This window comes from Pseudomonas sp. WOUb67 (genome assembly GCF_050058005.1).
Classification (GTDB): Bacteria; Pseudomonadota; Gammaproteobacteria; order Pseudomonadales; family Pseudomonadaceae; genus Aquipseudomonas; species Aquipseudomonas putida_R.
In genome coordinates this window covers 2,056,746-2,170,186 of record NZ_CP170112.1, presented here as the reverse complement: position 1 = coordinate 2,170,186, position 113,441 = coordinate 2,056,746, and the positions used below count along the sequence as shown (strand labels likewise).

Annotated in this window: 97 protein-coding genes, 5 tRNA genes, 3 rRNA genes and 2 pseudogenes (2 of these 107 cut by a window edge); 43 read left to right on the top strand and 64 right to left on the bottom strand. The window is 62.0% G+C overall.

The genetic code is table 11. The features are described from left to right. Positions 1 to 838, top strand: the 3' portion of a protein-coding gene (locus ABOC32_RS09775; protein ID WP_426810875.1) for an Arm DNA-binding domain-containing protein. 401 nt of this gene lie to the left of the window's left edge; 838 of the gene's 1,239 nt are visible here — the last part of the coding sequence; its start codon lies beyond the left edge, outside the window; the stop codon is at positions 836 to 838. A gap of 121 nt (positions 839 to 959) precedes the next feature. Here ABOC32_RS09775 and ABOC32_RS09770 read toward each other — a convergent pair. From ABOC32_RS09770 to dapA, 5 genes are all read right to left on the bottom strand, one after another. Beyond that, a tRNA-Ser gene (locus tag ABOC32_RS09770) sits at positions 960 to 1,049 on the bottom strand. A 91-nt stretch (positions 1,050 to 1,140) separates the two neighbouring features. Continuing rightward, complete coding sequence (purC, locus tag ABOC32_RS09765; protein ID WP_016498342.1) at positions 1,141 to 1,851, bottom strand: phosphoribosylaminoimidazolesuccinocarboxamide synthase; 711 nt, start codon at positions 1,849 to 1,851, stop codon at positions 1,141 to 1,143. 30 nt (positions 1,852 to 1,881) lie between these two features. Beyond that, positions 1,882 to 2,640, bottom strand: a complete 759-nt coding sequence (locus ABOC32_RS09760; protein ID WP_426810874.1) for an MBL fold metallo-hydrolase — start codon at positions 2,638 to 2,640, stop codon at positions 1,882 to 1,884. After that, positions 2,641 to 3,762, bottom strand: a complete 1,122-nt coding sequence (gene bamC / locus ABOC32_RS09755) for an outer membrane protein assembly factor BamC (protein ID WP_016498341.1) — start codon at positions 3,760 to 3,762, stop codon at positions 2,641 to 2,643. Positions 3,763 to 3,777: 15 nt separating this feature from the next. Next, positions 3,778 to 4,665, bottom strand: a complete 888-nt coding sequence (gene dapA, locus ABOC32_RS09750; RefSeq protein WP_086976782.1) for a 4-hydroxy-tetrahydrodipicolinate synthase — start codon at positions 4,663 to 4,665, stop codon at positions 3,778 to 3,780. Positions 4,666 to 4,924: 259 nt separating this feature from the next. On the opposite strand from dapA, the gene ABOC32_RS09745 reads away from it, so the two are divergent. After that, complete coding sequence (locus ABOC32_RS09745; protein ID WP_016488638.1) at positions 4,925 to 5,488, top strand: glycine cleavage system protein R; 564 nt, start codon at positions 4,925 to 4,927, stop codon at positions 5,486 to 5,488. Positions 5,489 to 5,499: 11 nt separating this feature from the next. Further along, entirely contained in the window at positions 5,500 to 5,973 is a 474-nt protein-coding gene (locus ABOC32_RS09740) for a peroxiredoxin (RefSeq protein WP_003254742.1), read from the top strand. 120 nt (positions 5,974 to 6,093) lie between these two features. Here the strand turns inward: ABOC32_RS09740 and ABOC32_RS09735 are convergent, their stop codons facing one another. Both ABOC32_RS09735 and ABOC32_RS09730 read right to left on the bottom strand, forming a co-directional pair. Next, positions 6,094 to 7,164: an AI-2E family transporter gene (locus ABOC32_RS09735; RefSeq protein ID WP_426810873.1), complete on the bottom strand. Its 1,071-nt coding sequence runs from the start codon at positions 7,162 to 7,164 to the stop codon at positions 6,094 to 6,096. 20 nt (positions 7,165 to 7,184) lie between these two features. Beyond that, positions 7,185 to 7,424, bottom strand: coding sequence for a sulfurtransferase TusA family protein (locus tag ABOC32_RS09730; RefSeq protein ID WP_016498337.1), 240 nt, complete (start codon positions 7,422 to 7,424; stop codon positions 7,185 to 7,187). 122 nt (positions 7,425 to 7,546) lie between these two features. Here ABOC32_RS09730 and ABOC32_RS09725 point away from each other — a divergent pair, with 122 nt between their 5' ends. Further along, positions 7,547 to 8,983, top strand: coding sequence for a M48 family metalloprotease (locus ABOC32_RS09725; protein ID WP_086976785.1), 1,437 nt, complete (start codon positions 7,547 to 7,549; stop codon positions 8,981 to 8,983). Between the two features lie 118 nt (positions 8,984 to 9,101). On the opposite strand, the gene nadA is transcribed toward ABOC32_RS09725, so the two are convergent. After that, a complete protein-coding gene (gene nadA, locus ABOC32_RS09720; protein WP_043201894.1) occupies positions 9,102 to 10,160 on the bottom strand; it encodes a quinolinate synthase NadA in 1,059 nt (352 codons plus the stop codon). A 262-nt stretch (positions 10,161 to 10,422) separates the two neighbouring features. Then, the gene (locus ABOC32_RS09715; RefSeq protein WP_426810872.1) at positions 10,423 to 11,931 is read right to left on the bottom strand and encodes a YdgA family protein; all 1,509 of its coding nucleotides are present in this window, start codon (positions 11,929 to 11,931) and stop codon (positions 10,423 to 10,425) included. A gap of 436 nt (positions 11,932 to 12,367) precedes the next feature. Between ABOC32_RS09715 and ABOC32_RS09710 the strand changes: the two genes are divergently transcribed. The 4 genes and pseudogenes from ABOC32_RS09710 to ABOC32_RS09695 all read left to right on the top strand — a co-directional run bounded on the left by ABOC32_RS09710 (position 12,368) and on the right by ABOC32_RS09695 (position 16,958). Beyond that, a complete protein-coding gene (locus tag ABOC32_RS09710; RefSeq protein WP_016498333.1) occupies positions 12,368 to 13,720 on the top strand; it encodes an APC family permease in 1,353 nt (450 codons plus the stop codon). A gap of 66 nt (positions 13,721 to 13,786) precedes the next feature. Then, positions 13,787 to 14,995, top strand: a pseudogene (locus ABOC32_RS09705) (HAMP domain-containing protein); the annotation flags it as partial. 102 nt (positions 14,996 to 15,097) lie between these two features. Continuing rightward, on the top strand, positions 15,098 to 15,853 hold the full coding sequence (locus tag ABOC32_RS09700; protein WP_426811587.1) for a methyl-accepting chemotaxis protein: 756 nt from the start codon (positions 15,098 to 15,100) through the stop codon (positions 15,851 to 15,853). Positions 15,854 to 15,998: 145 nt separating this feature from the next. Continuing rightward, on the top strand, positions 15,999 to 16,958 hold the full coding sequence (locus ABOC32_RS09695) for a cation diffusion facilitator family transporter (RefSeq protein WP_426810871.1): 960 nt from the start codon (positions 15,999 to 16,001) through the stop codon (positions 16,956 to 16,958). 161 nt (positions 16,959 to 17,119) lie between these two features. Here the strand turns inward: ABOC32_RS09695 and ABOC32_RS09690 are convergent. From ABOC32_RS09690 to ABOC32_RS09605, 18 genes are all read right to left on the bottom strand, one after another. Then, a tRNA-Lys gene (locus ABOC32_RS09690) sits at positions 17,120 to 17,195 on the bottom strand. A 60-nt stretch (positions 17,196 to 17,255) separates the two neighbouring features. Next, a complete protein-coding gene (queC, locus tag ABOC32_RS09685; protein WP_426810870.1) occupies positions 17,256 to 17,930 on the bottom strand; it encodes a 7-cyano-7-deazaguanine synthase QueC in 675 nt (224 codons plus the stop codon). Positions 17,931 to 17,946: 16 nt separating this feature from the next. Further along, entirely contained in the window at positions 17,947 to 18,594 is a 648-nt protein-coding gene (gene queE / locus ABOC32_RS09680) for a 7-carboxy-7-deazaguanine synthase QueE (RefSeq protein ID WP_264360459.1), read from the bottom strand. Positions 18,595 to 18,762: 168 nt separating this feature from the next. Further along, complete coding sequence (gene ybgF / locus ABOC32_RS09675; protein WP_426810869.1) at positions 18,763 to 19,569, bottom strand: tol-pal system protein YbgF; 807 nt, start codon at positions 19,567 to 19,569, stop codon at positions 18,763 to 18,765. A 6-nt stretch (positions 19,570 to 19,575) separates the two neighbouring features. Beyond that, positions 19,576 to 20,076 carry a peptidoglycan-associated lipoprotein Pal gene (gene pal, locus ABOC32_RS09670; RefSeq protein ID WP_012273762.1) on the bottom strand — a complete coding sequence of 167 codons (501 nt, stop codon included), beginning with the start codon at positions 20,074 to 20,076 and terminating at the stop codon, positions 19,576 to 19,578. Positions 20,077 to 20,130: 54 nt separating this feature from the next. Further along, positions 20,131 to 21,402, bottom strand: coding sequence for a Tol-Pal system beta propeller repeat protein TolB (tolB, locus tag ABOC32_RS09665; RefSeq protein WP_041167621.1), 1,272 nt, complete (start codon positions 21,400 to 21,402; stop codon positions 20,131 to 20,133). A 26-nt stretch (positions 21,403 to 21,428) separates the two neighbouring features. Then, positions 21,429 to 22,547, bottom strand: a complete 1,119-nt coding sequence (gene tolA, locus ABOC32_RS09660; RefSeq protein ID WP_426810868.1) for a cell envelope integrity protein TolA — start codon at positions 22,545 to 22,547, stop codon at positions 21,429 to 21,431. Then, positions 22,547 to 22,999: a protein TolR gene (tolR, locus tag ABOC32_RS09655; RefSeq protein ID WP_012273765.1), complete on the bottom strand. Its 453-nt coding sequence runs from the start codon at positions 22,997 to 22,999 to the stop codon at positions 22,547 to 22,549. Before tolR ends, tolA begins: the two co-directional genes overlap by 1 nt. A 14-nt stretch (positions 23,000 to 23,013) precedes the next feature. Continuing rightward, positions 23,014 to 23,709: a protein TolQ gene (tolQ, locus tag ABOC32_RS09650; protein WP_008090219.1), complete on the bottom strand. Its 696-nt coding sequence runs from the start codon at positions 23,707 to 23,709 to the stop codon at positions 23,014 to 23,016. Between the two features lie 2 nt (positions 23,710 to 23,711). Beyond that, positions 23,712 to 24,164 carry a tol-pal system-associated acyl-CoA thioesterase gene (gene ybgC, locus ABOC32_RS09645; RefSeq protein WP_426810867.1) on the bottom strand — a complete coding sequence of 151 codons (453 nt, stop codon included), beginning with the start codon at positions 24,162 to 24,164 and terminating at the stop codon, positions 23,712 to 23,714. A gap of 125 nt (positions 24,165 to 24,289) precedes the next feature. Then, complete coding sequence (gene ruvB, locus ABOC32_RS09640; protein ID WP_016488653.1) at positions 24,290 to 25,336, bottom strand: Holliday junction branch migration DNA helicase RuvB; 1,047 nt, start codon at positions 25,334 to 25,336, stop codon at positions 24,290 to 24,292. Then, the gene (ruvA, locus tag ABOC32_RS09635) at positions 25,333 to 25,950 is read right to left on the bottom strand and encodes a Holliday junction branch migration protein RuvA (RefSeq protein WP_426810866.1); all 618 of its coding nucleotides are present in this window, start codon (positions 25,948 to 25,950) and stop codon (positions 25,333 to 25,335) included. The genes ruvB and ruvA overlap by 4 nt, the downstream gene beginning before the upstream one ends. Positions 25,951 to 26,059: 109 nt before the next feature. Further along, positions 26,060 to 26,584, bottom strand: coding sequence for a crossover junction endodeoxyribonuclease RuvC (gene ruvC, locus ABOC32_RS09630; RefSeq protein ID WP_016498323.1), 525 nt, complete (start codon positions 26,582 to 26,584; stop codon positions 26,060 to 26,062). A gap of 185 nt (positions 26,585 to 26,769) precedes the next feature. Continuing rightward, positions 26,770 to 27,516: a YebC/PmpR family DNA-binding transcriptional regulator gene (locus ABOC32_RS09625; protein ID WP_086976796.1), complete on the bottom strand. Its 747-nt coding sequence runs from the start codon at positions 27,514 to 27,516 to the stop codon at positions 26,770 to 26,772. A gap of 114 nt (positions 27,517 to 27,630) precedes the next feature. Further along, a complete protein-coding gene (aspS, locus tag ABOC32_RS09620) occupies positions 27,631 to 29,406 on the bottom strand; it encodes an aspartate--tRNA ligase (protein ID WP_086976797.1) in 1,776 nt (591 codons plus the stop codon). 93 nt (positions 29,407 to 29,499) lie between these two features. Beyond that, positions 29,500 to 29,721, bottom strand: coding sequence for an FmdB family zinc ribbon protein (locus ABOC32_RS09615; protein ID WP_426810865.1), 222 nt, complete (start codon positions 29,719 to 29,721; stop codon positions 29,500 to 29,502). A 92-nt stretch (positions 29,722 to 29,813) separates the two neighbouring features. Then, the gene (locus ABOC32_RS09610; protein ID WP_016488658.1) at positions 29,814 to 30,143 is read right to left on the bottom strand and encodes a ribbon-helix-helix domain-containing protein; all 330 of its coding nucleotides are present in this window, start codon (positions 30,141 to 30,143) and stop codon (positions 29,814 to 29,816) included. 270 nt (positions 30,144 to 30,413) lie between these two features. Further along, positions 30,414 to 30,887: a Dps family protein gene (locus ABOC32_RS09605; RefSeq protein ID WP_003254783.1), complete on the bottom strand. Its 474-nt coding sequence runs from the start codon at positions 30,885 to 30,887 to the stop codon at positions 30,414 to 30,416. Positions 30,888 to 31,167: 280 nt separating this feature from the next. Between ABOC32_RS09605 and ABOC32_RS09600 the strand changes: the two genes are divergently transcribed. Beyond that, positions 31,168 to 31,761 (top strand): cold-shock protein, encoded by a 594-nt coding sequence (locus ABOC32_RS09600; protein ID WP_086976798.1) that lies wholly within the window; start codon positions 31,168 to 31,170, stop codon positions 31,759 to 31,761. Positions 31,762 to 31,908: 147 nt separating this feature from the next. Here the strand turns inward: ABOC32_RS09600 and ABOC32_RS09595 are convergent, their stop codons facing one another. Both ABOC32_RS09595 and ABOC32_RS09590 read right to left on the bottom strand, forming a co-directional pair. After that, the gene (locus ABOC32_RS09595; RefSeq protein ID WP_043201947.1) at positions 31,909 to 32,115 is read right to left on the bottom strand and encodes a SlyX family protein; all 207 of its coding nucleotides are present in this window, start codon (positions 32,113 to 32,115) and stop codon (positions 31,909 to 31,911) included. 1 nt (position 32,116) lies between these two features. After that, a complete protein-coding gene (locus ABOC32_RS09590) occupies positions 32,117 to 32,536 on the bottom strand; it encodes an HIT family protein (protein WP_426810864.1) in 420 nt (139 codons plus the stop codon). A 692-nt stretch (positions 32,537 to 33,228) separates the two neighbouring features. Here ABOC32_RS09590 and ABOC32_RS09585 point away from each other — a divergent pair. The 3 genes from ABOC32_RS09585 to ABOC32_RS09575 all read left to right on the top strand — a co-directional run bounded on the left by ABOC32_RS09585 (position 33,229) and on the right by ABOC32_RS09575 (position 37,362). After that, a complete protein-coding gene (locus ABOC32_RS09585; RefSeq protein ID WP_426810863.1) occupies positions 33,229 to 34,512 on the top strand; it encodes an OprD family porin in 1,284 nt (427 codons plus the stop codon). 160 nt (positions 34,513 to 34,672) lie between these two features. Next, positions 34,673 to 36,388, top strand: a complete 1,716-nt coding sequence (locus tag ABOC32_RS09580; RefSeq protein ID WP_016498316.1) for a proline--tRNA ligase — start codon at positions 34,673 to 34,675, stop codon at positions 36,386 to 36,388. A gap of 20 nt (positions 36,389 to 36,408) precedes the next feature. Beyond that, positions 36,409 to 37,362 carry a hypothetical protein gene (locus ABOC32_RS09575; protein ID WP_016498315.1) on the top strand — a complete coding sequence of 318 codons (954 nt, stop codon included), beginning with the start codon at positions 36,409 to 36,411 and terminating at the stop codon, positions 37,360 to 37,362. Between the two features lie 26 nt (positions 37,363 to 37,388). Here ABOC32_RS09575 and dinB read toward each other — a convergent pair whose 3' ends face one another. After that, a complete protein-coding gene (gene dinB / locus ABOC32_RS09570) occupies positions 37,389 to 38,447 on the bottom strand; it encodes a DNA polymerase IV (RefSeq protein WP_426811586.1) in 1,059 nt (352 codons plus the stop codon). 220 nt (positions 38,448 to 38,667) lie between these two features. Between dinB and ABOC32_RS09565 the strand changes: the two genes are divergently transcribed. From ABOC32_RS09565 to ABOC32_RS09545, 5 genes are all read left to right on the top strand, one after another. Next, a tRNA-Met gene (locus ABOC32_RS09565) sits at positions 38,668 to 38,744 on the top strand. A 134-nt stretch (positions 38,745 to 38,878) separates the two neighbouring features. Continuing rightward, positions 38,879 to 38,955 (top strand) — tRNA-Met (locus tag ABOC32_RS09560). A 134-nt stretch (positions 38,956 to 39,089) separates the two neighbouring features. Continuing rightward, positions 39,090 to 39,166 (top strand) — tRNA-Met (locus ABOC32_RS09555). A gap of 261 nt (positions 39,167 to 39,427) precedes the next feature. After that, entirely contained in the window at positions 39,428 to 42,070 is a 2,643-nt protein-coding gene (gene mprF, locus ABOC32_RS09550) for a bifunctional lysylphosphatidylglycerol flippase/synthetase MprF (protein WP_426810862.1), read from the top strand. Further along, complete coding sequence (locus ABOC32_RS09545) at positions 42,070 to 43,362, top strand: virulence factor family protein (RefSeq protein ID WP_426810861.1); 1,293 nt, start codon at positions 42,070 to 42,072, stop codon at positions 43,360 to 43,362. Before mprF ends, ABOC32_RS09545 begins: the two co-directional genes overlap by 1 nt. A 195-nt stretch (positions 43,363 to 43,557) precedes the next feature. Here the strand turns inward: ABOC32_RS09545 and ABOC32_RS09540 are convergent, their stop codons facing one another. Both ABOC32_RS09540 and ABOC32_RS09535 read right to left on the bottom strand, forming a co-directional pair. Next, positions 43,558 to 45,468 (bottom strand): potassium transporter Kup, encoded by a 1,911-nt coding sequence (locus ABOC32_RS09540; protein WP_234229488.1) that lies wholly within the window; start codon positions 45,466 to 45,468, stop codon positions 43,558 to 43,560. Positions 45,469 to 45,619: 151 nt separating this feature from the next. Beyond that, the gene (locus ABOC32_RS09535; RefSeq protein WP_426810860.1) at positions 45,620 to 45,946 is read right to left on the bottom strand and encodes a helix-turn-helix domain-containing protein; all 327 of its coding nucleotides are present in this window, start codon (positions 45,944 to 45,946) and stop codon (positions 45,620 to 45,622) included. 280 nt (positions 45,947 to 46,226) lie between these two features. On the opposite strand from ABOC32_RS09535, the gene rimO reads away from it, so the two are divergent. After that, complete coding sequence (gene rimO / locus ABOC32_RS09530; protein WP_059394723.1) at positions 46,227 to 47,558, top strand: 30S ribosomal protein S12 methylthiotransferase RimO; 1,332 nt, start codon at positions 46,227 to 46,229, stop codon at positions 47,556 to 47,558. A gap of 72 nt (positions 47,559 to 47,630) precedes the next feature. Here the strand turns inward: rimO and ABOC32_RS09525 are convergent, their stop codons facing one another. The 4 genes from ABOC32_RS09525 to ABOC32_RS09510 are packed head-to-tail and all read right to left on the bottom strand — an operon-like array spanning position 47,631 to position 51,696. Further along, complete coding sequence (locus ABOC32_RS09525) at positions 47,631 to 48,380, bottom strand: hypothetical protein (protein WP_426810859.1); 750 nt, start codon at positions 48,378 to 48,380, stop codon at positions 47,631 to 47,633. Positions 48,381 to 48,433: 53 nt separating this feature from the next. Beyond that, positions 48,434 to 50,200 (bottom strand): DUF5666 domain-containing protein, encoded by a 1,767-nt coding sequence (locus tag ABOC32_RS09520; RefSeq protein ID WP_426810858.1) that lies wholly within the window; start codon positions 50,198 to 50,200, stop codon positions 48,434 to 48,436. Continuing rightward, on the bottom strand, positions 50,197 to 50,991 hold the full coding sequence (locus ABOC32_RS09515; RefSeq protein WP_426810857.1) for a DUF6502 family protein: 795 nt from the start codon (positions 50,989 to 50,991) through the stop codon (positions 50,197 to 50,199). Before ABOC32_RS09515 ends, ABOC32_RS09520 begins: the two co-directional genes overlap by 4 nt. 57 nt (positions 50,992 to 51,048) lie before the next feature. After that, the gene (locus tag ABOC32_RS09510) at positions 51,049 to 51,696 is read right to left on the bottom strand and encodes a hypothetical protein (protein WP_426810856.1); all 648 of its coding nucleotides are present in this window, start codon (positions 51,694 to 51,696) and stop codon (positions 51,049 to 51,051) included. Positions 51,697 to 51,885: 189 nt separating this feature from the next. Here ABOC32_RS09510 and ABOC32_RS09505 point away from each other — a divergent pair, with 189 nt between their 5' ends. From ABOC32_RS09505 to tsaA, 4 genes are all read left to right on the top strand, one after another. Next, entirely contained in the window at positions 51,886 to 52,338 is a 453-nt protein-coding gene (locus tag ABOC32_RS09505; protein WP_426810855.1) for a GNAT family N-acetyltransferase, read from the top strand. A gap of 77 nt (positions 52,339 to 52,415) precedes the next feature. After that, the gene (locus ABOC32_RS09500; RefSeq protein WP_426810854.1) at positions 52,416 to 53,126 is read left to right on the top strand and encodes an rRNA pseudouridine synthase; all 711 of its coding nucleotides are present in this window, start codon (positions 52,416 to 52,418) and stop codon (positions 53,124 to 53,126) included. 47 nt (positions 53,127 to 53,173) lie between these two features. Further along, a complete protein-coding gene (locus ABOC32_RS09495) occupies positions 53,174 to 53,635 on the top strand; it encodes a DUF1456 family protein (protein WP_016498302.1) in 462 nt (153 codons plus the stop codon). A 6-nt stretch (positions 53,636 to 53,641) separates the two neighbouring features. Further along, a complete protein-coding gene (gene tsaA, locus ABOC32_RS09490; RefSeq protein WP_426810853.1) occupies positions 53,642 to 54,334 on the top strand; it encodes a tRNA (N6-threonylcarbamoyladenosine(37)-N6)-methyltransferase TrmO in 693 nt (230 codons plus the stop codon). Between the two features lie 179 nt (positions 54,335 to 54,513). On the opposite strand, the gene ABOC32_RS09485 is transcribed toward tsaA, so the two are convergent. From ABOC32_RS09485 to ABOC32_RS09470, 4 genes are all read right to left on the bottom strand, one after another. Continuing rightward, entirely contained in the window at positions 54,514 to 55,836 is a 1,323-nt protein-coding gene (locus tag ABOC32_RS09485) for a dicarboxylate/amino acid:cation symporter (RefSeq protein ID WP_426810852.1), read from the bottom strand. A gap of 412 nt (positions 55,837 to 56,248) precedes the next feature. Further along, entirely contained in the window at positions 56,249 to 57,595 is a 1,347-nt protein-coding gene (locus tag ABOC32_RS09480; RefSeq protein WP_426810851.1) for an ATP-binding protein, read from the bottom strand. Then, positions 57,592 to 58,269 carry a response regulator gene (locus ABOC32_RS09475; protein WP_426810850.1) on the bottom strand — a complete coding sequence of 226 codons (678 nt, stop codon included), beginning with the start codon at positions 58,267 to 58,269 and terminating at the stop codon, positions 57,592 to 57,594. Before ABOC32_RS09475 ends, ABOC32_RS09480 begins: the two co-directional genes overlap by 4 nt. Before the next feature lie 131 nt (positions 58,270 to 58,400). Further along, positions 58,401 to 59,006 (bottom strand): outer membrane beta-barrel protein, encoded by a 606-nt coding sequence (locus ABOC32_RS09470; protein ID WP_016488681.1) that lies wholly within the window; start codon positions 59,004 to 59,006, stop codon positions 58,401 to 58,403. Positions 59,007 to 59,135: 129 nt separating this feature from the next. Here ABOC32_RS09470 and ABOC32_RS09465 point away from each other — a divergent pair, with 129 nt between their 5' ends. Both ABOC32_RS09465 and ABOC32_RS09460 read left to right on the top strand, forming a co-directional pair. Next, positions 59,136 to 59,930 (top strand): dienelactone hydrolase family protein, encoded by a 795-nt coding sequence (locus tag ABOC32_RS09465; RefSeq protein ID WP_426810849.1) that lies wholly within the window; start codon positions 59,136 to 59,138, stop codon positions 59,928 to 59,930. Between the two features lie 160 nt (positions 59,931 to 60,090). Next, a complete protein-coding gene (locus ABOC32_RS09460; RefSeq protein WP_426810848.1) occupies positions 60,091 to 60,792 on the top strand; it encodes a 4'-phosphopantetheinyl transferase family protein in 702 nt (233 codons plus the stop codon). A gap of 3 nt (positions 60,793 to 60,795) precedes the next feature. Here the strand turns inward: ABOC32_RS09460 and ABOC32_RS09455 are convergent, their stop codons facing one another. Both ABOC32_RS09455 and ABOC32_RS09450 read right to left on the bottom strand, forming a co-directional pair. Beyond that, on the bottom strand, positions 60,796 to 62,403 hold the full coding sequence (locus ABOC32_RS09455; RefSeq protein WP_426810847.1) for an ATP-binding protein: 1,608 nt from the start codon (positions 62,401 to 62,403) through the stop codon (positions 60,796 to 60,798). Next, positions 62,400 to 63,098, bottom strand: coding sequence for a response regulator (locus tag ABOC32_RS09450; protein ID WP_426810846.1), 699 nt, complete (start codon positions 63,096 to 63,098; stop codon positions 62,400 to 62,402). The genes ABOC32_RS09455 and ABOC32_RS09450 overlap by 4 nt, the downstream gene beginning before the upstream one ends. 804 nt (positions 63,099 to 63,902) lie before the next feature. Between ABOC32_RS09450 and ABOC32_RS09445 the strand changes: the two genes are divergently transcribed. The 3 genes from ABOC32_RS09445 (at position 63,903) to ABOC32_RS09435 (ending at position 68,525) form a co-directional block, all read left to right on the top strand. After that, complete coding sequence (locus ABOC32_RS09445; RefSeq protein WP_426810845.1) at positions 63,903 to 66,782, top strand: ribonucleoside-diphosphate reductase subunit alpha; 2,880 nt, start codon at positions 63,903 to 63,905, stop codon at positions 66,780 to 66,782. Positions 66,783 to 67,459: 677 nt separating this feature from the next. Then, positions 67,460 to 67,591 carry a Com family DNA-binding transcriptional regulator gene (locus ABOC32_RS09440; RefSeq protein ID WP_426810844.1) on the top strand — a complete coding sequence of 44 codons (132 nt, stop codon included), beginning with the start codon at positions 67,460 to 67,462 and terminating at the stop codon, positions 67,589 to 67,591. A gap of 64 nt (positions 67,592 to 67,655) precedes the next feature. Continuing rightward, complete coding sequence (locus ABOC32_RS09435; protein ID WP_426810843.1) at positions 67,656 to 68,525, top strand: putidacin L1 family lectin-like bacteriocin; 870 nt, start codon at positions 67,656 to 67,658, stop codon at positions 68,523 to 68,525. 148 nt (positions 68,526 to 68,673) lie between these two features. On the opposite strand, the gene ABOC32_RS09430 is transcribed toward ABOC32_RS09435, so the two are convergent. Further along, positions 68,674 to 68,973 (bottom strand): hypothetical protein, encoded by a 300-nt coding sequence (locus ABOC32_RS09430; protein WP_426810842.1) that lies wholly within the window; start codon positions 68,971 to 68,973, stop codon positions 68,674 to 68,676. A gap of 285 nt (positions 68,974 to 69,258) precedes the next feature. Between ABOC32_RS09430 and ABOC32_RS09425 the strand changes: the two genes are divergently transcribed. From ABOC32_RS09425 to ABOC32_RS09380, 10 genes are all read left to right on the top strand, one after another. Next, complete coding sequence (locus tag ABOC32_RS09425; protein WP_426811675.1) at positions 69,259 to 69,507, top strand: hypothetical protein; 249 nt, start codon at positions 69,259 to 69,261, stop codon at positions 69,505 to 69,507. A 491-nt stretch (positions 69,508 to 69,998) separates the two neighbouring features. Then, the gene (locus ABOC32_RS09420; RefSeq protein ID WP_105945509.1) at positions 69,999 to 71,249 is read left to right on the top strand and encodes a ribonucleotide-diphosphate reductase subunit beta; all 1,251 of its coding nucleotides are present in this window, start codon (positions 69,999 to 70,001) and stop codon (positions 71,247 to 71,249) included. A gap of 561 nt (positions 71,250 to 71,810) precedes the next feature. Beyond that, positions 71,811 to 73,049, top strand: a complete 1,239-nt coding sequence (locus ABOC32_RS09415; RefSeq protein WP_043203518.1) for an OprD family porin — start codon at positions 71,811 to 71,813, stop codon at positions 73,047 to 73,049. A gap of 251 nt (positions 73,050 to 73,300) precedes the next feature. Next, positions 73,301 to 74,107 (top strand): NAD-dependent epimerase/dehydratase family protein, encoded by an 807-nt coding sequence (locus tag ABOC32_RS09410; protein ID WP_426810841.1) that lies wholly within the window; start codon positions 73,301 to 73,303, stop codon positions 74,105 to 74,107. A gap of 26 nt (positions 74,108 to 74,133) precedes the next feature. Beyond that, positions 74,134 to 75,015, top strand: a complete 882-nt coding sequence (locus ABOC32_RS09405; protein ID WP_426810840.1) for a glucurono-1,5-lactonase — start codon at positions 74,134 to 74,136, stop codon at positions 75,013 to 75,015. A gap of 64 nt (positions 75,016 to 75,079) precedes the next feature. Beyond that, the gene (locus ABOC32_RS09400) at positions 75,080 to 76,051 is read left to right on the top strand and encodes a TRAP transporter substrate-binding protein (RefSeq protein WP_426810839.1); all 972 of its coding nucleotides are present in this window, start codon (positions 75,080 to 75,082) and stop codon (positions 76,049 to 76,051) included. 66 nt (positions 76,052 to 76,117) lie between these two features. Continuing rightward, positions 76,118 to 76,645 carry a TRAP transporter small permease gene (locus tag ABOC32_RS09395; RefSeq protein ID WP_426810838.1) on the top strand — a complete coding sequence of 176 codons (528 nt, stop codon included), beginning with the start codon at positions 76,118 to 76,120 and terminating at the stop codon, positions 76,643 to 76,645. Continuing rightward, entirely contained in the window at positions 76,646 to 77,926 is a 1,281-nt protein-coding gene (locus tag ABOC32_RS09390) for a TRAP transporter large permease (protein WP_426810837.1), read from the top strand. 173 nt (positions 77,927 to 78,099) lie between these two features. After that, entirely contained in the window at positions 78,100 to 79,023 is a 924-nt protein-coding gene (locus ABOC32_RS09385; RefSeq protein WP_426810836.1) for an EamA family transporter, read from the top strand. A 24-nt stretch (positions 79,024 to 79,047) separates the two neighbouring features. Continuing rightward, positions 79,048 to 79,917, top strand: coding sequence for an aldose 1-epimerase (locus ABOC32_RS09380; RefSeq protein WP_426810835.1), 870 nt, complete (start codon positions 79,048 to 79,050; stop codon positions 79,915 to 79,917). Positions 79,918 to 80,066: 149 nt separating this feature from the next. Here ABOC32_RS09380 and ABOC32_RS09375 read toward each other — a convergent pair whose 3' ends face one another. The 9 genes from ABOC32_RS09375 to ABOC32_RS09335 all read right to left on the bottom strand — a co-directional run bounded on the left by ABOC32_RS09375 (position 80,067) and on the right by ABOC32_RS09335 (position 93,028). Next, positions 80,067 to 81,362 (bottom strand): MFS transporter, encoded by a 1,296-nt coding sequence (locus tag ABOC32_RS09375; RefSeq protein WP_426810834.1) that lies wholly within the window; start codon positions 81,360 to 81,362, stop codon positions 80,067 to 80,069. A gap of 157 nt (positions 81,363 to 81,519) precedes the next feature. Next, the gene (locus ABOC32_RS09370; RefSeq protein ID WP_426810833.1) at positions 81,520 to 82,416 is read right to left on the bottom strand and encodes a LysR family transcriptional regulator; all 897 of its coding nucleotides are present in this window, start codon (positions 82,414 to 82,416) and stop codon (positions 81,520 to 81,522) included. A gap of 172 nt (positions 82,417 to 82,588) precedes the next feature. Continuing rightward, a complete protein-coding gene (locus tag ABOC32_RS09365) occupies positions 82,589 to 84,625 on the bottom strand; it encodes a pyridoxamine 5'-phosphate oxidase family protein (RefSeq protein ID WP_426810832.1) in 2,037 nt (678 codons plus the stop codon). 27 nt (positions 84,626 to 84,652) lie between these two features. Then, positions 84,653 to 85,282, bottom strand: coding sequence for a glutathione S-transferase family protein (locus ABOC32_RS09360; RefSeq protein ID WP_426810831.1), 630 nt, complete (start codon positions 85,280 to 85,282; stop codon positions 84,653 to 84,655). 170 nt (positions 85,283 to 85,452) lie between these two features. Next, a complete protein-coding gene (locus tag ABOC32_RS09355; RefSeq protein WP_426810830.1) occupies positions 85,453 to 86,004 on the bottom strand; it encodes a UPF0149 family protein in 552 nt (183 codons plus the stop codon). A 193-nt stretch (positions 86,005 to 86,197) separates the two neighbouring features. Further along, positions 86,198 to 87,841 carry an acetolactate synthase large subunit gene (locus ABOC32_RS09350; protein ID WP_426810829.1) on the bottom strand — a complete coding sequence of 548 codons (1,644 nt, stop codon included), beginning with the start codon at positions 87,839 to 87,841 and terminating at the stop codon, positions 86,198 to 86,200. Between the two features lie 229 nt (positions 87,842 to 88,070). Then, positions 88,071 to 88,186, bottom strand: a 5S ribosomal RNA gene (rrf, locus tag ABOC32_RS09345). 135 nt (positions 88,187 to 88,321) lie between these two features. Then, positions 88,322 to 91,213, bottom strand: a 23S ribosomal RNA gene (locus ABOC32_RS09340). Positions 91,214 to 91,491: 278 nt separating this feature from the next. Then, positions 91,492 to 93,028, bottom strand: a 16S ribosomal RNA gene (locus ABOC32_RS09335). The 16S, 23S and 5S rRNA genes sit together here, the layout of an rRNA operon. A gap of 456 nt (positions 93,029 to 93,484) precedes the next feature. Here ABOC32_RS09335 and ABOC32_RS09330 point away from each other — a divergent pair. Further along, positions 93,485 to 94,381 (top strand): formate/nitrite transporter family protein, encoded by an 897-nt coding sequence (locus ABOC32_RS09330; RefSeq protein ID WP_426810828.1) that lies wholly within the window; start codon positions 93,485 to 93,487, stop codon positions 94,379 to 94,381. A 3-nt stretch (positions 94,382 to 94,384) separates the two neighbouring features. Here the strand turns inward: ABOC32_RS09330 and ABOC32_RS09325 are convergent, their stop codons facing one another. Further along, entirely contained in the window at positions 94,385 to 95,476 is a 1,092-nt protein-coding gene (locus ABOC32_RS09325; RefSeq protein WP_426810827.1) for an MBL fold metallo-hydrolase, read from the bottom strand. A gap of 130 nt (positions 95,477 to 95,606) precedes the next feature. On the opposite strand from ABOC32_RS09325, the gene ABOC32_RS09320 reads away from it, so the two are divergent. Both ABOC32_RS09320 and ABOC32_RS09315 read left to right on the top strand, forming a co-directional pair. After that, positions 95,607 to 96,680 carry a diguanylate cyclase gene (locus tag ABOC32_RS09320; RefSeq protein WP_426811585.1) on the top strand — a complete coding sequence of 358 codons (1,074 nt, stop codon included), beginning with the start codon at positions 95,607 to 95,609 and terminating at the stop codon, positions 96,678 to 96,680. A 51-nt stretch (positions 96,681 to 96,731) separates the two neighbouring features. Beyond that, positions 96,732 to 99,317 (top strand): bifunctional diguanylate cyclase/phosphodiesterase, encoded by a 2,586-nt coding sequence (locus tag ABOC32_RS09315; protein ID WP_426810826.1) that lies wholly within the window; start codon positions 96,732 to 96,734, stop codon positions 99,315 to 99,317. 85 nt (positions 99,318 to 99,402) lie between these two features. Here the strand turns inward: ABOC32_RS09315 and ABOC32_RS09310 are convergent, their stop codons facing one another. Next, positions 99,403 to 99,723, bottom strand: a complete 321-nt coding sequence (locus tag ABOC32_RS09310) for a DUF2025 family protein (protein ID WP_426810825.1) — start codon at positions 99,721 to 99,723, stop codon at positions 99,403 to 99,405. A gap of 161 nt (positions 99,724 to 99,884) precedes the next feature. Beyond that, a complete protein-coding gene (locus tag ABOC32_RS09305; RefSeq protein ID WP_426810824.1) occupies positions 99,885 to 100,802 on the bottom strand; it encodes a LysR family transcriptional regulator in 918 nt (305 codons plus the stop codon). A gap of 111 nt (positions 100,803 to 100,913) precedes the next feature. Between ABOC32_RS09305 and ABOC32_RS09300 the strand changes: the two are divergent. Beyond that, a pseudogene (locus tag ABOC32_RS09300) lies at positions 100,914 to 101,673 on the top strand (SDR family NAD(P)-dependent oxidoreductase). A 145-nt stretch (positions 101,674 to 101,818) separates the two neighbouring features. Here the strand turns inward: ABOC32_RS09300 and ABOC32_RS09295 are convergent. From ABOC32_RS09295 to ABOC32_RS09265, 7 genes are all read right to left on the bottom strand, one after another. Then, positions 101,819 to 102,688, bottom strand: a complete 870-nt coding sequence (locus tag ABOC32_RS09295) for an efflux RND transporter periplasmic adaptor subunit (RefSeq protein WP_016498268.1) — start codon at positions 102,686 to 102,688, stop codon at positions 101,819 to 101,821. 12 nt (positions 102,689 to 102,700) lie between these two features. Next, the gene (locus tag ABOC32_RS09290) at positions 102,701 to 102,907 is read right to left on the bottom strand and encodes a DUF1656 domain-containing protein (RefSeq protein ID WP_426810823.1); all 207 of its coding nucleotides are present in this window, start codon (positions 102,905 to 102,907) and stop codon (positions 102,701 to 102,703) included. Then, complete coding sequence (locus ABOC32_RS09285; protein WP_426810822.1) at positions 102,894 to 104,882, bottom strand: FUSC family protein; 1,989 nt, start codon at positions 104,880 to 104,882, stop codon at positions 102,894 to 102,896. The genes ABOC32_RS09290 and ABOC32_RS09285 overlap by 14 nt, the downstream gene beginning before the upstream one ends. 300 nt (positions 104,883 to 105,182) lie before the next feature. Continuing rightward, positions 105,183 to 105,299 (bottom strand): cytochrome c oxidase subunit CcoM, encoded by a 117-nt coding sequence (ccoM, locus tag ABOC32_RS09280; RefSeq protein WP_003254862.1) that lies wholly within the window; start codon positions 105,297 to 105,299, stop codon positions 105,183 to 105,185. 134 nt (positions 105,300 to 105,433) lie between these two features. After that, the gene (locus tag ABOC32_RS09275; protein ID WP_003254864.1) at positions 105,434 to 105,595 is read right to left on the bottom strand and encodes a hypothetical protein; all 162 of its coding nucleotides are present in this window, start codon (positions 105,593 to 105,595) and stop codon (positions 105,434 to 105,436) included. A 67-nt stretch (positions 105,596 to 105,662) separates the two neighbouring features. Next, positions 105,663 to 105,992, bottom strand: a complete 330-nt coding sequence (locus ABOC32_RS09270) for an aspartate-semialdehyde dehydrogenase (RefSeq protein WP_234229655.1) — start codon at positions 105,990 to 105,992, stop codon at positions 105,663 to 105,665. A 63-nt stretch (positions 105,993 to 106,055) separates the two neighbouring features. Beyond that, a complete protein-coding gene (locus ABOC32_RS09265) occupies positions 106,056 to 106,751 on the bottom strand; it encodes a M949_RS01915 family surface polysaccharide biosynthesis protein (protein ID WP_426810821.1) in 696 nt (231 codons plus the stop codon). 162 nt (positions 106,752 to 106,913) lie between these two features. Here ABOC32_RS09265 and rapA point away from each other — a divergent pair, with 162 nt between their 5' ends. Further along, positions 106,914 to 109,760, top strand: a complete 2,847-nt coding sequence (gene rapA, locus ABOC32_RS09260) for an RNA polymerase-associated protein RapA (RefSeq protein WP_426810820.1) — start codon at positions 106,914 to 106,916, stop codon at positions 109,758 to 109,760. A 287-nt stretch (positions 109,761 to 110,047) separates the two neighbouring features. Further along, the gene (locus ABOC32_RS09255) at positions 110,048 to 112,312 is read left to right on the top strand and encodes a putative bifunctional diguanylate cyclase/phosphodiesterase (protein ID WP_426811584.1); all 2,265 of its coding nucleotides are present in this window, start codon (positions 110,048 to 110,050) and stop codon (positions 112,310 to 112,312) included. On the opposite strand, the gene ABOC32_RS09250 is transcribed toward ABOC32_RS09255, so the two are convergent. Together ABOC32_RS09250 and ABOC32_RS09245 are read right to left on the bottom strand one after the other, a co-directional pair. Beyond that, positions 112,212 to 113,099: an NAD(P)-dependent oxidoreductase gene (locus ABOC32_RS09250; RefSeq protein ID WP_426810819.1), complete on the bottom strand. Its 888-nt coding sequence runs from the start codon at positions 113,097 to 113,099 to the stop codon at positions 112,212 to 112,214. The two genes, ABOC32_RS09255 and ABOC32_RS09250, sit on opposite strands and share 101 nt — an antisense overlap. Positions 113,100 to 113,269: 170 nt before the next feature. Next, on the bottom strand, positions 113,270 to 113,441 hold the 3' portion of the coding sequence (locus ABOC32_RS09245) for a DUF2288 domain-containing protein (protein WP_426810818.1). The gene runs 140 nt beyond the window's last position; 172 of the gene's 312 nt are visible here — the last part of the coding sequence; its start codon lies off the right edge, out of view; the stop codon is at positions 113,270 to 113,272.

Here is a 113,441-nt window from a genome sequence, read left to right as displayed (position 1 = left end):
TGCAAGCATCCCAAAGAGCGAGCTCGAATTATTTCAAGCCGAACTACTCACCAATGGTCTCAAACCGAAAACTGTAAATGACGTCTTCACAATTATACGGGGGGTGTGGGGGGACGCGTTCAGCGACGAGATCATCAAACTCAACCCCTTGGAGCGAATCGAGAACATCCAATCCGACAGCGACAGCGAATTCGCCGACCCATTCACCCGGAGCGAAATCGAGCGGATAGCCACCGCAGACCCTGGGCGTATGGCAGACAGCCGGATGATCGTCTTCAACTGTTGGGCCGGGCTGTCTCTGTCCGAGTTGATTGCGGCCAGTGTCGAGGACGTCGACCTGGTGGCGGGAACTCTGACAATTCGGCGGGCCCTGGTCGCAGGCGAATTCAAGGTACCGAAGGAGCGCACGCGCATTCGTACGGTGGAGCTGATCGCGCCGGCCTTGGAGCTGCTGGCCATGATCGTGGCCGAAGCCAAGAATGCCGAGCCCACGCATATCAGCGTTGTGCAACGAGACAACATCACGAAGAAGCATGAGCGTGTCCGCTTCCTGTTCCGCAGCTCAACGAGCGGGCTGCTGTGGAACGGCAAGACCGTCAGCAACTGGTTCACTGCCCACCTTGAGAAAGCAGGCATTCGCCATCGAGGCGCTAACCAGGCACGCCACACGTTCGCGAGCCAAGCGCTGTCGAGCTACGTCCCGATTGAGTGGGTGGCTCGCCAACTCGGCCACAGCGACACGACCATGGTGCGCAAGCACTACGGCCGCTGGATCTCGAAGGACACCAAAAGCATGGCGGATATCGTCTCCAAGATGATGGGCTTTGCAGCGGACTGACCCGACCTAACGCGGCCTAATGGGTCGCGAATCTGCCCTAAATTTGCCCTAACCTATGACCCTGAAACGACGAAGCCCCCGAAAACATCAACGTTTTCGGGGGCTTCGGCTACTTCGCGTATGGCGGAGAGATAGGGATTTGAACCCTAGGTACTGTTGCCAGTACAACGGATTTCGAATCCGTCCCGTTCGACCACTCCGGCATCTCTCCAATGCCGCGCATCATACCAGCGTTCTTTTAAAACGCAAACCTTTTTTTAAAAAAAATCGCGTGGTATCAGGCGCTTGCGTGAACGTGCCGCTTACAGCGGCACGCCCAGGCGCTTGGCAACTTCTTCGTAGGCTTCGATCACGTCGCCCAGGCCCTGACGGAAGCGGTCCTTGTCCATCTTCTTGCGGGTTTCTTTGTCCCACAGGCGGCAGCCGTCCGGGCTGAACTCGTCGCCCAGCACGATCTGGCCGTGGAATACACCGAACTCCAGCTTGAAGTCGACCAGCAGCAGGCCGGCGTCATCGAACAGCTTGGTCAGCACTTCGTTGACCTTCAGCGACAGCTTTTTCATTTCGACCAGCTGCTCGGCGGTGCCCCAGCCGAACGCGACAACGTGGGATTCGTTGATGAAGGGGTCGCCCTTCTCGTCGTTCTTCAGGAACAGCTCGAAGGTGGACGGCTCCAGCTTGATGCCCTCCTCCACGCCCAGGCGCTTGACCAGGCTGCCGGCAGCGTAGTTACGCACTACGCACTCGACCGGGATCATGTCCAGCTTCTTCACCAGGCACTCGTTGTCGCCCAGCAGCTTGTCGAACTGGGTCGGCACGCCGGCTTCTTCCAGTTTCTGCATGATGAAGGCGTTGAACTTGTTGTTCACCGTGCCTTTGCGGTCGAGCTGTTCGATGCGCTTGCCGTCGAACGCCGAAGTGTCGTTACGGAACAGCAGGATCAAGCGGTCGGCGTCGTCGGTCTTGTAAACCGATTTGGCCTTGCCGCGGTAGAGTTCGTCGCGTTTTTCCATGATTGGGCTCCGCTTGCTTGAGGTGTTGGGCTAGGCGATTTCGCGCCAGTCGAGCCCGTGTTCCTGATTCGCCACCTGGAGCCAGTCCGGGTCGCACCCTAGGGTGTCGACGAAGCACTGGCGGGCCAAGTGTGGCAGGTTGTTCTTGCTGCTGAGGTGGGCCAGCACCAGGTGTTGCAGGTTGCTCCAGCCCAACTCGTGCACCAGGCGCGCGGCCTGGTGATTGTTCAAATGCCCTTGCATGCCACCCACCCGCTGCTTCAGGAAGACCGGGTAGTGACCGCGTGCCAGCAGGTCGCGGCAGTGGTTGGCCTCGATCAGCAGTGCATCCAGGCCCTGGTAACGTTCCAGCAACAGTGCGTCGTACGAGCCCAGGTCGGTCAGCATGCCGAAGCGCCGCTGGCCGTCGCTGATCACGTATTGAAGCGGCTCGTAGGCGTCATGCTCGACCCGCGCGGCGATCACTTCCAGGCTGCCGATGCGCAGGCTTTGGCCACACGCGAGAAAACCGGCCACCTCCACCGGCTTGCGCATGCCGCGCAAAGTGCCTTGGCTGAGGTAGACCGGTACATTGTAGCGCCGTGACAGCAAGCCGACCCCATGCACGTGGTCGGCATGTTCGTGGGTGACCACTACCGCGCTGAGCTGGGCCGCCGAGACGCCGAGCAGCGCCAGGCGCCGCTCGGTTTCACGCAGGGAAAAGCCGCAATCAACCAGGATGAACGTGTCACCACTGGCGATCAGCGTGCCGTTCCCTTGGCTGCCGCTTCCGAGTACCGCGAAGCGCACTTAGCCCAGGTGGTCCTGAATGGCGCTCAGCACGCGGCGGGCGACATCGGCCGGAGCCACGGTGTTGATGTTTTTCTCGACCGTGACCTGCACGCTCTCACCCACCTTGCTCAGGCGAACCTGATAGCGCTCGGCACGGGCTTCACGCTCTTCCTTGGTCGGCTCGCTGCCGAACATGCGACCGAAGAAGCCAGGCTGGTTCTGCTTGTCGTCAGGTTTTTCGGACAGGTTGATGTAGTACAGGCCCAGGCTGCGGTTGATGTCTTCGACACGCCACTCGCCACCCTGCTCCAGGGCACGACCCACGCCAGACCAGGCGCGGTCCAGGTCGGAGCCCAGGTACAGCACCGGGTTACCGCTGCCGTCCTCGCTGAGGCTGACGCGGCTTGGCGCGTCGAAATCGCGCGCGGCCAACAGCGACACCGAACCGCCCTTCTCGGCGCTGCGGTTCATGCTGGCAAGCATTTCGTCGACCAGCAGGGCATCGGCGCCAGTGTTGCTGGACGTGGAGGGGAACCCTGGCTCGGCAGTGCTGCCGGCCGGGCGCTCGACGCTGACCACGTACACTTCGGAGGTGTTGCGCTGCACGCCGGGCTCCATGCGCACACGGACACGCACTTCGCTGTCACCGCTGCTGGCGGTGCTGGCCAGGCGCTGGCCAAGCGATGCCGACAGTTCGTCGAAACGCTGCCAGGTAGTGTTGAATTCACCGGTCTGCGGGCGCTCTTCAGCAATACGGAAGCCGTTGTCCTCGAAGAACTGGCGGGCCACTGGCCACACCTCGGCAGGCGAATGCTGGGCCAGTACCCAACGGCTGCTGCCGCTGCGCTGCAGGCTGTAGTCGGTGACCTGGGCGGCGCCACCGGTCAACGGCTGCGGGCGCGGCACTTCGAACTCGCCAGCGACGTTGTCGTCAGCGACGTTACGCGGGATCGGCAGCAGCGGGTCAAGGCGTTTGACGTTGCTAGCGTCCGGCGGCAGTTGCATCGGCGCGGTTGGGTGCGCCTGCAGGTAATCGCTGCCGCGGTCGCGGAAATAGCCATCCTCGCCCCATAGCCAGCCACACCCACTGGTGCTGGAGATAATCAGGGCAAGGGCGGAAAGACCAGCCAGTCGCTTCATGCGGTGTACTTCCTCTTAAACCAGTACGCCGGACTGGCGCAAGGCAGTACGGACTTTTTCGTGGCAGCCTTCGCTCAGCCAGGTCAGTGGCAGGCGAATACCTTTTTGCATCAGGCCCATTTCGACGAGCGCCCATTTCACCGGGATCGGGTTGGCTTCGCAGAACAGGTCTTTGTGCAGCGGCATGAGTTTTTCGTTGATCGCGCGGGCCTTCTCGGCATTGCCCTCAAGGGCAGCCTCGCACAGATCGGCCATTTCGCGCGGGGCGACGTTGGCAGTAACGGAGATGTTGCCCTTGCCGCCCATCAGGATCAGCTCGACGGCAGTCGGGTCATCGCCAGACAGGACGATGAAGTCCTTGCTGACGCCATCGAGGATGGCCTTGGCGCGAACCAGGTCGCCGGTGGCTTCCTTGATGCCGATGATGTTCGGCACGGTCGACAGGCGGATCACGGTCTCGGCCTGCATGTCGCAGGAGGTGCGGCCGGGTACGTTGTAGAGGATCTGCGGAATGTCGACGGCTTCGGCAATGTGCTTGAAGTGCTGGTACAGGCCTTCTTGCGTCGGCTTGTTGTAATACGGCACGACCAGCAGGCAGGCGTCGGCACCGGCGCTCTTGGCGTTCTGGGTCAGGTGCACGGCTTCGGCAGTGGAGTTGGCACCGGTGCCAGCGATGACCGGTACGCTGCGGCTGCTGCGCTTGACGCGCTCGACAACGTGCTTGATGACCAGGATGTGTTCTTCGACATCCAGCGTGGCGGACTCACCGGTGGTGCCGACAGCGACGATCGCATGGGTGCCGTTTTCCAGGTGGAAGTCTACAAGTTTGTCGAGGCTGCCCCAGTCAACACGCCCTTGTGCATCCATGGGTGTGACCAATGCCACCATACTGCCCGCAATCATGTAACTGCTCCTGCCGGAAAAAGAGAGCGGTAATGGTACTGGGGGCATCGACCTTGCACAAGCGAAGCAGGCGGGCGGAGCATTCCCCTCGGCGCCTTATTTCGCTACCCTTGACCCTTTGATCGGTGCAGCGCGGCCCGCCGGGCCGTCGACCTTGCTCCCCGCCAGCGTCCAAGACCTCGCATGCGAGCCCCGGGCCCTGCCGACAGGAGGCTTTTGACCGTCCTGCACCGACCGCTCATCGCTTTAGGAATGCTGCATGTCCACCCCCACCACTGTCCGCGAACAATTCCTTGTCATCAGTGCCCTGGGACCGAATCCCATGGAACTGGCCAACGTCCTCAGCCGCGCTGCCTTCGAAAACCGCTGCGCGGTGGTCACCTCGCGCCTGAGCCGCCATGGCGAGACCAGCGCCCTGGTGCTGCAGGTGGGCGGCAGCTGGGATGCCCTGGCGCGCCTCGAATCCACCCTGCCGGGCCTGGGCAAGAAGCACGGCCTGACCCTGGACGTGGTGCGCAGCGCCGACCAGGAAGTGCGCCCACAGGCCCTGCCGTACGTGGCTTATGTCAGCGCCGCCTACCGCCCGGACATCATCAACGAGCTGTGCCAGTTCTTCCTCGATCACCGCGTCGAGCTGGAAGCCATGACCTGCGACACCTACCTGGCGCCGCAGACTGGCAGCAGCATGCTCAACGCCCAGTTCACCGTGATCCTGCCGGCCGGCACCCAGATCAGCTGGCTGCGTGACCAGTTCCTGGACTTTGCCGACGCCCTGAACCTCGATGCGCTGATCGAGCCATGGCGTCCACAGAACCCAATGTAAGGAAACCGACCATGGCTGTAGCACTCGACCAACCCGTTGCCGACTTCCAGGCCCAGGCCACCAGCGGGCAGACCGTCAGCCTGGCCGAGCTCAAGGGCCAGCAGGTGGTGGTGTACTTCTACCCGAAGGACAGCACGCCTGGCTGCACCACCGAAGGCCAGGGGTTCCGCGACCAGCATGACGCCTTTGCCGCAGCCAACACCGTGGTGTTCGGGGTATCGCGCGATGGCATCAAGTCGCACGAGAACTTCAAGGCCAAGCAAGGCTTCCCGTTCGAGCTGATCAGCGACAAGGACGAGGCCCTGTGCCAGCTGTTCGACGTGATCAAGCTGAAGAAGCTGTACGGCAAGGAATACATGGGCGTTGACCGCAGCACCTTCCTGATCGACAAGGACGGTGTGCTGCGCCAGGAATGGCGTGGGGTGAAAGTGCCCGGGCATGTGGATGCCGTATTGGCGGCTGCCCAGGCCTTGAACAAGGCGTGAAATTGAATGGGGCTGCTTTGCAGCCCGTTCGCAGCACAAGGCTGCTCCTACAGGAACCGCGTATGCCCTTGTAGGAGCAGCCTTGTGCTGCGAATGGGCCGCAAAGCGGCCCCGGTTGCATCATAGCAGCGGCGAAACACTCGGCTCTTGCCGCGGCCAGGCATCCAGCACGGCCTTGATCAGCGTCGCCAGCGGGATGGCGAAGAAGATCCCCCAGAACCCCCACAACCCGCCAAACAGCAATACCGCGCAGATGATCGCCACCGGGTGCAGGCTCACGGCCTCGGAGAACAGCAGCGGTACCAGCACGTTGCCATCCAGCGCCTGGATGATCGCGTACACCGTCATCAGGTAGATGAACTGGTCGCCCCAGCCCCACTGGAACAGCGCAATCAGCGTCACCGGTACCGTCACCACCACCGCGCCCACATACGGCACCACCACCGACAGCCCTACCAGCAGCGCCAGCAGCGCGGCGTAGTTGAGCCCCAGGCTGATGAAGGCGATGTAGGTGGCAATGCCACAGATCAGGATTTCGATGCCCTTGCCGCGAATGTAGTTGGCAATCTGCCGGTTCATTTCGCTGCCCACCCGGTTAAGCAAGGCGCGCTGGGTGGGCAGGTAGCCACTGACCCAACGGCCGATCAGTTCGCGGTCCTTGAGGAAGAAGAACACCAGAATCGGCACCAGCACCAGGTAGATCATGGCGTTGACCAGCAAGGGCAGGCTCGACAGCGAAAAGGTCAACGCCCACTGGCCGAACTTGCCGATTTCCCCGCGCACCGACTCGATGGCGTGCAGCACCTGCTCGTCCGACACCAGGTGCGGGTAGCGCTCGGGCAGCAGCAACAGCAACGACTGCCACTTGCCAAGCATGCCCGGCAACTCGTTGAACAGGGTAATGAGCTGGTGCCACAGCAGCGGCACCAGCACCAGCATGAACACCGCCAGCGCGCCCATGAACAGGGCAAAGACCAGCATCACCGCCATCCGCGTCGGCACCCGCAGCCGCTCCAGGGCATTGACCAGCCCCTGCATCAGGAACGCCAGCACCATGCCCGCCAGCACCGGCGCGAGCATGCCGCCCAGGGTGAGCACGGCGGTAAACGCCAGGAACAACAGGACCGCCAGCACCACCGCCTCCTCATCGGAGAAGTAGCGCTGCATCCAGTCGCGAAGCACTTTGAACATTGACGATCCTTGGAAAAGACTCAGGCCTTGCGCAGCCAGTAGGTATAGGTACCGGCCTCAGCCGTTTCCTGCAGCAGGGTATGACCGGCCAGCTTGGCGAAAGTGCGGAAGTCGCGCTGGGAACCTGCGTCGGTGGCGATCACCTTCAGCACCGCGCCACTGGCCAGGCGGTTGAGCTCCATCTTGGCCTTGAGCAGCGGCAAAGGGCAATTCAGCCCGCTGGCGTCCAGTTCGGCGTCGCAGGTCAGGGTGTCACTCATCGCGGGGCTCTCCAAAGGCATTGCCGGGTTGCTGCTTCACAGGGTCGGCTAGGATAGCGCCACTGGTCGCCAACGTGTGAGCCCGCTACAGTAGGTATCTTTGACCGACGCGAGCTTCATGCATGAATCTACTGCGCCCTACCCTGCTGACGCTGGCCTGCCTGATGGCCCTTCCCGGCCATGCTGACGACCTGCCTTCACTGGGTGACGCCAGTTCCGCGATCGTATCGCCGCAACAGGAGCACCAACTGGGCCGTGCCTGGCTGAGCCTGCTGCGCGGCCAGGTCAACCAGTTGAACGACCCGCAGCTCAAGGACTACGTCGAGACGACCGTGTACCGCCTGGCCGAAACCAGCCAGCTGCAGGACCGGCGCCTGGAGTTCATCCTGATCGACAGCCGTGAACTCAACGCCTTCGCGGCCCCCGGCGGCATTGTCGGGGTCAACGGCGGCCTGTTCCTCAATGCCCGCACCGAAGGCGAGTACGCCTCGGTACTGGCGCACGAACTGGCGCACTTGTCGCAACGCCACTTCGCCCGCGGCGTCGAAGCCCAGCAACGCATGCAGCTGCCGATGATGGCGGCTTTGCTTGCGGGTATCGTGCTGGCCGCCGGTGGCGCTGGCGATGCGGGTATCGGCATGATTGCCGGCACCCAGGCCGCGGCCATCCAGGAACAACGGCGCTTCTCGCGGCAGAACGAACAGGAAGCCGACCGCATCGGTATCCAGAACCTGGAAAAGGCCGGTTACGACCCGCGCAACATGCCCACCATGTTCGAACGCCTGGCGCAGCAGTACCGCTACGGCGCCAAGCCGCCGGAATTCCTGCTGACGCACCCGGTGACCGAATCGCGTATCGCCGACACCCGCAACCGTGCCGAACAGGCGCCCAAGGGCGGTGTCGAGGACAGCCAGCGCTACCAGCTGATTCGCGCGCGCGTGGCCCTTACCTATGAAGAAACCCCCGGCCTGGCAGCCAAGCGCTTCCGCACCCAGCTCGACGAAGACCCGAAACTTGACGCTGCACGCTATGGCCTGGCCCTGGCGCAGATCAAGGGCGGCCAGCTGAACGAAGCCCGCGAAAACCTGAAGCCGTTGCTGGCCAAGGCCCCCAACGACATCACCTACAACCTGGCGCAGATCGACCTGGACATCACCAACAACCGCCTGGCCGACGCGCAGCAGCGGGCCGAGCGGATGCAGGGGCTGTACCCGGGCAACTACCCGCTGAAACAGGTGCGTGCCGACTTGCTGGTGAAGCAGAACAAGCCTGCCGAGGCTGAGAAGGTTCTGAACGAGCTGATCAAGAGCCGGCCGGATGACCCGGACGTGTGGTACGACATGGCTGAAGTGCGGGGCTTGTCGGGCAATACCATCGGCTTGCACCGCGCGCGGGCCGAGTTCTTCACCTTGGTAGGGGATTTTGACCAGGCGATCCAGCAGCTGGACTACGCCAAGCGCCGGGCGGGCGGGAACTTCCCGCTGGCGTCGCAGATCGACCAGCGCCAGCGCGAGATCCTGGAGCAGCAGCGTATGGTTCGGGAAATGATGGGCCGCTGAGTTTTTCGGGAGCGCTTTGCGCTCCATTCGCAGCACAAGGCTGCTCCTACAGGAGATCGCATTCCCCTGTAGGAGCAGCCTTGTGCTGCGAATGGGCCGCAAAGCGGCCCCAGCACTATCAGGCGTTACCGGACAGTTTCAGGCGCGCGGCCTGGGTGAAGTCCAGCATGCGGTTCAGCGGCTTGATCGCCTTGGGCACCAGCGCCGGGTCAACGAAAATCTCATCGCCCCCTTTGCGCAGGCAATCCAGCACCCGCTCCAACGTGTTCATCGCCATCCACGGGCAGTGCGCGCAGCTGCGGCATGCCGCGCCGTTGCCGGCGGTAGGGGCTTCGACAAATTCCTTGTCCGGGCACAGCTGCTGCATCTTGTAGAAGATGCCGCGGTCGGTGGCGACGATGAAGGTCTTGTTCGGCAGGGTCTGCGCCGCCTTGATCAGCTGGCTGGTGGAACCCACCGCGTCGGCCAACTCAATCACCGCTTCCGGTGATTCAGGGTGCACCAGGATCGCTGCGTCCGGGTACAGCGCCTTCATGTCGGCCAGCTGGCGCGACTTGAACTCTTCGTGAACGATGCAGGCACCGTCCCACAGCAGCATGTCGGCACCGGTTTGCTTCTGGATGTAACGGCCCAGGTGCTGGTCCGGGCCCCAGATGATGGTTTCGCCGTTGTCCATCAGGCTTTCGACGATTTCCAGTGCGCAGCTTGAAGTCACCACCCAGTCGGCACGGGCCTTCACGGCAGCGGAAGTGTTGGCGTACACCACCACGGTGCGCTCAGGGTGCTGGTCGCAGAAGGCGGAGAAATCTTCCACCGGACAGCCCAGGTCGAGCGAACAGGTGGCCTCCAGGGTCGGCATCAGCACGCGCTTTTCCGGGGTGAGGATTTTCGCGGTCTCGCCCATGAAGCGCACACCGGCCACGATCACTGTTTCGGCCGGGTGATTCTTGCCGAAGCGGGCCATTTCCAGCGAGTCGGACACACAGCCGCCGGTTTCTTCAGCCAGGGCCTGGATAACCGGGTCGCAGTAATAGTGGGCAACCAGCACGGCGTTCTGGGCCTTGAGCTCGGCAGCGATGGCCGCACGGTATTCGGCCTCCTGCTCGGCTGTCAGCGGGTTGGGCTGCTTGGCGTCGAGGTGAGCCTGAACCAACAGGCGTTCGGAAATCTGGGTCATGATCGCTGGACCTGCAGGCGCGCGTGCGCGTCAAATCGAGTGTATCACCCGGCCCTGACAGATCGGCTAAGGGTGCCGGACGGCACGCAGGCCGCCACGGCCCTCTGCGGGCGCGGATTATTATCGGAGGCCGAAGGCTACAGACAATCCAGCGATTACTAAAGTGGTTTTTGTGTTGCCTGTGCTGGCCCATTCGCGGGTAAACCCGCTCCCACAGGTTATTCACCGCCCTGAGGCCGAGGCCCAGCACAGGATGAAGGGGTCAGCCCCCTGGCACCGGGGCTGCCAAGCGCGCAGTAATGAGCATGGCGAACTCTTCCACGGTCATTTTCTTGCCGTTGAAATCAACCATGCCATCGGCATAGTGCAGGCTGCTGACCACATCATTGCCTTCAACGGTGGCCAGGCCGCTCTGCAGCGCCATCATGCCGGCCATTTCCCCCGCCTGGCTCGACTGCATGGCAATCGCCTGGGCGTCGGTCTGGCCATCCAGCAGCGCCTGCAAGGTCGCCAGGTCACCCATCATCGGCTTGGACAGCGACAGCTTGCCCTTCACCTCGGTGATCATTTGCTTGCTCAACTGGTCAGGCGGCAGGTCGAAGCTGGCCGGGGCGGCGAAGTCCATCGACAGGTTGAAACGGCTCTCGCCATTGGCGGTCTTGAACGACAGGTTTTCTATCGCCACCTTGGGCTTGGCGGCCAGCAGTTGCCGCAGGTCACCCTGAAACCGGGCCTTCTCTGCGTCGTCCATCTGGATCTGCGGTACCGGCTGACCGGCTGCAGCGGCGGCCTCGAACTCCGGCAGGTGCGCCTGGTACCACTTCGACAACGCCTGCAATGCCGGTGCGTTGACCGAACTGACACTCACCAGCATGTGCCCCTTGCCCACCGCACGGCCATCCCAGGTGATGTCGCCGACCTTGTACTCCACGCGACCGCCCACGTTATCCGGGCCGTCCAGGGTTTGCAGCACATTCTGCTCCAGGCCGTTGATCAGCAGCACCTGCTGCTTTGGCCCCAGGGTGACCTTGGTTTCGGCCAGCGCCAGGTCGACATTGCCCACATAGATGGCGTCGTGCACGGTGGCCTGAAGGTTGCCGCTCACCTTCAGGCCTTTGAGTTCGAACGTGGCAGGCGGCTGGTCATCACGCACAAGCTTCATCATGAAACGGTCGGCCTGGCCGTGGAACTTCGACGCCTTGCCTTCCTTGTCGCCACTGACTTCCAACTGCATGCCCGAGAAGTCGAGGCTGTTGCCGTCAGCTTCGTCGAGCTTGACCGGCGCCAGCCGGACCTGGCTGACCACACTGCCGCCGTAACCCAGGCTGGTCTGTGCGCTGACCGGGGCCTGTTCGCCTGCGGCGGCGAACCACGCTGCGGTGGCATCGTCCTTCTGCAAGGTGCTGTTGCTGACCGCCATCACCGGCATCAGCTTCAACGCCTTGACCCGCGACCAGGGAAACGGGCCGTGCTCGATCTGGTCGGTCACGCCCACATCAAAACTCACCACCTCGCCTTCACCCACGTTGATGTCGCGGGCCTTGAGCCGGTACTGGGCGGTACTGCTGAAGAAATGCTGTTCCAGCGACACCCGCTCGATGCTCATGCTGCCGCCGGTGGTCACCAGGGCCTTCTTGAGCTCGGCGTTGCTGCGGACAAGGGCGTTGTCCAGCTCGGCAGGCAACTGCTTGCCGGTGTACCAGGCACCAGCGGTGGATGCGACGGCAATGGCAATCGCCAGGCCGGAAAGGATGCCAACTGATTTCTTCATGAATAGAACCGATTGTCCGTAAGGGCTTCTTGGGCGACAAAGGCCACGCAGGAGGCGAAGAGTACCACTGGGACAGAACACGATGGCCGGTTCGAAAACAGAAAACACATTTTTCAGAGGAATCTGAGTCCCCTCAAGGAAGGCATGATTCGTTAATTTTTACGAACATTCAAATTGATCAAAACCGCAAAAAAACGCGCAAAAACCGAACAAAAGCCCCTTTAAATCGATAAATGTTTCAATTCAGTAACATCTTGTCATGTTTAACTTGACACCAACCTACCCATCGTTTTTTATTTTCACCACTTAGCGCGTCTCCCCCCCGCGCCTTCCGCCGCTCCTACAAAAAAGGTGAACAACATGGAGCCCACCCGCTCGCCCTTGCCGCATGCGCAATACACCGTGCCCGCCGTTTACGCCCAGGAGCCATGCCAGCATGCAGCCTGATCACAGCGCTTCCGGCAACGGCCAACTCCGCAAAACCCTGCGCCTCTGGCACGTGATCATCATCGGCCTGGCCTACCTGACCCCGATGACCGTGTTCGACACCTTCGGCATCGTCAGCGGGATCACCGCCGGCCATGTGCCCAGCGCCTACATCCTGGCGCTGGCGGGCATCCTGTTCACCGCCGTGAGCTACGGCACCCTGGTAAAACGCTTCCCGCAGTCGGGCTCGGCGTACACCTACACCCAACGCGCGATCAACCCGCACGTGGGCTTCCTGGTCGGCTGGTCGTCGCTGCTGGACTACCTGCTGCTGCCGATGGTCAACGCGCTGCTGGCCAAGCTGTACCTCTCGGCCATGTTCCCCGAAGTACCGGAGTGGATATGGGTGGTCGGCTTCGTCAGCCTGATCAGCCTGATCAACATGCGCAGCGTAAACCTGGTGGCGCACTTCAACCTGCTGTTCGTGGGCGTGCAGGTGGCGATCATCGCCGTGTTCATCTACCTGTGCGTGCGCGGCCTGGGCCAGGGTGAAGGGCTGGGCACCACCTGGAGCCTGCTGCCGTTCGCCGACAACCAGACCCACCTCAGCGCGCTGGCCGCCGGTGCGACCATCCTGTGCTTCTCGTTCCTGGGCTTCGACGCGGTCACCTGCCTGTCCGAAGAAACCCGCGACCCGGCCAAGACCATCCCACGGGCGATCTTCCTCACCGCACTGATCGGTGGCGTGGTGTTCATCACCGTGTCGTACTTCATCCAGGCCTACTTCCCGACCATGGCGCGCTTCCACGACCAGGAAGCGGCCCTGCCGGAAATCGCCCTGTACGTCGGCGGCAAGCTGTTCCAGTCGATCTTCATCGCCTGCACCGTGATCAACACCATCGCGTCGGGCCTGGCCTCGCAAACCAGCGTGTCGCGCCTGCTGTACGTGATGGGCCGCGACAACGTGATCCCGGCCAGCCTCTTTGCCCGCCTGCACTCGCGCTACAAGACGCCGGTGCTGAACATTGCCGTGGTGGGGCTGGTTGCGCTGTCGGCGATCTTCTTCGACCTGGTGACCGCCACCTCGATCATCAACTTCGGTGCGCTGGTCGCGTTCAGCTTCGTCAACCTGTCCGTGATCAACCACTGCTACCTGCGCGAAGGCAACCGCCGGGGGCTGGCCAACCAGCTGAAGTACCTGGTGCTGCCAACCATTGGCTTCTGCATCATCGTCTCGCTGTGGCTCGACCTGAACGCGCATTCGCTGATGTTCGGCGGCATCTGGGCGGCGGTCGGGTTGATCTACCTGGGTTGGCTGACCAAAGCCTTCCGGTCGGCACCGCCCAACTACGTCGCCGAATGACCCAAGCTGCCAACAACGCCCGCACCTGACCGCGGGCGTTGTACTTGATCGAAAAGGAAAGCCCTCATGCCGCTGCGTCGCCTCTCCATCCAGTGGAAGATCACCCTGCTCGCCGGCCTGTGCCTGCTGGCCATCGTCGCCCTGCTGGTGGCCACGTCACTGACCCAGGCGCAGCGTAGCGCTGCCCTGGTCAACCAGGCCAACACCGCCATGCTCGACAGCAGCGCGCGCCAGCGCCTGCAGGCCCACGCCGAAACCCAGGCCTTGCGGGTTCAGCGCTACTTCATGGACGCCTACCAGTACGGCAATGGCTTTGCCCGCATGGTGCAGGTGCTCAAGGCCCGAGGTGGCAGTGACCTGCGCGCCGAGCTGACCCGCCAGGCCCGTGCCAGCCTGGCCGGCAACCCGGATGTGATCGGCCTGTACCTGGTGTTCATGCCAAACGCGCTGGACCAGCAGGATAGCCAGTACCTCGGCCAGGACGCCGTGGGCAGCAATGAAAGCGGGCGTTTCTCGTTGTACTGGTCGCAGCCGCACCCCGGCACCCTGGAGCTTGAGGCCATGCCGGAAGCGATGCTTGGCGATGCCAGCGTCGGCAGCAACGGCGCGGCAAAGAACCGCTGGCTGACCTGCCCACAGGACACCGCCCGTACCTGCATGCTGGAACCGTACCTCGACGAGGTCAATGGCCGCCAGGTGCTGATGACCAGCATTGCCCTGCCGCTGCTGGAGCATGGCAAGGTGGTCGGCGTGGTCGGCCTGGACATTGGCTTGGCCAACCTGCAGCAACTGAGCCTGGACGGCCGCCGCGAGCTGTTCGATGGCCAGGGCCATGTCAGTATCGCCAGCGCAGCCGGCCTGCTGGCAGGCAACAGCCGCGATGCCAGCACGCTCGGCAAGCCCATGGACAATACGGTGGCCGACGGCCTGCTGCGCGTGGCCCACCCCTTCGCCCCCATCCCTGACGCCGCGCCTTGGCAGGTATTGCTGGAACTGCCGGAAAGCGTGCTGCAGGCACCCGCCGTGGCCCTCAACCAGCGCCTGGATGCGCATAACCAGAATGCCAACCTCACCAGCCTGCTGATCGGCCTTGGCGCCGCTATCGCAGGTTTGCTGCTGGTGTGGCTGACCGCACGCGGCGTCACCCGGCCAATCCTGGCCGTGGCCGCACGCCTGGAAGACATCGCCAGCGGTGAAGGCGATCTTACTCGCCGCCTGGACTACGCCCGCCAGGACGAACTGGGCCAGCTCACCCACTGGTTCAACCGCTTCCTCGACAAGCTGCAACCGGTCATTGCCCAGGTCAAAGGCTCGCTGCAGGAAGCCCGTGGGACTGCCGACCAGTCGGCCGCCATCGCCAGCCAGACCAGCACCGGCATGCAGCAGCAGCACCGTGAGATCGAACAGGTAGCCACGGCAGCCAACGAGATGAGCGCCACGGCCCTGGATGTCGCCCACAACGCATCGCAGGCCGCCCAGGCCGCACGTGCCGCCGACCAGGCCAGCCGCGAAGGCCTGCAACTGATCGACAGCACCCGCCAGGGCATCGATAGCCTGGCTGCCGGCATGAACACGGCCATGGACGAGGCGCGAGCACTGGAAGGCCGCAGCGGCCAGATCGGCTCGGTGCTGGAAGTGATTCGCACCATCGCCGAGCAGACCAACCTGCTGGCACTCAATGCGGCCATCGAAGCCGCCCGCGCTGGCGAAGCCGGGCGTGGTTTTGCCGTGGTCGCCGATGAGGTGCGCGGCCTGGCCCAGCGCACGCAAGTGTCGGTGGAGGAAATTCGCCAGGTCATCGAAGGCCTGCAGCAGGGTACCCAGGATGTAGTGGGGGCCATGCATGAAGGCCAGCGTCAGGCCCAGGCCAGCGCGGCGCGCATGGAACAGGCGCTGCCTGCGCTACAGCGCATTGGCGAGGCGGTGACCGTGATCAGCGACATGAACCTGCAGATCGCTTCGGCGGCCGAAGAGCAGAGCGCGGTGGCCGAAGAAGTGAACCGCAACGTGGCGGGCATCCGGGATGTGACAGAATCACTGGCTGGCCAGGCCGACGAATCGGCGCGCATCAGCCAGGCCCTGAACCGGCTGGCCAACCAGCAACAGGCGCTGATGGAGCAATTTCGCGTCTAGCCTGTATGGGCCTTTTCGCGGGCACGCCCGCTCCCACAGGTGCGTCGCCGCCTTCGAGGCCGGCGCAGATCCTGTGGGAGCGGGCGTGCCCGCGAAGAGGCCCATACAGACACCACAGCATTATCGTTTTTACTGAGCACAAGTCATGCAAACCGCAACCAGATCCACCTTCTTCGACATCACCAGCGAACAGGGCCTGTTACGCACCTCGATTGCCGTCACGCTGTTCATCGCCACCATCGGCATCGCCTTCGGCCTGGCCTCCGGCTCGTTCTCCATCGTCTTCGACGGCGTGTACTCGCTGGTCGATGCCAGCATGAGCGGCCTGTCGCTGGTGGTGGTCAAGCTGATCACCTCGCACACCGCCAGCGTGCAAATGTCGCGCAAGCTGCGCGAGCGCTTCACCATGGGCTTCTGGCACCTGGAACCGATGGTGCTGGCACTCAACGGCATCCTGCTCAGCGGCGTGGCCATCTACGCGCTGATCAACGCCGTCAGTAGCCTGCTGCAAGGCGGGCGCCACCTGGAGTTCGGCATTGCCATGGTCTATGCCGTGCTGACCGTGATCACCTGCGTGACCATCGCCGTCGTCGAAGCCCGCGCCAACCGCAAGCTGAAGTCAGACTTCGTGCGCATGGACGTCAAGGGCTGGGTGATGTCGGCCAGCATCACCGCCGCGCTGTTGATCGCCTTCTGCTTTGGTTACGCGGTGCAGGGCACGTCGCTGGAGTGGGTGTCGCCGTACATCGACCCGGCGGTATTGGCGCTGGTGTGCCTGGTGATCGTGCCGTTGCCGATGTCGGTGGTGCGTCAGGCGCTTGCGGAAATCTTCCTGGTCACCCCTGGCGACCTCAAGCTGCACGTGGATGAAGTGGCCAAGGCCTTCGTCGCCCGCCACGGGCTGCAGTCGTACCGCGCCTATGTCGCCAAGGTCGGGCGCTCACGGGAGATCGAGTTGTATTTCATCGTGCCAAAGACCATGGCTGCTAAGACCATTGATGAATGGGATACGTGGCGCAACGAGATTGGTGATGCGGTAGGCGGCGAAGGGCCGGACCGCTGGTTGACGGTGGTGTTCACCGGGGATCCGGAGTGGGCTGAGTAAGCTGGGGGCGCTGTGCGCCCCTTTCGCGACACGAGGCCGCTCCCACAAGGAACTCTGTGGGAGCGGCCTTGCGTCGCGATAGGGCCGCAAAGCGGCCCCAGAATCCCGAAAACGAAAAAGCCCGCGGCCATTTCTGGTCGCGGGCTTTGACGTACTGCGTATGGTGGGTCGTGTAGGATTCGAACCTACGACCAATTGGTTAAAAGCCAACTGCTCTACCAACTGAGCTAACGACCCGATTGATGGCGCGTATAATACTGATTTCTAACGAAAAATCAACACTCCATCAAGGTTTTTTCAAAAATACCGCGTCGGGTCCACTACACCGGCAGCCTTGAAGCCGTCGGCGCGCAGGCGGCAGCTGTCGCATTTGCCACAGGCGCGGCCATCATCGTCGGCCTGGTAGCAGGAAACGGTCAGGCTGTAATCCACACCACGGGCCATGCCGGCCTGCACGATCTGCGCCTTGCTCAGGTTCTGCAGCGGCGCCTGAATACGGAAGCCCTGCCCTTCTACACCGGCCTTGGTCGCCAGGTTGGCCATGCGCTCGAAGGCTTCGACGAACTCGGGGCGGCAATCAGGGTAACCGGAATAGTCCACGGCATTGACGCCGATGAAGATGTCACGCGCTTCCAGCACTTCTGCCCAGCCCAGGGCCAGCGACAGGAACACGGTGTTACGCGCCGGCACGTAGGTGACCGGGATGCCTTCGCTCGGGGCTTCCGGCACGTCGATGCTGCTGTCGGTCAACGCCGAACCACCGATACCGTCGAGATTCAGGCCGATTACCTTGTGCTCGACCACGCCCAGGCCCCGGGCGACACGGGCAGCTGCATTCAGCTCGGCACGGTGGCGCTGGCCATAGTCGAAGCTCATGGTGTAGCAGCTGTAGCCTTCGGCCTTGGCCATGGCTACGACGGTGGCCGAATCGAGGCCACCAGACAGCAGGATTACCGCGCGTTTCTCAGTCATGTGCATTTACTCTCAATCAACGTCCGGGTTCGTCGTTCCACAGCAGCTTGTGCAACTGCAGCTGGAAACGTACAGGCAGGTTGTCAGCGACGATCCAGTCGGCCAGGTCGCTTGCACTCACCTGGTGGTGGCTCGGCGAGAACAACACCTCACCGGCACGCTCAGCCAGGTTGTACTGGATCAGCTTGGATACCGCCCAGTCATAGTCCTCACGGGAACAGATGACGAACTTGACCTGGTCGTTGCGGGTCAGCTGCTCGATGTTCTCGTAACGGTTACGGTGCGACTCCTCGGAACCGGGGGTCTTCAGGTCGACCACGCGGCTGACGCGGGTGTCAGTGCCCGTGATATCCAACGCGCCACTGGTCTCCAGCGACACCTCGTAACCGGCGTCACACAGCCGCTGCAGCAACGGCAAGGCGTTGGGCTGCGCCAGTGGCTCGCCACCGGTGACACAGACGTAGCGGGGCTTGAAGCCGGCAACCTGCTCAAGGATCGAATCGAGGGTACGAATAGTGCCACCCGTGAAGGCATAGGCACTGTCGCAGTACTGGCAGCGCAGGGGGCAACCGGTGAGGCGCACGAATACGGTGGGCAGGCCAGCCGTTCGCGTTTCACCCTGCAAAGAGTAAAAGACTTCTGTGATGCGTAATGTGTCTTGCATGCTCGCCACGGGCGTGACAGCTAAACAGGCTGTCCGCCTCCGTCAGGCACTGTCGCGGACTCGACATGGCGTTATCCGCAGCAGCGTGTTTACGAAAAAAGGGCAGTGATTCTAACGAAAAAACCCGCGACTGGCGCGGGTTTCTTTCGAGCGGTACAGCGACAAGGCTCAGAGCTTCTGCAAGTCACGCTGGGCCAGCTGCGCGGCAGAGGTGCCGGGGTACTGGGTGATGACCTGCTGCAGGATGCCCTTGACCTTGTCGGTGTGGCCCATGCGGCGCTCGACGTCGGCCAGTTTGTAGAGCGAATCCGGCACTTTGCTGTGCTTGGGATACTTCTGGCTGACCTGGGCAAAGGCTTGGCTGGCACCCGGCAGGTCGCCTTTGGCCAGGTTCACTTCACCCAGCCAGTACTGCGCGTTGCCGGCGTACTGGCTGTTGGGGTACTTGCGCAGGAAGGCATTGAACGCCTGGCTGGCCTTGTCGAAGTCCTTCTGTTTGATCAGGTCGAAAGCAGCATCGTAGTAGAGCTTTTCTTTCGCTGGATCACCGGGCTCGCTATTGGCGGCCGGTTGTTGCGCAGCAGCACCAGCTGCTGCATCGGGGGCGGCATTTGAAGCACCACCACCGGTGGAATTGTCAGGGGTCGCGGCAGGTGCGGCGCCACTGTTGATGCGACGGTCCAGGTCCTGGTATCGCTCCAGGTTTTCCTGCTTCATGCGCGACACATCGTTCTGCAGCTCTTCGATGATGCCTTGCTGGCGGGAAAGCTGGTCCTGCATCTGTTGCAGCTGCATGAACAGCTGGCCCTGTGCAGAGGCAGGGGCCGAAGCCCCTGACCCGGCATAGGCGCCGCTCGTGCCATAACCCACAGGCGGATAGCTGCCTGCGTTGTCATCTACTACAGGGACCTCAGCCCAGGCCGCGAGCGGCAGGCTGAGTGCGAGGACGGTTACTACACGGCGGCACATACGCATAAGAACTTACTTACGCAGTTCTACGCGACGGTTCTGAGCCCAGGACTGCTCGTCGTTGCCGGTGGCAACTGGACGCTCTTCGCCGTAGGAAACCAGTTCCAGCTGAGCAGGGGAAACACCCTGCAGAACCAGGTAGCGCTGAACGGCTTTCGCACGACGCTCACCCAGAGCCATGTTGTACTCGCGGGTGCCGCGCTCGTCGGTGTTGCCTTCCAGAACAACGCGGTTGCCGTTGGACTTCAGGTCCTTGGCGTGAACGTCCAGAGCGCGCATGGCTTCTGGCTTCAGGTCCGAGCTGTCGTATTCGAAGTAGAAGGTGGTGATTGCGCGCAGGGCGGCTTCTTCGCTCAGGGAACCGTCAACAGCGCCAGTGTTGGCACCGTAGCCAGCGTTCGGATCTACAGCAGCGCCTTCGCCTGCGTTGTCACCGCCCTTCGAGGAGCAACCTACAGCTACGGCCATGGCCAGAGCCAGCGCAGCGAATTTACCAAACTTCAGCATTTCCATCGTGAAACTCCTAATGAAACCCCAGTGTGTTAAGCAAAACGTATTACGCCGCAATCAGTTCAGGTAAGGGGACCAGGACGGTTCTCTGACTTCGCCTTGAGCGGTAGGAAGTGGGAGCCTCACGCGGCCATTAAGCGACACGAGCATCAAGACTCCCCGGCCCTGCTGGCGGGTGGCGTAGATTAGCATGGTGCCGTTTGGCGCAACAGTGGGAGACTCATCAAGACTTGTTTCAGAGAGAATCTTTACACTTCCGCGTTGCAAGTCCTGTGCCGCCACTTTGAAGTTGGTAAAGCCCTGTTGGCGATGGATCATCACCAGGGTCTTTTCGTCGGCAGACAGTTTCGGGTTGGCGTTGTAGTTGCCAACGAAGGTTACGCGCTCGGCACCACCACCACTGACCGACTGTTTGTAGATCTGCGGTTTGCCGCCACGGTCGGAGGTGAAGTAAAGGGTGTTGCCGTCTTTACCCCAGAACGGCTCGGTGTTGATACCCGGGCCTGCGGTAACACGGTTGATCTGGCGCGACGCCACGTTCATCACGTAGATGTCCGGGTTGCCGTCTTTCGACAGCACGAACGCCAGGCGCGAACCATCCGGCGACCAGGCTGGCGCGCCGTTCAGGCCTTCGAAGTTGGTCACCTGCTCGCGGCGGCCGGTATCGATGTTCTGAATGAAGATGCGCGGGCGTCTCTGTTCGAACGACACATAGGCGATACGCTTGCCATCCGGCGCAAAGCGCGGCGACAGGATCGGCTCACGCGATTGCAGCAGGGTGACCGCACGCGCACCGTCGTAGTCCGAACGCTGCAGGGTGTAGCGGGTATTGTTGGTGGAGAAACGCTCGGCCGTCACGTACAGCATACGGGTAGAGAACGCACCCTTGATGCCGGTGAGCTTCTCGAACGACTGGTCGGCGATGTAGTGCGCCATGTCGCGCAACTGGTCGGTGCTGCCCGCGACGCTGCCGGTCAGCACTTGCTGCTCGGTGGCGACGTTGAACAGGGCGTACTGCACCTGCAGGCGACCGCCCGATGGCACGATGCTGCCGACCATCACGTATTGGGCACCCAGCGCTTTCCAGTCACGGAAGATGACTTCGCTGGCCTGCGACGGCTGGCTGATCATGTTCTGCCGTGGAATCGGCGAGTAGTAGCCGGAGTTGCGCAGGTCGTTGCCAATGATGTCGGCAATGTCCTCGGGCAGCACGCTACCACCTTGCAGACCGAACGGCACTACCGCGATGGGCGTTGCCCGGTCGCTGCCGCTGGTGACCAGGATGTTCTTTTCCTCTGCCACGGCCATGCCTGCCACGCAGCACAGCATGACCAGCAGTCCTCTCAGACGTTTAATCACAACGCTAGATCCTCAGGTGTAAATGTCATCTTGAACGAACGATATTGGTTGAAATCGCTCGGCTTCATACCCTGCATCTCGGTCAAACGACCAATGTTCTTCACCGCAGCCACCGCCGAACTGTCATACGGGCCGTCACCACTGGAACGGGCCACGCTGACACTGGTGATGGTACCGTCCGGCAACATGTTGATCTGCAGGACCACCGTCATGCCCTTGCGCGCGGAAGGCGGACGCGCCCAGCCCTCGGCCGCGCGCATACGGATCAGGTCGTCGAAGTCGCCGGCTACCTGGTCACCCTGCTCGTCGGCCAGCGCCTGCTGCCGCTCGGTGGTGTCGGACAACAGCTCGGCCAGGGCCTGGGCTTTCTTGTCTTCTGCCGCCTTGCGGGCCGCTTCCTGTGCCTTTTTCTTCTGGGCGTCTGCAGCGGCCTTTTTCTTGGCCTCTTCAGCTGCCTTCTTCTTCGCGTCCTCGGCCGCCGCTTTCTTCTTGGCGTCCTCGGCTGCTTTCTTCTTGGCCTCTTCGGCTGCCTTTTTCTTGGCGTCCTCGGCGGCTTGTTTCTTCGCCTCTTCAGCGGCCTCTTTCTTGGCCTCTTCTTCGGCTTTTTTCTTGGCTTCGTCCTCGGCCTTCTTCTTGGCGATGTCGGCCTGCTGCTTCTCGGCGGCCTTCTTCGCCTCATCGGCCTTCTTGGCTTCTGCGGCTTTCTTGGCCTCGCTAGCCTTGGCGGCATCGGCAGCCTTGGCAGCGTCCTCGGCTTTCTTCGCCTCGGCGGCTTCGCGAGCCTCCTCGGCCTTTTGAGCGGCGTCGGCCTTCTTTTGTTCCGCGGCCTTCACGGCCTCCTGCTCGACCTTCTTCTGCTCCAGCTGCTCGACCTCGGTCTGGCGCGAAGCGGTTTTCTTCGCTTCCCCGGCAATCTTCTGATTGGTCTGGGTGGTCGCCTGGCTCTTGGACTTGAGCTGGTACAGGGTAGCCTGAACGATCGGCTTGGAAGGCGGCAGCTCAGGCGTCATGGCGAAACTGACGAACAGCATGGCGAACACCAGCACATGCAGGCCAATGGCCCAGACACTGGGCCAGAAGTAGCTTTCCGAGGCGGATGGCTCTCGCTGTTGCATCAGGGCGCCTCGGTAATCAGGCCAACGTTACCGACACCGGCCTTCTGCAACCCGCCCATGGCACCCATGACCGCGCCATAGTCGACAGCCTTGTCGCCACGAATGAACACCTGGGTCTGCTTGCCCTGGTCACGGCCGGCAGCAATGATCTTGGTCACTGCATTGGTCATGTCAGGCAAGGTCATGGCCTTGTCCATCTGCTTGTCGGTATCGACTTCGCTGCCAAGGTTCCAGTAGTAGGTCTTGTCGGCCTTGATGGAGATGGTGAGGATCTGGACGTTGTTGTCCTGCGGCAAGGCTTCACTGGAAACCTTGGGCAGGTCGACTTTGACGCCCTGGTTGAGCATGGGCGCCGTCACCATGAAGATGACCAGCAGCACCAGCATCACGTCGATGTAGGGCACCACGTTCATCTCGGCGACGGGCTTGCGTTTGTGGCGAACTCGGGCCATGGGCTTCTACCTGATTACTCTTCGCTGGTGTGCACTTTGCGGTGCAGGATCGCCTGGAACTCGTCGGCGAAGGTGTAGTAACGACCGATCAGCACTTCGCTGCGCGCGGCGAAACGGTTGTAGGCGATGACCGCCGGGATTGCTGCAAACAGGCCGATGGCGGTGGCGATCAGCGCTTCGGCGATACCCGGGGCAACCGTGGCCAGGGTGGCCTGCTGGGCGCTGGCCAGGCCGCGGAAGGAGTTCATGATCCCCCAGACGGTACCGAACAGGCCAATGTACGGGCTGGTGGAACCGACGGTGGCCAGGAACGGCAGGCTCTGCTCGAGTTTTTCTTCCTCGCGTGAAATGGCTACGCGCATGGCACGGCCAACGCCTTCCATGACGGCGTCCGGGTCAACGCCCGGCTGCTGACGCAGGCGCGAGAACTCCTTGAAGCCGGCACGGAACACCTGCTCGACGCCGGAATCCGGGTCTGGGTTGCTGCCTGCCTGACGGTACAGCTTGGACAGATCGATGCCCGACCAGAAGCGCTCCTCGAAGGCATCCAGCGCACGACGACCGGCGCGCAGCATGGTGCTGCGCTGAAAGATCATGATCCATGAGGTGACCGAGGCGGCCACCAGGATCAGCATTACCAGCTGTACCACCACGCTGGCATTGCTGACCAGACTCCACATGGAGGTATGGTCGACGACGTTAGCTTCCACGCTTATTCTCCTGCATTCGATTGAGTACCCGAGCCGTTCGCCACATAGGCGTCGCGCAGCTCCGGGGGTAAGGCTCGGGGTTTGAAAGTGTCGGCGCGCACCGCGGCCACCAGGACCTGCCCTTCGCAGAGCAGCGTTTCATCCTTTTCCCGCCAGACCTGCTGTGCAAAACGCAGGCTGGCGCGATTGAGTTCAAGTACTTGCGCGGTCACCCGAAGTTCATCGTCCAAGCGGGCCGGCGCGTGATAGCGCGCTTCGCAGGAATGGACCACCAACAACAGGTTCTCCCCGGCCAGTTTCTGCTGGGAAAAGCCCATGTTACGGAGCCATTCGGTGCGCGCACGCTCCATGAATTTCAGGTAGTTGACGTAATACACCACGCCGCCCGCATCGGTGTCTTCGTAATAGACGCGACAACGGTGTGCGAACGGTTCGAGCTGATTTTGCGCGCGCATACTCTAGTGCTTACTCCTCAGCTTGCCAATCCGCTGTGGCAACTGTTTTTTCTTCATTAATGTCTTATTGCCAGCGCACCTTGGGCATGCCAGCGGTAGGACCACGAAAAGCCGCTTTTGATCTGTCATTCATCGCCTGGCTCGGAAAAATCACCGCCCTCCCCCAAACGCCCGGGAATATTCAGGCCAAAGTGCAGGTAGGCATGCCGGGTGACCACGCGACCGCGCGGCGTGCGCATGATGTAGCCCTGCTGGATCAGGTACGGCTCCAGCACATCTTCGATGGTATGACGCTCTTCGCTGATGGCCGCAGCCAGGTTGTCCACCCCTACCGGGCCGCCATCGAACTTCTCGATCATGGTCAGCAGCAGGCGGCGGTCGGAATGGTCAAACCCACGCTCGTCGACGTCCAGCAGGTTCAGCGCCATGTCGGCCACGGCCTTGGTGATCTGGCCCTTGCCGCGCACCTCGGCGTAGTCGCGCACGCGCCGCAGCAGGCGGTTGGCGATACGCGGCGTGCCCCGGGCACGCCGGGCAATCTCGTAAGCGCCCTGGTCTTCAATGACCAGGCCAAGGATGTTGGCTGAACGGCTGACAATGGTGGCCAGGTCCTTGTCGCTGTAGAACTCCAGGCGCTGGACGATACCGAAGCGGTCACGCAACGGGTTGGTGAGCATGCCGGCACGGGTGGTAGCCCCCACCAGGGTAAACGGTGGCAGGTCGAGCTTGATCGAACGGGCCGCGGGGCCTTCGCCGATCATGATGTCGAGCTGGAAGTCCTCCATGGCCGGGTACAGCACCTCTTCGACGACCGGCGACAGCCGGTGGATCTCGTCGATGAACAGCACGTCGTGCGGTTCGAGGTTGGTCAGCATGGCGGCCAGGTCGCCGGGGCGCTCCAGGATCGGCCCCGAAGTGCTCTTCACCGACACGCCCATTTCATGGGCAATGATGTTGGCCAGGGTGGTCTTGCCCAACCCCGGCGGGCCGAAGATCAGCGTGTGGTCGAGCGACTCGCTGCGGCCACGGGCGGCCTGGATGAACAGCGCCATCTGCTCGCGCACCACCGGCTGGCCGATGTAGTCGTCCAGGCTCAGCGGGCGAATCGCACGGTCCTGGACCTCTTCGCGGTCGCGGCCACTGGCGGCGATCAGGCGGTCGGCTTCGATCACTTGGTAATCATCCCTTTAAGGCTGCGGCGGATCAGCTCTTCACTACTCAGGCCGGCCTTGTCCTTGATCGCGGCGATCGCCTTGCTGGCTTCCTGCGGCTTGTAGCCCAGCGAGACCAGGGCGCTGACGGCATCAGCCTCGGCGCTGGACTCGCTGGCCGCCGGCAACGGGCCATCCGACACCAAGGTGAACATGGCCGGGGAGGTCTCCCAGGCCTTGAAGCGGTCCTTGAGCTCGACCAGCAGGCGTTCGGCGGTTTTCTTGCCGACACCGGGCACGCGTACCAGGGCCGAGGTGTCCTGGGCCTGCACGCAGCGCACCAGCTCGTCGATTTCCAGGCCGGACATCAGCGCCAGTGCCAGCTTCGGGCCCACGCCGTTGAGCCGGATGAGCTCGCGGAACAGCTCGCGCTCGCGCTTTTCGGCAAACCCATAGAGCAAGTGGGCGTCTTCGCGCACGACCAGATGGGTATGCACGGTGACAGGTTCGCCCACCTTGGGCAGACGGTACAGCGTGGTCATGGGAACTTCCAGTTCGTAACCCACGCCGTTGACGTCGATAATCAGGTGCGGCGGCTGTTTCTCCGCCAGGGTGCCGCGCAAACGTCCAATCACGTTCCGATCCTTCCTCTCGGGGAGCCGGTCAAAGACCGCTCAACCCTATCAGCAAATGCAACGGGTGAACGCATCACCCGAACAAAATATGTATCAGCGCATGAAGCGCCTACAGACGCAAGCGCCCGCCGCGCCGCCGCGCCGTCGCCAGGCCATGGGGCACCAGGCTGGAACGGGTGTGAGCGTGGCACAACGCGATGGCCAAGGCGTCGGAGGCGTCGATCTGCGGCTTTTGCGTCAGTTTCAGCAGGTGCATGACCATCATCATCACCTGCTCCTTGTTGGCCCCACCGGTGCCAGCCACCGCTTGCTTGACCTGTGTGGCGCTGTATTCGGCGATTTCCAGGCCGGCTTCGGCGGCAGCGACGATAGCCGCGCCGCGGGCCTGGCCGAGCTTGAGCGCCGAGTCGGCGTTGCGCGCCATGAACACGCGCTCGATGCCCATGGTCACCGGTTCATGCTGGGCGATGATTTCACTGACACCACGAAAAACGATCTGCAGCCGCTCATGCAGCTCGCCGCTGCCGGTGCGGATGCAACCCGACGCCACGTACTCGCATCCACGGGCGGTCTGGCGTACTACGCCGTAGCCGGTGATGCGCGAACCGGGGTCGATACCAAGAATCAGAGTCATAGTGCCCGTCGAAATATTGATGCATCTCTGCAAACTGTGCCGGCCCTTTCGCGGGTAAACCCGCTCCCACAGGTACTGCACCACATTTGAAAGGGGTGCAATACCTGTGGGAGCGGGTTTACCCGCGAAAGGGCCGGCACAGGCGATAACAAACTCTCAGCATTGGCACAAATTGCCAAATCACCTTAGCCGAGGTTTTCCATGATCTCGTCGGAAATCTGGGCATTGGAGTAGACGTTCTGCACGTCATCCAGGTCTTCGAGCATGTCGATCAGCTTGAGCACCTTTTCAGCACCGTCCTGGTCGAGCTCGGCACTGGTAGTCGGCTGCATGACGATTTCCGCGTCAGCGGCCTTGAAGCCAGCCTCTTCCAGGGCGTTACGCACGGCATAGAAGCTGTTGAACGAGGTGAACACGTCGAACGAGCCGTCATCGTTGGCCACCACGTCGTCGGCATCGGCCTCCATCGCCGCTTCCATCAATGCGTCTTCATCCACGCCCGGGGCAAAGCTGATCTGGCCTTTGCGCTCGAACAGGTAGGCCACCGAACCGTCGGTACCGAGGTTGCCGCCACACTTGGTGAAGGCATGGCGTACGGCGGCGGCGGTGCGGTTGCGGTTGTCGGTCATGGTCTCGACCATGATCGCCACGCCACCCGGGCCGTAACCTTCGTAGCTGAGCTCTTCGACGTTGTCGCTTTCGTTGGTGCCGGCACCACGGGCCACGGCGCGATCAATGATGTCGCGGCTCATGTTGGCGCCCAAGGCCTTGTCCAGCGCCAGGCGCAGGCGCGGGTTGGATGCCGGGTCAGCACCACCCTGCTTGGCAGCCACGGTCAGCTCGCGGATCCACTTGGTGAAGACCTTGCCTCTCTTGGCATCCTGGCGCTCTTTGCGGTGCTTGATGTTCGCCCACTTGGAATGACCAGCCATAACGACTCCGAATCCTTTGAATCACAAACAGCCCCGCCCCTGTACGGGGCGGGACGGGAAAATACCTGCGCCGAAACGCAAAGGCGCATCCATGTGGATGCGCCCGGGGACCGCTTACTCGACCTTGGTCTGTTCGCGCAGTCGGATGTGCAGCTCGCGCAGGGCCTTGGCGTCGACCAGGCCAGGGGCCTGAGTCATCACGCACGCAGCGCTCTGGGTTTTCGGGAAGGCGATCACTTCACGGATCGACTGGGCGCCGGTCATCAGCATGACCAAGCGGTCCAGACCAAAGGCCAGGCCACCGTGAGGCGGTGCACCGAACTTCAGCGCGTCGAGCAGGAAGCCGAACTTCTCTTCCTGTTCCTCTGCTTCGATGCCCAGCAGGCGGAACACGGCCTGTTGCATCTCTTTGCGGTGGATACGGATCGAACCGCCACCCAGCTCGGTACCGTTCAGGACCATGTCGTAGGCACGGGACAGGGCTGTGGCAGGGTTGGCCTCGAGCTCTTCCGGCGAGCACTTCGGCGCGGTGAACGGGTGGTGCAGCGCGGTGAAGCTGCCGTCTTCGTTCTCTTCGAACATCGGGAAGTCGACGACCCACATCGGTGCCCACTCGCAGGTGTGCAGGTTGAAGTCGTTGCCAACCTTGATGCGCAGTGCGCCCAGGGCCTCGCTGACGATCTTGAACTTGTCGGCACCGAAGAAGACGATGTCGCCATCCACCGCGCCAACGCGATCGAGGATCACGTTGAGGTTGGCTTCTGGGATGTTCTTGACGATCGGCGACTGCAGGCCTTCGACGCCCTTGGCGCGCTCGTTGACCTTGATGTAAGCCAGGCCCTTGGCACCGTAGATGCCGACGAACTTGGTGTACTCGTCGATCTTGCTGCGCGGCATGCTGGCGGCGCCTGGCACGCGCAGGGCGGTAACGCGGCACTTCGGATCGTTGGCCGGGCCGGCGAATACCTTGAAGTCGACATCCTTCAGCTGGTCGGCAACGTCGACCAGTTCCAGCGGGTTACGCAGGTCTGGCTTGTCGGAGCCGTAGCGGCGCATGGCCTCTTCGAATGTCATGTGCGGGAATTCGCCGAATTCCAGGTCCAGCACTTCCTTGAACAGCTTGCGGATCATGCTCTCGGTCAGGCCCATGATCTCGCTTTCATCGAGGAAGCTGGTCTCGATGTCGATCTGGGTGAATTCCGGCTGGCGGTCGGCACGCAGGTCTTCGTCACGGAAGCACTTGGCGATCTGGTAGTAGCGGTCGAAGCCGGCGACCATCAGCAGCTGCTTGAACAGCTGGGGCGACTGCGGCAGGGCGAAGAAGCTACCGGCGTGGGTACGGCTTGGCACCAGGTAGTCACGCGCGCCTTCCGGGGTGGCACGGGTCAGGATCGGCGTTTCGACGTCGAGGAAGCCGTTTTCATCGAGGAAACGACGGATGCTGGTGGTGATGCGCGAACGCAGACGCAGCTTCTCGGCCATTTCCGGGCGACGCAGGTCGATGAAGCGGTAGCGCAGGCGGGTTTCCTCGCCGACGTCGGAGTATTCGTTCAGCGGGAACGGCGGGGTTTCCGCTTCGTTGAGCACGGTCAGCTGGTAGCCAAGGATCTCGATGGCACCGGAGGCCATGTTGGCATTCACCGCACCGTCAGGGCGCTTGCGCACCTTGCCTGTGACTTGCACGACGTATTCGCTGCGCACGCGGTCGGCGGCGGCGAAGGTTTCGGCGCGATCCGGGTCGAACACGACCTGGGCCATGCCTTCGCGGTCACGGATGTCGAGGAAGATCACCCCGCCGTGGTCGCGGCGACGATGGACCCAGCCGCAAAGGGTGACTTCCTGGCCGTCCAGGCTCTCGTTCAGTTGGCCGCAATAATGGCTGCGCATCATGATGGTGGTTTCGCTTCTCGTGATTCGTGTATTCGGTGGAGGCCTTGGCCGCCCGGAGGGCTAATACTGCAAGACCCGGTCACAGCATTCAACTCAGTCGGCCTTGTCGCCGCCTGCAAGGTTCTTTTTCGCCCCGGTCTTGAAGTCGGTTTCGTACCAACCACTACCGCTCAGGCGAAAGCCTGGCACCGACAGCAGCTTCTTCAGCGCCGGCGCCTGGCAGGCCGGGCAATCGGTCAGCGGCGCGGCGCTGATCTTCTGCAGTGCTTCCATGCGGTGATCGCAGGCTGCACATTGATAGTCATACAGGGGCATGGGTGTCTCTCGTCAACCACAACGCTCGCTGCCGGGGCAGCAAAAAGCGGGATTATATATGGTTAGCAAGCACTGCGCAGCCCGCCAGGCGATCAGCGCACACTTGGCGGGTCTTGCAGCCAGGCAACGCAGATTACCCGAATCAGCCCACTGAAGTTGCGCACCCCACCCTGGCGCAGGTGCACTTCGCGGTCCACGTAGGACAACACCGCACTGACCGAGCAGCGGTTGGCGGCGGCGATGCGCTCCAGGATGCCCCAGTAGACGGCCTCCAGGCGCAGACAGGTGGAAAAACCGTTGAGTCGCACCGAACGTGACACCGGTTGCGTCTGCAACATGTCGAAATCTGCCTTGAACGGATCAATGCACTGCTTTCCTGGCCAACTCCCCTGGCCAGCCACACGCTTGCTCGCTTGCATCATGCGCCCTACTTCCTCGTCACCGGTAACAGGTGGCCAATGAAGCGCTGGGCAACAGGTTTAAAGCAGCGGCAAAGTCTTCCCGCACAAAATGCAAAACCCGGCAGGGCATCCCCGATGCGGATCGCCCTTCATGATTTCCAAAGCGAGCGCCGCACCCCTGTGGGAGCGGCTTCAGCCGCGAACACCGGCAAAGCCGGTGCCATGCACCGCGGTGCCTGCTTCGCGGGTGAACCCGCTCCCACAGAGTCATGCGTAAGCTTTGAGCAACTATTATTTGCCGTCGAGCAACACGCGCAGCATCCAGGCAGTTTTTTCGTGAACCTGCATGCGCTGGGTCAGCAAGTCGGCAGTCGGCTCGTCACTGACCTTGTCCACCACCGGGAAAATGCTGCGCGCAGTACGCACCACGGCCTCCTGCCCCTGGACCAACTGGCGGATCATCTCGTCCGCCGGGGGTACGCCTTCCTCCTCCTTGATAGAGGAATGCCGTGCATAAAATGCATAAGATCCCGGCGCAGGGAAGCCCAGGGCACGGATGCGCTCGGCAATCGAATCGACTGCCAGTGCCAGTTCGTTGTACTGCTCTTCGAACATCAGGTGCAGAGTGCGGAACGACGGACCGGTGACGTTCCAGTGAAAATTATGGGTTTTCAGATACAGCACGTAGGTATCCGACAACAGGCGGGACAGCCCATCGACGATGGACTTGCGATCTTCTTCACTGATACCGATATCGATTGCCATTGAAGTTCCCCTTTCCATAAGGCTTGAGTCTCAAGCGGACGCCGACCACTGTAGCAACACTTGACCCACAGCGCCTGTGACATGGCGCAACACATCGCCCACTGCGGCCTGCGGTTTGAGTAGCCTTCGGCTTTGCTGTTAAATAGGCACCGTGCCACCCGTGCGGACTGTCATTGCCGGGTGCATAGGCTGGCTTGTCACGTGTTCGCGCCCTATACCTCATGCGCACCGTGCTGCCAGCTCTTCCTGTGATCTGCCTTATCAACTGTGAGCCAACCCCATGTTCAAGATCGTCCATCTGGTGACGGGCGTGGCAGCCTTGCTGCTATCGCTCATACCCAGCCTGAAAAACGATGCAACACCCTTCCTGCAGCAACCCGACGCGGTCTACCTTGCCCTGCTCGGCCTGCTCAACCTGGTCCTGGCCCCGGTCGTGCCGCTGTACTACCGCGGCGCTCGCCAGCAGTTGCAACACCTTGCCTGCGCCCTGCTGGTGGTGGCTGTGGTGCTGCAGACCCTGACGCTGCTGGCTCGCCCGGAAATGGGCAACCTCGCGGCGCTGGTCTGCGCGACACTGGCCGTGGCCCTGCACCTGGCGGTGGGTTTTGCCCGTAGCCCGCGCAAGGCACGCAGCAGCCAGCATGCCGCCCAGGATGCTGGCAACCGTGATACCGGCACCGTGAAGTGGTTCAACACGTCGAAAGGCTTTGGTTTCATCTCCCGCGATTCGGGTGATGACATCTTCGTGCACTTTCGCGCCATTCGCGGCGAAGGCCATCGCATTCTGGTCGAAGGCCAGCGCGTGGAGTTTTCGGTGATGCACCGCGACAAGGGCCTGCAGGCCGAAGACGTGGTTGCGGTAACCCGCCGCTGATTTTCTTGCAATAGCCCTCCCTGTGGGAGCGGGCATGCCCGCGAATCAGGCAACCCGATGCATGGCACCGGCTTCGCCGGTGTTCGCGGGCATGCCCGCTCCCACAGGATTCGTGCTCCAGCAATACAGGCACTCCGGCCAATTGGATCAATAATGCGGCGGCGGCGCCTCTTCCCCTTCGCTGCCGTACTGGCCGACCATCTCTTCATGGCGCTTGATCAGTTCGGCCACCTGTAATTTCAGCCGCTCGATCACCTGCGCCTGCTCGACCACCACATCATTCAGCGCCTGCAGGGTGTCATCCTGGAACGCCTGGCGGGTTTCCAGTTCGACGATACGCAATTCCAGCGACATGTCAGGCCTCCTGATAACCAGCAAGTTGCAGCCCACGCAAGCGCTGGCGAATGGCTTGCAACTGGTCGTCGCTGTAGGCCACGGCCGGGCACTTGCCCCACACCGGTGCAGGCCATGCGGCGTCGTCACGCTGGCGGACGATCACGTGCATGTGCAACTGGCTGACCACATTGCCCAGGGTGGCCACGTTCATCTTGGCGGCGCCGTAGCTTGCCTTGAGCGCTTCAGCAAGAAGCGTGGTTTCCTGCCACAACTGCTGCTGCTCCGCCGTATCCAGCTCGAACAGCTCGCTGATGCCGGCGCGCTTGGGCACCAGGATGAACCATGGGTAGTTGGCATCCTTGCTCAGCAACAGCTGGCACAACGCAAACTCCCCCAGCACCAGGGAATCCTGCTGCAAACGCGAATCCAGGACGAACACGGCATATCTCCTTCAGGCAAAAACAACCCGCTTTCAAGCGGAAAACAGGCCTGCAAGGATACCTTGCACATTCCCGGTAACACAGCGCTACTTTTCGCACCAAAATGAGGCCGCCTGCACGTCACCGCCACACTTGCCACCCCACAAACGACTCTGGATTAACAAGTTGCGGTAACACATTGACTTTCATGACAGCTTTTTAAATTTTAATGATTCTCGACTCCAACATGCCCTCGGGCAGCCTTCGCCCCGTGTTTACGGCACTTTCCGACCCTCGGTAGCAGGTTTTGTGAAAATTTCATGAAGTGTTGCGAATTTTGAGCACGCTTGTTGCATTCACTTCACGCCAAGTCGGCACGACATCTGCAGTGGCAGGTGGACGCGACAAATAACAACAGCGGCATTGGTTACCAGGGAGTTTCCTCAACCAGAATCCGTAGTTACAGATTCGTTACGGTGACAGGAACAGCGCTGGCGTTATACGGCCCATAAACCGGGGCGTGATTTGCGACATGGAAATACCTAAAAGCGACATGGCAAAAAAGTTCCGCAAAGAGTCTATATAGCCATATCGCCAACAACAGTCAGCGTGCTATACATTTTCGCCGACATAACAAGAAAGAGCTGCACCCTATAACTAAAACACTTGGGCGCGGCGGTACTCTTCCTAAAAACCAAAGGAGCAAATCACGATGCGCGTGATGAAGTGGAGCATGATCGCCCTGGCCGTTGCGGCAGGGACCTCGCAGTTGGCAATGGCCTCGGCACAAGACGAGTCCAAAGGTTTCATCGAAGACAGCAAGCTGAACGTCAAGACCCGCATGCTGTACTTCAGCCGTGACTTCCGGAACGTCCCGAATGGCGCCCAGAGCCGCGTTGAAGAAACCGGCCTCGGCTTCCTCGGCACCTTCGAATCGGGCTTCACCCAAGGCACCGTAGGCTTCGGTGTCGATGCCATCGGCATGCTGGGCATCAAGCTGGACAGCGGCAAAGGCCGCGCCGGCACCGGTCTGTTCCCGACAGGTTCCGACGGTCGCTCGCAGGATGACTACTCCGAAGGCGGCGGCGCAGTGAAAATGCGCATTTCCAACACCGTGCTCAAGTTCGGCGACCAGTTCACCGCGCTGCCAGTACTGGCTACCGACGACAGCCGACTGCTGCCGGAAGTTGCCGAAGGTGGCCTGATCACCAGCAACGAAATCGATGGTCTGACCCTGCATGCCGGTCACTTCACCGCGCTGAACGCCCAGGCCCAGACTTACCACGACAGCCTGAACCTGACCGAGGCCAATGTCTTCGGTGGCACCTATGCCATCAACGACAACCTCAGCACCAGCGTTTACTACTCGCACATCGAAGATCACTTCCGCAAGTGGTACGGCAACATCAACTGGGCGCTGCCGATCAGCGACAAGCAAGGCCTGGTGTTCGACTTCAACATTTATGACACCAAGTCGATCGGCAACAACCTGACCGGCGCATTCGTCAGCAAGGCCGACGGCAGCAACGAACTCGACAACATTGCAGCCAGCCTTTCGGCCGCCTACAACATTGGCGCCCACACCTTCACCCTGGCCTACCAGAAAGTCAGCGGCGACGGCGACTATGCCTACGGCGTCGACGGTGGCGGTACGATCTTCCTGGCCAACTCCGTGGCCCGCTCCGACTTCAACGCCGAAGACGAGAAGTCCTGGCAGGCACGCTACGACCTGAACTTCGCCGAATACGGCGTACCAGGCCTGACCTTCATGACCCGTTACGTTCGCGGTACCGGTGCAACCACCCGCACCACCGACGACGGCAAGGAATGGGAACGCGACATCGACGTCAAATACGTACTGCAAAGCGGCCCTGCCAAGGACCTGAGCTTGCGCGTACGTCAGGCCACCTACCGTTCGGGCGATGGCGTCTACTACGGTTCCCCATCGATCGACGAACTGCGTCTGATCGTGGAGTACCCGCTGAGCATCCTGTAAGCCTGGCTTGCAGTGCCCCGCACCTGAAAAAGCCCGGCGATCTCGCCGGGCTTTTTCTTGGCTGACAAGCGGCCCGCCCTGGGGCATCCTGTACGCCTTCGTTTCGCCCCCGTACAATGCGGGGCTATTTCAACGTCTTAGGCAATCGACACGGCTAACCATGCGCACCAGTCAATATTTGCTCGCCACCCAGAAAGAAACCCCTGCCGACGCAGTGGTCATCAGCCATCAGCTCATGCTGCGTGCCGGCATGATCCGCAAGCTGGCCTCCGGCCTGTACACCTGGCTGCCGATGGGCCTGCGGGTAATGCGCAAGGTCGAGGCCGTGGTGCGTGAGGAAATGAACGCCGCCGGCGCCCTGGAAGTGCTGATGCCAAGCATCCAGCCTGCCGAGCTGTGGCAGGAGTCCGGCCGCTGGGAGCAGTACGGCCCTGAGCTGCTGCGCCTGAAGGACCGCCACCAGCGCGACTTCTGCGTTGGCCCGACCCACGAAGAAGTCATCACCGACCTGGCCCGTAACGAGCTGTCCAGCTATAAACAGCTGCCGCTCAACATGTACCAGATCCAGACCAAGTTCCGTGACGAGATCCGCCCGCGCTTCGGCCTGATGCGCGGCCGCGAGTTCATCATGAAGGACGCCTACTCGTTCCATGCCGACCAGGCTTCCCTGCAGGAAACCTACGATCGCATGCACCAGGCGTACAGCAACGTATTTACCCGCCTGGGCCTGGATTTCCGCCCAGTGCAGGCCGACACCGGCTCGATCGGTGGCAGCTACTCGCACGAATTCCACGTACTGGCCGAGTCCGGCGAAGACGACGTGATCTTCAGCGACAGCTCCGATTACGCCGCCAACATCGAGAAGGCCGAGGCCATCCCGCGTGAAACCGTGCGCCCTGCCCCTACCGAGGAGCTGCGCCTGGTCGACACGCCAGAGGCCAAGACCATCGCACAACTGGTTGAAAACCACGGCCTGGCGATCGAGAAGACCGTCAAGACCCTGATCGTGCGCGGCGCTGAAGAAGGCAAGCTGATTGCCCTGATCGTTCGCGGCGACCACGAGCTGAACGAAATCAAGGCCACCAAGCTGGAACAGGTTGCCGACCCGCTGGTCATGGCCACCGAAGCCGAATTGCGCGACGCCATTGGCGCCGGTGCCGGCTCGCTCGGCCCACTGAACCTGCCGCTGGAATGCATCATCGACCGTTCGGTTGCCCTGATGAGCGACTTCGGCATCGGCGCCAACATCGACGACAAGCACTACTTCGGCGTCAACTGGGAGCGCGACTTGCCAGTTCCACAGGTCGCTGACCTGCGTAACGTGGTCGAAGGCGACCCGAGCCCGGACGGCCAGGGTACCCTGGTGATCAAGCGCGGCATCGAAGTGGGCCACATCTTCCAGCTGGGCACCAAGTACAGCGAGGCACTGAAGTGCCAGGTACTGGGCGAGAACGGCAAGCCGGTCGTACTGTCGATGGGTTGCTACGGCATCGGCGTGTCCCGCGTGGTCGCCGCTGCCATCGAGCAGAGCTATGACGACAAGGGCATCATCTGGAACGACGCCCTGGCCCCGTTCCAGATCGCTCTGGTACCGCTGCGCTACGAAACCGAGGTGGTTCGCGAGGCAACCGACAAGCTGTATGCCGAACTGACCGCCGCCGGCTTCGAAGTGCTGCTGGACGACCGCGACAAGAAGACCAGCCCAGGCATCAAGTTTGCCGACATGGAGCTGATTGGCATCCCGCACCGCATCGTCGTCAGCGATCGCGGCCTGGCCGAAGGTAACCTGGAGTACAAGCACCGCACCGAGCAGGACGCCCAGGCGTTGCCGCTCAATGAAGTGCTGAGCTTCCTGCAGGCCCGCGTTCGCCGCTGATAACCAATGCACGAGTGATCATGTTCAAGCGAAGTACCTTTACCCTGGGGGGCGCCGCACTGTGCGGCGCCCTGCTCGTCAGCGGCTGCGCCAACCAGATGTCCCAGCGCAGCGACCATGAGGAGCGCGTCGAGCGCAAATTGCTCGAGCACACCCTGCAGATCGATGTCGGCGAGCCGAAGGTGATGGAGCTGCCGCAACGACGTGTGCGCGTGCATGAGCAGAAGCGCTTCGAAGTCACCGAATTCGAAGTCACCCGTCGCTATGACCGCTATACGCCTTACCAGCCCTGGCGGGAGGTCTACGAGATCCCGCTGGGTGCAGTGGCCGTGGTAGCGGGCGTCGGCGCCAACGTGGTCAACGTCTTTGCCTTGGGCAACCTGCCGGAAAGCATCACCCACGACTGGCTCAGCTACGGCGTGGACGGGCTCAACCCGTTCATGAACGTGCCGTCCAACGGGCGTGCCCAGCAGAACCTGGCCGGGATCAGCGAAGTGCAGAAAGGCAAGCGCGAGGAATCTACCAGCGTGCCCTGGAGCGAACGCCTGGTCGAGGTCAAGGCCGGCAAGATGACCCACGAGCTGACCACCGACAGGAACGGCGTGCTGCGCCTGAACCTGCTCGACAGCCCGTTCTCCGAGCAGAACCTCAACCACGTCGGCACCCTGCACCTTCAGGTGCTCGACGAGGACAACGCGGTGCGGGGTGATGCCAGCCTGCTGGTCAGCGCCACCTTGCGCAACAAGCTGCTCGAAGCCCATGAACTGATCTTCGACGACCTCGAAGATGACGATGTCGGCCAGTGGGTACATCGGGTCAAGCGTCTGTCGGAGCTGGGCCTTGAAGAGGAAGCCAGTGAAATGGAACAAAGCCTGATCGAGCTGACCCGCAACGATCCGGAGCTGCAGCAGGAGTTTCTGCAATCGCTGACCAAGGCCACAGGCCGGTTGGTGGCAGATCCGGGCGTGCAGTAATAGAAGGGGCCGATATGCGGCCCCTTTCATTTAGGCGGGAACAGCTCCAGCTGTTCATGCGCTCCGCGCAAATCGCGCAACCTCACCCCTACCCCCAGCAAGCGCACCGGCTTGCCACCCCGGGCGAACGCCTGCCCCAGCAACTGTCGATAACTTTCAAGGTCCCGCCCAGCCCCAGCCTGCTCCATGGTGGTCTGGCTGAAGTCATGGAACTTGACCTTGACGAACGGCTTGTCCGGCCGATAACTGCTGTCCATACGGGCGATGCGCTCGTTCAGGCTTTCCAGCAGCTCGGGCAACCGCGCCAGGCAACTGGCCAGGTCCGGCAGGTCGGTGTCGTAGGTGTTTTCCACACTGACCGACTGCCTGCGGCTGTCATTGTGCACCGCACGGTCATCTATACCTCGCGCCAGCCCCCACAAACGCTCGCCAAAGCTGCCAAACTCACGCACCAGTGCAAGGCGCGACCATTCACGCAGGTCAAGGCAGGTTTCAATACCCAGCCGTGTCAGTTTATCTGCCGTCACCTTGCCCACCCCATGCAGCCTGGCCACCGGCAAGGCGGCGACAAAAGCCTCTACTTCGCCCGGGGTTATCACGAACAGCCCGTTGGGCTTGCGCCAGTCACTGGCAATCTTGGCCAGGAACTTGTTCGGCGCCACGCCCGCCGACACGGTGATATGCAGGGTGCGGGCGACACGCCGGCGGATATCCTCGGCAATGCGCGTCGCACTGCCCGAATACCACTGGCTGTCGCTTACATCCAGGTAGGCTTCGTCCAGCGACAAAGGCTCGATCAGCTCGGTGTAGTCGCGGAAAATCGCATGAATTTCCCGCGAGGCCTCACGGTAGGCTTCGAAGCGCGGTTTGACGATCAACAGGTCGGGGCACAGCTTCAGCGCATGCCGTGACGACATGGCCGAGCGCACACCATAGGCACGCGCTTCATAATTGCAGGTAGCGATCACCCCACGGTGCTCGGGCGAGCCCCCAACCGCCATGGGCCGCCCGGCCAGGCGCGGGTCGTCACGCATCTCGATCGCGGCGTAAAAGCAATCGCAGTCGACGTGGATGATCTTGCGCAAGGACATGGATGGCCGTCAGCACTGTAAATTCATACAGATAGTATCGCATGCGACCTACCTGAAACACCTCACCCGCTGCATCACCCGACAATCTGCCTGAAAGCCCCGTGGCGCCTGACCCGCTTGCTGCCAACGAACGCTAAGGGTTTGAACAAAAAAGGGTTTTTCAATGAAACTGCTTGACACCGCGGCGTAAATCCGTAGAATTCGATCTCACAGGCGCGGGATGGAGCAGCCTGGTAGCTCGTCGGGCTCATAACCCGAAGGTCGTCGGTTCAAATCCGGCTCCCGCAACCAGATTAAAGAAAAGGCCACTGTTCATACAGTGGCCTTTTTCTTTGCCTACGAAAAAGTCAAAACGAAAAACCTTTGATAAATCAAAGCTTAGCGCTTGACACGCCCTGAGCAAACTGTAGAATGCGCCCCACAGACGCGGGATGGAGCAGTCTGGTAGCTCGTCGGGCTCATAACCCGAAGGTCGTCGGTTCAAATCCGGCTCCCGCAACCAAGTTCAAGAAAAGGCCACTGTTAACGCAGTGGCCTTTTTCTTTGTCCGCTGAAAATTACCGTCGGAAAAACATCGACAAATCAAAGCTTAGCGCTTGACATACAAACCACACGCTGTAGAATCCGCCCCACTGACGCGGGATGGAGCAGCCTGGTAGCTCGTCGGGCTCATAACCCGAAGGTCGTCGGTTCAAATCCGGCTCCCGCAACCATATTCGTCAGAACAAACCCCGCCTGTGTAACAGCAGCGCGGGGTTTGTTGCTTCTGCCCTCCCTGCTTTTCATCGCATCGATTTCCCCCGCCCTCAAGCCAACCCGCAGGCTTGAGGCATCGTGCCCAGGATGAACTATCTTTAACCCTGCCAAGCTGCTGAAAGCGGCTGAGGCCGGAGTAACATTGGATACGTTTTCCTAAGGGACTTTCACTTGGCCGTACCTCCCCTCTACCTCGCGCTGCATGCCCGAGGCAACCTATGACTTCTCACAATCCCGAACCTCCGGTGCCCCTCGCCTCGGCGCTGCCCGGTGCCGTGCAGCGTTTGCCCTTGCTCGAGCGCGTGAGCCGCTACCGCCAGCCCATCGGCCTGGCAGTGACCCTGGTGCTGTTCACCATGGCGTTGATTGCCTGCCGCCACCTGCTGAGCGAGCTGGACATCTACGCCTTGCACGATGCGATGCTCAGCGTACCGGCCCAGTCCGTGCTGGGGGCCTTGATTGCTACCGTGATCGGCTTCGTGATCTTGCTGGGTTACGAGTGGTCGGCCAGCCGCTATGCCGGCGTGAAGCTACCGGCACGCAGCCTGGTGCTAGGCGGCTTCAGCGCCTTTGCCATCGGCAACGCCATTGGCCTGTCGATGCTTTCGGGCGGCTCGGTACGCTACCGCCTGTATGCACGCCAGGGGCTGGGTGCTGGCGAAGTCGCACGCATGACCGTGTTTGCCAGCCTGTCGCTGGGCTGCGCGCTGCCGCCCCTGGCCGCCTTGACAACCTTGAGCGATCTGCCGGCAGCCTCGACCGCACTGGGGTTGGCGCCAGGCCTGCTGGCAGGTATCGCCGCCGCCGTGCTGGTGGCGTCCGCCTTGCTGGTGTTCGGCTTGTACCGCCGGCGCCTGGCCGAACAGCCACTGGCCAATAACCTGCTGGTGCAACTGGGCCGCCGCACACTGCGCCTGCCCGGCGCACGCCTGGCCGCCCTGCAATTGCTGATTACCGCGCTGGATGTGGCAGCTGCCGCTACCGTGCTGTACCTGCTGCTGCCTGAAGCACCACCCTTCGGCGCGTTTGTGCTGGTGTACCTGCTGGCCCTGGCCGCAGGCGTGCTCAGCCACGTACCAGGCGGCGTCGGGGTGTTCGAAGCCATCCTGCTGGCGGCCTTTGCCGACCAACTCGGTGCCGCGCCGCTGGCGGCCGCCCTGCTGCTGTACCGGCTGATCTATGTGGTGCTGCCACTGCTGCTGGCCTGCGTACTGCTGCTGGCCAATGAAGCCCGGCGCCTGCTGTTCGCACAGCAGGCCATCAAGGCCGCCTCCGGGATGGCCGCACCCATCCTGTCGATACTGGTATTTCTGTCCGGCGTCGTGTTGCTGTTTTCCGGCGTCACGCCCGAGATCGACACGCGACTGGAGCACATGGGCTTCCTGGTGCCGCACCGGCTGATCGATGCCTCGCACTTTGGCGCCAGCCTGATCGGCGTACTGTGCCTGCTGCTGGCCCAAGGCCTGCGCCGGCGCCTCTCCGCCGCCTGGCTGCTGACCACCGTGTTGCTCCTGGTCGGCGCCCTGCTGTCGCTGCTCAAGGGCTTTGACTGGGAAGAGGCTTGCTTGCTGACCTTCACCGCGGCCTTGCTGGCCCTGTTCCGTCGCTCGTTCTACCGCCCCAGCCGCCTGCTGGAATTGCCATTTTCGCCGGTGTTCCTGGTGGCCAGCGCCTGCGCAGTCGGCGCATCGGTGTGGCTGCTGCTGTTCGCCTACCAGGATGTGCCCTACAGCCATCAATTGTGGTGGCAGTTCACCCTCGACGCCGATGCCCCGCGCGGCCTGCGCGCCGCCATGGGCAGCGCGTTGCTGCTGGCTGCCTTGGCGCTGACCTGGCTGCTGCGCACCGCACCGCCGGTGATCCACCTGCCCAACGAGGAAGAACTGCAGCGCGCCAACCGTATTCTGTTGGCCTCCGATCAGCCCGACGGCGGCCTGGCCCTGACCGGGGACAAGGCGTTGCTGTTCCACCCGCGCGAAAATGCCTTCCTTATGTACGCCCGTCGCGGCCGCAGCCTGGTGGCCCTGTACGACCCGATCGGGCCGGCCCAGGAACGCGCCGAAATGATCTGGCAGTTCCGTGACCTGTGCGACCTGCACCACGCCCGGCCGGTGTTCTACCAGGTGCGCGCCGAAAACCTGCCGTTCTATATGGACATTGGCCTGACCGCACTGAAGCTGGGCGAAGAAGCCCGGGTCGACTTGCGCCGCTTTGACCTCGAAGCCAAGGGCAAGGAGATGAAGGACCTGCGCTACACCTGGAACCGCGGTGGCCGCGACGGCCTGAGCCTGGAAATCCACGAACCTGGCCACGCTCCGCTGGCAGAGCTGAAGGAAATTTCCGATGCCTGGCTCGGCGGCAAGAACGTGCGCGAAAAAGGCTTCTCGTTGGGGCGCTTCAGCCCGGAGTACCTGCAGCACTTCCGCATTGCCCTGATTCGCTTCCAGGGCCGGCCGGTGGCCTTCGCCAACCTGCTGGAGACCCACAGCAACGAACTGGCCAGCCTCGACCTGATGCGTGCGCACCCCGAGGCACCGAAACTGACCATGGAGTTCATGATGATCGGCCTGATCCTGCACTACAAAAGCCATGAATATTCCCGCTTCAGCCTGGGCATGGTGCCGCTTTCCGGCCTGCAGCCGCGGCGTGGCGCGCCCCTGACCCAGCGCCTGGGCTCGATGGTGTTCCGCCGCGGCGAGCAGCTTTACAACTTCCAGGGGCTCAGACGCTTCAAGGACAAATTCCAACCGGACTGGGAACCCCGCTACATGGCCGTGCCGGCCGGGCTCGACCCGCTGGTAGCACTGGCTGATACTGCCGCCCTGATTGCAGGCGGCCTGACTGGATTGGTGAAACGTTGATGACCCGACGCTTTTGGCTGTACCTGCTGGTTCCCCTGCTCCTGGCCGCCCTGGGGGGTGTGCTGGCGTTCTGGCTGTGGACGCGCCCGGCCCCCGAGGCGCGCCTGGAGCAATTGACCAGCAATGGCACCAGCATCACCCGCGTGACCCCCGGTGTACACCCCAAGGCCCGGGTGGCCATCGGTGTGCCACAGGACCAGGCGCTGACAGACAAGCAGCTGCTCGACCTGAGCCAGGCTGGCGAAGCCCAGCTGGTGCAGGTGATTTTGCCGCCCAATGACTGCAGCAAGCAGCAACAGGTCATGGACCAGGCCCTGGCCGAGCTGCCGGAGAAACCCACCTTGGTAGCCGGTATCGGCCCTGGCGCCGCCCAGGCCTGGCGCTGGCTGGCCAGCCAGACCGATGACAAGGCCCGGGCCATTTCCGTGGACTTCACCGTCGAGCAACCCGGCTGCCAGGCACCGCTGCCCAAATCGGCTGCCCACGGCCACTGGAACGTCGCCTGGAACGACAACCCGGATGACGCCAGCGCCGCGTTCGTGCGCGACCAGGCCAATGCCGAAACCAGCATCAGCGACTACGATATCCACCTGCCACAAGTGCTCAAGGCCCAGCTGACCCAGGCCCTGGTAGGCCACGACGGTAACGCGCTGGCCATCCCCGTGGTCGAAGTACCGGCCGGGCAGACCACCGACACAGTCACCCTGTTCCTCTCGGGTGACGGCGGCTGGCGTGACCTGGACCGCGATGTCGCCGGGGAAATGGCCAAGCTGGGCTACCCGGTGGTGGGTATCGACACGCTGCGCTACTACTGGCAGCACAAGACCCCGGAGCAAAGTGCGGCCGACCTGTCCGAGCTGATGCAGCACTACCGGCAGAAGTGGGGTACCAAGCGCTTTGTACTGACCGGCTATTCGTTCGGTGCCGATGTACTGCCGGCGATCTACAACCGCCTGCCGGCGGAGGACCAGCAACGTATCGACGCGGTCATGCTACTGGCCTTTGCCCGCAGCGGCAGCTTCGAGATCGAGGTCGAGGGCTGGCTGGGCAAGGAAGGCCAGGAGGCACCCACCGGGCCGGAAATGGCCAGGCTGCCAGCCTCCAAGGTGGTGTGCGTGTATGGCGTGGAAGAGACCGACGAGAGCGGTTGCACCGAGAAGACTGCGGTGGGCGAACGCCTGAAGCTGCCTGGGGGGCACCACTTTGATGAAAACTACCCGGCGCTGGCCAAGCGCCTGATTGGCGAGATCGAGACCCGCCAAGGCAAATCGAGCGTCGCCGAGCAGAACTGATAAGCCCTTGCGGCCCATTCGCGGGTAAACCCGCTCCCACAGGTGCGGCGCTAGCCTTGAAAGCTACGCGATCCCTGTGGGAGCGGGCGCGCCCGCGAACACCGGCGAAGCCGGTGCCCTACACCGAGGTGCCGGCTTCGCGGGCATGCCCGCTCCCACAGGGGGCGAGGCCTGCCTTGAATTCTGTGTCGCCCCTCAGATCTCGACCTGGGTCCCCAGCTCGATCACCCGGTTCAGCGGCAGGTTGAAGAAGCGCAGGTTACCGTTGGCATTCTTCAGCAAGAACGCGAACAGGTTGCCCCGCCAGCGCGACATCCCCTCAAGCCGGGAAGCGATCACCGTCTCGCGGCTGAGGAAGTAGGTGGTGCGCATCGGGGTGAAGTCCAGATCGTCCAGGTGGCACAGCTTCAATGCCGCCGGTACATCCGGCTCGTCCATGAAGCCAAAGTGCAACAGCACCCGGAAGAACCCGTCGCCATAAGCCTCCACCTCGAAGCGCTCCTGCTCCGGCACCCGCGGCCGGTCCTCGCTGACCACGGTCAGCAGCACCACCTGGCTGTGCAGCACCTGGTTATGCAGCATGTTGTGCAATAGCGCGTGGGGTACGGCATCAGACCGGGCGGTAAGGAACACCGCGGTACCTTCGACCCGGTGCGGCGGCTGGATACGAATGCTGCTGATGAACAGCGGCAACGGCAGCGCACCTTCGTCGATGCGCTCGACCAGGATCTGCTTGCCGCGCTTCCAGGTACTCATCAGCAGGAACAGCACACCGCCAGCCAGCACCGGGAAGGCACCGCCCTGGACGATTTTCGGCACGTTGGCGGCGAAGAACAGCCCATCGACAAACAGGAAGCCCACCAGGATCGGCACAGCCAGCACCGGCGGCCACTTCCACAACAGCAGCATCACCGCCGACACCAGAATGGTGGTCATCAGCATGGTGCCGGTCACCGCCACGCCGTAGGCCGCCGCCAGAGCGCCGGACGACTCGAAGCCAATCACCAACAGCACTACGCCCACCATCAACGTCCAGTTCACAGCGCCAATGTAGATTTGCCCCTGCTCGTCACTGGAGGTGTGCTGGATCTGCATACGCGGAATGTAGCCCAGCTGGATGGCCTGGCGGGTCAGGGAAAAGGCCCCTGAAATGACCGCCTGCGAGGCGATCACAGTCGCCATTGTGGCCAAACCGACCAACGGCAACAGTGCCCAGCTCGGCGCCAGCAGGTAGAAGGGGTTGCGTGCCGCTTCCGGGTTTTGCAGCAGCAGTGCACCCTGGCCGAAATAGTTGAGCACCAATGCGGGCAGCACCAGGATGAACCAGGCCCGGGCGATCGGCTTGCGGCCGAAATGCCCCATGTCGGCGTAAAGCGCCTCGGCGCCGGTCAGCGCCAGCACCACGGCGCCGAGGATGGCCACGCCCATGCCTGGGTGCACCACGAAGAAGTTGACCGCCCAGCCCGGGTTGAACGCCTTGAGCACTTCCGGGCTCTGCGAGATGCCATGCACGCCCAATGCGCCCAGCACCACGAACCAGGTGACCATGATCGGGCCGAACAGCTTGCCGATTTTTTCGGTGCCGTGCTTCTGCACCAGGAACAGCGCCACCAGCACCACCAGCGAAATCGGCACCACCCAGTGGTCGATCCCGTCAAACGCCAGGCCCATGCCCTCCACGGCCGACAGCACCGATACCGCCGGGGTGATCATGCTGTCGCCATAGAACAGCGAAGCGCCGATCAGGCCGCAGATCACCATCAGCGTACGCAACCGCGGATAGGCGGCCGTGGCCCGCCGCGCCAGCGCGGTCAGCGCCATGGTGCCACCCTCGCCCTGGTTGTCGGCGCGCAGGATGAACATCACGTACTTGAACGACACCACCCACAACAACGACCACAGGATCAGCGACAGGATCCCGAGCACGCCATCATGGTTGACCGGCACCCCGTAACCGCCGGTGAAGACTTCCTTGAGGGTATACAACGGGCTGGTGCCGATATCGCCATAAACCACCCCGACCGCCGCCACGAGCAGGCCCAGCGACCGCGCCGCCCCCTGCTTCCCCGCGTGCCCGCCCTCGGCGTGACTGCTTGCCTGAACCATCGACCACTCCCGCAGACGGCCTTTTAGGCCAGTAGATTTCACACCTGCGCCGAGGCACTACCGCTACCTCGGGCGCAATGGCGCGAAGCATAGCGCAGCGTTCGTCGATTTTCTGCTGGTTCGGCGCTGTCAGAGCTGCCAGGGGCTACAACTAAAGATCCAGAGACTGCATGGGGATGCCCAACGCTGCGGCAATCTTTTCGCGCGTGGCTTTGCGCGGGCGCTCTACGGTTTCTTGTTGGGCATACGCTGACTGCGAGATACCCAGCCGCCGGGCTACCTCAGCCTGAGTCAGGTCAAGATGCCTGCGCCATGCAGCAATGGCGGTCATGCCGTCCTTGACCATATAGCCAACGACATCGTTGGGCACCAGGTCCGGTTGCGGGCGGTTGGCGATGTAATCGGCATACGGCAACACGACAAAAGCAGGACGACCGTCGGCACCGTTGATGATCTGTACGTTAGTAGGTGTGCTCATCGCGCGTCTTGAATAAGAAAAGGTTTAGTCGGCGTAGACGAGGGTGACGAACGGAGCTCACCGTTTCAAGCGGGGCGATTGCCTGGGTGTGTTTCCAGGCTTTACCAGGCAAGCACTGCCCAGTTGGCTTGCATAGCGCAGCGTTCGTCGTATTTCTGCTGGTCAAGCGACCTTGCGCTCGCTAGAATTGCGCACTTTTTGATCAGAGGCGCTAAAAAGCGCCCGTCAAGATCGCCCGCGATTCCGGCCGGGCGACCTGCATTCAATACCGAGGTTAGTCATGTCCACCACGCCCGCCACCCCCAAGGTAGGTTTCGTAAGCCTGGGTTGCCCAAAAGCCCTGGTCGATTCCGAGCGCATTCTCACCCAGCTGCGCATGGAAGGCTATGAAGTCGTGCCCACCTACGAGGATGCCGACGTGGTGGTGGTCAACACCTGCGGCTTCATCGACAGCGCCAAGGCCGAATCGCTGGAAGTGATCGGCGAAGCGATCAAGGAAAACGGCAAGGTCATCGTCACCGGCTGCATGGGTGTCGAAGAAGGCAGCATCCGTGACGTGCACCCCAGCGTGCTGTCGGTCACCGGCCCGCAGCAGTACGAGCAGGTGGTCAACGCCGTGCACGAAGTGGTACCGCCGCGCCAGGACCACAACCCGCTGATCGACCTGGTGCCGCCACAAGGCATCAAGCTGACCCCGCGCCACTATGCGTACCTGAAGATTTCCGAAGGCTGCAACCACAGCTGCAGCTTCTGCATCATCCCGTCGATGCGCGGCAAGCTGGTCAGCCGCCCGGTGGGTGAAGTGCTGAGCGAGGCCGAGCGCCTGGTCAAGGCCGGGGTCAAGGAGATCCTGGTGATTTCCCAGGACACCAGCGCCTACGGCGTCGACGTCAAGTACAAGACCGACTTCTGGAACGGCCGCCCGGTCAAGACCCGCATGCTCGAGCTGTGCGAGGCCCTGAGCAGCCTGGGTGCCTGGGTACGCCTGCACTATGTGTACCCGTACCCGAATGTCGACGACGTGATCCCGCTGATGGCCGCCGGCAAGATCCTGCCGTACCTGGACATCCCGTTCCAGCACGCCAGCCCGAAAGTGCTCAAGTCGATGAAGCGCCCTGCCTTCGAAGACCGCACCCTGGCGCGCATCAAGAACTGGCGCGAACAGTGCCCTGAGCTGGTGATCCGCTCCACCTTCATCGTCGGCTTCCCGGGCGAGACCGAGGAAGACTTCCAGTACCTGCTGGACTGGCTGACCGAAGCCCAGCTCGACCGCGTGGGCTGCTTCCAGTACTCGCCGGTAGAAGGCGCCCCGGCCAACGACCTGGGCCTGGAAGAAGTGCCGGACGACATCAAGCAAGCGCGCTGGGACCGCTTCATGGCCCACCAGCAGGCCATCAGCACCGCCCGCCTGCAACTGCGCATCGGCAAGGAAATCGAAGTGCTGATCGACGAAGTCGAAGAACAGGGTTCGGTTGGCCGCAGCTTCTTCGATGCCCCGGAAATCGACGGCAGCGTGTTCATCGATGGCGACCATGGCTTCAAGCCAGGCGACAAAGTGCGTTGCCGTGTAGTGGATGCCGACGAATACGACATGTGGGCAGAGCCTATCTAAAACGGCTGAAACACAGAAAGCCCCTGCCCCGGTGTTCCCCGCAAGGAATGGCCGGCGCAGGGGCTTTTTTCGTCAGAACGTGTGAAACAGCATCAGGCCACCCTCTGCATCCGGGCTGGCATCCGAGAAGCCTTTGACCGCGTAGAGCTGGACTTTCCATTGCGGGTTGAGCTTGTGGGTCAGGAACAGGGTGAGTTCCTTGATCTGCGAACCGGTCGAGACCACTTTCTGCCGCCAGTCGTAGGAGGCGCCAGCCGAGGTACCTGTAGCCACAGGCAGGGCGAAGCCGAGGCTGACAAATACCGGGTCGTCAAAATCGCTGTCGGGCGGGTCGCCGAACTTCTTCCAGCCCAATGTCGCGAAGCCGGTAACCGGGCCAAAGCCCTTGGTGATGTCGACCTGGGCGGTGTAGTCGTATTCACCGGTGCCCAGGCACTGGTCTTCATCGGCGGTGGGGAATTTGACCTTGCCGATCAGGTCGAGCATCAGGCCGCCATCACTGCCATCGAGCAGGGCATACCCGGCGCTGGCGACCGTGTCACCCAGCCCGCTTTCCACATCCCGGCAACCTCCAGGCAAGGGGTCACCATTGGGGCCAACTTCCGGGTTGGTGATGCGCAACCAGGGCACGGTGACCTTGTAGATCATGGGGCCGGTTTCATATTTGCCGACCACGGGGACGTACCAGATTTCCGAAGTGGTACCCGTGCCATAGTCGCCACTGGAATAGTCCATGCCGATGGCGGCGCTGAAGGTATCGGCCACGGTCGGCGCGCTGGTGAATGACAGCAGGCAGGCAAAAAGAGGGAGCGCGGGTCTCATCTGCACCTCAGTCCGCTTAGGGAAGTGTGGTCGGACTTACCCAGCCTAGTTGCCTAACGCCCGGATCGCTCCGGATGCTCTACTTTTTCGGCGGTCTCTACCTTTTCCGGCCTTTCGATGGTTTCGATTTTCTCGACTTTTTCCACCTTCTCGACCTTTTCAGGCTTTTCTACTTTTTCTACCTTTTCGACTTTTTCTACTTTCTCAACCTTTTCAGGCTTTTCGACTTTTTCGACTTTTTCGACTTTTTCGACTTTTTCGACTTTTTCGACCTTCTCGACTTTTTCGACCTTCTCGACTTTTTCGACCTTCTCGACTTTTTCTACTTTCTCGACTTTTTCAGGCTTCTCGACTTTCTCAACCTTCTCAACTTTTTCTACTTTCTCAACCTTCTCAACCTTCTCAACCTTCTCCACTTTTTCGACTTCAACCTTCTCTACCCGATCGCCCTTGCCACTGTTGCTGCTCTCAAGCTGCTCCACGGTTTCGACATGCTCTGACTTGCCGGACTTGTCCACACTTTCAGACTTGCCGTGACCACTGGTGTCTTCAACGGCACTTCGCCCACTGTGATCATCACTGCTTCCGCTGCGAACGCTGGTCGCCTCGCTTGTTCCATGGCCGCTGTTGTCGGCGCCGCCTGAGTCACTGCTGCCGTGCTCGCTGCCATGCCCCGAATGGCCCCGGTCCGGGTTGTCAGTGCGGTCATCCTGGAATTCCACACGGGTTGCCCGCAACTCGTGAGTACCACTGAGCACGCCGCTCACCCGGACGCGTTGATCGAGCGCCAACGCTGCCGGCTGCCTGCCGACGATCACGGTGCCCTGCCCCAGCGTCACGTTGATGCCCGCGACCACCAGTTGCCGTGCCTGCACGCGCTGCACCAGCCCCTCGACCACCGCCTGCTGGACACGGCCAGCAAACGGCAGGCTCGGGTCTGGGCGGGTTTGTGCCACTTCCAGCTGGCGCCCGGTCCACTGGCCGCGCACCAGCACTTCCCGCGCGGGGGCTACGCGGGTGCCCAGCGTCAACCCTTGCAGGCTGCCTGGCCGGTCGATTGCACCAATGGCACTGGCCTCTTTGAGGCCCGGCGCCCGTTCGATACGGGTTGCCACCACTTCGCCCGTGGCATCGCGCAGGCCGCTGACCCGGACCGGCTCGCCCGCACGCAGCCCTTCAGCCACCCGCGCGCCTGCGGCGAGCCGCACAGGTTGGCCCATCACCCGCAGGGGGGCCAAAGCATTGGGCAGCGCCGTCAGCGGCCCTTCGTAGACGTTGAGGATCGAGATACGCCCTGCCTGGAGGCCGCGCTGGGTGGCAATTGCCTCCACCGCCACAACCTGCCCGATCGCCAGGTGAGCACTGCTGGCAGGTGCACCGTTTTCACTCACCGGCACGTCTTTGCCATAGTGCACTTCCATGCCATTGACGCAGATCGAAGCAAACCCGGTGATGGTGCCGACGATGCCGGTACCCCCGGTACCGCCTGGGCGCAGGATCGGCGCACCGGTACCGCCTACCCCGCCGTTACCGTGATCAAAGTAGGTGCCGTCCACACCTTCGGCCACCGCGCCGGTACCGCCGGTGCCACCAGGGCGTTGCGGGAGGGGCGCGCCAGTGCCGCCGACACCGCCGTTTTCACTGCGTACCCCGGTACCGCCCGTACCGCCCGGAAACTGCAGGCCTGCGGCACCGGCCATGCCCACTTCGTCGCGGCTGACACACACCGGCACTGCGACGACCTGGGCAGGCGCCGCCAGGTTCAACCCCAGGACCAGGGCAAAGGCAACGGCACGGAGGCAGCGCGTGAGGGGGGTCATGGGCCTGGCGTCTTGGACAAATCGGGGTCGGTAGCTTCAGTGTAGAAATAAAGCCCGACAGTGATGCGCTGACGTTGCTCGATGCTGGGCTCATCAACGCCTTCCAGCTCTGCTGCGAGCCGGCTGAACGCCAGCAGCATCTGCATGCCATCTTTGGCGACCACCTCACGCACGTGCTCGACGCTGGCCGGGCTCAACGCATCGTAGTGCACACTGCGTTCGAAGAACGGCAGCCCCTCGCCACTGAGGTTGTGCACCGCTGCGCAGGCATGGTCATGCAGGTTGTGGCCGAAGTACGCGGCTTTTTCATCGAAACCTTTCTGCGGCACGAACGCCTGGGCTTCCAGGTGCACACAGTCCTGCTCATCAAGCCGGACGATGCCTAGGCGCAACCACTCATCCAGCACCACACGCCCGCGGATATCAGTGCTGACCGTGGCCACCAGGGCATCGAACGAGCACTCGCCACCCACACTCGCCAAACGCGGCAGCGCCAATGCCTGGCCAGGTGCCGAGCAGAACGGCGCAGCAGTGGTCCACACATTCACCAACTGTGCGCCCAGGGTGATGTTCCCCGGCAGGGCCGCAAGCGGCGTGTCACCTTCGCTGCGCAGCCGCCGAACATCCTTGCGATGCACGCCTGTAAGCAGGCTGACGCGGCTGTCGGTGGGTGGGGTGTCGTCCAGGCGGAACTCACGATGGGCTACGTCGACGAACACCTCCTTGAGCAGGTCGGTGAACATCGGGTAGGTAACCCCTTTGCGCAACATCAAGCGCACCAGCGGGCGCATGACACGCCGCAGTGCGCTTAACATCGATGGGGGCAAGGTTGGGCTGATCAACGCCTGTCAGCTCCTGCTGTTGTCATCACCCGGTTCGCCACCCACATGGTTGCCGTGATCATCACCAGGTTCACCACCAACGTGATTGCCGTGATCATCCCCAGGCTCGCCGCCGACATGATTACCATGATCATCCCCGGGCTCACCGCCAACATGGTTGCCATGATCGTCACCGGGCTCACCGCCAACGTGATTGCCGTGATCGTCACCGGGCTCACCACCCACGTGATTGCCATGATCGTCACCCGCTTCAGCATGGTTGCCGCTGCGCCCAGCGTTTGAATCACCGGCGTGGCCCAGGCCAGAGTTGCCATGGCCGCTGCCACTGTTGCCGGCATGACCGCCGCCGTCACCGCCACTGCCGTGGCCACCGCCGCCGCCACTTCCACCACCGCTTCCGCCGCCGCCACCGTGACCGCCGCCACCTCCGCCGCTTCCGCCACCACCACCGTGGCCGCCACCACCGCCGCCGCTTCCGCCACCACCGTGACCACCCCCGCCGCCGTGGCCGCCACCGCCACCGCCACCGCCATCTTTGGCGTAGGCGCTGGAGCCATGAGAAATCGAGTCAGGGATCAAAACAATGGACGTCGACAGCACGCCAGCTACGGCAGCCGCCAGTAAAGCCTTCTTGAACAGCAGGTGGATTTGCATGGTCCGTCTCCAGGTCGTCGCCACGAGAACAGTCAGAAATCTTGTTTTCCGTTTTTCTTTTCTTTGTGTGGGATTTTTTCCCACGCTTAATTAATAGACCCCTGTGCCCCACGCTTCAAGCGCCGCGCGGACAAGCCGACCGGTGGTTGGCCTGCTATGTTTTCCTGATCGCCATGGAGGACCACCGGCATGCCATCGCTACTGACGCTACACACCCCGCGCTTGCGCGACTACGGTGAGCTGGTGCAGGTTTGGGAGGACTCGGTACGTGCCACTCACGATTTTCTGCCAGAGGCCTACATCGTTTTGCTGCGCGAACAGGTGTTGCGCCGCTACCTCGACGCAGTGATGCTGGTCTGCTGCAAGGACCGGCAACGCATCTGTGGCTTTGCCGGGGTCGCCAACGGGCGCGTGGACATGCTGTTTGTTGCACCGGGCTACCGTGGCAAAGGGGTGGGCAAGCGCCTGCTGCACCATGCGATCGACGAGCTGAACGCCGAGCGCCTGGACGTCAACGAGCAAAACCCTCAGGCCTTGGGCTTTTACCTGCATGAGGGCTTTGAGGTAATTGGCCGATCGGAAACCGACGGCCTGGGCCAGCCCTACCCCCTCCTGCACATGCGCCTGCGCAAAACGGCGTAAATGACACAGATTCCCAGCCCCTCTGCCGCTCAGGCAGGTACAATGCTGGCCTTTCCCTGCCTTTGCGAATTGCCGTCATGTCCGAACCCGTCCGCCTGTCCAAACGCCTTATCGAGCAACTTGGCTGCTCCCGCCGCGATGCCGAGCTCTATATCGAAGGTGGCTGGGTCACGGTCGACGGCGTGGTGGTCGAGCAGCCGCAGTTCAAGGTCGAAGACCAGCTTGTCGAGCTGCTCCCGGGTGCCCGTGTCGAAGCGCTGGAGCCGGTAACCCTGCTGCTCAACCAGGCGGCCGGCGTGGACAGCGAAACCGCCCGCGCCAGCATGAGCATGGGCACCCTCAGCGAGGCGCACCGCGAAGGCGTGCGCGCCCTGCACGGGCATTTTACCCGGCAGGCCTGTGTGGCACCGCTCGAGCGCGGCGCCAGCGGCCTGCAGGTGTTCACCCAGGACTGGCGCGTAACCCGCAAGATCGAGGCCGACCTGCGTCGCCTGGAGCAGGAGTTCATTGTCGAAGTGCGCGGCGAGACCACACCTCAGGCGCTGGAACGCCTGGCGCGCGGTGCCACGCGCAATGACCGCGAGCTGCCCAAGGCCAAGGCCAGCTGGCAGAACGAGACCCACCTGCGCATGGTGCTGAAAAACCCCCAGCCCGGGCAGATCGCCGAGCTGTGCGCCTACCTGCGCCTGGAACTGGTAAGCATGCGCCGCATTCGCCTGGGTGGCGTGTCGATGGGCAAGCTGCCCCTCGGCCAATGGCGCTACGTGGCGACAACCGAACGTTTCTAAGCAATACGCCACGCACAAGCGTGGCACCTGAACAGGATTCTGCAGCAATGAACCACAACGACGTCCTGCGCAGCCTGCGCTACATGCTGAAGGTGAACGACGCCAAGATGGCCGAGATCATCGGGCTTTCCGGCCTCGAGGTGAACCCCCTGGTATTGGCCACCTACCTGAAGAAAGAAGAAGAGGAAGGCTTCGTCCGTTGCCCTGATCGGGTGATGGCGCACTTCCTCGATGGCCTGGTAATCCACCGCCGCGGCAAGGACGACAGCCGCCCGCCACTGCCGGTCGAGCTGCCAGTGACCAACAACCTCATCCTCAAGAAGCTGCGGGTGGCCTTCGAGCTCAAGGAAGACGACCTGCACGTGATCCTCAAGTCGGTCAACTTCCCGGTCAGCAAGCCTGAACTGAGCGCACTGTTCCGCAAGGCCGGCCACGAAAACTACCGCCCGTGCGGCGACCAGTTGCTACGTAACTTCCTCAAGGGCCTGACCCAGCGCGTGCGTGGCTGAGTGGCCATGCAGCATACGGTTGCACCGGTCGGCATCGTCCGCTCCTGCTTCAAGGAGAAATTCGCCATCCCGCGCCAGCCCCAACTGGCGCCTGCGGCGCGCGGCGTGCTCGAACTGCTGCCGCCGTTCGACCAGGGTGATGCGGTCGAAGGCCTGGAGCAGGTCAGCCATGTCTGGCTGCTGTTCCTGTTCCACCAGGCACTGGAGGACAAGCCGCGCCTGAAAGTGCGGCCACCGCGTCTGGGCGGCAACAAGAGCATGGGGGTATTCGCCACCCGCGCCACCCACCGGCCAAACGGCATCGGCCAGTCGGTAGTGCGCCTTGAGGGTGTGGAGCCTGGGCGACTGTTGCTGTCCGGGATCGACCTGCTCGATGGCACGCCGGTACTCGACATCAAGCCCTATGTGCCGTACGCCGACTGCATTACAGACGCCAGCAACCAGATGGCCAACGCAGCGCCCGCCGCAATTGCCGTGCAGTGGGCCGACAACGCCCTGCCCCAGGCCCGCGAGCATGCACTGCGCCTGGCTGAACCGCTGGTAGAACTGATCGAACAATGCCTGGCGCAAGACCCGCGTCCGGCTTACCAGGTACCACCCGCCGAGCGGGTGTACGGGGTGAAGTTCTGGGACGTGCAGGTAAGGTGGCATTACCCGCAGCCGGAAGTGATCCGGGTGTTGGAAGTGGTCCAAGATTGACGATCACAGGCCTGGCCCTATCGCCGGCAAGCCAGCTCCCACAAGTGAATCGTTTCCCTCAGGCCTGGGGGATCCTGTGGGAGCTGGCTTGCCGGCGATAGGGCCAGGCCTGAAAACACAATAGTTACTCACAAAAAAGGCGACCCTGAAGTCGCCTTTTTCCATTTAACATCCCGCGATCAGCGAGCCGGGCCTTCGGCCACGCCCAGGTCATCGGTAGGACGGGTATCGATCAGCGGTGCACCACCGGAGGCGAGCTCCGAAGCCAGCTTGTCGTTGTCCATTTCCTTGACCCACTTGGCCACGACCACGGTGGCAACGGCGTTACCCACCAGGTTGGTCAGTGCGCGGGCTTCGGACATGAAGCGGTCGATGCCGAGGATCAGCGCCAGGCCGGCAACCGGCAGGTGGCCAACAGCCGACAGGGTGGCGGCCAGCACGATGAAGCCCGAACCGGTCACGCCGGCAGCACCTTTGGAAGCCACCAGCAGCACCAGCAGCAGGGTGATCTGGTGGGTGATGTCCATGGTGGTGTCGGTGGCCTGGGCGATGAACACCGCAGCCATGGTCAGGTAGATCGAGGTGCCGTCCAGGTTGAACGAGTAACCGGTCGGGATGACCAGGCCAACGACCGACTTCTTGGCGCCCAGGCGTTCCATCTTGGCCAGCATGCGTGGCAGGGCGGATTCCGAGGAAGAAGTACCCAGGACGATCAGCAGCTCTTCACGGATGTAGCGGATCAGCTTGAGCACGCTGAAGCCGTGGGCGCGGCAGATACCGCCCAGTACCACCAGCACGAACAGCAGGCAGGTGATGTAGAAGCAGGCCATCAGGTAGCCCAGTTGCACCAGCGAACCAACGCCGTACTGGCCGATGGTGAAGGCCATGGCGCCGAAAGCACCGATCGGGGCCAGCTTCATGATCATGTTGATGATGTTGAACATGACATGGGCGAAGCGGTCGATCATGTCCAGCATCGGCTTGCCGTAGCTGCCCAGGCGGTGCAGGGCGAAGCCGAACAGCACGGAGAACATCAGCACTTGCAGGATGTCGCCGTTGGCGAAGGCGCCGACCACGGTGTTGGGGATGACGTTGAGCAGGAAGCCGACGGTGGTCTGCTGCGCGCCGGCGGCGGCGTAGGCAGCCACGCTGCTGGCGTTCAGGGTGCTGACGTCGATGTGCATGCCAGCGCCTGGCTTGACCACGTTGACGACGACAAGGCCGATGATGAGGGCGACGGTGGAGACGATTTCAAAGTACAGCAGCGCGTAGCCGCCAGTCTTGCCGACCGACTTCATGCTCTGCATGCCGGCGATGCCGCTGACCACGGTACAGAAGATGATCGGGGCGATGACCATCTTGATCAGTTTGACGAAGCCGTCACCCAAGGGTTTGAGGGCGACGCCCGTTTCCGGATAGTAGTGGCCGAGCAGGATGCCGATGGTGATGGCAACGATCACCTGGACATACAGGGATTTGTACAGCGGCTGACGTGTCGTCATGGCTCATTTTTCCTCAAGTGTGCCGGTTCACCCTTCCCAGGGTGATGGGGCACCTGAATCGCTAACCCTCCTGCACTTGGAGGGATTTGTCGTTGTGTTCGAGCTGCCTGGGCAGGCCTCTGCGAAGATCAGTAGCAAGGGTGGTGCCAAAATGCCCATGAAGGGTGCAAGGGCCATATTTGCTAGGGATAAATGCCCAACGACGGGGCGATTTGCCTGAAAAAGGCTGGCGGATTTCCGCCCGGTGGCGGGATTTGTACAGGGATGATGGCGGGAATCCGCCCATTGCGATTTGCCTGAACTGGCATCTTCGCGGGTAAACCCGCTCCCACAGGGTCCGCACCGTTTTCAGACCCTGTGCAGTACCTGTGGGAGCGGGTTTACCCGCGAAAAGGCCGGCAAAGCCAGCCAATCAATCGAGGTGGAAGGTGATCCTGAACGCAGCCCCGCCCAAGGGAGAATCCCCAAGGCTCAGCTCGGCGTCATAGCTGTCGACAATGTCCTTGACCACCGCCAGCCCGATGCCCTGCCCCGGGTGCTGGCTGTCCAGCCGCTCCCCGCGCTCCAGAATGCGCTCGCGCTGATCAGCCGGCACCCCCGGCCCATCGTCTTCGATACACAAGGTCAGCTGCCCGGGTGCCTGCTCCAGGCTCACCCGCACTTGGCCCAGGCTCAGGCGGTAGGCGTTTTCCAGCAGGTTGCCGAGCATTTCCAGCAAGGCGCCCTGCTCCATCGGCACCTGCGCAGCATCGGGCAGTTCCAGGGCCACGCTCACCTGCTTGTCCCGGTACACCTTGGCCAAGGTGCTGCACAGGCTGTCGAGCAACGGCCGCAGCCTCACGCTGTGGCGCACCAGGCCGCTCTTGCGCAGGCTGGCGCGTTGCAGCTGGTAGTCGATCTGCTGGCTCATGCGCTCGATCTGGCTTTGCAGCACCCGCGCCTGCTCGCGCTCACCACTACGCTGCTGCAGGCTTTCGCCCACGCCTTGCAGCACCGCCAGTGGCGTCTTCAGGCTGTGCGCCAGGTCATCCAGCGAATCGCGGTAGCGCGTGCGCTGCTCACGCTCACTGCGCAACAGGCGGTTGAGCGAGCGGGTCAGGCGCAGCAGTTCGCGCGGGTGCTCGCCGCTCAGGCCATCGCGCGCACCCGACTCCACTTCATCCAGCTCGTGGCTGAGCCGGCGCAACGAGCGCAGGCCCCAGGTCAGGCCAGCCCATAGCAGCACCATCAGCGCCAGCAAGGCAGCACCGAAACCCAGATACAGCTTTTCCCGCAGGCCATTGAGGGTGGCCTTGTACTCGCTCAGCGGCTGCAGGGCGACAATGCTGTAAGCGGCACTCTGGCCACCCAGCAACTTGATCTCGACGTCGTAGACAAAGAACTCTTCGCCATCGGCCTGATGAATGCGGGCGAACTCATTGCCGCGCCCGTCGTAGCGCGGGCGGTAGTTGATGTGCCGGTCGGCGGTGGCCCGCGACTGCCAGACCAGGTTGCCATCGCGGTCAAAGATGTAGCCGAGCAGGCCCGTGTACGGCAGGTTGTAGCGCTCGTCCGGCAGCAGGGCCGGCATCTGCAACTGGCCATGTTCGATGCGCGCGGCGGAAATCAGCGTGGTCACATCCGAAGCCAGGCGCTGCTCAATCGATTCCTGCAGGGCCAGGCTGAAGGCCTTCTGCAAGGCCGGCAGCAGCGCCAACATGAACAGCAGTGCCAATACTGCGGCGGCCAGCATCAGGCGTACCCGCAGCGAGCGGATCATCGGCAGCGCTCGGTGAACAGATAGCCCAGGCCGCGCACGGTATCGATGGGTTTGAAGCCTTGCTCGCCCTCAAGCTTGCGGCGCAGGCGGCCGACCAGCACTTCGATGACATTGGGGTCGCGCTCCTCGTCCCCCGGGTACAGCTGCTCCATCAGCCGGTCCTTGGCCACCACCTGCTGATGATGGCGCATGAGGTATTCGAGAATGCGGTATTCGTAGGCGGTCAACGCCAGGGGCTGGTCATCGAGGGTGGCCTGCTTGCGGTTGAGGTCGAGTACCAAGGGGCCTGCGGCGATGGTCGACTGGGTGAAGCCGCTGGAGCGGCGCAACAGGGCATTCAGCCGCGCTTCGAGCTCTTCGAACTGGAACGGTTTGACCAGGTAGTCGTCGGCACCGGCGGCCAGGCCCTCGACCTTGTCCTGCCAGTTGCCACGGGCGGTGAGGATGAGAATGGGGAAGGTCTTGTCCTGGCTGCGCAGGCGCGTAATCAGCTCCAGGCCACTGATACCGGGCAGGCCCAGGTCGATGATGGCCAGGTCGAAGTGGTACTGCCCGGCTTGGTACAGCGCCTCCTCGGCATCGGCGACCGCCTCGACAACATGGCCGCTTTCGCCAAGGCGGGTGTAGAGGTGATGGCGAAGCAGGGCTTCGTCCTCGACCACCAGCAGTTTCATGTGCAGCTCCTTATGTGTATTGCCTGTACCGGCCTCTTCGCAGCACAAGGCTGCTCCTACAGGCAGTGGTATTCCTGTAGGAGCAGCCTTGTGCTGCGAAAGGGCCGGTACAGGATAACGCGGCGCGCTCGTCAGAACTTGTAGCTTGCTGCCAGATAGGTCTGCGCGCTGCTGGTCAGGCGCAGGGTGCCATCCTTCGGCCCGCCATGCGCGCCCACTTCGGTCGCGGCATTGGTGCGCAGGTAACGGTAGCCCAGCTCCACCGAAGCCTTGTCGGTGATGTCCTGGATCACGCCGGCCTGCAGGCCGTAGGCATAACCGTAGTCGGTATCCCGGCTGGCGCCTGGCGAGTCCTGGGTGAGCTTGGTCATACCCAGGCTGCCACCGCCGAACAGTTTGGTGGTATCGCCCACCGGCAGGAACAGGTCGTAGCTGCCCAGCAGGTTTTCCTGGCGCAGCTTCAGGCCACTGTGGTCACCCGAGACGTTGTCATAGGTCATGTAGTAGCGGCCCTGGTCATTGATCTTGCCCACACGTACACCCCAGGTGTCGTCTTTGCCGATGATGCCATCGGCGTTGAGCTGGTCGGTGTTGCGCTGCAGCAGGCCGGACTTGCGAACCTTGTCGCTGGTCTGGCCGTAGGTCAGGCTGGCGAAGTTGTCGTCGGCGGCCTGGGCGGTGGTGATGCCAGCGGCACAAACGGCCATGGCGGCAAGCAGGGTGTTGAAGGTTTTCATGCCTGGGTACTCCAGTTGGGTGCGCTGTTTCGGTCTGGAAGCTAGAGTAAGGAGGGCACCCTGAACCGCGACTGAACCCTGGCTGAACCCCGGCTGAACGAACTGTCTGCAAGACAAGGAGTAGTAAACATGCGTGCCCTGCTGGCCCTGACCCTGATGTGCAGCGCCGCCCTCGCCCAGGCGGCGGTAGTGACCCGTGAGATCCCCTACCAGGACGCCGACGGCAAGCGTTTGATCGGCTACTACGCCTATGACGATGCCGTCCAAGGCAAGCGTCCGGGCATCGTCGTGGTGCATGAATGGTGGGGGCTGAATGACTATGCCAAGCGCCGCGCCCGTGACCTCGCGGCCTTGGGTTACAGTGCGCTGGCCATCGACATGTATGGCGATGGCAAACAGACCGAACATCCGCAGGATGCCCAAGCGTTCATGGCAGAAGCGATGAAAGACCCGGCGGCTGCCGCCGAGCGCTTCGACGCCGGCCTGAAACTGCTGGAACTGCAGCCTTACACCGACAAGAGCAGCTTAGGTGCCGTCGGTTACTGCTTCGGCGGCAAAGTAGTGCTCGATGCAGCACGACGCGGCGTGGACAAGCTCGATGCAGTGGTGAGCTTCCACGGTGCACTGGCCACACAGACGCCGGCCCAGGCCGGCAAGGTGAAGGCCTATGTACTGGTCGAGCACGGCGCCGCAGACAGCATGGTCACCGAAGCGCAGGTCGATGCGTTCAAGGCGGAAATGGACGCGGCCAAGGTCAACTACCAGTTCGTCAGCATTCCGGGGGCCAAGCATGGCTTCACCAACCCGGATGCCGACCGCTTGAGCCATGGCGACCATGGCGGACCGGACATTGGCTATAACAAGGCAGCCGACGAGAGCTCCTGGGCGGACATGCAGGCGTTCTTCAAGAAGGTGTTCAAATAGGGATTGTCGGGGGCCGCTTTGCGGCCCATCGCGACACAAGGCCGCTCCTACACAATGCAGCGCGGTACCTGTAGGAGCGGCCTTGTGTCGCGATGGGCTGCGCAGCAGCCCCCTGCTATTCCACCTCCCACACCGCCGCTGCGGCTGGCACAATAGCGCCATGAACACTCTCCCCGCCTGCTGCGCCCCACTCCAGCACCACTGGCCCTTGCCCCGCCCGCTGCCCGGCGCGGTGCTGGTCAGTTGCGCCTTCGACCCTGCCCGCCTGGCACCCGATGACTTCCAGCGCGCCGGCATCGTGCCCAGCGCCAGCCTGCAGCGCTCGGTGGCCAAGCGCCAGGCCGAGTTCCTGGCCGGTCGCGTATGCGCCCGCGCCGCGCTGCAGCGCCTGGACGGTCGCGACTACGTGCCCGGCACCCATGAGGACCGCTCGCCGATCTGGCCGGCGGGCATCCACGGCTCGATCACCCATGGCAAAGGCTGGGCTGCCGCCGTGGTCGCCGCCGAGGGCAGCTGTCAAGGCCTGGGCCTGGATCAGGAAGCCTTGCTGGATGACGAACGCGCCGAACGGTTGATGGCCGAAATCCTCACCCCGCCCGAACTCGAACGCCTGGATCGCCACCAACTCGGCCTGACGGTCACCCTGACCTTCTCGCTGAAGGAAAGCCTGTTCAAGACCCTCTACCCGCTGACCCGCCAGCGCTTCTATTTCGAGCACGCCGAAGTGCTGGACTGGTCCACCGATGGCCTGGCCCGCCTGCGCCTGCTCACCGACCTGTCGCCGCAGTGGCGCCAAGGCGCCGAGTTGCAAGGCCAGTTCTGCCTGCAGGACGGCCACCTGCTCAGCCTGGTCAGCGTCTGACCTTTACAGGGGCGCCTGCTGCCGTGGCCAGTTCAGGCTGAAGCAGGCGCCACCCAGCGCTTCGCTGCGCCCCACCGTCGCCCGGCCGGTGTGCCAGTAGATGATCCGCCGCACGATCGACAGGCCCAGGCCGTGCCCACCCGAAGCACGGGTGCGGCTGTCATCCAGGCGGGTGAACGGGGTGAAGATGCGGTCCCAGAAGCCCTCTGGAATCCCCGGGCCGTCATCTTCCACATCGATGCGGCACCGTTGCTGCCCCAACTGGTAACTCACGCGCACCTCAGACCCGGCATGGCGCATGGCATTGCTGACCAGGTTCTGCAGCGCGCGGTGCAGGTAACGCGGCTCGGCCTCGACCCAGGCGCCTTCGGCATCCGCGCCCTGGCAGTCGCCGCGCACCACCCGCACCTCGGCACGCAACGGTGCCAGCTCCTCGATTACCCGCGCGAGCAAGGCGTCCAGGTCGACCCGCTGGAACTTCAAGGCCGGTGCGCCTTGCTCCAGGCGGGCATAGGTCAGCATTTCGTCGACCAGCTTGTCGAGGTCCTGGATATCCCCGTCCATGCCCGCCAGGTGCTTGGCCCGCGCCTGCTCGGTGGTGGCACTTTCGATCATCTCCAGGCCAAAGCGCAGGCGCGCCACCGGCGTACGCAACTCGTGGGACACCGCCCGCACCAGCTCGCGCTGCATGCTCAGCGAGCGCTGCAGGTGCTCGGCCATGCCGTTGAAGGCCGCGGCCAGGCGCCCTACCGAGTCGGCGTCGCCGGCGGGCACGCGGGTGTCCAGGCTGCCCTGGGCGATGCGTGTGGCGGCAACCTCCAGGCCTGACACTCGGCGCTCCAGCTGGCGCACCAGCAGGTACACCACCAGACCGATCAGGCACAGGCCGAGGAAGGTGATCAGGGTGAGCAACTGCGGCGGGTACGGGTTGAGCTGGTACAGCGGGCCGATTTCCAGCACCCAGGGCGAGCCAGCCAGCCCGGCAAACACACGGATCGAGTCGCCATCCTTGCCCAGCGCCATGACCGTGTCGCCCTCCTCGACCCGGCGCCGCTGGTCATCGTCCAGGCTTACCCGCTCGATGCGCTGCAGCGCGACGCCAAAGCCGAAGCCCTTTTCCTGCTTGATCTGGGCCAGCCGCTGCTGCTGCTCGGTGATCGGGTAACGCACCAGTTCATCGGCCAACAGATACAGCGTGGCCCGCGCCAGCTGCTCGCTTATCTGTTTGATCTGCGCCACCAGCATCAAGTCTTCCTGGCCGACCTTGCGCAGCACTTGCGCCGCATGCGGGCCAGTCTTCTCGACCACCACCAGGCCGCGATACAGGCGCGCCCGCTGGCCGCCATCGAGGCTGCGCGCAGTCATCGGTTGCAGCGCCAGCGGCACACCGAGCAAGCGCTCCCAGATCAGCAGCGAGCGTTTGCGTTCGGTTGCATTCTGTTGCGCCAGGTTGTCAGCCATCAGGCTGAACGTGCCCTGGGCCAGGCCCTCACGGTGCTGGGCAGCGCGCACTTCGTTGACCAGGTGCAGGGTGAGCACACCGAGCAAGGCCACCAGCACCAGCACAGCCAGCATGCCGCCATAGATGCGCAGAAAGATCGAGTTGTTCATGGCGCTTCGCCGACAAACAGGTAGCCCTTGCTGCGCAGGGTCTTGATCAGCCGTGGCTGAAGCGGGTCATCGCCGATCTTGGGGCGGATTTTCGAGATGCGGATGTCGATGGAACGGTCCTGGCCGTCGTAGCCCACACCACGCAGCGCAGTGAAGATCTGTTCGCGGGTCAGTACCCGGCCGGCGTTGCTGGCCAGCAGCCAGAGCAGGTCGAATTCGGCGCCGGTCAGCTCGATCAGCTGCTCGCCCAGGCGCGCCTCGCGCAGGCGGTTGTCGATACGCAGGGCGCCGAAGGCCAGCTCCTGGCGCTTGCTGTCCACGGCTTCGCTGCGGCGCAGCAGGGCCTGGATGCGCGCCAGCAGCAGGCGTGGGCGTACCGGTTTGCAGACGTAGTCGTCGGCCCCCAGGTCCAGGCCCTGGACCTGGTCGAGCTCGTCGCTGCGTGCGGTGAGCATGAGGATCGGCCCGGGGTACTGGCTGCGCACCCGGCGGCAGATGCTCAGGCCGTCCTCGCCAGGCAGCATGAGGTCGAGGATGACCAGGTCGGGCTGGCTGTCGACGATGCGCCGCGCGGCACGGGCGCCATCCCCCTCCACCGCGACCTCGAAGCCGTTGGCCTGCAGGTACTCGGCGGTGAGCTCGGCCAGGCGCTGGTCGTCTTCGACAATGAGGATGCGGGGTACGGGGTAGTCCATGGCCTCTGCCTTTGGTTGTTGTTTTTGTGCTGCCTTTGCCGGCCTCTTCGCAGCACAAGGCTGCTCCTACAGGGTGCAGCGCTCTTCTGTAGGAGCAGCCTTGTGCTGCGAAGAGGCCGGTACAGGGAACATAACCCTTTAACCAAAAGGCAACATCCCCCCTGAATACTCAGTAACAACTCCGGCAGCGTCGCAGCCCCTAGACTGAACCGTTTCTTGTGATAGGGTTCGCGCCCGAAAAAAACTGCCCTGGGGCAGCAAGGCGCAGAAAAATACTGCAAACCACTTGGCACAAGGCCTACAGCGAATACTCACCATTCACTCACAAAGTACCCACACGTTATCCACAGGCGCTCGCCTTGCAAAGCCCCCAATACCGCATTATCTTGTATCCCGAACGCAGCGAACCACTACATATAGGGGTTCGTGCAAAATCACACACAAAAGTCAACCCGCAAAATCAAGCGATTTTCCGAGCTGAACTTCAGGTGATTTCAGCAGCCAAACCGCTCCTGCGGAGGCGACCGAGGCAAGCCCCTCCGGGGCGTTGTTCGGGTATGAGTGTTGCAGGCAACGCCTGGCACTCATCAGCACCGGTTTTTGGGTTTTACCCAGAACCTTTGACTTCGGCCAGGGAGCGGCAAGCTATTGCCCCTTATTCCTGAGTCTGTCCCGAAGTCGGTACGCCCGCGCGGGCGGATGCGCATGCATTGCGCATCCCCGCAGGGCCATCGAGCAAGTGGACGGAACGGTGGGCGCCCAAAAGGCGCCTGAACAATATAGAAACTGTGGAGACACCCACCCATGCAAACCGACACAACTCGCGAGAACCCGCAGGCCAAGGTGCCGCAGGCCGCCGATTCCAACCAGGATCTGGCCGCCACCGCCCCTGGCCAACTGCGCGTGATCAAGCGTAACGGCACTGTCGTCCCTTATACCGACGACAAGATCACCGTGGCCATCACCAAGGCGTTCCTCGCAGTTGAAGGCGGCACCGCCGCCGCTTCGTCGCGCATCCACGACACCGTCGCGCGTCTGACCGAACAGGTCACCGCCACGTTCAAGCGTCGCATGCCATCGGGTGGCACCATCCACATCGAAGAAATCCAGGACCAGGTAGAACTGGCCCTGATGCGTGCCGGCGAGCAGAAAGTTGCCCGCGACTACGTGATCTACCGCGACCAGCGCGCCAAGGAGCGTGCCACCCGCGCCAACACCGACGCCGTGGTCGAGCCGCACCCGAGCATTCGCATCACCCTGGCTGACGGCAGCCTGGCGCCGCTCGACATGGCCCGCCTGAACACCATCATCAGCGAAGCCTGCGAAGGCCTGGCCGAAGTCGATGGCGACCTGATCCAGCGCGAAACCCTGAAGAACCTGTACGACGGCGTAGCCATCAAGGACGTCAACACCGCCCTGGTGATGACCGCCCGTACCCTGGTCGAACGCGAGCCAAACTACTCGTTCGTGACCGCCCGCCTGCTGATGGACACCCTGCGTGCCGAAGGCCTGGGCTTCCTCAGCGTTGCCGACAGCGCCACCCACCACGAGATGGCTGAGCTGTACGCCAAGGCCCTGCCGGCCTACATCGCCAAAGGTATCGAGTTCGAGCTGCTGAACCCGGCCCTGGCCGACTTCGACCTGGAAAAACTGGGCAAGGCGATCAACCACGAGCGCGATCAGCAGTTCACCTACCTGGGCCTGCAGACCCTGTACGACCGTTACTTCATCCACAAGGATGGCGTGCGCTTCGAGCTGCCTCAGGTGTTCTTCATGCGTGTGGCCATGGGCCTGGCGCTGGAAGAGAAAGAAAAAGAAGCCCGTGCGATCGAGTTCTACAACCTGTTGTCGTCCTTCGACTACATGGCCTCGACCCCGACCCTGTTCAACGCCGGTACCCTGCGCCCGCAGCTGTCCAGCTGCTACCTGACCACCGTGCCAGACGACCTGTCGGGCATCTACCACGCGATCCACGACAACGCCATGCTGTCGAAATTCGCCGGTGGCCTGGGCAATGACTGGACCCCTGTGCGTGCACTGGGCTCCTACATCAAGGGCACCAACGGCAAGTCCCAGGGCGTTGTACCGTTCCTGAAAGTGGTCAACGACACCGCCGTTGCCGTCAACCAGGGTGGCAAGCGCAAGGGCGCCGTATGTGCCTACCTGGAAACCTGGCACCTGGACATCGAAGAGTTCATCGAGCTGCGCAAGAACACCGGTGATGACCGCCGTCGTACCCACGACATGAACACCGCCAACTGGATCCCTGACCTGTTCATGAAGCGTGTCTTCGATGACGGCAAGTGGACCCTGTTCTCGCCATCGGAAGTGCCAGACCTGCACGACCTGACCGGCAAGGCCTTCGAAGAGCGCTACGAGTACTACGAAGCCCTGACCGAGTACAACAAGATCAAGGTGTTCAAGACCATCCAGGCCAAAGACCTGTGGCGCAAGATGCTGTCGATGCTGTTCGAGACCGGCCACCCGTGGCTGACCTTCAAGGACCCGTGCAACCTGCGTTCGCCGCAGCAGCACGTGGGCGTGGTCCACAGCTCGAACCTGTGCACCGAGATCACCCTGAACACCAACAAGGACGAGATCGCGGTCTGCAACCTGGGCTCGATCAACCTGCCGAACCACATCGTCGACGGCAAGCTGGACACCGCCAAGCTGCAACGCACCGTGAACACCGCCGTGCGCATGCTCGACAACGTGATCGACATCAACTACTACTCGGTGCCGCAAGCGCGTAACTCGAACCTCAAGCACCGCCCGGTCGGCCTGGGCATCATGGGCTTCCAGGACGCACTGTACCTGCAGCACATCGCCTACGGCTCCGACGCTGCCGTCGAGTTCGCCGACAAGTCGATGGAAGCGGTCAGCTACTTCGCGATCCAGGCGTCCTGCGACCTGGCCGACGAGCGTGGCGCCTACGAGACCTTCCAGGGTTCGCTGTGGTCCAAGGGCATCCTGCCGCTGGATTCGCAACAGATCCTGATCGAAGCCCGTGGCCAGAAGTACATCGACGTCGACCTGAACGAGACCCTGGACTGGGCGCCGGTGCGTGCTCGCGTACAGAAAGGTATTCGTAACTCGAACATCATGGCCATCGCGCCAACCGCGACCATCGCCAACATCACCGGCGTGTCGCAGTCGATCGAGCCGACCTACCAGAACCTGTACGTGAAATCGAACCTGTCGGGCGAGTTCACCGTGATCAACCCGTACCTGGTCCGCGACCTGAAGGCCCGCGGCCTGTGGGACTCGGTCATGATCAACGACCTGAAGTACTACGACGGTTCGGTGCAGCAGATCGAGCGTATCCCGCAAGAGCTGAAAGACCTGTACGCCACCGCGTTCGAAGTCGAGACCAAGTGGATTGTCGACGCAGCCTCGCGTCGCCAGAAGTGGATCGACCAGGCTCAGTCGCTGAACCTGTACATCGCTGGCGCCTCGGGCAAGAAGCTGGACGTGACCTACCGCATGGCCTGGTACCGTGGCCTGAAAACCACCTACTACCTCCGTGCCCTGGCCGCGACCAGCACCGAGAAGTCGACCATCAACACCGGCAAGCTCAACGCCGTTTCCAGCGGTGGCGACAGCGCACCGGTCCAGGCAGCCGGCCCAGCGCCAGTGCCGAAGGCTTGCGCGATCGACGAGCCTGACTGCGAAGCCTGCCAGTAAGGCGAAAAGGGCGAGATGGATCAACTCTTCTATCGCCCTTTTGTACTGAGTCGTTTCTCCAGAAGAAGCCGGGAGGGCCATGCTCCCGGCTTCTTCTTTTGTATAATGCCTAGTCTCCTTTCTTCACGCTTCCTGCAATACCAGTCAGCGGCGTCGCTTGGGGACAGATGCCATGAATCATCCTCATCTGTGACCTAGTTCCTTTTTGCGGAATCTGAAGACCCACCCACCCCTGACATTGCGCCGGCATCAATACCGGTAAGCTCAATGCAGGTAGCACTTCCCCCCCAATACCATCGCAGTGCTCAACAATCGGCGAGCTCGAATGCGAAACCTGCCCCTTACAGAAGACCCGCTCGGCCAACATACCATCCCGATGCAACTAACGAAGGCCATGGCGTCGACCTAATTTAAGTGGACACCATTTCTGGCCACCGGCGGACTCTTCACGCACTTTCTGCACCACACCTCCAGCAGACCTTTCAATGACGGCTCAGATCAATGGAAAAGCCCCCGGCTAGTTTTGGGCTTTGTGTTGTGCGAGTGTAGAAACACAAGGCGGTTCCTGAAAGGCAATATTGCTAGGAAGACGCCAGATCGCAGATCGGACCTTAAAATCAGCCAAAATCTGCTCACGCGGGCTTGATTGTACTTAAGAAAAACGACGGCATTTGCATATGCTCAAAGATATTCGTTGCGGTAACTGCAATCGGCTTCTTGCCCGCGGGACAGCAATAACCCAACTCCAGAGCAAGTGCCCCCGTTGCGGGACGCTGAATCACGTGAAGACCTTGAGTCTCGAGTCATAGCCTCAGAGCGAGGAACGGAGCCTGCCAGCTCCTTACCCAAGAACCTAAACCTAAAGGTAAAATAATGTCACTTGATCTTCGCCCTTTCACTCAAAACGGAGCTTCAGTTCTTCCGCCAAAGACCATTTTAGGGGTTAATCAGTATCTCCAATCTCCAAACGGTCGCTACAAGCTTATATCTCAAGATGATCGAAATTTAGCTTTATACGATGGTGCCTCCACGGTGTGGATTGCCGACAAAAACTCTGCGTATTCCGATCAATTTTACCCTAAAGTCTGGAAGAAGGGCGACACTTCGCGAACCTACATTTATTATAAGTTAGCCGTATTTGATGTGGAACGACGTCGCATCTGGAATTCGATGAACACTGACATCCTATATGGTGGCAGCGTTAAAAATGCGGCTGGCCGTACCTACCTTCAACTTCAGGACGATGGCAACATGGTCATCGTGGATACTTTCCCTCTGTGGGAAATCTCGTCTTCGGTTTCCGTAAAGCCAGAGGTCCCCGCAGCACTCATCGAGCCAGGGACTATCATCAATCTTGGTGACACCTTCACAGTTGGCCAGTCTCGACTTGTCTTCCAGGGTGATGGCAATCTCGTCTTTTATGGTGAAAACGGTCGCGTCATTTGGGATTCCCGCACCGCCAATAAGGGTGCCACCTTCGCCGCGATGCAGGCAGATGGTCAGTTTGCGATTTACACCGCGAACCGTGTAGCCCTCTGGTACACCGGTACTGACGGTCACCCAGGCGCTTACGCCCGGATCCAGGAAGACGGTAGTTTCTCAATAGTCATGGACCGTGTCTGCTGGGCCCGCTTTGGCTTCACACCAAGCATCAAGCCAGTTCGAACGATGAGAAAATACGTAGGCAACCCATACACTGAGCAGTGGAAAACACGAGACTATACCTTCTGGACCTTTGGCTAGACTTTAGCGGATCACCGTTTCACAATAGGCCCATCAATTTGATGGGCCGTTTCACTTTTCTAAGGCAACCTGGTCAGCTCTTTGCAAATAGGCCACCTGGATTTGTAAAGGCTTTATGAAATCGTTCCTTTGACTCTTTGAACGACCGTCACAGCCTTTCACGAATTACATCAACCAGCCTGTTGAGCGCCCCTTCCTCATACTGGCGATCATAACAGCCAGGTTGGTTCGGCGGGGTCGCATCGCACGCAATGTTTTGAAAGTTATTGCGCCCTCCGTACGGACTGTTGAAAAAGTGAGAGCAGCCGGAGAGCAGGCATACCATTACACCGAGTACAAATCCATTCTTCATAGTTAACTCGCTATTATGTCCCTTCAGTTTGTAAATGAACGAGTCATACCGAGCATGGTAGATCTCGCGACCTTCAATCCTTGCGGAAGTGCTCATTGGCATATCGCTCCTGGGGTGGTCAGCTGGAAAAGCTTATCAGCTGCCATTAGCCTCGAATGCAGGGCGATTCTGATACGACTGTGGGATTTAGCCTTCGCGTGGTCAAGTATGGCGCTAGCGCGCGAGTTTCGAGACCACTTTGCTGGAGAATGGTGCGTGCCATCCCAGTTGAATGGTACGTCGGCGTGGTTGCACGTGGACTTGAATGGTGTAGGCGACCGCGAGACATCACAGAAGAAGTGCTGAGTCAGATGGGCACGCTGCTGGTGCACCGGCTGACCAATGACCGCGACCGAGAAGTGGTCGAACGTGCCAGTGGAGAGCTGGATCATTCCGCCGCAGCTCGGTAAAAGAACAAGATCTCTCCAGAAAGGACGCAAGCCCATGGCGCGGAAAATGGTGGCAACTCGCAAGATTGGTCGCAACGCTGAAACCGGCCGTTTCACCTCGGTCGAAGAAGCACGCAAGCAGTCCAAGGCGCACATTGTCGAAACGCTGTGCACCTGTGTGAGCGGCCCTGTGTCGCGATAGGGGTGCGAAGCGCCCCCAGGATTTCAGCTTCGCTGCATGGATCGCCGGGGCCGCTACGCGGCCCTATCGCGACACAAAGCCGCTCCTACAACGGTCGCGTCAACACCACATGATGTGTTTACGAAATAAAAACCTACAACATGTAGTGTCACCCGCTTTTTGCCGCTACACTCCTTCCCCGTAGCAAACGGCACAAGCCTGGTGAACGGACGCACGCAAAAACGGTCGAAAAAGTTACCCTCGCCCGCCAGACGCGCGCCCCGATCGAAGGCGAATTCCGGTATACTGCGCCCCCTCTGAAAAAGGGCATCTTTCAATTGTCCTGGCCCCTCCCAGAGGCCTGGCCAGGTACAAGTCAGAACACATTCAGATGTAAACGAGAGTCAGCCTCTCGAGCTGTCCATTCGCCGTTACCGGCCTTGCGTCAGGCATCACATTTTTAAAATCCAACCGGTTGCCCCAGGGCGACCCTCAAGCAGGAGCCAATCACCATGCTGAGCTGGGACGAATTCGACAAGGAAGACGGCGAAGTAGCCGCCAAAGGCAACACCCCTGCGCAGGCCGCTGCCGCCGCCACCCTCGACAAGCTCGACAGCGCCGGTGGTGCCGCCGCCCTGGAAGCTCGCGCTGCCACCGCGTCTGACTCCGAAGCCGTCAAACGTGCCAAAGCCGCCCTCGACGCCCTCGACATCGCCGAAGGCCTGGCCGAGCTGGAAGGTTCTTCTGCCCGTGTTGCGGTAGACGAAAAGCGCATGATCAACTGCCGCGCCGACCTGAACCAGCTGGTACCGTTCAAGTACGACTGGGCCTGGCAGAAGTACCTGGACGGCTGCGCCAACCACTGGATGCCGCAAGAGGTCAACATGACCGCCGACATCGCCTTGTGGAAGAGCCAGGACGGCCTGACCGAAGACGAGCGCCGCATCGTCATGCGCAACCTCGGCTTCTTCTCCACCGCCGACTCGCTGGTAGCCAACAACCTGGCCCTGGCCGTGTACCGCCTGATCACCAACCCGGAGTGCCGCCAGTACATCCTGCGCCAGGCCTTCGAAGAGGCGATCCACACCCACGCCTACCAGTACTGCATCGAGTCGCTGGGCATGGATGAAGGCGAGATCTTCAACATGTACCACGAGATCCCGTCGGTCGCTAAAAAAGCCGCCTGGGGCCTGAAGTACACCCGCGCCATCTCCGACCCGGAATTCAACACCGGTACCGTCGAAACCGACAAAGAGCTGCTGCGCAACCTGATCGCCTACTACTGCGTACTGGAAGGCATCTTCTTCTACTGCGGCTTCACCCAGATCCTGTCGATGGGCCGCCGCAACAAGATGACCGGCGTGGCCGAACAGTTCCAGTACATCCTGCGTGACGAGTCGATGCACCTGAACTTCGGTATCGACGTGATCAACCAGATCAAGATCGAGAACCCGCACCTGTGGGACGCGGCGATGAAGGAAGAAGCGACCCAGATGATCCTGCAAGGGACCCAGCTGGAGATCGAATACGCCCGTGACACCATGCCGCGCGGCGTACTGGGCATGAACGCGGCGATGATGGAGGACTACCTCAAGTTCATCGCCAACCGTCGCCTGACCCAGATTGGCCTGAAAGAAGAGTATCCGGGGACTACCAACCCGTTCCCTTGGATGAGCGAGATCATGGACTTGAAGAAAGAGAAGAACTTCTTTGAGACGCGTGTGATTGAGTATCAGACTGGTGGTGCCCTGAGCTGGGACTGATCGTCCGGGCTGAAGCATCGAGAAGGCTGCCGAATGGCAGCCTTTTTTATTGGCTGGTAAATGGCCGAATATTGCGGATGCATTGGGGCTTAGCGGGCAATTTATTGCCTGTGCTGGCCTACTCGCGGGTGAACCCGCTCCCACAGGGACCATGCAAACCGTGGAGCCTGTATACGATTACTAAGTCGTAGTATGTCTTTGCGCTGGGCATGATAGAGCCTTCACGCTTTGGTTCTCGCGTCTTTCAGCTGTAATCACCGGGCCATTATGCGTTGACAGACCACCTCCCCCTTGATGATAATCGCCCACAGTTGTACGACAACACATAACAAAAACAACAATCAGTGGACGAACTCATGTCGACACCCAATCCGCTACACCCACGTCTGTTGCACCCCCCTATTCCCCAGGCCTGCCTGCGTACAACCGCCAGTACGTAGCACCCGGTTACCGCGCATTCACCCCTGGCCCTGACCGGCCCGTTACCTACCCGCCCCTGCCGCAGGCCGCTTGCGCGTGCCCGGTGGACGGGCTGCCATACCCTTCGGGAGCACAACAATAATGAGAATCTGCCATACCCTTCCCTTCGCCCTGCTGGGTGCCGGGGTTATCGCCGGCCTGCCGGGCACCAGCCTGGCTGCGGGTTTTGTCGAGGACAGCAAGGCAACGCTCGGGCTGCGCAACTTCTATATCAACCGCAACTTCACCAACCCCGGTAACCCGCAGAGCAAGGCCGAGGAGTGGACGCAGAGCTTCATTCTCGATGCCCGCTCGGGGTTCACCGAAGGGCCAGTCGGGTTCGGCGTGGATGTGCTGGGGCTGTGGTCGGTCAAGCTCGATGGCGGCGGCGGCACATATGGCACAGCGTTGCTGCCTCGTCATGACGATGGCAAGCCGGCAGACGACTACGGGCGCCTGGCAGTGGCAGGCAAGGCACGCATCTCCAAGACCGAGCTGAAAATCGGTGAGTGGATGCCGGTGCTGCCGATTCTGCGTTCGGACGACGGGCGCTCGCTGCCGCAGACATTCCGTGGCGGGCAGGTCACCTCCAATGAAATCGCAGGGCTGACCCTGTACGGCGGCCAGTTCCGCGGCAACAGCCCGCGTAACGACGCCAGCATGGAAGACATGAGCTACGGTGGCGGCGTGTCGGACCGCTTCAACTTTGTCGGCGGCGAGTACAAGTTCAACCAGGACCGCACGCTGGTCGGGTTGTGGAATGCGGTGCTGAAGGACGTGTACCAGCAGCAGTACCTGCAACTGAGCCACAGCCAGCCGGTGGGCGACTGGACCCTGGGTGCCAACCTGGGCTACTTCCATGGCGATGAGGATGGCTCCGAACGCGCCGGGCAGCTGGACAACAAGACCTACTCGGGGATGTTCTCGGCCAAGTACGGCGGCAGCACGTTCTGGGTGGGGCTGCAGAAGGTCGATGGCGATACCTGGATGCGTGTCAACGGCACCAGTGGCGGGACCTTGGCCAACGACAGTTACAACTCCAGCTTCGACAATGCCAACGAGCGTTCGTGGCAGGTGCGTCATGACTTCAACTTTGTCACCGTCGGGGTGCCGGGGCTGACCTTGATGAACCGCTATATCAGCGGGCGTGACGTGCACACCGGGGCAGTGACCGATGGCAAGGAGTGGGTGCGGGAGACAGAGTTGGCGTATGTGATCCAGAGCGGGGCGTTCAAGGACTTGAGTGTGAAGTGGCGAAACTCGTCGATTCGGCGGGATTACAGCAACAACGAGTTTGATGAGAACCGGTTGATCTTCAATTACCCGTTGTCGCTTCTGTAACCAGCTTGACGCGGGCCCTTGTAGGAGCGGCCTTGTGTCGCGATCGGGGTGCGAAGCGCCCCCAGTATCTTGGCCTCACCGCAAAATTGCCGGGGCCGCTTTGCGGCCCTTTCGCGACACAAGGCCGCTCCTACAAGGACCGCGCATAACTTTAATCAGTCACTGAGTTGTCATTGACAACTACCAAATTGACCGCCAATAATCAGCACAGTCATACGACAACCTACAACAATTAACAACAAGAGCCGGCCATGACCCCAAATCCCCTCAATCGCCTGCTGCTCACCGGAGCCGCAGGCGGCCTGGGCAAGGTCCTTCGCGAACGCCTGCAAGGCTACGCCGAGGTCCTGCGCCTTTCCGATATCAGCCCGATGGCACCTGCTGCGGGCCCGCATGAAGAAGTGGTCACCTGCGACCTGGCCGACAAGGCTGCGGTATATGCGCTGGTAGAAGGCGTTGACGCCATCATCCACTTCGGCGGCGTGTCCACCGAGCACTCCTTCGAAGACATCCTCGGGCCTAACATCTGTGGCGTGTTCCATGTCTACGAGGCAGCACGCAAGCATGGCGTGAAACGCATCATCTTCGCCAGCTCCAACCACACCATCGGCTTCTACCGCCAGGACGAGCGCATCGACGCCCATTCCCCTCGCCGCCCCGACAGCTACTACGGGCTGTCCAAGTGCTACGGCGAGGATGTCGCCAGTTTCTACTTCGACCGCTACGGCATCGAGACCGTCAGCATTCGCATCGGCTCGTCGTTCCCGCAGCCGCAAAACCCGCGCATGCTCTGCACCTGGCTGAGCTACGACGACCTGGTGCAACTGATCGAGCGCGGGCTGTTCACGCCCGACGTTGGCCACACCATCGTCTACGGCGCCTCCGACAACCGCACCGTGTGGTGGGACAACCGCCATGCCGAGCACCTTGGCTATGTGCCCAAGGACAGCTCCGAAGCCTTCCGCGCCGCCGTGGAAGCCCAGCCGGCACCCGCCGCCGATGACCCGAGCATGGTCTACCAGGGCGGCGCGTTCGCCGTGGCCGGCCCGTTCAACTGAACCCACGCACGCCAGGAGGCACGGCCATGAACTGCGAACTGATTGTCGACGCCCGCAACGGCACCGGCGAAAGCCCTGTGTGGCACCCCAGCGAACAGGCCCTGTACTGGGTCGACATTCCCGCCCGCCAGTTGCACCGCTGGCAGGCGGCCGATGGCACGCACCAGGTCTGGCAAGGCGACGAGATGCTGGCCTGCATCGCCCGCAGTGGCCAGGGCTGGGTCGCCGGCATGGAAAGCGGGATTTTCCAGCTCCAGGCCAAGGCCGACGGTAGCCTTGATAGCCGCCTGCTCAGCAGCGTGCCGCACGCGCAGGGCGGCATGCGCTTCAACGATGGCCGCTGCGACCGCCAGGGCCGCTTCTGGGCCGGCACCATGCTGCTGGACATGCAGCAAGGTGCCCACGTGGGGGCGCTGTACCGCCATGATGGAGAAGGCCAGCTGCACCTGCAGCAAGACGGCATGATCGTGCCCAACGGCCTGGCCTTCAGCCCCGACGGCACACGCATGTACCTGTCCGACTCCCACCCCAACGTGCAAAAGGTCTGGGCCTTCGACTACGACATCGACAGCGGCACGCCGCACAACAAGCGGTTGTTCGTCGACATGCGCGGCTACCCCGGGCGCCCCGATGGCGCGGCAATCGACCAGGACGGCTGCTACTGGATCTGCGGCAACGACGCCGGCCAGGTGCACCGCTTCACCCCGGATGGCCGCCTGGACCGCTCACTGAACGTGCCGGTGAAAAAGCCGGCAATGTGCGCCTTTGGCGGCGCCAGCCTGGACACCCTGTACGTCACCTCGATTCGCCCCGCAGGCACAGACCTCAGCGACCAGCCCCTGGCTGGCGGTGTGTTTGCCCTCGAGCCTGGCACCAAGGGCCTGGAGGAACCTGCCTACCGGGGCTGACGCCCTTTGCCGCACCCACACTTGCACACACGAAACCAGATAATAAAAACCACGGAGTTTCATCATGACCCTCAAACGCAAGCTGCTCCTTGCCGCACTCCCCTTTGCCTTCAGCCTGTCCATGCCCGCCTCGGCCCTGGACATCAAGTTCGCCGAAATTCACCCGGCCGGCTACCCGACTGTGGTCGCCGAGCAGAACATGGGTAAAAAGCTGGAACAGGCCAGCAATGGCGACATCACCTTCAAGATGTTCGCCGGCGGGGTGCTGGGCTCGGAAAAGGAAGTGATCGAACAGGCGCAGATCGGTGCCGTGCAAATGACCCGTGTCAGCCTGGGGATCGTCGGGCCGGTGGTGCCGGATGTGAACGTGTTCAACATGCCGTTCGTGTTCCGCGACCATGACCACATGCGCAAGATCATCGACGGCGAGATCGGCCAGGAAATCCTCGACAAGATTACCAACTCCGATTTCAATCTGGTGGCCCTGGCCTGGATGGACGGCGGCTCGCGCAGCATCTACACGAAAAAGCCGGTACGCAGCCTGGAAGACCTCAAGGGCATGAAAATTCGCGTGCAGGGCAACCCGCTGTTCATCGACATGATGAACGCCATGGGCGGCAACGGCATCGCCATGGACACCGGGGAAATCTTCAGCGCCCTGCAAACCGGCGTGATCGATGGCGCCGAGAACAACCCGCCTACCCTGCTTGAGCACAACCACTTCCAGAGCGCCAAGTACTACACCCTGACCGGCCACCTGATCCTGCCGGAACCGGTGGTGATGTCCAAGACCACCTGGAACAATCTCAGCCCCGAGCAGCAGGCTCTGGTGAAGAAGGTCGCGCGTGAAGCGCAAATGGAAGAGCGTGTGCTGTGGGACGCGAAGTCCGCCGCCAGCGAAGAGAAGCTCAAGGCCGCGGGCGTGGAGTTCATCACTGTGGACAAGAAGCCGTTCTACGACGCCACCGCTTCGGTACGCGAAAAATACGGCGCGCCCTACGCCGACTTGATGAAGCGCATCGACGCCGTCCAGTAAACGCGGCCCCTTCCCGAACGACCTCGGCAGTGCGGTGCCCGCCGCCCTGCCGCTTTGGTGATGCCCATGAAGAACCTTTTTCTGCGTGCGAACGACACGCTGTACCGCGGCTGCATCTGGATCGCCGGCCTGTCGATCCTGACCATGTCGCTGATCATCCCCTGGGGCATCTTCGCCCGCTACGTGCTGGGCACCGGCGCCAGTTGGCCGGAGCCGGTGGCCATCCTGCTGATGGTGGTGTTCACCTTCGTCGGCGCCGCCGCCAGCTACCGGGCCGGGGCACACATGGCCGTGGCCATGATTACCGACCGCCTGCCCCCCCTGCAGCGCAAGCTGGTGGCGCTGCTGGTGCAGGTACTGATGATTCTGGTGTGCGTGTTCATGACCTACTACGGCACCAAGCTGTGCATCACCACCTGGAACCAGTTTCTGGCATCCCTGCCGGGTGTACGGGTGGGCATGACCTATGCACCGATCCCGGTCGGTGGCGTGCTGACCCTGGTGTTTGTCGTGGAAAAACTCCTGCTGGGCGACCAGAGCCACCGCAAGGTGGTGCGTTTCGACCATGCAGAAGAAAGCGAAGGAGCGGCATAAATGGATGCGTTCATTCTGTTGGGCAGTTTCATCGCACTCATCCTGCTGGGCATGCCAGTGGCCTATGCCTTGGGCCTGTCGGCGCTGATCGGCGCCTGGTGGATCGACATCCCGCTACAGGCGATGATGATCCAGGTAGCCAGTGGGGTTAACAAGTTCTCGTTGCTGGCCATTCCGTTCTTCGTGCTGGCCGGCGCGATCATGGCCGAAGGCGGCATGTCACGGCGGCTGGTGGCCTTTGCCGGGGTGCTGGTGGGTTTCGTGCGTGGTGGCCTGTCCCTGGTCAACATCATGGCCTCGACCTTCTTCGGTGCAATTTCCGGCTCGTCGGTGGCCGACACTGCCTCGGTGGGCTCGGTGCTGATCCCGGAGATGGAGCGCAAAGGCTACCCGCGTGAATTCTCCACCGCCGTAACCGTCAGTGGCTCGGTGCAAGCGCTGCTGACCCCGCCCAGCCACAACTCGGTGCTGTACTCGCTGGCGGCGGGCGGCACGGTATCCATTGCTTCGCTGTTCATGGCGGGTGTCATGCCCGGTTTGCTGCTGAGCGCGGTGATGATGGGCCTGTGCCTGATCTTCGCCAAAAAGCGCAACTACCCCAAGGGCGAAGTGATTCCGCTGCGCCAGGCCCTGAAGATCGCCGGTGAAGCGATGTGGGGCCTGATGGCCATGGTGATCATCCTCGGCGGCATCCTGTCGGGCGTGTTCACCGCGACCGAGTCGGCAGCCGTGGCGGTGGTGTGGTCATTCTTCGTGACCATGTTCATCTACCGCGACTACAAGTGGCGCGACCTGCCCAAGCTGATGCACCGCACGGTACGCACCATCTCCATCGTGATGATCCTGATCGGCTTTGCCGCCAGCTTCGGCTACGTGATGACGCTGATGCAGATCCCGTCGAAGATCACCACGGCGTTCCTGACCCTGTCGGACAACCGCTACGTGATCCTGATGTGCATCAACTTCATGCTGTTGTTGCTGGGCACGGTGATGGACATGGCGCCGCTGATCCTGATCCTTACGCCGATCCTGCTGCCGGTGATCACCGGCATCGGCGTGGACCCGGTGCACTTCGGCATGATCATGCTGGTGAACCTGGGGATCGGCTTGATCACCCCGCCGGTGGGCGCCGTGCTGTTCGTGGGCTCGGCCGTTGGCAAGGTGAGTATCGAGTCGACCGTGAAGGCGCTGCTGCCGTTCTACCTGGCGCTGTTCCTGGTGCTGATGGCGGTGACTTACATTCCGGCCATCTCCCTGTGGCTGCCTAGCGTGGTGCTTTAACTGAAATCGGGGGCCGCCTTGCGGCCCATCGCAGCGGTTCGTCGCCACGACAAGCCAGCTCCCACAGGGACCGCGCAAGGCTCAAAGGCTGCGCCATCCATGTGGGAGCTGGCTTGCCTGCGATGGGCTGCAAAGCAGCCCCCCCTGGCCCTACCTGCAAATGGATCCTGCACATGGCTGTCCCCTCCTCTGCTGCTCCCCTGTTCCCGCGCAAACTGGCAATCGCCCTGCTAGCCCTCCTGGCCTGTTCATTCGCTGGCAACCACATCGCGGCACGCATCGCCTTTGATGACGGCACCGGCGTGCTGCTGGCGATTCTCTGCCGCTCAGGCATCACCTTGCTGGTGCTGGCCTGCCTGCTGTTGTGGCAACGCCAGGCGCTGGGCCTGCCCGCTGGCACCCGGCACTGGCAGTTGCTGCTCGGCCTGCTGATCGCCACCCAAAGCCTGTGCCTGTACTCGGCGGTGGCGCGCATTCCGGTAGCCCTGGCGCTGCTGGTGGGCAACACCTTCCCGATGCTGCTGGCGCTGCTTACCTGGGCGCTGGGTGGTGCACGCCCCTCCGGCCGCACCGTGCTGTTCATGGGCCTGATCCTGTGCGGCCTGGTGCTGGCGCTGGATGTGCCGGCACGCCTGGCCGACAGTGGCGCGGCCAACCCGCACTGGGCGCTGGGGGTCAGCCTGGCCTTCGGCGCTGCCTGTGCCTTCGCCTGCGCGTTGTGGATCACCGACCACAAGCTGGCCAGCGTGCGCGGCCCTATACGCAGCCTGCTGACCTTGCTGATCGTGTTCTCCAGCATGCTGGTTGCAGGCTTCAGCGGCGTGATGCCGTCCGGCCTGTCACTGCCCGGCAGCAGCGCTGGGTGGGTGGCCTTGGCCAGCCTGGTGGTGCTGTATGGCCTGGCCTTCACCTTGCTGTTCGTGTGTGTGCCAAGGCTGAACATGGCGCAGAACGCGCCGGTGATGAACGTCGAACCCATCGCCACGCTGCTGCTGGGCTGGGCCCTGCTCGACCAGCAGCTTGGCACCCTGCAATTACTCGGCGGCGCCGTGGTGGTGTGCGGCATCGTGCTGCTCACCTACCGTCGGGCCAGTTGATTGTTCATGTGAAAGGAGCCTTGAATGGCTGTGAACGAACTGCACCTGCAAGACCGCCTGACTTGCCTGAGCCTGGCGCCGGAGCTGGGCGCCAGCCTGGTCAACTGGGAAGTGAAAGCGACCGGGCAAGCGCTGCTGCGCCATTCTGACCCGGCCGCGCTGGCCAGTGGCACCCCACGACGCCTGGCCTGTTACCCGCTGGCGCCATGGTCCAACCGCATTGCCGAGGGTGGCTTTGCCCGGCCGGAAGGCTGGCAGGCATTGGCGCCCAATACCGGCCATGACCCTTACCCGATTCATGGCAGTGCCTGGCAACAGGCCTGGCAGGTAGAACATCACAGTGAACGGCGTGCACGGTTGACGCTGGACAGTGCGGTGCCGTTTGCCTACCAGGCCACGTTGGATGTGCACCTGCAGGATGGCTGCCTGAACCTGGACTTGCATGTGACGCACCTGGAGGAACCGGCTACCTGGTATGGCTTAGGGTTGCATCCCTACTTCCCACGGTATCCCGATACCAAACTGTACGCAGTGGCGCGCAAGGTGTGGCTGGCCGAGGAAGGGCGGTTGCCGTCGTACCTGGCCGAGGTGCCTGAGCAGTGGTGTTTCAATACCATGGGGCGTTTGCCAGAGACGGTGGTCGACCATGCGTTCAGTGGCTGGCCTGGGGAATGCGTGATTGAGCAGCCCGGAGCCGGGTATCGGCTGGCGTGCAGTGCCAGCGGGGTCGAGCACTACTTGCTGTTTTGCCCGCAGGGGCAAGGTTTTTTCTGCTTTGAGCCGGTGAGCCACCCGGTCAATGCGCATCACCTTGCGGAACGGCCGGGGCTGAGGTTGTTGCAGCAGGGGGAAGTGATGAGCATGGGGTTCAGGATGCAGTATCAAGCTTTGTAATCGTGTTGCCTGAAATCGGGGCTGCTGCGCAGCCCATCGCCGGCAAGCCAGCTCCCACCCCGACCGTACAGACCTCAAGCCTTGTGCAGTACCTGTGGGAGCCTGGCTTGCCAGCGATGGGCCGCAAAGCGGCCCCAAATGCTCAAGCCTTATGCAAGTACCTCGGTCGAGCTGGCCATTGGCTTGACGGAAGACTCACCCCGCACCTCCCGCGCCACCTTCCACACCAGCACCGCCGCGACGATATCGAACGCCGCCAGCACCACGAACAGCGGGCTGTAGCCAATCTGCGTGACCAGAATGCCGAACACCAGGGTAAACACCGCCGCCCCCAGGTACCCGCACATGCCACCCATGCCGGTCGCCGTGGCCACCTGGTCTTTGCTGAACGAATCGGAGGTGATGGAGTACAACGCCCCCGACAACGTCTGGTGGGCAAACCCGCCAATGCACAGCAGCAGGATCGCCGTATACGGGCTTTCAACCAGACCGATGCAGGCCGGGCCGATCATGCAACTGGCACCGAACACCAGCACCAACTTGCGTGAGGTGAACAGCGATACCTTGAAGTAACGGTGGAATAACGGGCTGAGGTAGCCGCCCAGCACACAGCCGATGTCGGCAGCCAGGAACGGCAACCAGGCGAACATCGCGACTTCCTTGATGTTCATGTGCCGCTCGGTCATCAGGTACAGCGGAATCCAGGCGTTGAAGGTTTGCCAGGCCGGCTCGGAAAGGATCCGCGCCGAAGCGATGGCGTAGAAGTTGCGGGCCTTGAAGATGCGCTTCCACGCGCCTTTCTCGCGGCTGTCCTGTCTGAAGTGCGCTTCCTGCCCGGCCAGGATGTAGTCGCGCTCCTCATCACTCAGGCGCTTCTGGTCGCGCGGGTGCTTGTACAGCAGCATCCACAGCAGGGTCCAGACAATACCGGAGGCGCCAACAATCACGAATGCCAGCTGCCAGCCACTGTGCAGGATCGCCCACACCACCAGCGGCGGCGCCAGCAAGGCGCCAAGCGACGAGCCGATGTTGAACCAGCCGATCGCCACCGAGCGCTCCTTGGCCGGAAACCACTCGGTGGTGGCCTTGACCCCGGCCGGCAAGCCGGCGGCTTCAGTCATGCCCAGCAGCCCGCGCATGAATGCCATGCTCTGCCAGCCTGTGGCCAAGGCCGCGCCGGCGCAGGCCAGCGACCAGGCCATGGCGAACACGGCAAAGCCCAGCTTGGTGCCGATGAAGTCGATGAACCAGCCGGCAACCGGCTGCATGAGGGCGTAGCACACCTGCCAACTGGCAACGATCTTGGCGTATTGCTCGGTACTGATGGAGAGGTCGGTCATCAAGGTGGGGGCGGCCACCGAGAGGGTGTTGCGGGCGAGGTAGTTGACGACGAGCCCAGCCGTGACAAGGCTGACCATCCACCAACGGATGCCTTTCATCTTCATGGTTCACCTGAATTTCTTGTTTTTAGAGTGGCGAGCAATTGGTGCAAACGCCGGCAGGGCTATTTGCGACAAATTGTTTCAGGCGAAAGATTGCCACGTTATAGGTCATCGTACAACACTTATTATTTCTGCATGTTTCCCCTTGCGTTGTACGATCTCAATCCAGCTGCTGCGCCCGCAGTGCCTGTGCCAGCATGTCGATGAAGGCCCTGACCTTGGCCGAGCCGTACTTGCTTTCGCGGTGCAACACATGAATAGGCCAGGGCGCCTCTTCGTACTCGGCCAAAATCACCTCCAACTGCCCACTGGCCAGCTCATCTGCCACCTGGTACGACAACAGGCGGGCAATCCCCAGCCCGCCACTGGCGGCAGCGATCGCCCCGTCATTGCTGGTCACCGTCAGCCGCGGTTTCATGCGCACCAGGGTTGGTTCTTCTGTCATCCCAAAGCGCCAGCCGGCACGGGGCGACAGGTTGGTGGTACCGATCACCGCATGGTCGGACAGGTCCGAGGGATGCTTCGGCACGCCATGGCGCGCCAGGTACTCGGGAGAGGCACACAACATGCGCCGCACCCTGCCGACCCGCAATGCCTTCAACCCTGAGTCGGGCAGCGGGCCGATGCGCACGGCCACGTCCATGCCCTCCTCGACCATGTTCACCACGCGGTCGAGGAAGTAGGCAGACACATCGACGTCCGGGTACTGCTGCAGGTAGCGGACGATGCATGGCATGACGAACTTTTTGCCGAACAGGATTGGCGCGGTCACTGCCAGCTCGCCTTTGGGGGTGGCGTTGATGCCCGCGGCCGCTTCGTTGGCCTCGTGAATGCTGGCGAGGATATGCCGGGTGTCTTCCAGGTAGCGGCCACCGGCTTCGGTCAGGCGCACGCTGCGGGTGGTGCGCAACAGCAGCTTGACCCCGAGCTGCTCTTCCAGAGCGCAGACGGCGCGGGTGACTGCCGCCGGGGAAATGTCCAGGCGGCGGGCGGCGGCGGCGAAGCTTTCCAGCTCACCTACGGCGACGAACACCTTCATCAGGTGGATCTGGTCCATGCGGGCTCCTGGGTATTTGGGGTGCCGGGATTATCGGATATCCGGGCGTTATGTGCTGCCTTTCCCGGCCTCTTCGCGGGTAAACCCGCTCCCACAGGTACTGCGCTGCCCTCGGGTGCGGTGAGTCACCTGTGGGAGCGGGTTTACCCGCGAACGGGGCCGGACAGGTTTGTCAGATATCCAGCACCAGCGCCTGTATCCCCTCCTCCACCTGCGCGGGCACAGCACAACAAATCAGCACCGATCCCGCCTCCGGCAGCTCTGCCGGTGGGTTCGGGTAATGCACCTGGCCACTGACCAGCCTGGTCTTGCAGGTACCGCACGACCCACCCCGGCAACTGAACTCCGGCGCCAACCCACGCGCCTCCGCCAGTTCCAGCAGCGTCCCGCCACCGGGCGTCCAGCGCGCCTCCTTGGCCGACGCCGCGAAGTACACCGGCACTGGCTCGCTGGCCGCAGGCGGCTGTTGCAAGGTGGGCTGGCCTGCCTCCGTGTGCCGCCGCAGCGTCGACGGCCCAAAGGCTTCAGCGTGAATCCGCGCATCCGGCACATGCACCGTGCGCAGCCCTTCATACAGGTCCTGGGTAAAGCTGCCCGGGCCACACAGGTAGAAATCGTAGTCGTCCAGTGCCAGCGTCGCCTTGACCTGCTCGATGCCCAGCCGGCCGGCAAACTCATAGTCCCGCCCGGCCACAGCATGGTCTTCTGGCTGGCTCAGGGCGCGATGAACATGCAGCAAGCCGCCGGCCTGTTGCCGCAAGCTTGCCAGCTCCTGCCCGAATGGCAGGTCGGCCAGGCTGCGAGCGCCTTGGAACAAATGGATACGCCGCGCCTGCCCCTTGCTCAACTGCTCACGCAGCATGGCCAGCAACGGCGTGATACCCACGCCCGCGCCAATCAGCACAAGCGGGCGCGTACTCTGCTCATCCAGCGTGAAACTGCCCATCGGGGGGCGTACATCAAGCACATCACCTGGCGTGATGTGCGCATGCAGGTGCCGAGATGCGGGCCCCTGTGCTTTCACGCTGATACGCAGGTAGCCATCGGAAGGTGCGCTCGACACACTGTAGGTACGGATCATGGCAGCTTCATCACCGACCTGGATTTGCACCGGAACATGCTGCCCTGGCGCAAAGACCACGCGGCTATCGCTGGGCGGCTCAAGGTAGAACGAGCGTATATCGCGGCTCTCCTGCTCCACCCGCAGCACACGCCAGGCCTGCCATTGGCGCTGCCGCTGGCGTTGCTGCAGGCGTGCGTCGGCTTCGGCCCAGGTGCCGGTCATCAGGCTGGTCGGCGCGTACTCCTTGAAGGCCCAGCGCAGGGAAACCGCAGCCGGGCGCCACACTACCTGCTCGACCTCCAGGGTCCACAGCCGTTCGGCACCTTCGAAGGCCTGAATGGCCGGGCTGTCCAGCAACACCTCGGCACGCCCGCACAGCTGCAACACGTTGCCGTTGCTGAAGTCGATGAACAGCAAGCCGGCCCGCGGGTTCACCAACAAGTTGCCCAAGGTGTTGAAGTGCAGGTTGCCCGCATAGTCGGGAATGGTCAGCTGATTGCCTTGAACCTTGACGAACCCTGGCCGGCCGCCACGGTGAGAGACATCCACCGAGCGTTGGCCGTCGCCTTGCTCGACATAGCTGGCAACGAAGAATGTGTCAGCGGACTGGATCATGCTGACGGTTGTGGCATCCAGTGCTACCGCATCGACACGCGTCTGGGCGGGCGCGGCGACGCGGGTGTAGTCACGCAACTGGATGTACTGCGGGCAGTTGCCGAACGACTGCTCCACCCTCACCTGCAGTTGCCCTTCTGCAGCGTGGCAGATCTGCCCGTTGATGCGATTACGCCGACGGGTGTGCAGTTCGATACCCAGCAGGCCGACCGCCTGCCCGGCTACCAGCCCTGGGGTGGCAGGGTCATCTGCCGGCAACGTGGTGTCGATCGTCAGCACGCGAGGGTCGGGCGAGCTGACGAAGCCTTCTAGCCCTTCCAGCAGGGTGGCCCAAGGCCGACCCAGGGCATCCACGCTGGCGGCGACCATGAACGGCAACTGGTGATAGAACATGCGGTGCTGGTCGGGCATGTGGTCACGAATGACCTTCTGCCCGAACGCCTCCATGCGCTCTGCTACACCGACCTTTTCCTGCAGGGTTTTCTCGCCCGCATGCCAAGGCGAGGGGCGATGGTCCGGGGTCTGTTGCATGGCGGCGTTCCTCCCGATGGCGGGGTGTCAGGCGCTGGTCTGCAGCCCGATCACAGTGCGTGGCATGGGCACGAAGCCCGGCAGCGACTCGACCCGTGCCAGCCAGCTGCGCACGTTGACATAGGGCTCCAGCGACACGTTGCCTTCGGGGGCGTGGGCGATGTACGAGTAGTTGGCGATGTCGGCGATGGTGGGCGTGCTGCCCGCCAGGAATGGCGTCTTGGCCAGCTCGGCGTCGATCACCTTGAGCAGTGTGTGGGCACGGGCAATGACTTCGTCGGTGTTGAACGCGGCGCCGAACACCGTCACCAGGCGCGCGGCAGCGGGGCCGAAGGCCAGCGGGCCAGCAGCGATCGACAGCCAGCGTTGTACGCGGGCGGCGGCGGCAGGCTCTTCTGGCAGCCAGGTACCGTTGTCATACTTTTTGGCGAGGTAGACGAGGATGGCGTTGGAATCGGCAATCACTGTACCGTTGTCATCGATGACCGGGACTTGGCCGAACGGGTTGAGGGCCAGGAAATCCGGCTGCTTGTGTGCACCTTTGGCCAGGTCGACGAGCACCAGCTCGGTGGGCAGGTTCAGCAGCGAGAGCATCAGCTCGATGCGGTGGGCGTGGCCAGACTTGGGGAAGTTGTAGAGCTTGATCGGATTCGACATGGGCTTGGCTCCTGGTCAGCACCGGAATGGGCTGGTGGAGCACATGCTGCACTGGATCGGCTGGCAGCAGAATCAGTGCGCAGGGGAAACCATAATTTCGCGGGGCGCAATAATGGTTTCCAAAACTTGGGCAAGTGCCTACAGGCGGGCGCTACTCAACCGATATCAGGTCAGTGCAGCTTTTTGAAATACCGGAAAAGCCCACGCGCAGCTTCGACCACCTGCGGAACACAGGCCTGGATATCGGCTTCGCTCATCTGGTCCAGCAGCTCGAAGTTATCTTCAAGCCCATGCAGGGAAATGGCTTTCAACAGTTTGTCCTGCTCCGGTGGCAACGCTTCCCAACCGGCAATCTGGGTACCGCGCATGTAACCGAAGCACCACTCCTCCATGACGATCACCTTGCCTTCCTCGCCCTCGCTTTCCTCGAACAGCGGCTCGAAGTGGTCGACGTTGTCGCCCAGGTCTTCCGCCACTTGGTTGGCATAACGCAGCATCAACGCGGTGTACGCTTCTTCGTGCGCGGGCTTCTTGAACTTCGGCACCTTGCCACCGGCCACTGCGGGCAGCCATTGCTCCGGGAAGACGGTGACCGGCGAACTGGCCAGCGCGGTGAAAAAGCCATTGAGCTCGGCCAGGTTGAGTACCGAGTAGTCGTTACCGTAGGTGATCAGCAGGTCTTCGAGGCGATCGAGTTCTTTTTCGCTGAGTGCGGGGAGCATGGGTGAAAATCCTGGAAAGCAAAAGTGTGTGCACCCTAGCACATGCTGCTGCGCCAGCAAGGTTTGCAGGGTCTTTGTAGGAGCAGCCTTGTGCTGCGAAGAGGCCCGTACAGCTGACAGTGATGTCGGCTGCACGGGCCTCTTCGCAGCACAAGGCTGCTCCTACAACAGGACAGCACCAGCCTGTAGAGGGTTAGACCGCCAGCGCGCGCTCACGCAGTTCGCTGTTGAGAATGCGGTCGTTCTCGCTGTAATCGACCGGGCAGTCGATCACGTGCACGCCTGGGGTCTTGATGCAGTGTTCCAGCAGTGGCAGCAGGCCTTCGGCGCTTTCCACACGGTGGCCGTTGGCACCATAGGCTTCGGCGTATTTGACGAAGTCCGGGTTGCCGTAGTCCAGGCCGAAATCGGTGAAGCCCATGTTGGCCTGCTTCCAGCGGATCATGCCGTAGCCATCGTCACGCAGGATCACCACGGTGATGTGCATGCCCAGGCGCACTGCCGTTTCCAGCTCCTGGCTGTTCATCATGAAGCCGCCGTCACCGCATACCGAGATCACCGGGCGGTCCGGGTGCACCAGGTGCGCCGCCATGGCCGATGGCAGGCCGGCGCCCATGGTCGCCAGGGCGTTGTCCAGCAGCACGGTGTTCGGTTTGTGCGCCTTGTAGTTACGGGCGAACCAGATCTTGTAGATGCCGTTGTCCAGGGCAACGATGCCTTCGGACGGCAGCACGCGACGGATGTCGGCGACCAGGCGCTGCGGGTAGACCGGGAAGCGGTTGTCATCACCCCCTTCGGCGATCTGCGCTTCGTTGGCTTCACGGATGGCCATCAGGCGGGTGAAGTCCCAGTGCGACGTCTCGGTCAGGGCTTCACCGATTTGCCACACGGCGTTGGCGATGTCGCCAATCACCTCCACCTGCGGGAAGTACACGGCATCGACTTCAGCAGAGCGGAAGTTGATGTGGATGACCTCGGTGCCGCCACGGACCATGAAGAATGGCGGCTTCTCGATCACGTCGTGGCCGATGTTGACGATCAGGTCGGCTGCCTCGACGGCGCGGTGCACGAAGTCACCTGACGACAGCGCAGCGTTACCCAGGAAGCGCGGGTGGCGCTCGTCGACCACACCTTTACCCATCTGGGTGGTGATGAACGGGATGCCGGTCTTGTCGATCAGTTGCTTGAGGACCTTTGCGGTCATCTTGCGGTTGGCACCGGCACCGATCACCAAAATCGGGTTACGAGCGTTCTTCAGCTTCTCGACGGCAGCGTCTATGGCCACGTGTTCGGCCAGCGGGCGGCGGTGCAGGCTGCGCGGGATCGGCAGTGCATCGGTCTGCTCGGCGGCGATGTCTTCCGGCAGCTCCAGGTGTACCGCCCCCGGCTTTTCTTCTTCGGCCAGGCGGAAGGCTTCGCGCATGCGAGCAGGGATGTTGTCGGCCGAGGCGAACTGGTGGGTGTACTTGGTGATGGGGTCCATCATGCCGCACACGTCAATGATCTGGAAGCGGCCCTGCTTGGACTTCTTGATCGGCTTCTGCCCGGTGATCATCATCATCGGCATGCCGCCCAGGTAGGCGTAGGCGCTGGCGGTGACCAGGTTGGTGGCGCCAGGGCCGAGGGTCGACAGGCTCACGCCGGTCTTGCCGGTCAGGCGGCCGTAGGTGGCAGCCATGAAACCTGCAGACTGCTCATGGCGGGTCAGTACCAGCTTGATCTTCGACTTGCGCAGGGATTCGAGCAGGTCGAGGTTTTCTTCACCGGGAATGCCGAATACATACTCGACACCTTCGTTTTCCAGGCATTGCACAACGACATCGGCGGCCTTGGCCATCTTGCTTGCTACCTCAAGTGATGGGACGGTGGAAGTCCAGAAATGCGCAGCACGGTACGCTGGCATCGCTCAGCCCGGGGTAAGGAGTGCCCCGAACCAAAGTCTTGACGCAGGGCAAGCAAGCGAAAGTCACGTCAATGTGACAGTAATATTGTCGCAGCCCGGAAATTTTGGACTGGAAAGACAAAACCCCTACCTGCATGCGCAGATAGGGGTTTTGCGAAATGAATCTTGACGATGACCTACTCTCACATGGGGAAACCCCACACTACCATCGGCGATGCATCGTTTCACTACTGAGTTCGGGATGGGATCAGGTGGTTCCAATGCTCTATGGTCGTCAAGAAATTCTGTAGCCAGAATGTCCAGATGGACAGCCCAGCGAATTCGGATATGCGATATTTGTGGGTTACGTTCGAACTTTCGGTTCGTATCATCTTCACCACCGCAATCTGCGCTAGCAAATTGCTTGGGTGTTATATGGTCAAGCCTCACGGGCAATTAGTATTGGTTAGCTCAACGCCTCACAGCGCTTACACACCCAACCTATCAACGTCGTAGTCTTCGACGGCCCTTTAGGGGATTCAAGATCCCAGTGAGATCTCATCTTGAGGCAAGTTTCCCGCTTAGATGCTTTCAGCGGTTATCTCTTCCGAACATAGCTACCCGGCAATGCCACTGGCGTGACAACCGGAACACCAGAGGTTCGTCCACTCCGGTCCTCTCGTACTAGGAGCAGCCCCTCTCAAATCTCAAACGTCCACGGCAGATAGGGACCGAACTGTCTCACGACGTTCTAAACCCAGCTCGCGTACCACTTTAAATGGCGAACAGCCATACCCTTGGGACCGGCTTCAGCCCCAGGATGTGATGAGCCGACATCGAGGTGCCAAACACCGCCGTCGATATGAACTCTTGGGCGGTATCAGCCTGTTATCCCCGGAGTACCTTTTATCCGTTGAGCGATGGCCCTTCCATACAGAACCACCGGATCACTAAGACCTACTTTCGTACCTGCTCGACGTGTGTGTCTCGCAGTCAAGCGCGCTTTTGCCTTTATACTCTACGACCGATTTCCGACCGGTCTGAGCGCACCTTCGTACTCCTCCGTTACTCTTTGGGAGGAGACCGCCCCAGTCAAACTACCCACCATACACTGTCCTCGATCCGGATAACGGACCTGAGTTAGAACCTCAAAGTTGCCAGGGTGGTATTTCAAGGATGGCTCCATGAGAACTGGCGTCCCCACTTCAAAGCCTCCCACCTATCCTACACAAGCAAATTCAAAGTCCAGTGCAAAGCTATAGTAAAGGTTCACGGGGTCTTTCCGTCTAGCCGCGGATACACTGCATCTTCACAGCGATTTCAATTTCACTGAGTCTCGGGTGGAGACAGCGCCGCCATCGTTACGCCATTCGTGCAGGTCGGAACTTACCCGACAAGGAATTTCGCTACCTTAGGACCGTTATAGTTACGGCCGCCGTTTACCGGGGCTTCGATCAAGAGCTTCGCTTGCGCTAACCCCATCAATTAACCTTCCGGCACCGGGCAGGCGTCACACCCTATACGTCCACTTTCGTGTTTGCAGAGTGCTGTGTTTTTAATAAACAGTCGCAGCGGCCTGGTATCTTCGACCGGCATGGGCTTACGGAGCAAGTCCTTGACCCTCGCCGGCGCACCTTCTCCCGAAGTTACGGTGCCATTTTGCCTAGTTCCTTCACCCGAGTTCTCTCAAGCGCCTTGGTATTCTCTACCTAACCACCTGTGTCGGTTTGGGGTACGGTTCCCAGTTATCTGAAGCTTAGGAGCTTTTCTTGGAAGCATGGTATCAACCACTTCGTCGCCTAATGGCAACTCGTCATCAGCTCTCGGCCTTGGAATCCCGGATTTGCCTAAGATTCCAGCCTACCACCTTAAACCTGGACAACCAACGCCAGGCTGGCCTAACCTTCTCCGTCCCTCCATCGCAATAACTGGAAGTACAGGAATATTAACCTGTTTTCCATCGACTACGCTTTTCAGCCTCGCCTTAGGGACCGACTAACCCTGCGTCGATTAACGTTGCGCAGGAAACCTTGGTCTTTCGGCGTGCGAGTTTTTCACTCGCATTGTCGTTACTCATGTCAGCATTCGCACTTCTGATACCTCCAGCAAGCTTCTCAACTCACCTTCACAGGCTTACAGAACGCTCCTCTACCGCATCATCATAAGATGATACCCGTAGCTTCGGTGCATGGTTTGAGCCCCGTTACATCTTCCGCGCAGGCCGACTCGACTAGTGAGCTATTACGCTTTCTTTAAAGGGTGGCTGCTTCTAAGCCAACCTCCTAGCTGTCTAAGCCTTCCCACATCGTTTCCCACTTAACCATGACTTTGGGACCTTAGCTGACGGTCTGGGTTGTTTCCCTTTTCACGACGGACGTTAGCACCCGCCGTGTGTCTCCCATGCTCGGCACTTGTAGGTATTCGGAGTTTGCATCGGTTTGGTAAGTCGGGATGACCCCCTAGCCGAAACAGTGCTCTACCCCCTACAGTGATACATGAGGCGCTACCTAAATAGCTTTCGAGGAGAACCAGCTATCTCCGAGCTTGATTAGCCTTTCACTCCGATCCACAGGTCATCCGCTAACTTTTCAACGGTAGTCGGTTCGGTCCTCCAGTCAGTGTTACCTAACCTTCAACCTGCCCATGGATAGATCGCCCGGTTTCGGGTCTATACCCAGCGACTAAACGCCCTATTAAGACTCGCTTTCGCTACGCCTCCCCTATTCGGTTAAGCTCGCCACTGAATATAAGTCGCTGACCCATTATACAAAAGGTACGCAGTCACCTAACAAGTAGGCTCCCACTGCTTGTACGCATACGGTTTCAGGATCTATTTCACTCCCCTCTCCGGGGTTCTTTTCGCCTTTCCCTCACGGTACTAGTTCACTATCGGTCAGTCAGTAGTATTTAGCCTTGGAGGATGGTCCCCCCATATTCAGACAAAGTTTCTCGTGCTCCGTCCTACTCGATTTCATTGATAAGAGATTTTCGTGTACGGGGCTATCACCCACTATGGCCGCACTTTCCAGAGCGTTCCACTAATCTCAAACCAACTTAAGGGCTGGTCCCCGTTCGCTCGCCACTACTAAGGGAATCTCGGTTGATTTCTTTTCCTCAGGGTACTTAGATGTTTCAGTTCCCCTGGTTCGCCTCTTGCACCTATGTATTCAGTACAAGATAACCAGCTTATGCTGGCTGGGTTCCCCCATTCAGAGATCTCTGGATCACAGTCTGTTTGCCGACTCCCCAAAGCTTATCGCAGGCTACCACGTCTTTCATCGCCTCTGACTGCCAAGGCATCCACCGTATGCGCTTCTTCACTTGACCATATAACCCCAAGCAATCTGGTTATACTGTGAAGACGACATTCGCCGAAAATTCGCACGTTGCTCTTTCGAGCAGAACTCACAAATTTTACCTTAGCCTGATCACACACCAGTGAAAGTGCATGTCAGTCTATTTCTATCACATATCCGAATTTTTAAAGAACGGTCTGACAAAAGCCAGAAATCAACATTCGCAGGGAATGCTCATTTCTGAGTTCTGATCAGCAAATGAATCAAGCAATTCGTGTGGGAGCTCATCAGCAGGCTGATGTCGTCGATTAAGGAGGTGATCCAGCCGCAGGTTCCCCTACGGCTACCTTGTTACGACTTCACCCCAGTCATGAATCACACCGTGGTAACCGTCCTCCCGAAGGTTAGACTAGCTACTTCTGGTGCAACCCACTCCCATGGTGTGACGGGCGGTGTGTACAAGGCCCGGGAACGTATTCACCGCGACATTCTGATTCGCGATTACTAGCGATTCCGACTTCACGCAGTCGAGTTGCAGACTGCGATCCGGACTACGATCGGTTTTGTGAGATTAGCTCCACCTCGCGGCTTGGCAACCCTCTGTACCGACCATTGTAGCACGTGTGTAGCCCAGGCCGTAAGGGCCATGATGACTTGACGTCATCCCCACCTTCCTCCGGTTTGTCACCGGCAGTCTCCTTAGAGTGCCCACCATAACGTGCTGGTAACTAAGGACAAGGGTTGCGCTCGTTACGGGACTTAACCCAACATCTCACGACACGAGCTGACGACAGCCATGCAGCACCTGTGTCAGAGTTCCCGAAGGCACCAATCCATCTCTGGAAAGTTCTCTGCATGTCAAGGCCTGGTAAGGTTCTTCGCGTTGCTTCGAATTAAACCACATGCTCCACCGCTTGTGCGGGCCCCCGTCAATTCATTTGAGTTTTAACCTTGCGGCCGTACTCCCCAGGCGGTCAACTTAATGCGTTAGCTGCGCCACTAAAATCTCAAGGATTCCAACGGCTAGTTGACATCGTTTACGGCGTGGACTACCAGGGTATCTAATCCTGTTTGCTCCCCACGCTTTCGCACCTCAGTGTCAGTATCAGTCCAGGTGGTCGCCTTCGCCACTGGTGTTCCTTCCTATATCTACGCATTTCACCGCTACACAGGAAATTCCACCACCCTCTACCGTACTCTAGCTTGCCAGTTTTGGATGCAGTTCCCAGGTTGAGCCCGGGGCTTTCACATTCAACTTAACAAACCACCTACGCGCGCTTTACGCCCAGTAATTCCGATTAACGCTTGCACCCTCTGTATTACCGCGGCTGCTGGCACAGAGTTAGCCGGTGCTTATTCTGTCGGTAACGTCAAAACACTAACGTATTAGGTTAATGCCCTTCCTCCCAACTTAAAGTGCTTTACAATCCGAAGACCTTCTTCACACACGCGGCATGGCTGGATCAGGCTTTCGCCCATTGTCCAATATTCCCCACTGCTGCCTCCCGTAGGAGTCTGGACCGTGTCTCAGTTCCAGTGTGACTGATCATCCTCTCAGACCAGTTACGGATCGTCGCCTTGGTGAGCCATTACCTCACCAACTAGCTAATCCGACCTAGGCTCATCTGATAGCGCAAGGCCCGAAGGTCCCCTGCTTTCTCCCGTAGGACGTATGCGGTATTAGCGTTCCTTTCGAAACGTTGCCCCCCACTACCAGGCAGATTCCTAGGCATTACTCACCCGTCCGCCGCTGAATCGAAGAGCAAGCTCTTCTCATCCGCTCGACTTGCATGTGTTAGGCCTGCCGCCAGCGTTCAATCTGAGCCATGATCAAACTCTTCAGTTCAATACTGCTTGGGTTTTTAAGAAACCCTAAACTTGGCTCAGCAATCTCAAATGACTATGTGATTTCTCGCATGGTCACTTGTGATGCTGATAATCTTTTTGACTATCAGTCCGTACTCACAAGCACCCACACGAATTGCTTGATTCAATTTGTTAAAGAGCGTTTGGTTAAGAGCTTTTCGTCTCAACCGAGGCGCGCATTCTACGCTTTCCTCATTTGCTGTCAAGCGTTTATTTGAAGTTTTTTAAAACTGCTTTCTTTCGAAAGCTAACAACTTCAAACACTTACCGCTTGCCCCGAAGCGTTTGTCGCTGCGAGGAGGCGAATAATACGCGCTTTGAAATTAGAGTCAACACCTTGATCTAAAAAACTTTCCGAATGTGTTTCGCCGCCAGCTGGCAACTAATGAAAGCGCCGCGGATCTGTAATGAAACACCCCCACGGAGCGTAGCGGCCATGAGCGATGGGCAAAGCGAGAAGACCCCGGGCCTTTCTGCAGATGAAGAGCAGGAAGCCAGCCACAACCAGCCGCCGCGGGCGGCAGTGCTGCACGAGATCATCCGTTCCCAGGGCGACCAGGAGCTGGAGCGTACGCTCGCCGCACTGTGGTGGTCGGCACTGGCCGCCGGCTTGTCCATGGGGCTGTCGCTGATGGCGATGGGGCTGTTCTACGCCCGCCTGCCGGACGGCGACAGTGCCCAGGTGGTTGCCAGCATCGGCTACAGCGCAGGCTTCCTCGCCGTTATCCTGGCACGCCAGCAACTGTTTACCGAAAACACCCTCACCGCCGTACTGCCCGTCATGACCTCCCCTACCCTGGCCAACTTCGGTCGCCTGCTGCGGCTGTGGGGCGTGGTACTGCTCGGCAACCTGGCCGGCACCCTGCTGGTGGCCTGGGTCATGCTGGAGCTGCCGATCTTCGACAGCAAGACCGATGTGGCCTTCCTGGAGATCGGCCGCAAGGTCATGATGAACGACGTCAGCCAGATGTTCGCCAAAGGCATCGTCTCGGGCTGGATGATCGCCACCATGGTCTGGATGATTCCGTCCATGGAGCACGCCAAGATCTGGATCATCCTGATGATCACCTACCTGATGGCCCTTGGCGACTTCACCCATATAGTAGTAGGCTCGGTCGAAGTGTCGTATCTGGTCTGGGCCGGCGATGAGACCTGGCGCAGCTTCTGGCTGGAATTCGCCTTGCCGACCCTGGCGGGCAACATCATTGGCGGCAGCTTCATCTTCGGCCTGATCAGCCATGCTCAGGTACGCAGTGACAGCGGCAAGCCACCCTCGCAACTATTGAAAGACGACAAAGGCCGCCCTTCGCCCAGCAGGGACGACAAACATTGAAGCTCAGCGTGCCGCCATTGTGCGCTCGTTCGCCTGGCCCCGCTGGCGCAAAGGCCGCGGCTGCCACCAGTTCTGCCCGTCATGCGGTGAGTCAAGGCTTACCCGCTCGCCCATCTGCGGCGTACTCAGGCGCACCTGAGCCTGGTTGGCCAACGTCAGTATGCGTTCGAAGGGCTCCTGCCAGCCGTGGGTAGACAGGTCGAAGGTGCCGTTGTGAATCGGCAGCATCCAGCGCCCGCGCAAATCCAGGTGGGCCTGCAGGCTCTGCTCCGGCTGCATGTGCACATCGGGCCAGGCGACGTTATAGGCGCCCGTTTCGATCATGGTCAGGTCGAACGGACCAAAGCGTTCGCCTATCTGCTTGAAACCGTCGAAATACCCGGTATCGCCACTGAAGAACACACGCACATCATCATCGACGATCACCCAGGAGGCCCATAACGTCCGATTGCTGTCCAGCAGCCCGCGCCCGGAAAAGTGCTGTGCCGGGGTAGCGACGAAGCGCACGCCTTCCACCACGCTTTCCTGCCACCAATCCAGCTGCCGCACTTTCGCCGGGGCCACGCCCCAGCGCATCAGCCGGTCGCCTACACCGAGTGGCGCCAGGAACACGTCGGTGTGCGGCGCCAACTGGCGAATCGCCTGCTCGTCGAGGTGGTCGAAGTGATCGTGCGACAGCACCACCGCAGCCAGCGGCGGCAACTGGTCCAATGCCAGCGGCGGCGCATGGAAACGCAAAGGGCCCGCCCACTGCACGGGCGAGGCGCGCTCGGCGAACACCGGGTCGGTAATAAAGAAGCGCCCGCGCAATTTCAGCAATACCGTGGAATGGCCCAGGCGCCACAAGCTGTGGTCCGGGGCATCGAGCACCTGCTGGCGGGTCATGGGCTGGAGGCTGATCGGCGTGGCTGGCCGGGTTTGTGGCGGTTTGCGCAGGAACAGGTACTTGAGCCCGATGCGCAGCTTTTTCAGCACGCCATCCTGCGGCCGCAACGCCTGGTTATGGAAACGCCCATCCTGCTGGGGTGCCGGCTCGCCGGCGTGGTTGGCCAAAGGGACCATCAGCAACACTCCAAGCAACAGGAAAGCCTTCATGTTACCCCACAGTGATCGCATCAACCGTGAATTGGCTTGTAAGGTCATTTTTCGCCGATGAAACTGTGTTCAACAATATTCACGTGAGTTATGCGATAAACGGTACCCCGGCAGAAGAACAATGAGCATGATGGACAACCGCAGCGGCACAGGCCTTTCATTCGTCAAGCGCATCTACCTGCCGCGCGTTATCGGCTTGGGCATCGGTCTGTTCAGCGTCATGGCTGGCATGGCCCCGCTGACGCCGCCTGCCTGGGTATGGGGGCTGATGCTGTTCAACGGGCTGTTGTGGCCGCACGTGGCCTACTTCTGGGCCAGCCGCTCGATAACCCCTTACCAGGCGGAACAGCGCAACTTGCTGATCGACTCGCTGATGGGCGGGTTCTGGACCGCCGCCATGCACTTCAACCCGCTGCCCAGCGTGACCGTGCTGTCGATGATGACCATGAACAACGTCGCTGCCGGCGGCAAGCGGATGGTCGTGCGAGGGGCACTGGCCCAGTTGGCCGGCATGCTTGCCGCCGCTCTGGTGCTCGGCCCCGGCCTGCAGCTGAACGCCACGCCCCTGCAGGTTTATGCCTGCCTGCCGATGCTGACGCTGTACCCGCTTGCCCTGGGCTGGGTGTGCTACCAACTGGCGATCAAGCTGGCCGACCACAAGCGCCGGCTGAGCGCCCTGAGCCTCACTGACAGCCTGACCGGGCTGCTCAACCATGGTGCCTGGAAAGACCTGCTGCTGCTGAAGTTCCAGGCCTGCAAACAGCAACCCGGGAGCGCGGTCATTGCCCTGATCGACATCGACCATTTCAAGACCATCAACGACTCCTTCGGCCACGTGGTCGGCGATTGTGTACTGCGCCAGCTCAGTGCCGAGCTACGGCGCAACCTGCGCGAAGGCGACCAGGCCGGGCGCTACGGCGGCGACGAGTTCTGCGTCATCCTGCCGGACACCAGCGAAGCTCAGGCCTGCCACGCCATGGAGCGCCTGCGCGAACGGGTCGCCAACTACCGTAACCCGCAGTTGCCGCACCTGCGCATCAGCCTCAGCATTGGCCTGTCAGCGTTCGAGGCTGGCCTGCAATCCCCGGAACACTGGCTGGAACAAGCGGACAAGGCGCTGTATACCGCCAAGCACGCAGGCCGCGACCAGGTCAATTTTGCCCGCGGCGAGGCCGCGACGCTCAGGCTGGCCTATCCTGATTGAACCCCCTGCCTGACTGCCCGGCGGGAGGCTGCTTGAAGGAGCCGCTCGCGCATGGCCAGGACCGCCACCCTTCCACCCGCAAGCCCCACGCCGCGCTTTCAGGTACGCCACCTGATTGCCGGTTTCAGCGCTGTTTTCGGGCTGGCCGGCCTGGTCACCCTCGGCGCGCTGTTCAATATCGCCACCACGCTCGACCAGCAGGAGCGCCAGCGTAGCGCCTTTCATGCGACCCAGGCGCTGGAGCAACGGCTACTGGCCTCACGCCAGTTTCTGTCCAGCTATGCCGTATGGGATGCGGCCTTCGAGCATCTGGCGGGGAATGCCGACTGGAAGTGGGCCTACGAGGAAAAGAACATAGGCGAGTCGCTGTACAGCGCCAGCGGCTACGAAGGGGTGTTCGTGGTGGAAAACGACCGCACCACCTATGCCTTGTTCAAAGGCCAGCCCAGCCAGGCGGGCGCCAGCACTTATATAGAAGCACCGCTGCAGCCGATCATCGACCAGGCCCGTGCAGCAGCCATTCCCCGCGAGCAGATCACCCGTTTCGTGCTGTTCAATGGCTGGCCGGCCGTACTCAGTGCCGCAGCCGTACGCCCGGACCGCGACGTCACCGACAGCGAGGTAAGCCAGGCGCCCGTGATGCTGTTCGTCGACCAGCTTACCGAAGAAAAACTGGCGCAGCTGGGCAAGGGTGCCGGCCTGAACGGCATGCATGTGGAAAAGGAAGACATGCAACAGCACCACCACCTGCGTATCGACCTGGGTGACACCGGCTATCACCTGTCCTGGAGCAGCCCGCTGCCTGGGCACCAATTGCTGTGGGCGGTAATGCCAGCCCTGTTGGGCGCGCTGCTGATACTTGGCCTGATCATGCTGTACCTGTTCCGCCTCACCTTGCGCAGTTCGCGGGCAATCGGCCTGACGCTTTCGCACTTGCAACAGAGCAACCAGGCCCTGGAGGCCAGCGAGCAGCGGTTTCGTGCGGTGGCCGAGTCGGCATCCGACTGGATCTGGGAAACCGACCGGCAACAGGGCCTGACGTACCTGTCACAGCGCTTTGCCAATGTCACCGGCTACCCGGTGGACGACTGGCTGGGTCACCCGCTGAACCAGTTGCTGGCCTGCGATACCACGCCGCTCTCACCCTGGCTGGACGCCCTCGCCAACGCAGACCCGCAACAATTGGCCAACCTGCGCTGTACTTACCGCGACCAGAATGGCCAGAACCGCTACTGCAGGATTTCGGCCCGCGCCATCTGGTATGACGACAAACCCATCGGTTTTCGTGGCACCGCCAGCGACATCACCGACGAAGTCGACGCCCACGCGCGCATCCAGCACCTGTCGCTGCACGACCCACTCACCGGGCTGGCCAACCGTAACAAGCTCGCCAGGCACCTGGAGCAGGCCTTGCTGCGCGGCAGTGACTCGCCGCCACTGACCCTGCTGCTGCTCGACCTCGACAACTTCAAACCGATCAACGACTCCCTCGGCCATGGGGCCGGGGATGCCGTGCTGCAAGAAGTGGCGACGCGCCTGCGCGACACTACCCGCGATGGCGACCTGGTCGCACGCCTGGGCGGCGACGAGTTCATTGTGGTGCTCAGCGGCATGGACAACCGCAGCGAAGTCGACCGCTTCTGCGCCCGCCTGATCAGCCTGCTGCAGCAGCCCATCACTTTCGACAGCCAACCGCTGCACGTCGGCGCCAGTATCGGCGTCGCCCAGACCCGCACCCAAGGTTTCGATGCCGGCGAACTGATCCGTTGCGCCGACATCGCCCTGTATCAGGCCAAGGCCGATGGCAAGAATACCTGGCGTTACTTTGCCGCCGAAATGAACCAGCAGATCCAGTACCGTCGCCAGTTGGAAAACGACTTGCGCCGGGCCCTGCGCAACCAGGAATTCGAGCTGCATTACCAGCCACGCTACCGCCTCAGCGACCTGCGCATCGTCGCGGTCGAAGCCTTGCTGCGCTGGCAGCACCCGCAGGAAGGGTTGCTGGGCCCGGACACCTTCATCCCGCTGGCCGAGCAGAGCGACATCATCGTCGCGCTGGGCCGCTGGGTGCTGCACGAAGCCTGCCGCACTGCCCACGACTGGCCCGCCGAGATTCTGGTTTCGGTGAACCTGTCGCCTGCGCAGTTCCTGCGCAGCGACGTGGTCGCCGATGTGCGCGAAATCCTGCTGGACACGGGCTTCCCGGCCCAGCGGCTGGAACTGGAAATTACCGAAAACGTGATGCTCAATGACATCGAGGGTGCGCTAGGCACCATGCTGTCGCTCAAGGAACTGGGCGTGCGTCTGAACATGGACGATTTCGGCACCGGCTACTCATCGCTGGGCTACCTGCGTACCTACCCGTTCGACAGCATCAAGATCGACAAGCGCTTCATCAGTGGCCTCAACAGCAACGGCGGCAGCGACCGCGCGGTGGTTCAGGCCATCATCAACCTGGGTGAGGCAATGGGGTTGACGGTGACGGCCGAAGGTGTGGAAAGCGAACAGCAGCTCAAGGCGCTGGAGAAGGACCGCTGCCATGAGGTGCAGGGCTTTTACATGAGCCGGCCGCTGGACAGTGCCGGGCTGGCGGCGTTGTTGCACCAGCCATCCCAAAGCACTGCACAGCCCTTGTAGGAGCAGCCTTGTGCTGCGAAGAGGCCGGTACAAGCTGCACAGTTGATAGTGGCTTCACCGGCCTCTTCGCAGCGCAAGGCTGCTCCTACACGGACCGGCGTTCGGCGACGATCTCTGGCAAGTCCTGGCGGCGCAGGTAGGCGCGCAGGGGCTCAGCAATATTCAGGCGGTCATCCACATGCTGCTCCAGCAGCAGCGCCAGCCGCTCACGGCACAGCGCCATGCGCTGCCCTTGCTCGGCACGCCAGACAAACTCGCTGCAGGGGGTAATGCTGTCGTCGGCCACGTCCATGCCGAACGAGTCCTCGGAAAAACGCACGATATGAACGCCGCGCTTGCCGTGAAAACCGACAAAGCCCTTGAGCTGGTCGGCGGCGTTGCAGATATCCTGGGAAGTGATGGCCATGACGTAACCTCGCAATGAAATCGGAAGATACGCACGCCTGGCGGGGGATCGGCCGCCTCTACCGGGCAACTCGCAAGCGGCAGCCTAACCCAAGTGCCAGGCCGTTCGCCAAGGTTTTTCGTGCTTGCCCCGCACCTCTACAGCTGCGCCCGGCACCCTGGTCAGCGTTCACTTGGCGCTGGGTCGACCTGCGACGCCAGCACTGCCGCCAGCCACTGCATGAACGCCTGAACCCGGCGTGGCACATGCCGTTGCCGGGCATACAGCAGCGACACCGGCATGGCAGGGGCCTGCCAGTCTTCCAGCAGTGAAACCAGCTCGCCCCGCTGCAGGTGCTCGGCAACCCCCACCGCCGGTACCTGAATCAACCCCAGCCCGGCCAGGCAGGCCGCCGAGTAGGCCTCGGCGTTGTTGACCGTGACCACACCCGCCATGGCCTGGTAGTGCAGCTCACCCCCTTGCAGGTACTCGAACCCGGCACTCCGTGCGCCCAGGGTGCGCACGTAGTGCACCAGCTGGTGCCCGGCCAGTTCCTGCGGCGTCTGCGGCACCCCGTAGCGGGCCAGGTAGGCGGGGCTGGCACAGTTGCGCATGCTCAGTTGCCCGACCGGCCGCGCCACCACATCCAGGTCATGCAGGGCACCAATGCGCATCACGCAGTCAAACCCTTCGCGCAGCAGATCGACCTGGCGGTCAGTGCAACTGAGCTCCACTTCCAGCCGCGGAAAGCGCTGCAGAAACTGCGGCAACGCCGGGATGATGACCCGCCGGGCCATCATGGTCGGCAGGTCGATGCGCAGGCGCCCGGCCAGCTCGGCATCGTCGGCACTGAACAGGTTCTCGATCTCGTCCATGCCTGACAGCAGGTCTTTGCTACGCTCGTACAGCAACGCGCCATCCTGGGTCGCCTGTACCCGGCGGGTAGTGCGGTGGAACAACTGCGTGCCCAGCAGGCGTTCCAGCGCCTTTACCTGCTCCGACACGGTCGACCGTGGCAGCCCCAGGCGCTCGGCAGCCAGGGTGAAACTGCTGACCTCACTGACCCGCACAAAGGTGCGCAACAACTCCAGCTTGTTCATTCGGGCCTCGACTATCCGGTTTTGGCGAACAGTATTTCCATATTTGCTGGATTTAACAGCTTCTTGCCGACCAATAACCTGTCCTCATCCACCCACAATGAGGTTTTCACCATGACCCGCAAAATTGCCCTGATCACTGGCGCCAGCCGCGGCCTCGGCCGTAATGCTGCCGAACACCTGGCTGCACGCGGTATCGATGTCATCGGCACTTACCACAGCAAAGCGGACGAAGCCCAAGCCGTAGTTGCCCAACTGGAACAGGCCGGGGTCAAGGCGGCCATGCTGCAACTGGACGTTGGCGACAGCAGCAGTTTTGCCAGCTTCGCCGAGCGCCTGGGCACTACCCTGCAGCAGCACTTTGGCCGCGAGCGTTTTGATTTTCTGGTGAACAATGCCCGGGATCGGGCTGAACGTGCCGTACGTCGAAACCAGCGAAGCGCAGTTCGACCAGTTGCTGAACATTCAGCTGAAAGGGCCGTTTTTCCTCACCCAGCGCCTGCTGCCGCTGTTGGTCGACAACGGCCGCATCGTCAACATCTCCACCGGCCTGGCGCGCTTTGCACTGCCGGGGTATGCCGCCTATGCCGCGATGAAGGGCGCCATGGAGGTGCTGACCCGCTACCAGGCCAAGGAACTGGGCGCGCGCGGCATCCGGGTGAACATTCTGGCGCCGGGGGCGATCGAGACCGATTTTGGCGGAGGCGTGGTGCGGGATAACCAGCAGGTGAATGAATACATTGCCGGCAATACCGCGCTGGGCCGGGTGGGCTTGCCGGACGATATCGGGGCGGCGATTGCGCTGTTGCTGGAAGACGGCAATGGCTGGATTACCGGGCAACGGCTGGAAGTGTCGGGCGGCATGTTCCTCTGAGCCTCACGTCACGCCAGGCGATGCGCGGTACCTGTAGGAGCAGCCTTGCGCTGCGAAGAGGCCAGTGCAGGCACTGTAGTTGTGCTGGCCATGCGGGCCTCTTCGCAGCGCAAGGCTGCTCCTACAGGTTAACGAGGCAGCACCATCACTGCTCGCCCCGGTCCTCATGCACCTGCACGCTCGCGGTCATGCCTGCACTCAGGGTCACCCCTTCCGGCACCTGGTCCAGGCGAATCCTTACCGGTATGCGCTGGGCCAGACGCACCCAGTTGAAGGTCGGTTCCACCTCCGGCAGCAACTGGCTGTCCGGGTTGCTGTTGCGGTCGGTGATGCCGCGGCTGATGCTCTCCACATGCCCTTGCATCGGTTCGCCCGCGCCCATCAGCCAGACTTTCACCGTGTCCCCCACGCGAATACGCGGCAGCTTGGTTTCCTCGAAGTAGGCCTGGATATAGAAGGTTGAATCATCCACCAGGGCCATCACCGATTGCCCGGTGTTCACATAGTTGCCCTCGGCCAGACGCAGGTTGGTGATGTGCCCACTGCGCGGTGCGCGCACTTCACTGCGCGCCAGGTTGATCTTGGCAACCTGCAACTGCGCTTCTGCCTCATGCAGTTCGCCACGGGCAATGGCGGCGTTGATCTGGGCGTTTTCACGCAGCTCGGCGCTGATCGCCTCTGGCCCCAGGGCGGTACGCCGGGCGGCTTCGCGCTCGCGCAAGCGCAGTTGCTGGGCGCGGGTCTCAGTCACCGCGCTGGCCTGGTCGAAGGCCGCCTGGAAGCGCTCGCGGTCGATGCTCATCAACAGGTCGCCGGCCTTGACCTGCTGGTTATCTCGGGCCTTGAGTTCACGCACCCAGCCGGACACGTCAGGGGCGATCACCACCACATCGGCGCGCACACGGGCGTCGCGGGTCCAGGGCGTAAGCATGTAGTACTGCCACAGCTGGTAGCCGGCCCACACGGCCAGCGCCACCACACACAACGTCACCAGGGTACGTACGGCCGCACGCATCGAAACACTCCTTTATAAAGCTCCCAGCAGCCTCACCACCAGGAACAACACACAAACGAACAGCGCTGCGTCGAACAACGCTTCATGCCAGATCCAGCGCGCCAACGGCGTCGCCTGCACCACCAGGCGCAACACGCCGGTGAGCACCAGCGCCAGCAACACATAAAGCAGAAACGGGCTGAGCAGCACGCCGCCCACTTCCCATTCACGCAACCCCATGGGCTTCCTCCTGCCAGCGGCACCACTTGCCCCAGCTTTTCTGCAATTGCAGCACAGCCCCTTCGGCCAGCCGCAGCGGGTCACTGGCAGGCAGCCGGCGCAAGGTGGCAATAAATTGTTCACTGGCGGCGTCCAGGCGCTGCCCCCGCCCAGCGGCCGGCCCCTTGGCCAGTACCGCCTCCACCTGCTGCAAGTACTCGCGCTCGGCCCGCCCCAAGGGGGCTTGGGCAACCGCCAGGCACATGCGCAGGTGCACCAGTTCATCGCCGATATCCAGCCCATGCAGGCCGTCATCCCAGCGTTTGCGCTCGCTTTCGGGCAGCTCGCCAGCATGCCGCGCCAGTTGCATCAGGCGGTCGGCCATGCGCCCGCCAAACCAACTGTCGGCACCGCGCAGGTCGCGCCGGGTCAGGCGCACCAGGTCGCTCTGGGTGGCGGCACGCAGGCGCCGGCCCAGCCAGGCCGGGTGGCGGAATACCAGTAAACGGAAGGCCAGGACCGCTGCCGACACACCTACCAGCATCGCCAACCCACTGTTGAGCAGGGTCGCCACACCAAACTGCATGGCGTTGAGCGGCGACACCAGCACAATGAAGTGCAGGCAATAGGAAGTGGCGGTGGCCCCGGTACGGGGGTGGGCCATGCCCAATGCGCCGAGAAACAGCGGCACGCCCATGCCCAGGCAAAGCATGGCAAAGCTGCTCCATTGCGGCAGCAGGATCTGCCCGACCAGAAACGCCGCAGGTATCGCCAGAAAGATCCCGCGCAGGAAGCTCAGGCCAATCTGCGCGCCGTTCTCGCGGCTGGCGAACAGGCTGCAGACCACGCAGGTCAGCACCAGGCCACCCGGCGCCGAAGGCCACGCTGTCGCCAACCAGAAGCCGCTCATCACCAGAAAGGCCAGTGCGCTGCGTGAACCGAACAGCAAGGCCAGCGACCAGTCACGGTGCACGGCCAGGCCCTGGGACACATCCTTGGGCGCCCTGCCCGCCTCCACATCCTCCAGCGCCAGGCTGGCGGCCATGGCGTAGTCCAGCAGCAAGGCCATACGCGCAAGGCAGTAGTGCTCCGTCGAACTGATCTGCTCGTCATGGGCGGCATCCCAGATGCGCTGGCGCAGCAGCAACAGGCTGGGCTGGTCGGGTTTGGCCAGCAGCGCGCGAACCTCTTCCAGCCAGTGTGCCAGGTGTGCGGCCTCTTGCTCATCGAGTTGCCGCCACTGCCGGCGCACCGAACGCGAGATGCGCAACAGCACCATCAGCTTCTGGCTGAGGCCACGGATGGCGCGGGCTCGCTGGCGCCCGCGGTTGCCTTCGAACCAGGCATGTTCACGCTGGCTGTCGATGGCAACAATACGCCCCAGGCTCTCCAGCAAGCCTTTGCGCGCCTCATCCTCGCCGCCCAGCATGGCACTGGCAGCCTGCAGACCGTTCTGCCAGGCCTGCCGAGCCTGCCCGCCCAGTTGCTGCTCCACCCGCATTGGCCAGAGCAAGGCACTGGTGGCGGTGGCGCAGAAAATGCCCAGGCAGATCTCGGTACAACGCGCCACGGCCTGGTCGAACACTTGCAGCGGGTGGTCGATGGCGGGCAAGGCAATGATCGCCGCGGTGTAGCCCGCCAATACAAAGGCATAGGCCCAGGCGCTGCGCAGTTGGGTCGAGGCAGCGGTGCACAGCGCCAGCCACAGCGCCAGGGTAATGAGGAACAAGCCTGGGGTCTGGGCAAACAGGCCGATGAACACCACCGACATGACCGTGCCGACCAAGGTACCGGCCAGCCGTGCGAGGCCTTTCTGCACCACCATCCCTGACAGTGGCTGGGCGACGATGAAGGCGGTCATCAGTGCCCAGGACGGCTGCTCCAGGCCCCAGCGCATCGCCAGCCACAACGCCAGGCCGCCACCGAGCAAGGTCTTGATGGCGAACTTGAGGGCGAGGCTGCTGGGGGCGAACAGGGCCTGGAGGGTGATGGGCACTAGGCGGACCTTGCGGGGGATGGTCGTACTGAAAAGATAGACAATGGAGAGAAGGATAATGCGGAAACGATTAATTAGCTAGCTAATCATCTTTATTGGAACATCAGTCAGCCTGTGCTGGCCCTTTCGCAGCACAAGGCTGCTCCTACAGAGTTCCCATGGCGTCATGGCATCGCGCTCAACCTGTAGGAGCAGCCTTGTGCTGCGAAAGGGCCGGCACAGGCAACACTTAAATCGCAGGCAAAAAAATGGGCGACCGAAGTCGCCCTAAATGCCTTGCGTGCTCGTATACCCGGGAGGTCAGCGCGGCTTGCGCTTGTTCGAGTCCTTCCAGATGAAAATGCCCAGACCGGCAAAGAAAGCGACCATCAACCCGACCGTTACCACACCAGCGATAACCACGTTGTCGAAGAACATGCTGGCCTCCCATTCGTCTGCCGTTGTCCGATGGGTGAACGTTAACCAATGTGAGGGGGGAGAAAATTGATCGGGGTCAATGGTGCCCGGGGCCGGGCACGCGAGGCGGGTGCAGGGTTGACCTGCGTCAAGTTTCAGCGCTTCTTCGGTTTGCCCTTGGGCTTCTTTTTCTTGCTGGTGCTCAACGGCAAGGCCTGCTCGAACGCGTTGCGCATTTCGTTCAGGCGCTTTTCCTTGAGGTCGTGGACGCGCTTGGCGCGTTCGGCATCAAAATCGATGAGGTTGTCTTGGCTCATGGGCGGGCTCGACGATCAACTGAGGCTTGCATGATGAAGCCAGGCGCAGGCGCTGACCAGCCCCGCGTCAGACTTCGATGTCCACCAGCAGCCCCTGGCGCACGTGCTCACCCATCAACGGGGCCACCGGCACGGTGTTGTCTGCGTTGACCTCGTCACCTGGCATGGCACTGTAGCGGTCCTGCTCGCCCTGCTTGCGACGCTGCTGCTGGCGACGCTGTTCCTCGCGCAGCAACAGCACCTGCTCCTGCGGGTCGCGCTGGTGCTTGAGGTCGATGCCACTTTCGCTGGACGCAGGCTGCGCCGGCACCACCGGCTTGATGTCGGGGGTCGGCTTGACCGGGTCCTGTTGCGAGGTCACCGGGGCGGCGCTGAGCGGAATGATTGGCGGCAGCATGGACGTTCTCCTATGCCCCCTGTATCGGCAGGCGCGGGTTTACCTTGATGTCATGGACAACAATTACTCGGCTTCGTCGTCAGGGTCGTCGTCGCCTGGCGGGCTGGTTTCGCTCCAGGGCCGCTTGTAAACCTGCTGCCACACCGCATCCAAGTGGTCGCGCAGCACCTGCGGCGCGGTTTGGAGCGAGGCGCTGTCATCCCGGTCGCCGCCAATCGGCTCCTCACCCGCCGGGCTGATCAGCGAATGGCCGGTGATGGTGTAGCTGGCCTGCCCTTCGCGCATTTCGATGGCGATGTCATGCGGGTCGATACCGCCGCCACAGAAGGCATGGCTGGCCACGGTAACCTCGGCGACACCGTCCTTGTTCAGGTCGCTGACATCACTGACGTCGGTGTAGAAGTCCACGTCCAGGTCCAGCCCGGGGCAGGTGGTTTCCTGCTCGATCTGCCAGCGTGCCTTGAATGCGTCACTTTCGGCAGTGCGCCCGTACAAGGTGGCCTTGAGCACCACCTTGTCCACTTCCTGTTCGCTTTCCGGGTCGCTGGCCTGGCCATCGCTGCGGCTCAACACCAACAGGCCTTCACCGTCGCGGTCACGAAAGTGCACGCTCTTGATCGGCGTCTGCACGCCCAGGACCTCAAGCTGCTCCATCGGGATGGCCGGCAAGGTCTCGAAGTTTTTCTGCTCGCAGGCGGCCAGCAGCAACAGGCTGCCCACGGCCATGGAAGCGCTGATCCAGCGGTGCTTGGCAGACATGTTGATCCGAGGCCCTCGTCAGCTGCACGGTGCGAGACGATGAAACGGCTAGACTGACTTACTTCCTGTTGTCGATCGGCACCTTTCGGTGCGTTCGCACTTTGGTCTGACCGGCCGATCCGTTAACATAATCGGCTTTTTCATCGCGGGAGTTCAGGCAGTATGGCGCAGCAGTATCAACCGGGGCAACGCTGGATCAGCGACAGCGAAGCAGAGCTCGGCCTGGGTACCATCCTGGCGCAGGATGGCCGCCTGTTGACCGTGCTCTACCCGGCCACTGGCGACACCCGCCAGTATTCCCTGCGCAACGCGCCGCTGACCCGCGTGCGCTTCTCGCCAGGTGACCAGATCACCCACTTCGAGGGCTGGAAGCTGACCGTGCGCGAAGTCGATGACATCGACGGGCTGATGGTCTACCACGGCCTGGACGGGCAAAACCAGCCGCGTACCCTGCCAGAAACCCAGTTGTCGAACTTCATCCAGTTCCGCCTGGCCAGCGACCGGCTGTTTGCAGGGCAGATCGACCCGCTGTCGTGGTTCAGCCTGCGCTACAACACCCTGCAGCACACCAGCAAGCAGATGCAGTCGGCGCTGTGGGGCCTGGGCGGCTGCCGTGCGCAACCGATCGCCCACCAGTTGCACATCGCCCGCGAAGTCGCCGACCGCAGCGCCCCACGGGTATTGCTGGCCGACGAAGTGGGCCTGGGTAAAACCATCGAGGCCGGCCTGGTGATCCATCGCCAGCTGCTGTCGGGCCGCGCCAGCCGCGTGCTGATCCTGGTGCCGGAAAACCTCCAGCACCAGTGGCTGGTGGAAATGCGCCGCCGCTTCAACCTGCAGGTGGCCCTGTTCGATGCCGAGCGCTTTATCGAAAGCGACGCCAGCAACCCGTTCGAGGATGCCCAGCTGGCGCTGGTTGCACTGGAATGGCTGGTCGACGACGAAAAGGCCCAGGACGCATTGTTTGCTGCTGGCTGGGACATGATGGTCGTCGACGAGGCCCACCACCTGGTCTGGCACGAAGACCAGGTCAGCGCCGAATACGGCCTGGTCGAGCAACTGGCCCAGGTGATCCCGGGCGTATTGCTGCTCACCGCCACCCCCGAGCAGCTTGGCCAGGACAGCCACTTCGCCCGCCTGCGCCTGCTCGACCCCAACCGCTTCCATGACCTGGCGGCATTCCGCGCCGAAAGCGAGCACTATCGCCCGGTGGCTGAAGCCGTGCAGGAGCTGCTCGACGAAGGCCGCCTGTCGCCCAAGGCCCACGCCACCATCCAGGGGTTCCTGGGTGCCGAAGGCGAAGCCCTGCTGGCTGCGGTCAGCGACGGCGACAGCCAGGCCAGCGCACGCCTGATCCGCGAACTGCTGGACCGCCACGGCACCGGCCGCGTCCTGTTCCGTAACACCCGTGCGGCGATCCAGGGCTTCCCGGAGCGCCAGCTGCACCCCTACCCGCTGGCCACGCCCGAGCAGTACCGCGAGCTGCCAGCCGGCGAGCACGCCGAGCTGTACCCGGAAGTGGCCTTCCAGGCCCAGGGTGATGTGGCTGACGACGAGCGCTGGTGGCGTTTCGACCCGCGCGTCGACTGGTTGATCGACACCCTGAAAATGCTCAAGCGCACCAAAGTGCTGGTGATCTGTGCGCACGCCGAAACCGCCATGGACCTGGAAGACGCCCTGCGCGTACGCTCCGGCATTCCGGCCTCGGTGTTCCATGAAGGCATGAACATCCTCGAACGCGACCGCGCCGCCGCCTACTTCGCCGACGAAGAGTTCGGTGCGCAAGTGCTGATCTGCTCCGAGATCGGCAGCGAAGGCCGCAACTTCCAGTTCGCCCATCACCTGGTGATGTTCGACCTGCCAGCGCACCCCGACCTGCTCGAACAGCGTATCGGCCGCCTTGACCGGATCGGCCAGAAGCACACCATCCAGCTGCACATCCCGTACCTGCAGGACAGCCCGCAAGAGCGCCTGTTCCAGTGGTACCACGAAGGCCTCAACGCCTTCCTCAACACCTGCCCCACCGGCAACGCCCTTCAGCACCAGTTCGGCCCACGCCTGCTGCCGTTGCTTGAAGGTGGCGAGAGCAAGGCCTGGGACGCCTTGGTGGACGACGCCCGCAGCGAGCGCGAGCGCCTGGAAGCCGAACTGCACACTGGCCGCGACCGCCTGCTGGAGCTCAACTCCGGCGGTGCCGGCGAAGGCCAGGCGCTGGTCGAGGACATTCTCGAACAGGACGACCAGTTTGCCCTGCCGATCTACATGGAAACCCTGTTCGACGCCTTCGGCATCGACAGTGAAGACCATTCCGAGAACGCCCTGATCCTCAAGCCGAGCGAAAAGATGCTCGATGCCAGCTTCCCGCTGGGCGACGACGAAGGCGTGACCATCACCTACGACCGTGCCCAGGCACTGTCGCGTGAGGACATGCAGTTCCTCACCTGGGAGCACCCGATGGTGCAGGGCGGCATGGACCTGGTGCTTTCCGGTTCCATGGGCAATACCGCCGTGGCGCTGATCAAGAACAAGGCACTCAAGCCGGGCACCGTCCTGCTCGAATTGCTGTTCGTCAGCGAGGTGGTGGCACCACGCAGCCTGCAACTGGGCCGCTACCTGCCACCGGCGGCACTGCGCTGCCTGCTGGATGCCAATGGCAACGACCTGGCCTCCCGCGTGGCTTTCGAAACGCTCAACGAGCAGCTTGAAAGCGTGCCACGCGCCAGCGCCAACAAGTTCGTCCAGGCCCAGCGTGACGTGCTCGCCAAGCGTATCAGTGGCGGTGAAGAGAAAATCATGCCGACGCACGTCGAGCGTGTAGCCGAAGCCCAGCGCCGCCTGGCCGCCGAGGCCGACGAAGAGCTGGCCCGCCTGGTGGCACTGCAAGCGGTCAACCCGAGCGTGCGCGACAGCGAAATCGAAGCCCTGCGCAAGCAGCGTGAAGATGGCCTGGCGATGCTGGACAAGGCCGCCTTGCGCCTTGAGGCCATTCGCGTGCTGGTGGCTGGCTGATCTGACATGCCCCCTGGTGGCCTGACCACCCTCCTGTAGGAGCAGCCTTGTGCTGCGAAGAGGCCGTATGCCCTCACAAGATTATTGTGAGGCATGCGGCCTCTTCGCAGCACAAGGCTGCTCCTACACCCTTCTTTATGCCTGCTGGCGATTGGGTTGATAACCAAATCGTAGAAATCAATGTGCCATTATTCAGGAAGGCTTAAACACCTCTTCCTATACTGCCTCTGGACAGTCTGCTCAGGGTTGTAGCGCAGACGAGTGAAAACTCGATCATGGGGCACTCAATGGAATGGCTGGGGCTGCAACTGTTCGCCGACCTCCCGGCAACCGGGCGCATCATTATCGATTGCCACCATGAACCGTTCCTGGTGCTGCTCGCCTACTTCGTTGCCAGCGCGGCCTGCTTTGCCACCCTGGACATGGCCGAGCGCCATTCCCACAGCGAAGACCCCACTGCCCACCGACAATGGCACATGCTAGGCGCCTGCTGCCTGGCCGGTGGCATCTGGGCCATGCACTTCATCAGCATGCTGGCCTTCCAGGCGCCGGTAGAGGTGCACTACGATGCTTCCCTGACCATTCTTTCCCTGCTCATCGCCCTGGGCGTCGCCTGGGTGACCATGCACAGCCTCGACCGCCGCCAGATGCGCGCGCACCATTTCCTGTTAAGCGCAGTTCTGATCGGCCTGGGCATCATCCTCATGCACTTCGTCGGCATGGCGGCGATGGAAACCGGCGCCCGCCAGTATTACCAGACTGGCCTGCTGCTGGCCTCTGCCGCCCTTGCCCTGCTTACCAGCCTGGCTGCGCTGTGCCTGGCCCGGTACTTGCGCAATGGCAGCGGCACCCTGCACCAGGCCATGAAGTACGGCGCCAGCCTGCTGATGGCAGGTGGTATCGTCGCCACCCACTTCACCGCCATGGCAGCCATGACTCTGGTGATCCCGGCCGACACCGCACTGCGCCTCCCCTCTGGCGACAACAGCCTGCAACTGGGGCTGGGCATCGGCTTCATCACCTTGCTGATCAGTGGCGCCAGCATCAGCGCCGCACTGGCCGACAAGAAGCTGCAGAGCAAGGAGCACGACTTGCGCCGGGTCAGCATGCTGCTCAGCCAGCTGGACCAGGCCCGCGCCTCGCTGCAGCAGGCCGCGCACTACGACGCCCTGACCAACCTGGTCAACCGCCGTGGCTTCAACCAGGTGTTCGCCGAGCGCCTGGCCGATCACCACGCCACTGAAAACCGCCTGGCAGTGATGTTCCTCGACATCGACCACTTCAAGCGCATCAACGACAGCCTTGGCCACGATGCTGGCGACGAACTGCTCAAGGTGATCGCCAATCACATCAAGGCCGCCACCCGCAATCAGGACCTGGTTGCACGCCTGGGCGGCGACGAGTTTTGCGTGGTCACCAGCCTCAACAACTGCGACGAAGCCCGCCACCTGGCACAACGCATCATGCAACGGATGAAAGAGCCCATCGACCTGGGCGGCAGGCGCATGGTCATGACCACCAGCATTGGCGTCAGCATCTTCCCCGACGACGGCACCAGCGCCGAAGAGCTGCTCAAGCATGCCGACCTGGCCCTGTACCAGTCCAAGGACAGCGGGCGCAACAGCCTGCACTTTTTCAACGAAAACCTGAAAACCCAGGCCTCCCTCGCGTTGCAGCTGGAAGAAGAGCTGCGCGTGGCCCTGCTCGAAGAGCGTGGGTTGTGCGTGCATTACCAACCCATCTTCGACATGCGCAGCGGGCAGGTGGCCAAGCTCGAAGCGCTGGTGCGCTGGCATCACCCGCAGCACGGCCTGCTGGCGCCCGACCGCTTCATCGGCATTGCAGAAGCCAACGGCCTGATCATCGACCTTGACCTGTGGGTGATGCGCCACGCCTGCGCCGACCTGGCGCACCTCCAGCGCCACGGTTATGGCGATATCAAGGTGACGGTCAATTGCTCGGCGGTAACCCTCAGCCACGACGAACTGCCCAATGAAGTGGAGCAGGCGCTATTCAACGCCGGGCTCGCGCCCCGTAACCTGGAACTGGAAGTGACCGAAAACGCCCTGATGGGCGATATCCAGCGTACCGTCAGCCTGCTCAAGCGCGTGCGTGCCCTGGGCGTGGCGCTGTCGATCGACGACTTCGGCACCGGCTACTCGTCACTGGCCTACCTCAAGCGCCTGCCGCTGGATGTGCTGAAGATCGACCGCACCTTCCTGCAGGATGTGCCGGGCAGCCAGAAGGACCGCGAGATCGTCCAGGCGATCATCGTCATGGCGCACACCCTGCACCTGAAAGTCGTCAGCGAAGGCGTGGAAACCGTCGAACAACAGGCATTCCTTGAAACCCACGGCTGCGACTACCTGCAGGGCTACCTGTTTGGCCGCCCGGTACCGCTGGCCGAACTGCGGCCGCTACTGGAACGGCCGCAGCGTCAAAGCGAGGCAGTCAGCCCTTGTTGCGGTACAGTTCTACAAGGGTCGCCGGATCTTTTTGCAGGTAACCCTGGCTACCGTGCAGGCGCATCAGCTGCGCGGCGAGGCCACTGAGCGGCGTCGCCGAACCCTGCTCACGGGAAAACTTGACTGCGCCATCCAGGTCTTTGAGCAGCGTGCGCACGTGCCACTTGATTGGCTCGAAGCGGCTCTCGGCCATTTGCGGCGCGAGGATCTGCAGCGGTCTGGAATCGGCAAAGCCACCCGCCAGTGCTTCGGCGATCAGCGTCGCGTCCACCCCGGACTGCTCGGCCAGCGCCACCACTTCGGCGATCACCAGGGCATTGCACGCCACGATCATCTGGTTGCAGGCCTTGGTCACTTGCCCGGCGCCCACCGCCCCCATGTGCGTCACGCGTTGACCAAGCACCTGCAGCACTGGACGTGCACGCTGCAGGTCGGCCGCTTCACCGCCAACCATGATCGCCAAGGTACCGGCCTCGGCACCGGGTGTGCCGCCTGACACCGGGGCATCCAGCCAGGCCATGCCGCACAGCACCGCAAGCTCAGCGGCCATTTCACGAGTGGCGGTGGGTTCCAGGCTGGAGAAATCGATCAGCAACTGGCCACTGCGCCCACCCTGGGCAATGCCGTGCTCGCCGAACACCACCTCGCGCACCACGGCCGTGTCGGCCAGGCACAGCAGTACCATGTCGCTGCCCTGGCACAGTTCAGCGGGGCTGTTGGCCAGGCGCGCGCCGGCAGCGACCAGCGCGGCACACTTGTCCGGGCTGCGGTTCCACACGGTCAGCGGGTACCCCGCCGCCAGCAGGCGTCGGCACATGGGCAGGCCCATCAGGCCAATGCCGGCGAATCCAAGCGAAGGTAGTGCAGTGCTCATCAATGACTCCTGGCTATTCGAATTGTTTTCCAGGCTGGCCGGAACGGTGGACACATTACGCATCCCGTAAACTGTTACCGCCACGCCGAATTGTTACTTACCTCTACCCGCCTTGAACGCCTTCAAGCACCAAAACGGGGCTGCTGCGCATTTTTGCGCACCAAAAAAGATCATGCCTCAGCCGGGCGCTTCGTCTGAATCACGATGAACGGCGAAACCACCACCGCCCAGATCTCTGGATCGCGGCTTTGCAGGTCAAGTGCCTGCTCGGCCGACACGGGCCCAACAGTGCCATCACTACGCCACTTGGCGAAGATCTCGCCGCGATTCTCGGCCATCGCC

What these genes read in the sequence shown, in the direction of transcription:
- ABOC32_RS09725 (WP_086976785.1), top strand. Translation starts at nt 7,547, where the DNA reads ATGAATCTACTGCGCCCTACCCTGCTGACGCTGGCCTGCCTGATGGCC.
- ABOC32_RS09290 (WP_426810823.1), bottom strand. Translation starts at nt 102,907, where the DNA reads ATGGGGTTGCGTGAATGGGAAGTGGGCGGCGTGCTGCTCAGCCCGTTT.
- nadA (WP_043201894.1), bottom strand. Translation starts at nt 10,160, where the DNA reads ATGACCCAGATTTCCGAACGCCTGTTGGTTCAGGCTCACCTCGACGCC.
- dapA (WP_086976782.1), bottom strand. Translation starts at nt 4,665, where the DNA reads ATGATTGCGGGCAGTATGGTGGCATTGGTCACACCCATGGATGCACAA.
- ABOC32_RS09325 (WP_426810827.1), bottom strand. Translation starts at nt 95,476, where the DNA reads ATGAAGGCTTTCCTGTTGCTTGGAGTGTTGCTGATGGTCCCTTTGGCC.
- tolA (WP_426810868.1), bottom strand. Translation starts at nt 22,547, where the DNA reads ATGCAACAGCGAGAGCCATCCGCCTCGGAAAGCTACTTCTGGCCCAGT.
- ABOC32_RS09485 (WP_426810852.1), bottom strand. Translation starts at nt 55,836, where the DNA reads ATGACGACACGTCAGCCGCTGTACAAATCCCTGTATGTCCAGGTGATC.
- ABOC32_RS09535 (WP_426810860.1), bottom strand. Translation starts at nt 45,946, where the DNA reads ATGAGCACACCTACTAACGTACAGATCATCAACGGTGCCGACGGTCGT.
- ABOC32_RS09700 (WP_426811587.1), top strand. Translation starts at nt 15,098, where the DNA reads ATGCAGCAGCAGCACCGTGAGATCGAACAGGTAGCCACGGCAGCCAAC.
- rapA (WP_426810820.1), top strand. Translation starts at nt 106,914, where the DNA reads ATGGCGCAGCAGTATCAACCGGGGCAACGCTGGATCAGCGACAGCGAA.
- mprF (WP_426810862.1), top strand. Translation starts at nt 39,428, where the DNA reads ATGACTTCTCACAATCCCGAACCTCCGGTGCCCCTCGCCTCGGCGCTG.
- ABOC32_RS09270 (WP_234229655.1), bottom strand. Translation starts at nt 105,992, where the DNA reads ATGCTGCCGCCAATCATTCCGCTCAGCGCCGCCCCGGTGACCTCGCAA.
- ABOC32_RS09540 (WP_234229488.1), bottom strand. Translation starts at nt 45,468, where the DNA reads ATGGTTCAGGCAAGCAGTCACGCCGAGGGCGGGCACGCGGGGAAGCAG.
- ybgF (WP_426810869.1), bottom strand. Translation starts at nt 19,569, where the DNA reads ATGCGTATGTGCCGCCGTGTAGTAACCGTCCTCGCACTCAGCCTGCCG.
- ABOC32_RS09495 (WP_016498302.1), top strand. Translation starts at nt 53,174, where the DNA reads ATGAACCACAACGACGTCCTGCGCAGCCTGCGCTACATGCTGAAGGTG.
- ABOC32_RS09355 (WP_426810830.1), bottom strand. Translation starts at nt 86,004, where the DNA reads ATGCTCCCCGCACTCAGCGAAAAAGAACTCGATCGCCTCGAAGACCTG.
- ABOC32_RS09395 (WP_426810838.1), top strand. Translation starts at nt 76,118, where the DNA reads ATGAAGAACCTTTTTCTGCGTGCGAACGACACGCTGTACCGCGGCTGC.
- ABOC32_RS09405 (WP_426810840.1), top strand. Translation starts at nt 74,134, where the DNA reads ATGAACTGCGAACTGATTGTCGACGCCCGCAACGGCACCGGCGAAAGC.
- pal (WP_012273762.1), bottom strand. Translation starts at nt 20,076, where the DNA reads ATGGAAATGCTGAAGTTTGGTAAATTCGCTGCGCTGGCTCTGGCCATG.
- ccoM (WP_003254862.1), bottom strand. Translation starts at nt 105,299, where the DNA reads ATGTTCTTCGACAACGTGGTTATCGCTGGTGTGGTAACGGTCGGGTTG.
- ABOC32_RS09430 (WP_426810842.1), bottom strand. Translation starts at nt 68,973, where the DNA reads ATGAGCACTTCCGCAAGGATTGAAGGTCGCGAGATCTACCATGCTCGG.
- ABOC32_RS09265 (WP_426810821.1), bottom strand. Translation starts at nt 106,751, where the DNA reads ATGTCTGCCAAGCACCGCTGGATCAGCGCTTCCATGGCCGTGGGCAGC.
- ABOC32_RS09390 (WP_426810837.1), top strand. Translation starts at nt 76,646, where the DNA reads ATGGATGCGTTCATTCTGTTGGGCAGTTTCATCGCACTCATCCTGCTG.
- ABOC32_RS09525 (WP_426810859.1), bottom strand. Translation starts at nt 48,380, where the DNA reads ATGAGACCCGCGCTCCCTCTTTTTGCCTGCCTGCTGTCATTCACCAGC.
- ABOC32_RS09480 (WP_426810851.1), bottom strand. Translation starts at nt 57,595, where the DNA reads ATGATCCGCTCGCTGCGGGTACGCCTGATGCTGGCCGCCGCAGTATTG.
- ABOC32_RS09475 (WP_426810850.1), bottom strand. Translation starts at nt 58,269, where the DNA reads ATGAAACTGCTGGTGGTCGAGGACGAAGCCCTGCTTCGCCATCACCTC.
- ABOC32_RS09445 (WP_426810845.1), top strand. Translation starts at nt 63,903, where the DNA reads ATGCAAACCGACACAACTCGCGAGAACCCGCAGGCCAAGGTGCCGCAG.
- ABOC32_RS09465 (WP_426810849.1), top strand. Translation starts at nt 59,136, where the DNA reads ATGCGTGCCCTGCTGGCCCTGACCCTGATGTGCAGCGCCGCCCTCGCC.
- ABOC32_RS09545 (WP_426810861.1), top strand. Translation starts at nt 42,070, where the DNA reads ATGACCCGACGCTTTTGGCTGTACCTGCTGGTTCCCCTGCTCCTGGCC.
- ABOC32_RS09695 (WP_426810871.1), top strand. Translation starts at nt 15,999, where the DNA reads ATGCAAACCGCAACCAGATCCACCTTCTTCGACATCACCAGCGAACAG.
- ABOC32_RS09505 (WP_426810855.1), top strand. Translation starts at nt 51,886, where the DNA reads ATGCCATCGCTACTGACGCTACACACCCCGCGCTTGCGCGACTACGGT.
- ruvC (WP_016498323.1), bottom strand. Translation starts at nt 26,584, where the DNA reads ATGACTCTGATTCTTGGTATCGACCCCGGTTCGCGCATCACCGGCTAC.
- ABOC32_RS09605 (WP_003254783.1), bottom strand. Translation starts at nt 30,887, where the DNA reads ATGGCAATCGATATCGGTATCAGTGAAGAAGATCGCAAGTCCATCGTC.
- ABOC32_RS09730 (WP_016498337.1), bottom strand. Translation starts at nt 7,424, where the DNA reads ATGAGTGACACCCTGACCTGCGACGCCGAACTGGACGCCAGCGGGCTG.
- ABOC32_RS09715 (WP_426810872.1), bottom strand. Translation starts at nt 11,931, where the DNA reads ATGAAGAAATCAGTTGGCATCCTTTCCGGCCTGGCGATTGCCATTGCC.
- ABOC32_RS09415 (WP_043203518.1), top strand. Translation starts at nt 71,811, where the DNA reads ATGAGAATCTGCCATACCCTTCCCTTCGCCCTGCTGGGTGCCGGGGTT.
- ABOC32_RS09600 (WP_086976798.1), top strand. Translation starts at nt 31,168, where the DNA reads ATGTTCAAGATCGTCCATCTGGTGACGGGCGTGGCAGCCTTGCTGCTA.
- ABOC32_RS09740 (WP_003254742.1), top strand. Translation starts at nt 5,500, where the DNA reads ATGGCTGTAGCACTCGACCAACCCGTTGCCGACTTCCAGGCCCAGGCC.
- bamC (WP_016498341.1), bottom strand. Translation starts at nt 3,762, where the DNA reads ATGAAGCGACTGGCTGGTCTTTCCGCCCTTGCCCTGATTATCTCCAGC.
- ABOC32_RS09745 (WP_016488638.1), top strand. Translation starts at nt 4,925, where the DNA reads ATGTCCACCCCCACCACTGTCCGCGAACAATTCCTTGTCATCAGTGCC.
- ABOC32_RS09315 (WP_426810826.1), top strand. Translation starts at nt 96,732, where the DNA reads ATGGCCAGGACCGCCACCCTTCCACCCGCAAGCCCCACGCCGCGCTTT.
- ABOC32_RS09380 (WP_426810835.1), top strand. Translation starts at nt 79,048, where the DNA reads ATGGCTGTGAACGAACTGCACCTGCAAGACCGCCTGACTTGCCTGAGC.
- ABOC32_RS09615 (WP_426810865.1), bottom strand. Translation starts at nt 29,721, where the DNA reads ATGCCCCTGTATGACTATCAATGTGCAGCCTGCGATCACCGCATGGAA.
- ABOC32_RS09735 (WP_426810873.1), bottom strand. Translation starts at nt 7,164, where the DNA reads ATGTTCAAAGTGCTTCGCGACTGGATGCAGCGCTACTTCTCCGATGAG.
- purC (WP_016498342.1), bottom strand. Translation starts at nt 1,851, where the DNA reads ATGGAAAAACGCGACGAACTCTACCGCGGCAAGGCCAAATCGGTTTAC.
- ABOC32_RS09310 (WP_426810825.1), bottom strand. Translation starts at nt 99,723, where the DNA reads ATGGCCATCACTTCCCAGGATATCTGCAACGCCGCCGACCAGCTCAAG.
- ABOC32_RS09585 (WP_426810863.1), top strand. Translation starts at nt 33,229, where the DNA reads ATGCGCGTGATGAAGTGGAGCATGATCGCCCTGGCCGTTGCGGCAGGG.
- aspS (WP_086976797.1), bottom strand. Translation starts at nt 29,406, where the DNA reads ATGATGCGCAGCCATTATTGCGGCCAACTGAACGAGAGCCTGGACGGC.
- queC (WP_426810870.1), bottom strand. Translation starts at nt 17,930, where the DNA reads ATGACTGAGAAACGCGCGGTAATCCTGCTGTCTGGTGGCCTCGATTCG.
- ABOC32_RS09610 (WP_016488658.1), bottom strand. Translation starts at nt 30,143, where the DNA reads ATGATGCAAGCGAGCAAGCGTGTGGCTGGCCAGGGGAGTTGGCCAGGA.
- tsaA (WP_426810853.1), top strand. Translation starts at nt 53,642, where the DNA reads ATGCAGCATACGGTTGCACCGGTCGGCATCGTCCGCTCCTGCTTCAAG.
- ABOC32_RS09520 (WP_426810858.1), bottom strand. Translation starts at nt 50,200, where the DNA reads ATGACCCCCCTCACGCGCTGCCTCCGTGCCGTTGCCTTTGCCCTGGTC.
- ABOC32_RS09360 (WP_426810831.1), bottom strand. Translation starts at nt 85,282, where the DNA reads ATGTCGAATCCGATCAAGCTCTACAACTTCCCCAAGTCTGGCCACGCC.
- ybgC (WP_426810867.1), bottom strand. Translation starts at nt 24,164, where the DNA reads ATGCGCGCGCAAAATCAGCTCGAACCGTTCGCACACCGTTGTCGCGTC.
- ABOC32_RS09365 (WP_426810832.1), bottom strand. Translation starts at nt 84,625, where the DNA reads ATGCAACAGACCCCGGACCATCGCCCCTCGCCTTGGCATGCGGGCGAG.
- ABOC32_RS09275 (WP_003254864.1), bottom strand. Translation starts at nt 105,595, where the DNA reads ATGAGCCAAGACAACCTCATCGATTTTGATGCCGAACGCGCCAAGCGC.
- ABOC32_RS09255 (WP_426811584.1), top strand. Translation starts at nt 110,048, where the DNA reads ATGGAATGGCTGGGGCTGCAACTGTTCGCCGACCTCCCGGCAACCGGG.
- ABOC32_RS09320 (WP_426811585.1), top strand. Translation starts at nt 95,607, where the DNA reads ATGGACAACCGCAGCGGCACAGGCCTTTCATTCGTCAAGCGCATCTAC.
- queE (WP_264360459.1), bottom strand. Translation starts at nt 18,594, where the DNA reads ATGCAAGACACATTACGCATCACAGAAGTCTTTTACTCTTTGCAGGGT.
- ABOC32_RS09575 (WP_016498315.1), top strand. Translation starts at nt 36,409, where the DNA reads ATGTTCAAGCGAAGTACCTTTACCCTGGGGGGCGCCGCACTGTGCGGC.
- ABOC32_RS09385 (WP_426810836.1), top strand. Translation starts at nt 78,100, where the DNA reads ATGGCTGTCCCCTCCTCTGCTGCTCCCCTGTTCCCGCGCAAACTGGCA.
- ABOC32_RS09625 (WP_086976796.1), bottom strand. Translation starts at nt 27,516, where the DNA reads ATGGCTGGTCATTCCAAGTGGGCGAACATCAAGCACCGCAAAGAGCGC.
- ABOC32_RS09470 (WP_016488681.1), bottom strand. Translation starts at nt 59,006, where the DNA reads ATGAAAACCTTCAACACCCTGCTTGCCGCCATGGCCGTTTGTGCCGCT.
- ABOC32_RS09500 (WP_426810854.1), top strand. Translation starts at nt 52,416, where the DNA reads ATGTCCGAACCCGTCCGCCTGTCCAAACGCCTTATCGAGCAACTTGGC.
- ABOC32_RS09420 (WP_105945509.1), top strand. Translation starts at nt 69,999, where the DNA reads ATGCTGAGCTGGGACGAATTCGACAAGGAAGACGGCGAAGTAGCCGCC.
- ABOC32_RS09425 (WP_426811675.1), top strand. Translation starts at nt 69,259, where the DNA reads ATGACCGCGACCGAGAAGTGGTCGAACGTGCCAGTGGAGAGCTGGATC.
- ABOC32_RS09595 (WP_043201947.1), bottom strand. Translation starts at nt 32,115, where the DNA reads ATGTCGCTGGAATTGCGTATCGTCGAACTGGAAACCCGCCAGGCGTTC.
- ABOC32_RS09305 (WP_426810824.1), bottom strand. Translation starts at nt 100,802, where the DNA reads ATGAACAAGCTGGAGTTGTTGCGCACCTTTGTGCGGGTCAGTGAGGTC.
- ABOC32_RS09710 (WP_016498333.1), top strand. Translation starts at nt 12,368, where the DNA reads ATGCAGCCTGATCACAGCGCTTCCGGCAACGGCCAACTCCGCAAAACC.
- ABOC32_RS09460 (WP_426810848.1), top strand. Translation starts at nt 60,091, where the DNA reads ATGAACACTCTCCCCGCCTGCTGCGCCCCACTCCAGCACCACTGGCCC.
- ABOC32_RS09295 (WP_016498268.1), bottom strand. Translation starts at nt 102,688, where the DNA reads ATGCGTGCGGCCGTACGTACCCTGGTGACGTTGTGTGTGGTGGCGCTG.
- ABOC32_RS09515 (WP_426810857.1), bottom strand. Translation starts at nt 50,991, where the DNA reads ATGCGCCCGCTGGTGCGCTTGATGTTGCGCAAAGGGGTTACCTACCCG.
- ABOC32_RS09350 (WP_426810829.1), bottom strand. Translation starts at nt 87,841, where the DNA reads ATGGCCAAGGCCGCCGATGTCGTTGTGCAATGCCTGGAAAACGAAGGT.
- ABOC32_RS09580 (WP_016498316.1), top strand. Translation starts at nt 34,673, where the DNA reads ATGCGCACCAGTCAATATTTGCTCGCCACCCAGAAAGAAACCCCTGCC.
- ABOC32_RS09455 (WP_426810847.1), bottom strand. Translation starts at nt 62,403, where the DNA reads ATGAACAACTCGATCTTTCTGCGCATCTATGGCGGCATGCTGGCTGTG.
- ABOC32_RS09410 (WP_426810841.1), top strand. Translation starts at nt 73,301, where the DNA reads ATGACCCCAAATCCCCTCAATCGCCTGCTGCTCACCGGAGCCGCAGGC.
- ABOC32_RS09370 (WP_426810833.1), bottom strand. Translation starts at nt 82,416, where the DNA reads ATGGACCAGATCCACCTGATGAAGGTGTTCGTCGCCGTAGGTGAGCTG.
- rimO (WP_059394723.1), top strand. Translation starts at nt 46,227, where the DNA reads ATGTCCACCACGCCCGCCACCCCCAAGGTAGGTTTCGTAAGCCTGGGT.
- ABOC32_RS09435 (WP_426810843.1), top strand. Translation starts at nt 67,656, where the DNA reads ATGTCACTTGATCTTCGCCCTTTCACTCAAAACGGAGCTTCAGTTCTT.
- ABOC32_RS09250 (WP_426810819.1), bottom strand. Translation starts at nt 113,099, where the DNA reads ATGAGCACTGCACTACCTTCGCTTGGATTCGCCGGCATTGGCCTGATG.
- ABOC32_RS09330 (WP_426810828.1), top strand. Translation starts at nt 93,485, where the DNA reads ATGAGCGATGGGCAAAGCGAGAAGACCCCGGGCCTTTCTGCAGATGAA.
- ABOC32_RS09400 (WP_426810839.1), top strand. Translation starts at nt 75,080, where the DNA reads ATGACCCTCAAACGCAAGCTGCTCCTTGCCGCACTCCCCTTTGCCTTC.
- ABOC32_RS09375 (WP_426810834.1), bottom strand. Translation starts at nt 81,362, where the DNA reads ATGAAGATGAAAGGCATCCGTTGGTGGATGGTCAGCCTTGTCACGGCT.
- ABOC32_RS09440 (WP_426810844.1), top strand. Translation starts at nt 67,460, where the DNA reads ATGCTCAAAGATATTCGTTGCGGTAACTGCAATCGGCTTCTTGCCCGC.
- ABOC32_RS09510 (WP_426810856.1), bottom strand. Translation starts at nt 51,696, where the DNA reads ATGCAAATCCACCTGCTGTTCAAGAAGGCTTTACTGGCGGCTGCCGTA.
- tolB (WP_041167621.1), bottom strand. Translation starts at nt 21,402, where the DNA reads ATGCTGTGCTGCGTGGCAGGCATGGCCGTGGCAGAGGAAAAGAACATC.
- tolR (WP_012273765.1), bottom strand. Translation starts at nt 22,999, where the DNA reads ATGGCCCGAGTTCGCCACAAACGCAAGCCCGTCGCCGAGATGAACGTG.
- ABOC32_RS09450 (WP_426810846.1), bottom strand. Translation starts at nt 63,098, where the DNA reads ATGGACTACCCCGTACCCCGCATCCTCATTGTCGAAGACGACCAGCGC.